Genomic DNA, 113,484 nt, shown 5'->3' on the forward strand with positions numbered 1-113,484 from the left:
GCCATCGCGGCTATCTGCTCGACCGCGAAATGGGGGACGAGGAGCTGAGCTTCCGCGACCAGGGCGACTACATCTCCAAGTACCGGCGCGTGCTCGACCGCTTCGACGCCGTGAGGATCGGCCTGACTGCGACCCCGGCCCTGCACACCGTCGACATCTTCGGCGAGCCGGTGATCCACTACACCTACCAGGAGGCCGTCATCGACGGCTGGCTGGTCGATCATGAGCCGCCCATCCGCGCCCATACCGCCCTCAGCCAGGAGGGCATCCATTGGGACGCCGGGGCGGCGGTGGACGTGCTGGACACCCGCACCGGCCAGCTCGACCTGATCCACCTGCCGGACGAGGTCCGCTATGACGTCCAGGACTTCAACCGCCGCGTCCTGACGCGCGACTTCAACCGGGTCATCGCCGAATGGCTGGCCGGTCACATCGACCCCAGCCTGCCGGGCAAGACGCTGGTCTTCTGCGCGACCGACCTGCATGCTGAAACGATGGTCGGCGCGCTGCGGACGGCCTTCGCCGACCGCTATGGCGGCATCGACAATGACGCCGTCGCCAAGATCACTGGGCGGTCGGACGACCCGATGCGGCAAATCCGCCGCTTCAAGAACGAGGAGCTGCCGAAGGTCGCCGTCACCGTCGACCTGCTGACGACCGGCATCGACGTGCCGGAAATCGTCAATCTGGTCTTCGTTCGCCGGGTCAACAGCCGCATCCTGTACGAGCAGATGATCGGCCGCGGCACCCGCCTGTGCGAGGATCTGTTCGGCCCCGGTCGCCACAAGACTGCCTTCCGCATCTTCGACGCCGTCGGTATCTATGCGGCGATGGAAGCCATGTCGCAGATGCGGCCGGTGGTCACCAACCCGAACATCACCTTTGCCACGCTAATGGAGGAACTGGCCGGGGCGACCGGCACACCCCTGCCGGCGCAGGTGCCGCCCCCTGCTCTTCCGCTGACCGGCTTCGCGGAGGAGGGGCAGGCCCCGTTCCTTGGCCCCGATGACGTGCCGGCTCCCACGCCGGAGGACCCCCAGGTCGCCGAGCGGCGTCGGCAGCAGGCGCGCTGGCTGGTCGGCCAGATCGTCGCCAAGCTGCACCGCAAGCGCCGCCGGCTGACCGAGGCGGGCGAGCGCCGCTTCCGCGACCTTGCCGGCACCGACTCCGAAACCTTCGTCCGCCGCCTGCGTGACGCGGCACCGGAGGAGGCCGCCCGTATCCTGATCGACCACCGGGCGCTGATGGAGTTGCTGGACACCCGCATCGGCGACGACCCGATCCATGTCCCGCTCTATGACGGCACCGACGAGTTCCGGCACGAGGAAACCGGCTACGGCGTCAACATCACCCGGCCGGAGGATTACATCGCCAGCTTCCGCCGCTATCTTGACGAGAACATGAACCGGGTACCGGCGCTGAATGCCGTCGCCAACGCCCCGCGCGAGCTGACCCGCGCCCAACTGCGCGAGGTCCGGCTGCTGCTGGAGCGTGACGGCTTCGGAGAGGCGGAATTGCGGGCGGCCTTCCGCGACATGGACAACGCCGACATCGCCGCCTCGGTGATCGGCTACATCCGCCGGGCGGCGCTGGGTGATGCGCTGGTGCCCTATGACGAACGGGTGGACCGGGCGATGCGGCGGGTGCTATCCAGCCGGCCCTGGACGAAGGCGCAACGCGACTGGCTGGAAAGGATCGCTCGGCATCTGAAGAAGGAGGTCGTTGTTGATCGTGACACGCTCGACCAGGGCGAGTTCCGCCAGCAAGGTGGCGGGTTTGCGCGGCTGGACCGGATGTTCGATGGGCAACTGGCGGAGCATCTGTCAAAGATCAATGAAGAGCTTTGGCAGGATGCAGGGTAAGTGCCCTCCGCTTCATTCGGATATGCGATGATGACAGCAGACATTGCCGAAAAGCTTGCCGACGAATTCGACCGCTCATCCTATCGGAAGGGCAGGGCCGTGTTGAACGCCTGGGGCGCATCGATGGACAACGGCCTGCACCATTTGCCGAATGGGGTGAGCGTGCCTGATGAGTGCGCGCCGGTTTATGCCACCGACCTGAACATGATTGCCCTTATCGAACGGCACGTCGGCATGTATGACGATTACTTCGAGGTCATGCATTGTGCCGGAGAATGGCGGGTCACCCGATCCGATGCCGCCAGCGAAAAGCCCAAGATCGACAGCGGTTATTGGGACACCGAAGCGGACGCCCGCGCCTTTGCGGTCGTTCTGCATGCATACGCGACGCGCAACGGCCTGCGCCGTTTGTCGAACTACTCCGAGGATTGATACGCGCGCCATGAACGCCACCAACGACATCGTCTCCAAGCTCTGGGGGCTGTGCCATATCCTGCGGGATGACGGCATCACCTATCACCAGTATGTGACCGAGCTGACCTACCTGATCTTCCTGAAGATGGCGGAGGAGACGGGGGCGGAGGAGCAGTTGCCGCCCGGCTACCGCTGGGGCGATGTCCGTGGCCGGCAGGGCGTTGAGCAGCTGACCTTCTACAAGGAGATGCTGATCCATCTCGGCACCTATGGCTCGGCGCAGGTCCAATCGATCTTCCAGAACGCCCAGACCAGCCTGCGCCAGCCGCGCATCCTCAAGGCGCTGGTCGAAGCGATCGAGGGGCTGGACTGGTACTCCGCCCGCCAGGAAGGGCTGGGCGACATGTATGAGGGTCTGCTGGAGCGCAACGCGACGGAGAAGAAGTCGGGCGCCGGCCAGTACTTCACCCCGCGCCCGCTGATCGACAGCATGGTCGCGCTGGTCAAGCCGCAGCCGGGCGAATATGTGCAGGATCCGGCGGCCGGCACCGGCGGCTTCCTGATCGCAGCCGACCGCTGGGTCAAGGCGCACACCAACGACCTGTGGGACCTGAAGTCGGAGGAGCAGTATTTCCAGCGCCACCATGCCTTCGTCGGCATGGAACTGGTGCCGGACGCCCATCGGCTCGGCCTGATGAACCTGATGCTGCACGATGTCACCGGCGACCTCCAACTGGGCGACGCCTTGTCGGAGCAGGGGGCGCGGCTGCCGAAGGTCAACGTCATGCTGACCAACCCGCCCTTCGGCACCAAGAAGGGCGGCGGTCTGCCGAGCCGCGACGACTTCACATACCCGACCTCGAACAAGCAGTTGGCCTTCCTCCAGCACATCTACCGCGGCCTGAAACCCGGCGGTCGGGCGGCCGTGGTGCTGCCGGACAATGTGCTGTTCGAGGACAACGCCGGCCGCGACATCCGCCGCGACCTGATGGAGAAGTGCGACCTGCACACCATCCTGCGCTTGCCGACCGGCATCTTCTACAGCCAGGGCGTCAAGACCAACGTTCTGTTCTTCACCCGCGGCCGCGGCGACAAGGGCAACACCGGCGAGGTCTGGGTCTATGACATGCGGTCCAACATGCCGCAGTTCGGCAAGACCCGCCCTCTGACCCGCGACCATTTCGCCGCCTTCGAGGCCGCCTACGGCGTCGACCCGCTGGGCAAGGCATCGCGCGTGGACGAGGGCGAGCAGGGCCGCTTCCGCCGCTTCACCCGCGAGCAGATCACCGCGCGCGGCGACAACCTGGACCTCACTTGGCTGCGCGACGAGAGCACCGAGACCGAGCTTCCCGAGCCGGACGTGATCGCCGCCGAAATCATCGATACCCTGCGCGTGGCGCTGGAGGAGATGGAGGCGCTGGCTGACCTGCTGGGGTGCGACGAGGTGGCGGATAGCGCCTTGGCGGAGGCCGCGGAATGAGCGGGCGGGAAATGCCGGCGGGCTGGACTCTGGCGACGCTAGCTGAATTGGGAGAGTTAGCTCGCGGAAAATCAAAGCATCGCCCGCGAAACGATTCAAAACTATTTGGTGATAAATACCCGTTTATTCAGACGGGGGACGTTTCTAATGCGCAGGGAGAAATAACGTCTGCAAAGATATTTTATAGCGATTTTGGCCTTAATCAGAGCAGGCTTTGGCCGAAGGGTACGCTTTGCATAACTATTGCTGCAAATATCGCGGAGACAGCTATTTTGGGATTCGACGCTTGCTTTCCCGACAGCGTAGTAGGGTTTCGTGGCGAGCATGCATGCGATACAAAGTACATATCGTATTACTTCCCAACAGTAAAAGGGGAGCTGCAGAAATTCGCGCCTGCCACAGCTCAGAAAAATATTAACCTTGAAACACTTAGCAATGTTGTGGTTCCGCTGCCACCCCTTCCCGAGCAATACCGCATAGTCGAGAAGATCGAAGCGCTGACCACCCGAGTGCGCCGGGCGCGTGAGGCGCTGGACACGCTGCCGGCCCTGATCGACCGCTACCGCCAATCCATCCTCGCCGCCGCCTTCCGTGGCGACCTGACGGCGGAGTGGCGCCAGCATCACGGGGCAGTGCCTGGAGCTAAGGAGATACGAGAGTCGTTGCGCGCGCAGGCCAATATCCTCGCCTCTGAAAAGCAACGCCCACGTAAGCGGTTAGAGACAGCGTTGGTAGATGACCGGCCGTCCATAAACCTTAGCGAATGTCCATCGTCATGGGCGATCATGACAATGGAAGAGGTCACCGATCCTACACGCCTAATTCAATATGGCATTCTTATGCCGGGGCCGGATGTTGCGGAAGGGGTTCCGTATGTAAAAGTTATGAATATACGGAACGACATGATAAATGTCGGCGACTTAAATAGAACGACTCGCGATATACATGATCAGTTCAGGCGTTCAGAGCTGAAAAAAAACGATGTTTTGTTGACAATTCGCGGAACGTTTGGTCGTGTTGCACTTGTCCCCTCCGAGCTAGAAGGCGGAAATATTACGCAAGATACTGCGCGTATGGCACCGTTGGCCGGTATAATGCCTGCATACATTGCGAATTATCTTCGCAGCCCGCCAGTGCAGCAATACCTCGCACGGGTTGCAAAAGGGGTGGCGGTTCGAGGCGTCAACATCGGTGACCTCCGTCCAATGCCTGTCCCCGTACCGCCGTATGAGGAGCAACTTGAAATCTGTCGGGAGCTGGCAAAAGCACTTGAAGCAGTCAAGCGCCTGGAGCGGTATGTCGAGTCGATAGCGTCACGGTGTTCCACTCTCGACCAATCCATCCTCGCCAAGGCGTTCCGGGGCGAACTGGTGCCGCAGGATCCGAACGACGAGCCGGCCTCCGTCCTGCTGGAGCGCATCCGCGCCGAATGCGCGGCGGCGGGACCAGCACCCCGCCGTGGGCGCCGACCGAAGGCGGCGGACGGCGGCTAACCGCATCCTGCCCGCCTTGCGCATCCCGCCGTTTCCCCGCCTGCAAGAGCCCCCGCATGCCCCCTAAAACCTGGATGGTCCGCGCAGGAAAGCGCGGCGCGCTGATCGACCGCTTCCGTACCGCCGGGCGGGTGGCCATCGGCTGGGCCGAGCTCGGCTCGCTGGCGGCGGTTGCCGACCGGCCGGCAATGGTGGCGCTTGTGCGGACCCGCTGGCCGGACTGGAACGTCTATGAGGTCGGCAACAATGCCGGCCAGCTCCACCGCTTCCGCAGCGACATCCAGGTCGGCGACCGCGTCATCTCCTATGACCCCGATGGCCGCGTCTATCATGTCGGCACCGTGACCGGCCCCTATGCCCATGAGCCGGCCTTCGACGCCGATTACCCCAATGTCCGGCCGGTGACCTGGGGCGGGTCGGTTCCGCGGGATGTGCTGGGCGTCTCCGCCAAGAACTCGCTGGGATCGGTCACCACCGTCTTCCAGGTGCCGGCGGAGACGGCCGCTGAAATCGACACAGCGCTGGCCGGCCCGGACGCTCCGGCGGCCAAGCAGGCGGGTGCCGTCGTGCAGGACGGTGCCGACCTCGACGCCGTCACCGTCGCCGACCCGACGGCGGAGGCCGCGGCCGAGCAGGACTTGTTCGAGGATCTGGAAGCTAAGGCGCTAGAATTCATCAAGGACCGGCTGGTGAAGCTCAGCCCGCGCGACATGGAGCTGTTCGTTGCCGGCCTGCTGCGGGCGATGGGCTACAAGACGCGCGTGTCGCCGGTCGGCCCCGATCGTGGCCGTGACATCTTCGCCTCGCCCGACGGGCTGGGGCTGGAGGACCCCCGCATCTTCGTCGAGGTCAAGCACCGCTCCGGCCCCATCGGTGCGCCGTCCGTGCGCTCGTTCCTCGGCGGCCGGCGCCCCGGCGACCGCGGCCTTTACGTCTCCACCGGCGGCTTTGCGCGCGACGCCAAGTACGAGGCCGACCGGGCGCCCATCCCCTTGTCGCTGCTGGACCTCGACGACCTCGTCGCCCTGGCGCTGGAGCATTACGACGGGCTGGACGTCGACTCCAAGCGCTTGCTGCCCCTGAAGCGCCTGTACTGGCCGGCATAGGCGCCCGCCCGCCGCCGACTCCCGCTTGTTCGTCTGTCGCATACGCCGATATGTTTGCCGCTGTCCGGTCAGCCTGCGCGCGGCTGGCGGCGTTCAACATGTGGGGTATGGGAAATGGCTGTGCGACCAGACGACCAAGCTGCGGGCGGGAGCAGCCATGACCAGCAGGGTGGCGAGTGGGACAAGGTCATCGCCGGCTGCGCTGCCGTTGTTGAGAAGGCGAAAGGCGAGTCGCTGACGGCCGTCGAGATGGACATGATGGTCAAGGGCGTCGGCGAGGCGATCAACGCCTACAGCACCTTGCATGAAGATCGCAGCGCCCAGGACCGCAAGCACCTTACGGAAACGGCCGAACTGATCGAAAAGCTGCTCCCGCTGCTGTGCGAGATGCAGGGATCGATGGCCCTGCATCGGGTCGAGCTGGCGGAGCGGTCGCAGGCGGAGGATGATGACAGCGCCGCGGATGACCTGAGCGCACCAAGCCGGTCCGCCTCATATCTGCGTGCCGCGATCGAGGCGCTAAGCGACCTGCAAGCCCCCATGGCCATTGCCATCGCCGCATTGGCCCATGAACGAGCCCAGAAGGGGCGCAAGCCCGATCATAGGTTCCTAGTGCTGGTCCATCACATGTCGGTCGTCTGGGAAAGGTTGCTGCCGGGGCAGAAGGCGGGGACCAGTTCCGTACCCGATTCCAACGACCGCGACGGTCCTTTCGTGCGCTTCATCGCGGAGACGGTGCCTCTGCTGTCCGGCTACGATGGGGTTCAGCTGGGCGGCAAAGTCAAAAATGCGTTGGAAGATCTGGCGAAGTTAGCTGGGTAGGGGAGTTAATGGCGCCAAAATCGGGGAATTAACTCCCCGTCCAGTCGCCAGGAGACGCCGGTAAATCAGTCCTGTCGCAATGGGCGACATCCAATCGACATGGATTGACATGAACACCAAGATCTACATGAACGAGGAGGAGGCGGCCAAGCTGCTCGGCCTGTCGCGCCGCACCCTCCAGCGCTTCCGCACCGAGGGCAACGGCCCGGCCTTCCTCCGCGTCGCCTCCCGCCGGATCATCTACGCCACCTCGGACATCAAGTCCTGGACCAAGCGCTGCCGCCAGGGCGGCGTCGCGGCCTTCCGCGGGGAGGGCAAGTGATGACCTCTCCGGCTTTCGTCGCTGGGTGGGAATTCAAGACCACCGATAACGACGACGTGATCTTCAACGGCAAGATGAGCCACCCGTCGTCGCGCCCGGCCGGCCAGGGCTGGGCCGAGAGCGAAGTCCGTATGCATACGACCGTCTGGGTCCGTAAGCGCTACCAACTGCTGGAAGATGTGGGGAAGCCCTTCCCGGAAGAGTTGACCCATTTCGAACTGGCGCTCCTGAAATCCGATGCCGCCTACGCTCGGGATTTCGCCAAATGAGCCACGAGGCTTCCCACAACTTCGTCGAGACGGCCGCCATCAAGGCGGCCGTTTTGCATCACGAGCAGGCCGTCCTGGCCGCTCTCCGCATCAACTGGCAAGCCGGACGCGGCCCGCACATCGACTGCCCCTACCCGGACCACGGCGGCAAGAACGATTTCCGCTGGGACGACCAGCAGGCGAAGGCGTTCTGCTCCTGCCGTAACGCCCATGACATCTTCGACGTGGTGCGGGGCATGACCGGCGCCGATTTCGCGGCCGCCAAGCTCTTCGTCGCCGAAACCATCGGCCGCTCCGACCTCATCCGGGGGAAGTCCGACCGTCAGGGCACCCATCGCCGCGTTGAGGACCTCCTCGCCCCGCCGGACGGCAATCGCGACGACAGCTTGCCGCTGACCTATCTGGCGCACCGCCTCCGTGTGCCGGCCTGCGACGTCCTGATGCCCTCCACGCGGTTCGCTGGCCACAAGGCGCTGGGCTACTACGACCCGCCGCCCGTCGGCAGCGCGAAGCCCGTCCTCGTGGCCCAGCCGCCCTGCGCCGTCTACGAAACCGTGGCTGCTGACGGCCGTGTCCACGCAATGCGCATCTACCTCGCCGAAGACGGGTACGGAAAGGCCGACTTGGGCGGGCGCGATCCGAAGAAGTCTGTCCGCGTGCCGGAAGGCTCGACCAGCACCTCCGGCTGTGGCGTCGTCTGGGGCGATGCGAAGGTCGCCGAGCACGTCTATGTGTGCGAGGGGATCGAAACCGGTGCCGCAATCGCCTACGCCATGACGCCAGCGATCGGTATCGGCCATGTCGCCGTCGTGGCGGCCATCTCGGCCGGCGGCATGGAAGCGTTCCGGCCGTGGCCGGCGACCAAGCTGGTCACGGTGGCTGCCGACCGCGATGAAGGGGCTGCGCTGGGCAAGCAGCCCAGCCGCCGCGGAGAGATGGCTGCACGCAAGCTCGGCCTGTCCTTGCGTGATCGTGTGCCGGTCAGCATCGCCCTGCCGGGCGGTGCTGGCGAGAAGGTCGACTGGCTGGACATCCATGTTCGGGACGGCGCGGACGCCGTGCAGCGCGGCCTGGATGCGGCGGTGCCGTTCGTGCCGACCGCCGAAGAAGCGGGCAAGGCGCCTTCCTCCAATCAGGAAGGGGCGCGGAACACGAAGCTGACGCGGCTCCGGTTCTCGGAGTTGCATGCCCGCATCGACACCGATGACTTTGTGCAGGGGCTGCTGACGACGACCGCCTTGTCGGTCTTCTACGGCGACTCCAACGCCGGCAAGACCTTCGTCGTCCTCGACTTGGCCCTGCATATCGCGCTGGGCTGGCCCTGGCACGGACGGCGCGTCGAGCGAGGGGGCGTCGTCTATGTCGCGGCTGAAGGCGGGAGCGGTGTCCTCAACCGCATCGAGGCGTTCAAGCGCCATCACGACCTCGCGCCGAACCTTGAGGTGCCCTTCAGCTTGGTGCCCAGCCCGGTGAACCTGTTGGACCCTGAGGCCGATGTCGAGGAACTGATCGCTCTCATCCAGGGCGAAGCGGCCGGCTTGGGCGAGCCGGTCAAGCTGGTCGTGATCGACACCCTCTCCCGTGCGCTGGCCGGCGGCAACGAGAATGCCAGCGAGGACATGGGGGCACTGGTCATGAATGTGGATCGCATCCGCAAAGAGACGGGCGCACACCTGCTGCTCATCCACCATTGCGGCAAGGATGCGGCCAAGGGCGCCCGCGGCCACTCCCTCCTGCGGGCTGCCACGGATACGGAGGTCGAGATTGCGCGCTCCGAAAGCGCGAAGGGCGGGGCGATCACCGTCACCAAGCAGCGCGACCTGCCGATCCCTGCGCCGTTCGGCTACGGCTTGAAGACGATCGAGCTTGGGGTCAACCGCCACGGGGAGACGGTCACGAGTTGCGCCGTTGAGCCGTGCGAGCATCAGGGCGCAGCCGGTCGCCGGAAGAAGAAGTCCGACATCATGCTCCACCTTCAGGCATTGAAGAACGTCATTGCCGCGAAGGGTATCGTCGTGAGCAGCCGGGATGTCGCCTCGGTGCCCAGCGTGTCGACCGCAGATTTTCATGAAATGCTGAAGTCTCAGTCTCTGGTGGGTGCGGAAAAAAAGGACACCGAAAACCAGCAGGTGCGGCGCATCATTTATGGGCTTTGCCAAGAGAACTGGGCAGCGACGGGCGGGCGGCGCATCTGGCTTTGCAATCCGGAAGAGCTGTCGGCTTAGGGCATCTTCGATCGTGGTCACCGACATCAAGACAAGACGCAAAAAATGTCTGGTTGTCGTGATGTCGTCCCGCCGTCCTTCAGCGGAGGGATAGACGACACGACGACAGCACCCTAAGGGGTGTCGTCTTGTCGTTACCCAGATGGGACCTGCATCGGACTGGCATCCACCAGCAGGAACCACCCAAAAGCTGCTCTGGAATTTCACCAAAACAACACTGACTTAATGTTATTTGATTGGCCGGATGAGCAACTGCAGCCGGTCGGCTGCCCGGCAAATCCGGCAGCAGGGTCCCTGGCAGGACAGCCATAGCTTCGCAGCCCTATAAGCCCGCTGCCGTTTATGGCCTAGCAATTGCCCCTTACCGCCCGGTCAGTGCGACCACCTTGTCCGTCGCCTTCGCCGCTACCCGTGCCCGTTCCAGGATCCATGTCTCGGCGGTCGTAAGCGCTTCAAGCATCTGCTTTTGCCGGCGGCTGCGGTCATAGACGCGACTGGTCACATCGGCGCCTGCATGGCCGAGGATGCGCTTCTGAACCGCCTCAACGACATCGCGCTCACCCAGGATGCTGGCCAGCGTGCGGCGCAGATCATGCGTGGTCCACTTGCGCCCCTCCGCATCGCGATGGCCCAGCTTATCGGCCAGTTGCGACGCGGCGTAGCCCAGCCCGCTTACCGTCAGGCAATCGACGGACTTCCCGCTCGGTGTCGGGAATAGCTGACCGTGCTTCGCCTGCTTCTGCCGTCGGCGGACGATGCTCAGGGCCAACGGCGGAAGAGGGATGTCTCGGCGCGCCGCGGCGGTCTTGCCACCCCGGGAGGCGATCCGAAGAACGGTCATGCCGGTTTCCGGGTCATCGACAACGTCCTCAATCATGAGGGCCGTCACCTCGCCGCCACGCAGCCCCAGCAGCAGCGCCAGCGCCATTGCATCAATGGTGCCCCTGTCGGACGGGCGATGGCCGTTATCCTGCCGGTCGTAGAAGGTTTTTCCGTCCAGCAGGCCGAGGGCGAAGGCAACGCTGCCGAGTTCCTGGTCGGACAACACGCGGTCGCGTGGCTGTTCCGCGGCGACCGACACCAGCAGGCGATCGGCCTCACCGCGGCGGACCAGCCAGCCCTTATCCTCCAGGAACCGCCACATCGCCGTGATGACACTGGCCAGCCTGCGGGCTTGGACCCCCTTCTGCTTGGCCTTCAGCTGGCGCTTCGCCTCCTGCTCGACGACGGCCGAGAGCATGGCGCGGTCCACGTCCTGCAGGGACAGCTTGCCCAGCTTCGGCAGCAGGTAGAGGGTCAGGAGGCGCGAGCGTTCCGACACATAGCTCTTGGCCCGGCCGCCGGCTTCAAGATGGTCGCTGTAGAGCTTTGCGGCTGCCGCGACCGTCTTGGGTTTCCCGGTCCCCAGAGAGGAGCGGGCCGCCACTGCCATCGGATCGCGACCGGTTCGCGCCTCCGAGCGAATGCGTACCGCCTCACCGCGGGCGGCGGACAGTGATACGGCAGGATAGGCTCCGAGCGGGATGCGCCGCTGAAGGCCGGTCCCGCCATCCTCGCTCTTGACCCGCACACGGAGATACCAGGACTTCACGCCCTTCGCCGTGACCTGCAACTCCAGCCCACCGCCATCGGACAGTACGAGGCGATCGCCCGTTTTGACGCGCGCGTTGCGGATCGTCGTGTCGGTAAGCAAGTTCAACGTCACCCCCTACGCCCCGTCTGTGACACGGGTCGTTCCGTGTCACAGGCGGTGTCACACCAGATATTGGCTGCACGCTTCCGCTTGTGGCGAGAGGTGTCATCTAGGGGCGCAGTATGGCGAGACGGTCAGATGACTGTCAAGTGTCACAAAATCGCGATGATATGAGAAAAATCAGCTGATTAAGTGCGGTGGTGCTAGCGAAGCCTCAGGCTTGGTGCGGGATTGGGTATGCCGGCGAGCCGATCAAGAAATAGAGGACATTACTGCTGGAGATGCAGAGCGAGGACTACCTGCAGAGGCAGCATTTGACGTAAGCGGGACTTCGCCCGGCCAAAAAGCTGTAATCCGCTTCGGCTTATCGCTTTCCGGGCGGTTGGCCTGTCGGGTTCGATGCGGTTCTCGCGAAATCGTCCTATGACGTGGATTATTTTGTATCGGCGCCCTGTTCGTGTCGATTGAAAGCAATCCACGGCGGGGCATTCACCATGAAGGCGCGTTTTATTGTGCTCGGCTGCCTGCTGGCGGTCGGGATGGCTGGTTGCGGCCCACGTTTCGAGACGACGACGACCTATTTCTCGCCGGTCAGCGAGGCGGGAAAGATCTGTGTCGCCCAATGCAAGCAGGCGCAATCCATCTGCGATTCGGCGAGGGAGCTGGCTCTTCAGACCTGCCGGGCCGAGGGGCTGACCCGCGCCCATGCCGATTATCGAGCCTATCTCAAGTCACTGCCCAAGGATTTCAACAAGAAGAAGATGAAGACGCTCAGTGATTTCGAGCGGGAAATCAGCTGTTCCAGCGGTCTTTCCTGTGGAAGCGATTACGACAGCTGCTTCAAGTCCTGCGGTGGCCGGATCGAGCAGCAGACCTATTGCGTCAGCGACTGCAAGCTGATGAAGCCGCCGCAGCCGGACGGGGTCGCGGTCGGGCCGAAGCGCGCGCTCTGATACCGGCAGTCATCGGCGAAGACCGCCGGTATCGGGAGCGATGCTCACTCCTTGGCAACTGTCGCCCGCCGCCGCAACTCCTCGAAGTCGCGGCCGGCGTGGTGGGAGGAGCGGGTCAGCGGGGTCGCCGACACCATCAGGAAGCCCTTGGCCCGCGCCACCATGCCGTAGCGCTCGAACTCCTCCGGCGTGACGTGGCGGGCGACCGGGTGATGGTTGGGGGTGGGGCGGAGATACTGGCCGATGGTCAGGAAATCGACGCCCGCCGCCCGCAGGTCGTCCATCACCTGCAACACCTCCGCCGGCTCCTCGCCCAGACCGACCATGATGCCGGACTTGGTGAAAATCGACGGATCGCGTTCCTTCACCCGCTCCAGCAGGCGCAGCGAGCCGTAATAACGCGCCCCCGGCCGCACATCGGCATAGAGCCGCGGCACGGTTTCCAGATTGTGGTTGTAGACGTCGGGGCGGGCATCGGCGACCGTCTCCACCGCGCCGGCCTTGTTGCGGAAATCAGGGGTCAGCACCTCCACCGTCGTGGTGGGGGAGGTGTCGCGCAGGCGGCGGATGCAGCGGGCGAAATGCGCGGCACCACCATCGGCCAGGTCGTCGCGGTCGACCGAGGTGATGACGACATGGGCGAGGCCCAGTTCGCCCACCGCCTCGGCCAGCCGGTCGGGCTCGTGGGGGTCGAGCGCGTCCGGCCGGCCGGTGGCGACGTTGCAGAAGGCGCAGGCCCGCGTGCACACGCTGCCCAGGATCATCACCGTGGCGTGCCGCTTGCTCCAGCATTCGCCGATGTTGGGGCAGGCGGCCTCCTCGCAGACCGTGTTCAGGCCGTGGCGGCGGACCAGGGACTGCGTGTCCTCGAACGCCGCCCCGCCGGGCGCGCGGGCGCGGAGCCAGGCCGGCTTTTCGGCCCGATGCTCCGGGCGGGCGGGCTTCATGTGCATCGCGGGCAGGGCCATCAGTGGACGAGCTCCGGCTGTTCGGCCGCGGCAAGCGCCGCCTGCGGCTGCACGATGATCTTCACGTTGCGGTCCTTGTGGGCGACCAACTCCTCGAAGCCGCCGCTGACGATGTCGTCGAGCGTGATGCGGCCCGTGATCAGCGGCTGCACGTCGATGCGGCCGTCGGCGATGAAGCGGATGACGTCGGCGAACTCGCCGTTGTAGGCCAGCGAGCCGATGACCTGCTTCTCGGTGGCGACGATCTCGAAGAAGTTGAAGGAGCTGGGTTCCTCGAAGATGCCGACCAGCACCGCCTTGCCGGCCTTGCGGATCACGTCGATGGCGAGCTTCGCGGTGTCCTTGTGCCCGATGCATTCGAACGACACGTCGGCGCCGTAACCGCCGGTCAGCGCCTTCACTTCCGCCACGGCGTCGCACTCCTTGGGGTCGAGCACGATGCTGGCGCCGACCTCCAGCGCCTTCGCCTTGCGGGCGGCGGACATCTCCAGGACGATGATCCGGCCGGCGCCGGCCGCCTTGGCGCACATGATGGTGCAGAGGCCGATGGTGCCGGCACCGACCACCACCACCGTCTCACCGACGATGCTGCCGGCCTTCTTCACCGCATGCATGCCGACCGCCAGCGGCTCGATCAGGGCGCCGGCCTCGGTCGGGAAGCCGTCGGGCAGCTTGTAGAGCAGTTCGGCCGGGACGTTGACCAGGCTGGCGAAGGCGCCGTTGTTCATCAGGCCGGTGAAGGCCAGCTTCTCGCAGATGTTGTACATGCCGTGCTTGCAGTAATAGCACTCGCCGCAATGCTGGCAGGCGTCGGCCGCCACCCGGTCGCCGACGGCAAAGCCGGTGACGCCCTCGCCCAGCGTCGCGATCTCGCCGCTGAACTCGTGACCGAGGATGCACTGGCCCTTCAGCCCGGTCAGCGGGTGGGGGGTATCGACGGGGATGAAGACCGGGCCGGCGACATACTCATGCAGGTCCGATCCGCAGATGCCGCACCAATGTACCTTGATCTGCACCCAGCCGGCGGGCGGGGCGCCCGGCAGCGGCACGTCCTCGACCCGGATGTCCTTGCGGCCATGCCAGACGGCGGCCTTCATCGAAGTGGCACTCATGGTGTTGTCCTCCGGATTTTTGTTATGGGCGTGGGGCGGTCAGGCGAAGACCATCCCGCCATCGACCAGCAGGGACTGGCCGGTCATGAAGTCGCTGTCGGACGAGGCGAGGAAGCGGGCGACGCCGACCAGATCGTCGGGCCGCGATGGCCGGCCCAGCACGGCGCCGGCGGCGAACATGTCGAAGGCCTCGTTCTCGGACTTGGTGATGCCGGTGTCGCGGAAACCCTGGTCGATGATCTTCCACATCTCGGTCGCCACCACGCCGGGACAGATGGCGTTGGCGGTGATGCCGTCCTTGCCGAAGCCGCGGGCGGCGGCCTGGGTCAGCGCCACCACGGCGAACTTGCTGGCGGAGTAATGGGCCAGCGGCTCGTAGCCCTGCTTGCCGGCGATGGAGGCGGTGTTGACGATCTTGCCGCCGCCACCCTGCTTCTTGAACGTCTTGATCGCCTCCTGCATGCCGATCAGCACGCCCATCGCGTTGACGTCGTTGACCGTGTGCCAATCGTCCTCGGTGATGTCGAGGAAGGGTTTGGTCTGGGCGATGCCGGCATTGTTGAAGATCACGTCGAGCCGGCCATGGACTTTCACCGTCTCGTCGATCATGCGGCGGACGGCGGCGCGGTCGCGGACGTCGACCGTCACGGCGATTGCCGCACCGCCGGCCGCGCGGATGGCCTCGGCCACCTGTTGGGCGTCAGCCTCCGTGCGGTCGGCGATGGTGAGCTTTGCACCGTCGGCGGCGAGCGCCTTGGCGATGGTGGCGCCGATGCCGCGGCCGGCGCCGGTGACGATGATGCTCTTGTCCTTGAGATCAGGCATGAGCGGTCTCCTGCCGGCGCGCGAACGGTCGGCCGCACGCCGGTGGCGAGGGGTTCGGAATGGATCAAAGACGAGGCCGGTCGGGCCTCAGTTCGCCTTGGCGATGTGGTCCTTGAGCAGCGCGTTCACTTTGCCGGCCGCCTCCATCTGCACCATGTGGCCGGCGCCGGGGATGACGGCGACCTGTGCCGTGTTGGCCAGCGCCTGGGCGTGATCGGCGGGGATGACGCGGTCCTCTTCGCCCCACACCACCAGTGTCGGCGTGCTGGCATCCGCGATCCCGGATGCCAGCACGCTGGCCTGCCGGCCCTCGGCGAACAGCGACGCCGACAGCGCCCGCAGCGCCTCGTCGACGCCGTCCAGCCGCTTGTACTTCAAGAGGTCGTCAACCATCTGGCGGCTGACAAGGCCACGGTCGGCGAACAGCGTCTCCAGGACCGGTTTCAGGTCGCGGCGCGATGTCGCACCGACGAAGCCCTGGATGTAGCCGTGGTCGATCTGCTCGCCCAGGCCGGCCGACGCGATCAGCGACAGCGACGCCACCCGGCCCGGCGCGTCGAGCGCCGTGCGCATCGACACCGCGCCACCCATCGAATGGCCGACGAAATGGGCGCGCTCCACTCCGACCGTATCGAGGAAGCCCAGCACCGCCTTCGAAAGGCCGGACAGGCTGGCGTCGGCGATCCGCTTGTTCGACTGGCCGTGACCGGGCAGGTCGAGTGCATAGACGGTGGCTTTTTCCGCCAGCGCGTCGATGGTGAACAGCCAGTTGTCGAGATCGCCGCCGAAGCCGTGGACCAGCAGGACCGTTGGCCCATTCTCCCCACGCTTGGCGTAGCGGATGGTGCCGGCCGGCGTTTCGGCGGTGTGGTATTGCGGACCGGCCTCGGCCTCGCCGTCGTCTTCGCTGGCGGGGACGGCATAGGCGTTGATGAAGGCGTCGATGTCGTCGTCCGGCACGTCGGGTTCGGCCAGCACGGCGATCAGCGCCTTGACCGGATAGACGGTGCCGGCTTCGCCCAGCACGCGGCGCAGCACGCCGGTCTCTCCCGCCTCGACCACGTTGGTGATCTTGTCGGTCTCGACCTCCAGCAGCTCATCGCCGATGGAGATGGTGGATCCCGGCCGCTTCAGCCAGCCGGTGACCTTGCCCTCCGACATGGACAGGCCCCATTTCGGCATGACGATGGGCTTGATGCGCTCGTTCAACATGTGGTTCAGGCTCCTGGGGAATGCTTTTTTGATTGGCAGCGGGTGCCGCCCCGCAGTTCTTTGCCCCCACCCCGACCCTCCCCCGCTGGGCGGGGGAGGGGGATTGGCGCTTGTTCGGGAATGGGGCGGAGTTCCCTCCCCTGCGAAGCGGGGGAGGGTTAGGGAGGGGGCAATCAGGCCGACGCCTACCTCACGCCGCGATGCTGCGCGCGCCCTTGGGCGACAACGTACGCCGCACGGCGCTGGCGATGCTGTCGGCGCTGGGGACGTACAAATCCTCCAGCGACGGGGCGAAGGGCACCGGGGTGTGCGGCGCCGTCACCATCTGGATGCCGGCCTTCAACGCGCCGAAGGCGTTCTGCCCGACGAAGGCGGCGATGTCGGTGGCGAGGTTGCAGCGCGGATGCGCCTCGTCCACCACCACCAGCCGGCCCGTGCGCTCGACACTCTCGATGATGGTGTCCCAATCGATCGGCGACAGGGTGCGCAGGTCGATCACCTCGGCCTCGGTGCCGTCCTTCGCCAGAGTGGTCGCCGCCTCCATCGCGCGGTGGACGGTCAGGCCATAGCTGACGATGGTCACGTCGTCGCCGTCGCGCAGGACGTTCGCCTCGCCGAAGGGGATGGCGTAGCTCTCGGCCGGAACCTCGCATTCCAGGCCGTAGAGGTTCTTGTGCTCGCAGAAGATCACCGGGTCGTTGTCGCGGATCGACTGGATCAGCAGGCCCTTGGCGTCATAGGCGTTGCTGGGGCAGACCACCTTCAGGCCCGGAATGTGGGTGAACAGGGGGGTGAGCATCTGCGAATGCTGGGCTGCGGCGCGGAAGCCGGCGCCGACCATGCCGCGGATCACCACCGGCGTCTCGGCCTTGCCGCCGAACATGTAGCGGAACTTGGCAGCCTGGTTGAAGATCTGGTCGAAGCAGACGCCCATGAAGTCCAGGAACATCAGCTCCGCCACCGGGCGCAGCCCGCAGGCGGCGGCGCCGATGGCCGCGCCGATATAGGCGGATTCCGACAGCGGCGTGTCCATCAGCCGGTCGCCATGCTTGGCGTACAGCCCCTTGGTGACGCCCAGCACGCCGCCCCAGGCGTCTTCCTCGCCCTGGGCGCCGGTGCCGCCGACGATGTCCTCGCCCATGACGATGACGGTGGGATCGCGGCGCATCTCCAGGTCCAGGGCCTCGTTGATCGCCTGCTTCATGCTGATCTTGCGGGACATGTGTTTCCTCCGCGTTTGGCGTTTCTTGGATGGGCTCAGTAGGAGACGTAGACGTCGCGCAGCAGGTCTTCCGCCACCGGCAGCGGGGCGTCCTTGGCGGCACGCACGGCGTCCTCGATCAGCGCGTTCACCTCGCGGTCGATGGCCTGCAGTTCGTCGCGGCCGATCACCCCGGCCTCGATCACCCGTTCCGACAGGATGGTCAGGCAGTCACGGGACGCGCGGATCGCCTCCAGTTCGCCCTTGGCCCGGTAGGTCTGGGCGTCGCCTTCGAAATGGCCGTAGAAGCGAACCATGTTGCATTCCAGCAGCGCCGGGCCGCCGCCGTCGCGGGCGCGGCGGATGATCTCGCCGGCCGCCTCGTACACCGCGAAGAAGTCGGTGCCGTCCACCGTGACGCCCGGCATGCCGAAGCCGGTGGCGCGGTCAACATAGCTATCGCAGGACACCGCCCATTCCATCGCCGTGGATTCGGCGTAGCCGTTGTTCTCCACCACGAAGACCACCGGCAGGTTCCACACCGCGGCGAGGTTCAGGCTCTCCAGGAAGGTGCCCTGGTTGGACGCGCCGTCGCCGACGAAGGTGATGCCGACGCCGCGGTCGCCGCGCACCTTGGCCGCCAGCGCGGCGCCGCAGATCAGCGGAGCGCCGGCACCCAGGATGCCGTTGGCGCCCATCATGCCCTTGGACAGGTCGGCGATGTGCATCGACCCGCCCTTGCCCCGGCAGGCGCCGGTGCTGCGGCCGTAGATCTCCGCCATCATCGCATGGACGTCGACGCCCTTGGCGATGCAGTGGCCGTGGCCGCGGTGGGTGGAGGCGATGCGGTCGTTGTCGTTCAGGTGCATCATGATGCCGGTGGCGCAGGCCTCCTCGCCGGCATAGAGGTGGACGAAGCCGGGGATGTCGCCCTTGGCGAAATCGACGTGCAGCCGCTCCTCGAACTCGCGGATCGTCCGCATGGTGCGGTAGGCCTTCAGCAGCTCGTCCTTGCCGAGGGGAAAGGGATTCTGGGCCATGAGGTGTTTTCTCCCTGATTGATGTTTGGTGGTTAGAAGGCGGCGGTGACGGGCACCGGGGTGCCGGTCAGCAGCCGGTTGGTCAGCAGCCGGTTCTGGCCGGCGTGCCGCATGACTGCGGCGACGTTGACCGTGCGGAAGGCGTCGTCCCTGAGCGTCAGGGACAGACGGTCGCGTTCGCTGAAGGACAGTTCGCGCTCTCCATCCAGCGCGATGGAGCCGGCGGTGACCTCCGGCACGAAGGCCACGTCGGCCGGCATGCGGCGCCAGTCGGTGATGCCGACCCGGGCCATCATCCCGGGCGCGATGGGGGCGTGGAGCGTGGTGGCGGCCTTGCGGCAGTCGCCGTCCGGCGACAGGCGCACCATCAGCCCGCCGCTCTCGTCGCGCCCGACGGGTTCCAGCAGGCCGGCGATGGCCGACATGCCGATCACCTCCGGGTCGGCGAAGGTGACGTAGAGTTCGCGGAAATTCTCGGTCCGCCACAGGGCGCGGGCGCCGATGTAGCGCTCCATCACCAGCGCCACATCGACCAGCGCCATCTCGGTGACGGCCCCGCCATTCAGCGAGACGTCGATGCGCTTGTTGGCGGCGAAGGCGATGTGCGGCGGTACCCGGCCGGTGACCGCCAGCCCGGTGGCGAGCCCGGTGATCGTCGGCTCGCGATGTTCGGGGAAGGCGTTGTTGGTGCCGGTGGAGATGCCGGCGATCGGCACCGTTCCGCATTCCGCCGCCACCGCCCGGTGGGTGCCGTCGCCGCCCAGCACAACCAGGGCCGAGACCCCCGCCCGCCGCATCTCGGCGGTGGCGCGATGGGTGTCGGCGACCGTGCCGGTGATCGGCATGGCGACGGGGTGGAGAGCGGGATAGATGTCCTCGCCACGCGAGCGGGCCCGCATCATGCCGCGCTCGACATGGGCGCGGATGCCGCCATTCTCCGGCATCATCAGGACGTCGCGCACGCCGCAGGCATGCAGCGCCGCCAGCACCCGCAGCAGGATGTTCGCCCGGTCGGCGATCTGCAGGCTGGTGGCGTTGGCGACGACCCGGCGGATGTCGCGGGCGGATACCGGATTGGCGACGATGCCGACGACCGGAGCCAAGATTGCGCCTCCCCCTCGTTGCGGCGCGCCGTTGATCGACGCGCGGTTCGAAGGGGTAAGAGCAACCGCCGTGCCAGATGGTCAGTTCAGCGGATTTTCTTGATTTTCAACGGTTCGAGGCGATGCGGCGGGGTGGGGCGTTGCAACAGGTGTTGCACGGACTGTTGCGCCGCCGGTGCAACAGGTGTGGCGTCACTCTGCGGCAGGCGGTACCGCGGCGATGCGGGTGGGGATCATGGCGTTGATGGTCTGGCGCTGTTCGTCCAGGCGGGCGCTGACAACCTTCAGTTCGGTGCGCAGTTCGACGTGCCTTTCCTTCTGAACCTCCTGGAAAGTCTGCATCTCGCTCTTGAACGCAGACATCTCGCTCTTGAACGCAGACATCTCGCTCTTGAACGTAGTCATCTCGTCCTTGAAATCGTGCAGGTCACGCTCCAAGCGGTCCAGCCGTTCGGTGTTGGCATCCAACTTGACGCTGAAATGCCGACCCATGTCGGCGATTGCGTCCAACACATCGGTGAGCGTCGGTTCGGCCATCTGCCACTCTCCATTCGATTGAGTGATGATGGAACCCACTCGCGCGCGAGTCAATGGCTGCCCACCCATGTATGTGCTCCTCGCGCCCCGGCATTCCACCCCTGCGCAGCGCCCGTCTTGCCAATCACTCACCCGCCGCTTTAGCCTCGCTTGGTCATACCAATGAACCACCCTAATGAATCTTGGAGCGGGGAGGACAACACCCATGACCGTCATCGCCACCACCCAGCCGCGCGCGGCCCTGACCGAGGAGGCTCGGGCCGAGCTGACGGCTCTGCTGGGCGACCGGTTCACCACCTCCCTGCCGGTGCGCGAGCATCACGGCAAGGACGAGTCCTATCACACGCCCTGTCCGCCGGACGGCGTCGCCTTCGCCAACTCGACCGAAGAGGTCAGCGCGATCGTGAAGATCTGCGCGAAGCACAAGCTGCCGATCATTCCCTTCGGCACCGGCACCTCGCTGGAGGGCGGCATCGCCGCGCTGGCTGGCGGCATCACCATCGACCTGTCGGGCATGCAGCAGATCCTGCGCGTCAGCGCTGAGGATCTGGATGTCACCGTCCAGGCCGGCGTGACCCGCAAGCAGTTGAACGAGCATCTGCGCGACACCGGCCTGTTCTTCCCCATCGATCCCGGCGCCAACGCCTCGTTGGGCGGCATGTCGGCCACGCGGGCCAGCGGCACCAACGCCGTGCGTTACGGCACGATGCGCGAGAATGTGCTGGGCCTGACCGTGGTTCTGGCCGACGGCCGCGTCATCAAGACTGGCGGTCGGGCGCGCAAGTCGGCGGCCGGTTACGACCTGACCCGGCTGTTCGTGGGGTCCGAAGGCACACTCGGCATCATCACCGAGGTGACGCTGAAGCTCTACGGCATCCCGGAAGCCATCTCTTCGGCCGTCTGCGCCTTCCAGTCGATCAAGGGCGCCGTCGACACCGTGATCCAGACCATCCAGGTCGGCGTTCCGGTCGCCCGCATCGAACTGCTGGACGAGGTGCAGATCGACGCCGTCAACAAATACTCCAAGCTCGACTACGCGGTCGCCCCGACCCTGTTCTTCGAATTCCACGGCACCGAGGCCGGCGTGAAGGAGCAGGCGGAGATGGTGGCCGCCATCGCTGCCGAGCATGGCGGCATGGAGTTCGCCTGGGCCACCCGGCCGGAGGACCGCTCGAAGCTGTGGCAGGCCCGGCACGACGCCTATTACGCCGCGCTCGCCCTGCGTCCGGGGTCGAAGGGCTGGCCGACCGACGTCTGCGTGCCGATTTCCCGCCTTGCCGACTGCATCCTGGAGACCAAGCAGGACCTGGCCGAGTCCAACATGCTGGCCCCGATGGTCGGCCATGTCGGTGACGGCAACTTCCACCTCGTCTATGTCCTCGACCCGGAGAACCCGGCCGAGCTGGCCGAGGCCCAGCGCCTCGCCGACAAGATGGTGACCCGCGCCCTGGAGATGGGCGGCACCTGCACCGGCGAGCACGGCATCGGCTATGGCAAGATGGCGTTCCTCGAACAGGAAGCCGGCGAAGCGTTCAACGTCATGGGCGATCTGAAGCGCGCCTTCGATCCGGACAACCTGCTGAATCCGGGCAAGGTGGTGCGGGTCTAATCACAAGCAAGTCTTCGAGCGCTTATGAATTACGCCTTACTTCTTAAGGCGTAGTCTTTTCTTGTAGGGCTCTGATTATCGCTCCTACCATTGGACCTGCCGACTGTCGGCGCGGCGCGACCATTCCGTCGCGCCGCCCAATGTGGAGCCCGGTCATGAAGTCTGCCTTTCTTGCTCTTTCGTTTGGTGTCCTGGCATTCGGTGCGCTGTCGGCGGGCTCCTCCGCCGTGGCGGACGACAACGCCAAGTGGGTGGCCCAGTGCATGAAGGACAACGCCGACGCCAAGGTGTCGGAGGCGGTGGTGAAGAAGTATTGCGTCTGCATGAACGACAAAATGGACGACAACGAGACCCGGACCATCACCCAGTGGGAGAAGGCCAATCCCCAGGCCCGCAAGGCCTGCGAGAAGGCCGCCGGCTGGGAGTGATTCTTTCCCCACAGTCTATCGAGGTCGTTCGGACAGAAAAATGGCCCGCTTCAGAGCTGAGGCGGGCCAATTCTTTTCCAATGTGGAATGAAGCCGTCGCGATCGATCACTTCTCTGAGATGAACACTATGGTTTATGCACTCAATCAAAGGCATTCCGCGACAGCGGCATAGGTATATCCGTTGTTGATCGGTCCCGTATATTTTTCCATTTTCAGCGAATGAATTTTGATCGCCGAACTGCAGGCCTGGACGAATATTCCTTCAATTTCTTGGCGTGCCTTTGCTTCGTCCGGTGTGAACTGAATGATGCCTCTCATCCCAAACCCAGGCTTGTTGTTGGGAAGCATTGTCGGGATGGGCTGGTTCGATACCTGATCCACCGCGCAAGCCGAGAGGGAAATCGCGGCGAGGATCATGATGCTGACTGCGCGCATGAGCGACGTCCTGACAATTTAAAATAGTCACTAAAACTCCACAGGGTATCGTGGGCTGTCAAGTGCCGTGGAGCCCCTTTCCACTGTACCTCACCGGAACTTCGGCCGCCGTCCCGCCTTCAGCGCCTGCACCGCCTGATCCAGCGTCTGCAGGAACTGCGACTTGTCGCGCTGGCTCATCGGGGCGTTGCCGCCGCCGACCACGCCCATGTCGCGCAGATCCTGCATCAGCGCGCGGGTAGCGAGCGCCGAGCCGACGCTGTCCGGCGTGAAGGGGCGTCCGGTCGGGCCGATCACCACCGCGTTGCGCTTCACGCAGCGGTCGGCCAACTGGATGTCCGCCGTCACCACGATGTCGGTGGGGCCTGCATGCTCGGCGATCCAGTTGTCGGCGGCGTCGAAGCCGTCACTGACCACCACCAGCTCCGCCATGCATTCCGTCGGCAGGCGCAAGGGTGCGTTGGCGACGATCCACACCTTGCAGCCGGTGCGGCCGGCGACCTTGTAAATCTCGGCCTTGACCGGGCAGGCGTCGGCATCGACGTAGATTTCGACTTTGGAACTGACCAATCCTCTTCCTCCTGTTGCCGGCCGATCCGGGCCGATCGGTTCAACAAGGTTTCATGCAGGGCCCTTATGCGCTAAAACCGGTCCCTAGCGACAGGGTGCCGTGGAACCGCAAGGCAGGGGCGGCGCCAATTCTCACATCTTTTCGGAAGGTCGGAGCGGCGCATGGCGTCCTACCAGTATGTCTATGTCATGAAGGGCCTGACCAAGGTCTATCCTGGCGGCAAGAAGGTTCTCGACAACGTCTGGCTCTCGTTCCTGCCGGGTGTGAAGATCGGTGTGCTCGGCGTCAACGGCGCCGGTAAGTCGACGCTGATGAAGATCATGGCCGGTCTGGACAAGGACTACTCCGGCGAGGCCTGGGCGGCAGAGGGCGCCAAGGTCGGCTACCTCTCGCAGGAGCCGCAGCTGGACCCGACCAAGAACGTCCAGGAAAACGTCATGGAGGCGCTGAAGGAGACGAAGGCGCTGCTCGACCGCTTCAACGAAGTGTCGAACATGATGGCCGACCCGGACGCCGATTTCGACGCGCTGCTGGCCGAACAGGGCGAGCTGCAGGAGAAGATCGACGCGGCCGACGCCTGGGACATCGACCGCACGGTCGAGATCGCCATGGACGCCCTGCGCTGCCCGCCCGGCGACGCCGACGTGACCAAGCTGTCGGGCGGTGAGCGCCGTCGCGTCGCGCTCTGCAAGCTGCTGCTGGAAAAGCCCGACCTGCTGCTGCTCGACGAGCCGACCAACCACCTCGACGCCGAATCGGTCGCCTGGCTGCAGAAGCACCTGGAGGACTACAAGGGCACCGTCGTGCTGGTCACCCACGACCGCTACTTCCTGGACAGCGTCACCGGCTGGATCCTCGAACTCGACCGCGGGTCGGGCATTCCGTGGGAAGGCAACTACTCCTCCTGGCTGGAGCAGAAGCAGAAGCGCCTGGAGCAGGAAGGCCGCCAGGAGGAAGCCCGGCAGAAGCAACTGGCGACCGAACTGGAGTGGATTCGCCAGAGCCCGCGCGCCCGTCAGGCCAAGAGCAAGGCGCGCATCACCGCCTACGAGACCTTGCTGGCCGAAAGCGCCAAGGAGCAGGGCGGCGAGACGCGGATCGTCATCCCGGTGCCGCCGCGCCTGGGCAACGTCGTCATCGAGGCGGAGAACATCGCCAAGGGCTTCGGCGACCGCCTGCTGATCGACGGCCTGTCCTTCCGCCTGCCGCCGGGCGGCATCGTCGGCGTCATCGGCCCGAACGGCGCCGGCAAGACCACGCTGTTCCGCATGATCACCGGGCAGGACGGGCCGGACGCCGGCACCTTCCGCGTCGGCGACACCGTGAAGCTCGGCTATGTCGACCAGAGCCGCGACAGCCTGGACGCCAAGAAGACGGTGTGGGAGGAAATCTCCGACGGGCTGGACTTGGTGGAGCTCGGCAAGAAGACCATGCCCAGCCGCGCCTATGTCTCCAGCTTCAACTTCCGCGGTCCCGACCAGCAGAAGAAGGTCGGCCAGTTGTCGGGCGGTGAGCGCAACCGCGTCCACCTCGCCAAGATGCTGAAGTCCGGCGCCAACGTCCTGCTGCTCGACGAACCGACCAACGATCTGGACGTCGATACGCTGCGGGCGCTGGAAGACGCGCTGCAGGCTTTCGCCGGCTGCGCCGTGGTCATCAGCCACGATCGCTGGTTCCTCGACCGCATCGCCACCCACATCCTGGCCTTCGAGGGCGACAGCCACGTCGAATGGTTCGAAGGCAACTTCCAGGATTACGAGGCCGACAAGAAGCGCCGCCTGGGCGCCGATGCCGACCAGCCGCACCGCATCAAGTACAAGCCGCTGGTCCGCAGCTGATTGCTGCTGCTGAACCTATAGGCTGAACGGAAAAGGCCGCCCCTTCCGGCTGGAAGGGGCGGCTTTTTCCATGACCGTGTGCGGCCAAGCCCGTCAGCGGGTCACGTCGTCCGGCCGGTCGGTGCGGCGGTCGCGGTGGTTCTCGTCCCGCGTGTCCTCGATTTCCACCTCGGTGCGGCGGACGGTGTCGCGGACGCTCTGGGCGCGCTCCTCGACATCCTTGCGGACCACCACCGTCTCGCGGACATGGGCGGTCTTGCTGACCACCGCTTCCTCGTCTGTCTCCGTCACCTCGATGGTACGCTCGCGGAAGGCGTCGGCGGGAACGTCGGCGCTGCCCTCCACCATGCCGCCGGGGCGGCGTTCGACGGTGACCGTCTCGTCGCGCAGGCGCACCTGCTCCTCGACCGGCGTCTCGACGACATAGCTGCGGACGCGGATGCCGCCGCGCTCGACGGTGCGCTTGCCGATGTTGACCTGTTCCTCGACGACCGGGATCTGCTCCTCGCGCTCCGACGTGCCGCTGCGAGTGCTTTCGGTGTTCACGTCGCGCATGGCCGCAGCGGCGCCGGTCAGGCCGGTCCCGGCCGTGGTCCCGGTGGTATCCTCGGCGGTGGTGCGGCCCGGCGTGTAGCGCAGCCGTTCCTCTTCCGCCGAGCGGTCGTCATAGTAATCGGCGGTCTCGTCATAGCCGGTCCAGCCGGATTCGCGATAGGCGCTGCCGCGTTCCTCGACATCCACCACGTTGCCGCGCTCCAGCACCTCCATGGCGCGGTCGACATCATCCTCGTCCAGTCGGACCTTCAGCAGCGAGCCGCCGCGGCGGACGCCTTCGGCATAGACCTGCGCATCCTGATTGGGGACGCCCCAGCCTGCGAGACGGGTCAGCATGCCGCCGGAATTCGTGCCGGTCGCGGTGCCGGTCGATCCCACGGCGCCAGTACCGGTTCCCATTGCGCTTTCGGCGCCCAGCCCCATGCCGACGGGCGGCACCGTGTTGGGCGAGGCGACATAGCCGGTGGACAGGTCGGTACGGGCCATGCCGCTCGCCGCACCCAGAGAGGCGTCGCCGGTGGTGGTGCCCATGCCGGTTCCGGTCTCCGACATGCCGCTGCCGCTCCAGCCGCCGCCGGTCAGGTCGCCGTGCGACAGGATTTCAATAGCGCTGGACTCGAATCCGGCGGCCTGCAGGTCGCGAGAAGCGGTTTCCGCGTCGGATCGGTGGTCGTAGAGGGCGACGATGGTCTTGGTCATCGGCTTTACTCCTCGGACGGGGTCTGATTGGGGGATCGGACGGGTGCGGTCGGGGCTGTGACCCGCTCCACCACCGCTTCTTCGGAACGCAGGGTTATGGGCTGCTCGATCTCGACGGTGCGGCGTGATTTGCGGATGTGCAGTTCTTCGCGGAGGATCAGGCGGCGCTCCACCACCAGCACTTCCTCGACCAGCGGGATCACCGTCACGTCGCCGTCCTGGCGGATGCCGGGATGGGCGTCGATTTCGCGATCTATGGGCACGCGGGTGACGGTGGCCTCTTCATGCTCCAGCGCTTCGCGGACCATCTCTTCGCGTTCGGACACGCGTGTGGTGACGCGGACGCGGCTTCGTTCGACACGCTGCTTGCCGACGGTTACCGACTCGTCGTGCAGGGGAATGACCGCATCGCTGTCGTCCGGGTGCGGTCGGCTGTCGGCCGTCATGGCGGCTATGGGCGGTGGATCAGCGGAACAGGAGATAGAGGACGACCGCGACCACGATCAGGCCGATGATGATCCACATCCAGTTCATGCCGGAGCTGCCGGCTCCGGTCACGGTGTCATACACACCAATTTTCCTGGGTTTCTGTTCGTCTGCCATGGGGAGCTTCCTCTCGGCTGTGGACCGGCGGGCTGTTGCCCCCATCCGGCGTGCTCCCATCAAACAGGGGGTCACCCCAATCGTTCCCCCTGATCGTTTCGCAGGCTCAACGATCCTTTGAATTCAAAAGGTCAAGGCAAAGCTGTGGCTCTGCCGGCCTCAGCCTGCCAACTTCTGGTGTTCCAGGAAGGCAGTCTTCAGCAGCGCCTTCAGGTCATCGCCATATTGGTGGAAGCGGACGGACAGCTGGCCGCGCTCCTCGTCGCGATGCAGGACGACCAGATTGGCGACGGCGGCCACCTCCTGCCGGTCGGCCAGGACGACGCGGGCCTGGAAGGTCTGGCCGCGCTGGTAGGGCTGGTTGACCGCCAGCAGGCACAAGCCCCCCACCGACCAGTTGCGGGCGGGGAAGCTGCCATGGTCGGTGTGGACGACCATGCCGGGCCGGACGAAACGCTTCTGCCGCCGCCGCTCCTCCGGTGGGGGAGGGGGGAAGGGGCTGGACGCGCCGGCGATGTCGATTCCTGACCGGTCGGTCAGCGCCTTGGTGAACACCGCACCGCGCACGATCGCCGGTCCCATGGTGGAATCGCGCAGGTCGGCGTCGGAGAAGTCGGCGCCTTCGAAATTGGCCGGCCAGTCGCGGCCGCCGGCCAGCGGCACCGGGCGGGCGTCCACCCCGGTCATCAGCGTGTGCGCCAGATAGGCGCGGCGCAGGGTGGCTCCGCGCAGCACGGCGTCGCGCAGGTCGGCCTCGTCCAGGTCGATGTAGGACAGCTCCGCCATCTCCAGGCTGGCCTTGGTCAGGCGGGCGCCCGGTAGGCGGCAGCGGCGCAGCCGGGCCGCCGCCAGCGTCCGTCCATGCAGGTCCGCCCCTGCCACCGACACGAGGTCGAGGTCGAGCCGCGCCCCCTCCGAACCGCCGCTGTCGACCCAGCGCTCGTGCCGCTCCACCAGTTCCAAAAACTCGGCGACCGGCATCGCGGTGTAGCTGGGCCGGACGATGGCGTCGGGGGGCAGGGCGAAGGGGATGAAGGTGCGGGTCAGGGTGGCGTGGTCCATCACCGTGTTGCCGAACACGGCCCCGTCCAGGTTGGCGCCGCAGAAATCGGTGCCCATCAGCACGGCCGAAGTCAGCTCCGCCCCGGTCAGGTCGGCATCGTTCAGGTCGGCGCCGGTCAGGTCGCAGCCGGAGAAATTGGCGCCGGCCAGGATCGACCGCTCCATCTTCGCCTCGGTCAGCCGCGTGGTGCCGGTGCCGCGGGCGGTCGGGTTGCCGTCCGTCCCGCCGCTGTCCACCAGTTCGCCGGCGCGGAAATCGGCGCCACGCAGGTTGGCGTCGGTCAGCAGCGCGCGATGCAGGTTGGCGCCGCGCAGATCGGCGCCGGTGACGATGGCGCCGGTCAGGTTCACCGCCTCCATGTCGGCGCCGAACAGGTCGGCTTGCGACAGGTCGGCCTTCACCATCCGGGTGTTGCTGAGATTGGCCCCGGCCAGCTTGGCGCCGGCCAGCGACACGCGCTCCAGGTTCAGCCGCGACAGGTCGCGGAAGCTGAGGTCGGCGCGCCGGCCGCTGGACGGGCGCTTCAGCCACGCCTGATGCGCCTGGATGATCGTCCGGAGTTCGTCGATCTCTTTCGGATCGCGTTCGGCCATGGCGACGGGTTCCCGGGTCCAACCTTATGACGAAAGACAGCTATATCGCCGCAACGATAGCCCGTTCGGGCAGGCGCGTCACGGGTTCTGAATGCGCCGGACCAAATCGCTCCATCGGACGTTCTTTTGCCGCAGCTCCATCCGGGGCGGAATCGCTGCAGGATGACCGACGTGGCCGGACCGAACCGTTCTCTCGATCTGCTGAACTTCTTCCTCGCCGACGTGCGCGACGGGCTCGGCCCCTATCTGGCAATCTATCTGTTGACGGTCCAGCATTGGAACGAGGCGGACATCGGGCTTGTGATGACGCTTGCCGGGCTGGCGGGGATCGCCGCACAGGTGCCCGCCGGGGCGCTGGTGGACGGCACCCGCTTCAAGCGCGCCGTCATCGTTGTCGCGGCGCTCCTGGTGACGGTGGGGTCGCTGACGCTGCCTTGGCTGAACGGCTTCGCCGTGGTCGCCGTGCTGCAATCGGCGGTGGGCGCCGCCGGAGCGGTCTTCCCCCCGGCCATCGCGGCGATCACGCTGGGTCTGCTGGGGCCGCGCGCCTTCGTCCGCCGGATTGGCCGCAACGAGTCCTTCAATCATGCCGGAAATGCGGTGGCGGCGTTGCTCGCGGGGCTGGCGGCCTACGCCTTCGGACCCGTGGCGGTCTTCTGGCTGATGACCGGGATGGCCCTGTGCAGCATCGCCGCGACCGCCGGGATCCCCGCCGATGCCATCGACCACGCGGTCGCCCGAGGGCTGCATGCCTCCAGCCGTGCTGACGACCGCAAGGCCCCGTCCGGTTTGCGGGTCATCTTGAGTTGCCGTCCGCTGCTGATCTTTGGCGGATGCGCCGCCCTCTTCCATTTCGCCAATGCGGCGATGCTTCCGCTGGTCGGCCAGAAGCTGGCGATGAAGGATCCGGCGCTGGGCACCAGCCTGATGTCGTTCTGCATCGTCGCGGCACAGCTGGTCATGGTGCCGATGGCGATGCTGGTCGGGGCCAAGGCCGACCGCTGGGGGCGCAAGCCCCTGCTCCTGGCCGCTTTCCTGGTCCTGCCTTTGCGCGGTGTCCTTTACACTCTGTCGGACAGCTCCGCCTGGCTCGTCGGCGTCCAACTGCTGGACGGGGTGGGAGCCGGGCTGTTCGGCGCCCTGTTCCCGTTGGTCGTCGCCGACCTGACCGAAGGAACCGGACGCTTCAATGTCAGCCAAGGAGCCATCGCCACGCTCCAGGGCATCGGCGCCTCGCTCAGCACCGCCGCCGCCGGACAGATGGTGGTGCGGGAAGGGTACAGTGCCGCATTTCTGATGCTGGCCGGGGCGGCGGGCGTGGCCCTGCTGCTTGCGGCGCTGCTCCTGCCCGAAACCCGCGGTGTCGCCGCGCAAGCAGCCGATGAGGATGGCGTGGCGCCGGCCGGCGCCGCGAAGGCGGCATCCGAGGCCTGAAACACGCAAGCCCGGCTCCATGGGAGAGCCGGGCTTGCGGTAAAGGAACCTGGTGGGAACGGTCAGCCGGCGCGGCTGCCGACCTTCTGGCGCAGCGCCTGGATCAGGCCGTCGACACGGCCGCCATTCTGTTCGATGACGGAGGCGAACTCCTGCCGCTGGGTCACGCCCATGCTGACATTCTCCACCACCACGTCGATGATCTTGTAGTCGCCGCCGACCTTGCGGACACGCCAGCTGACATTCACCGGCGGGCCGTTGGGGCGGACGATCTGCGTCGTCACCATGCTGTCCGATTCACCGGCCGGGGCGACGCCGGTGATCTTGAAGGTCTCGCCGGAGTACTCGACGAAACGCTCGGCATAGGTGTTGACGATCAGCTGTTCGAACAGCTTCTGGTACTCGGCCCGTTGCGCCTCGTTGGCGCTGTTCCAGTAGCGGCCCAGCACCCAGCGCCCGATGTACGGCACATCGAAGCCGGCGTACAGCAGCTTGCGGAAGCGCTGGATCGCCTGATCGCGCGACAGGCTCTTGTCCGAGAAGGTTGCGATGGCGTCGTTCCCCAGTTTCTGGATGAACGACGCGGCCCCCTGGTCCGCGCTCTGCGCGGCGGCGGGGGAGATGAGAGAGTGCCCGGCCCAACCGCTCACCGCGAGCAGGGCAGCGGACGCGACAAACTGGCGGCGTGTCAGCATGATAGGGCGAAAAGTGGCTGTTGCGGCTGCTTTGTCAACGGTCATCTGGCCTTTGGGCGACATCTGGACGCTTTTGGGCCAGTGCCGGCCGGCCTGCCCCGGCCGGAGCGGGAACCACGCCTGCCGGATCGCCGCTCCCGACCCGAAAGGGCAGGGCACGGCGGACCCGGCGCGGCCGAAGCCTCGGGGTCTCAGCCTCAGGGCTTCGGCTGCTGGGTGGAGAAGTCCGGGAATTCCGGCGTGGCCGGCGCCTTGTTGTTGTTGATCGCCGCGCGGCGCTGCTGCTGGTACAGGCTGCGCACGGTGGCGTAGAAGTCCAGCGAGTTGCGGCGCAGGTCGTCGACCTCCTTCAGCACCTCCGACCGGCGGTCGATGGCGCTGACGATGCCGCGGGTCATGTAGGCGCCCTTGTGATCGGTGCCGTAGGCCCAGATGCGGACCGGATCGCCGACGGTATCGACGGCATAGCCGGCGGTGTCGCGCAGGTTCGACGGGCCGAGCAGCGGCAGGACCAGATAGGGGCCGTCGCCGACGCCCCAGACCGCCAGGGTCTGGCCGAAATCCTCCGGCGCGTGCGGGATGCCGGCCTGGGTGGCGACGTCGGCGAGGCCGCCCACGCCCAGGATGGTGTTGGTCATGAAACGGCCGGTGGCGTTCGTCGCCCCCTCGACATTGCCCTGCAGCAGGTTGTTGGCGATGTAGAGCGGCGCCATCAGGTTGTCGATGAAGTTGTGGATCGCGTCGCGGACCGGGTCGGGCACGATGCCCACATAAACTTCGGCCGCCGGGCGGATCACCAGGACGTCGGCCGCCTCGTTGGCGGCGAAGACGAAGCGGTTGGGGATCTCCAGCGGATCGCTGACCCGGTAAGCCGCATCCGAAGCACCCGAGTCGCCCGGATTGGTCGCGCAGGCGGTTGCCGTCAGGGCGAAGGCCAGGACGGTGGCCGAACGGAGGAGGGAGCGGGAAAGGCTGGCCAGCTTCATGTGCGACGGCTCTTTATCTGTGGGCTCGACTCAGGTGCGGGGCGTCGCATGTCCTGTCCACAACCGAAGACTCCGATGGCCGAAGTCCTCAACCCTGGCAAGGTGGCTACGCGGTCGGGGGGAAGATTGGGCGAGATATCGCAGAATTTCCACCGTTTCCTGACCTAACACAGGCTCGGCCTTTTGACCAGCATGCGCGGGCCTGCCCTCCGGAACGGCGCGACGATTGTGGCGGCTTTGCCGCAGAACCCGCGGAACGCTTGCGCAGCGGCGGTTTGGACCGCTGAACTGCACGGTGAAAGCGGATCCGCGGGGGCCGTCCGCAGCCATTGCCGCCGGCCTCAGCGAAAAGCGGTTTACGACGCATAAAGATATCTTTATATCTGTATTCGGATCGACCGGGCATGGTGCATCGGCCGGCCACCACCCTTCCTGGCCCGAATCGGACGTGAGGCGATGGACGATCTGCTTGCGACGCTGAAGGCGGCGGCCGAAACCACCCGGCTCAGGCTGCTCGCGCTCTGCGCGCATGGCGAACTGACGGTGACGGAACTGACCCAGATCCTGGGCCAGAGCCAGCCGCGCGTCTCGCGCCATCTGAAGCTTCTGTGCGACGCCGGCCTGCTCGACCGTTTCCGCGAGGGCACCTTCGCCTTCTACCGCCTTGCCGAGAAGGGGCAGTCGGCCGAACTGGCGCGGGTTCTGGTCGCCGCCATCCCGGCGGACGACGCCACCCTGATCCTGGATCTGGAGCGGCTGGACGCCATCAAGCGTTCCCGCTCGGAGACCGCCGCCGCCTATTTCCGTGAGAATGCCGCGCGCTGGCACGAAATCCGCTCCCTTCACGTTGCGGAAGGCGAGGTCGAGGCCGCTCTGCTGCGCCTGTTCCCGGAAGAGGGGGTGGAGGAACTGCTGGATATCGGCACCGGCACCGGAAGAATGCTGGAGGTGCTGGCCGGGCGCGTCCACCGCGCGATCGGGGTAGACCAGTCGCGCGAGATGCTTGCCGTCGCCCGCAACCGGCTGGAGGAGGCGGGCCTGCGCCACTGCCATGTCCGGCAGGCCGACATGTATCAGCTACCGTTCCCCTCCGGCTCCTTCGACGCCGCGGTGATCCATCAGGTGCTGCACTACACCGAATCGCCGGCCGGCGTGCTGGCCGAGGCGGCGCGGGTGCTGCGCCCCGGCGGTCTGCTGCTGGTCGTCGATTTCGCCCCCCATCACCTGGAAGCCCTGCGCGAGGAGCATGCGCACCGCCGCCTGGGCTTCGCCGACGCCGAGGTCGCCGGCTGGTGCCGCCAGTCTGGCCTGGACTGCGGTCCGGTGGTGCATCTGCCGGGCGATCCGCTCACCGTTTCCATCTGGCCGGCCACCCGTATTGCGGCCGCCGCGCAAATTCCGTCCCCTAAGCTTGTCCATTCGCTCAGCGGAGTTCCGTCATGACCGCGCCCATCTCTTCGCTGCCCTCCATCAGCTTCGAATTCTTCCCGCCCAAGTCGGAGAAGATGGAGCAGAGCCTGTGGCAGTCGATTCGGCGGCTGGCCCCGCTGTCGCCCAGCTTCGTGTCGGTGACCTACGGCGCCGGCGGCTCGACCCGCGAGCGCACCCACGCCACCGTCTGCCGCATCCAGGCGGAGACCGGCATCCCGGCCGCCGCTCATTTCACCTGCGTCGGCGCCACCCGCGACGAGATCGACGCCATCGCCCGCACCTATTGGGATGCCGGCATCCGCCATCTGGTGGCTCTGCGCGGCGATCCGCCGGAGACCGCCGGGGGCATCGGCGGCCGGTACGAGCCGTTCCCCGGCGGCTATGCCTATGCCGCCGATCTGGTCGAGGGGATGAAGCGCATCGCCGACTTCGAGATCTCCGTCGCGGCCTATCCGGAATCCCATCCGGAGGCGCCGAGCGCCCAGTTCGACCTCGACAACCTGAAGCGCAAGGTCGATGCCGGCGCCACTCGGGCCATCACCCAGTTCTTCTTCGACAACGACGCCTATTTCCGCTTCCTCGACCGCTGCGCCGCGGCCGGCATCCATGTGCCGATCGTCCCCGGTATCCTGCCGATCACCAACTTCGCCCGTGCGGTCGAATTCGCCGGCAAGTGCAACGCCTCGATGCCGGCGAAGCTGGCCGAGACCTTCGAGGGCTTGGACGACGACCCGGAGACCCGCCAGCTCGTCGCCGCGACGGTGGCGGCGGAACAGTGCCAGGCGCTGCAGGCGCAGGGCGTGAACGACTTCCACTTCTACACCCTGAACCGCTCCGACCTGACCATCGCCATCTGCCGCATGCTGGGCGTGAAGGCGAAGGCTGCGCCGGCTGTTGTGCCGGTGGCGGGGTAGGGCGCCAAACGCCGCCCCGTGCTATGTTGGGGCGGCGGACTAGCTCGGGAGGGCGATGCCATGGACAGCCGGATCGGATACGACACGGACTTCTACGCCTGGACCCGGGAACAGGCGCGGTTGCTGCGCGAAGCGGCGACCGAACGCTCGAACTCGCCCATCGACTGGGAGCACATCGCCGAGGAACTCGACATCATGGGCGGTCAGGTCAAGGACGCAATCCGCAGCCATCTGGCCACGGTGATCGAGCATCTGCTGAAGCTGGAGCACTCGCCCGATCCCTACCCGCGCCGGAAGTGGCGGATCTCCGCAACCAAGGCCCGCCGCCATCTGCAGGACAAGCTGGAGGAACATCCGAGCCTGCAGCGCTGGCCCGCCGAGATCCTGGAGAAGGCGTGGCTGGACGGCCGCGACGACGCCTGCCAGGACGACAGCATCGCCATCGACGCGCTGCCAAAGGAATGCCCCTACGCCCTGGAGGACCTGCGAAATCCAGACTGGTGGCCGGTGAGCCGCCATGGGCTGGAGGGCTGACGCCATGGACAGCCGGATCGGATACGACACGGACTTCCTCGCCTGGACCGAGGAGCAGGCCCGTCTGCTCCGCGAGGCATCGCGCGAGCGCATCAACACGCCCATCGACTGGGAGAATGTCGCGGAGGAGATCGAGAGCATGGGCCGGTCGGAATTGCGCGCGGTCGAAAGCGCGCTGGTCCGTGTGATCGAACATCTGCTGAAACTGGAATTCTCCCCGGCAACCGATCCGCGCGATGGATGGAAAGCGTCGGTGATCGAGCATCGCGGTCGTATCAGGCGTGACCTCAAGGCGAGCCCGAGCTTGCGTGGCAAGATCGACCTGCCGGACATCTTCGAAACCGCTCAACCGGTAGCGGCTCACGGATTGGCGCGCGATGGTGAGGCCGCCGGACCGCTCCCGATCGATTGCCCATATTCCCTCGACCAACTTCTGGATTCAGGCTGGTGGCCCGCCAACCGCCACGGCCTCACCTGACCACACTGCTTTCTGCCCAGAACCCGCCAAATAACGGACAAGACGCATTCCCATGCCCCACATCCTCGACACCCTTCGTGACCGTGTTCTGCTTTGCGACGGCGGGTTCGGCAGCCGCATCCAGGCGCTCGACCTCGACGTCGAGAAGGATTACTGGGGACACGAGAACTGCACCGACATCCTGCCGCTGTCGCGCCCCGACATCGTCCGCGACATCCATCGCGGCTATTTCGAAGCCGGCGCCGACATGGTGGAGACCGACACCTTCGGCGCCTCACCGGTGACGCTGGGCGAGTTCGGCATCTCCGAGAAGGCCTTCGAGATCAACCAGCGCGCCGTCGAACTGGCGCGCGAGGCGGCCGAGAGCTTCAAGGACGGCCAGCCGCGCTTCGTCATCGGTTCCATCGGGCCAGGCACCAAGCTGCCCAGCCTGGGCCACATCGCCTACCAGCCGGCGGAGGACAGCTTCTATGTCCAGGCCGCCGGCCTGATCGCCGGCGGCGCCGACGCCATCCTGGTCGAGACCTGCCAGGATCCGCTGCAGATCAAGGCCGCCGTCAACGGCATCAAGCGCGCCCGTCTGGAAGCGAAGTCCGACACCCCCGTCTTCGTCCAGGTGACGGTCGAGACCACCGGCACGCTGCTGGTCGGCACCGACATCGCCGCCGCCGCCACCGTCATCCAGGCGCTCGACGTGCCGCTGATGGGGCTGAACTGCGCCACCGGCCCGCTGGAGATGAGCGAGCATGTGCGCTGGCTGTCGCAGAACTGGCCGGGCCTGATCTCGGTCCAGCCGAACGCCGGCCTGCCCGAACTGGTGGACGGCAAGACGCACTACCCGCTGCGCGCCGACGACTTCGCCCACTGGCTGGAGCGTTTCGTCACCGAGGACGGCGTGAACCTCGTCGGCGGCTGCTGCGGCACCAACGTCCCGCACATCGCGACGGCGAACCAGATGCTGCGCAAGCTGGCCCCGGCCGGCTCGCACCGGCCGAACCCGAAGGGCCGCACCGTCCATTGGGTGCCGGCGGTGGCCTCGCTCTACTCCCAGGTCACGCTGCGCCAGGAGAACGCCTTCTTCGCCATCGGCGAACGCTGCAACGCCAACGGCTCCAAGAAGTGGCGCGAGTTGCAGGAGAAGAACGACTGGGACGGCTGCGTCGAGATGGCGCGCGAGCAGGTGAAGGAGGGCAGCCACTCGCTGGACGTCTGCACCGCCTTCGTCGGCCGTGACGAGGTGGCGGAGATGAACGCGGTCATCTCCCGCTTCGCCGGCTCCGTCACCGCCCCGCTGGTGATCGATTCCACCGAGTACAAGGTGCTGGAACAGGCGCTGGCGCTCTATGGCGGCAAGGCGATCCTCAACTCCATCAATTTCGAGGATGGCGAGGAGCCGGCGCGCAAGCGGCTGGAACTGGCCAAGAAGTTCGGCGCCGCCGTCATCGCGCTGACCATCGACGAAGAGGGCATGGCGAAGACGCCCGACCGCAAGCTGGCCATCGCCAAGCGGCTCTACGATCTGGCGGTGAACGAGTACGGCCTCGCCCCGTCCGACCTGCTGTTCGACCCGCTGACCTTCACCATCGCCACCGGCAACGAGGACGACCGCAAGCTCGCCATCTGGACGCTGGAGGGCATCGAGGCGATCGCCCGCGAGATGCCCGGCTGCCAGATCATCCTCGGCCTGTCCAACGTCTCCTTCGGCCTGAACGCGGCGGCGCGCCATGTGCTGAACTCGGTCTTCCTCGACCATGCGGTGAAGAAGGGGATGACGGGCGCCATCGTCCATGTCTCCAAGATCCTGCCGCTGCACCAGATCCCCGAGAAGGAGGTCAAGACCGCCGAGGACCTGATCTTCGACCGCCGCGCGGAAGGTTACGACCCGCTCCAGGCCTTCATCGCCCTGTTTGAAGGCCGCAAGGCGGCGGACGCCAAGAAGAAGGCCCGGGCCGAAACCGTCGAGGAACGCTTGAAGGAGCGCATCGTCGACGGCGACCGCACCGGCCTTGAGGACGACCTCGCCGAGGCGATGAAGACCCATCCGCCGCTGGAGATCATCAACACCTACCTGCTCGACGGCATGAAGGTGGTGGGCGAGCTGTTCGGCGCCGGAAAGATGCAGCTTCCTTTCGTGCTGCAGTCGGCCGAGACGATGAAGGCCGCCGTGGCGTGGCTGGAACCGCACATGGAGAAGGTGGAGGGCCAGCAGAAGGGCACGCTGGTGCTCGCCACCGTGAAGGGCGACGTCCACGACATCGGCAAGAACCTCGTCGACATCATCCTGACCAACAACGGCTACAAGGTCATCAACCTCGGCATCAAGCAGCCGGTGACCGCCATCATCCAGGCCGCCAAGGAGCACAAGGCCACCGCCATCGGCATGTCCGGCCTGCTGGTGAAGTCCACCGTGGTGATGCGCGAGAACCTGGAGGAGATGACGCGCGAGGGGCTGGAGGTGCCGGTCCTGCTCGGCGGCGCCGCGCTGACCCGCGCCTATGTCGAGGGCGACTGCGTCGCCTCCTACGGTTCCGGCCGCGTCGCCTATGCCGGCGACGCCTTCGACGGGCTGACCCTGATGGACAAGGTGGTGGAGGGCAGCTTCGACCAGCAGCTCGCCATCCAGCAGGCCAAGCGCGCCGGCAAGGCGACCAACCGCCGCCGCGTGCTGGGGCAGGCGACCAGCGCCGCCACCGGCCCGGTGGACAAGGACGCCGTCCGGGCCCGCCGCCACCGGCTGGCCGAAGGCGTGCCGGTGCCGACCCCGCCCTTCTGGGGGCCGAAGCTGATCGACCATGTGCCGCTGAAGACGCTGGTCACCTACCTGAACGAGCGCATGCTCTATCAGCTGCAATGGGGCTACCGGAAGGACGGCAAGTCCTTCGAGGAGTTCAAGGAGTGGGCGAAGAAGGAGCTGCGGCCGGTGCTCGACCGCATCCTCCAGATCGCGGCGAAGGAGGAAATCCTGCGTCCGACCGCCGTCTACGGCTATTGGAAGGCGGCTGCCGACGGCAACGACGTCATCCTGTTCGAGGAGGACGGCACCACCGAGGCCGCACGCTTCTCGCTGCCGCGTCAGGCCAAGGAGGATGGCGAGTGCATCGCCGACTTCCTGCGCGACGTGACCGATCCGGAACGTGACGTGATCGGCCTGCAGGTCGTCACCATGGGCCAGCATTGCGCCGAGGTGGCGCGCGGGTGGTTCGCCGAGAACCGCTATCAGGACTATCTCTACCTGCACGGCCTGTCGGTGGAGATGACGGAGGCGATGGCGGAATATGTCCACGCCCGCATCCGGGCGGAACTGGGCTATGGCGCCGAAGACAGCCGCGACAAGGAGAAGCTGTTGCAGCAGTCCTATCGCGGCAGCCGCTACAGCTTCGGCTATCCGGCCTGCCCGAACCTGAAGGACCAGGAACAGCTGCTGAAGCTGCTGGACGCCGGCCGCATCGGCATCGAGATGTCGGACGAGGACCAGTTGCATCCGGAGCAGAGCACCTCGGCCATCGTCCTGCACCACCCGCGGGCCAAGTACTTCTCGGTGTGATGCCCGCTGCTTGAGCGATGATCCTCCGCCGCCCGTTCCGTGTTAGGATCGGCGGCGGAGGATTTCCATGGGCATGGTCGACGCACGAAACGACGAAAAGCTGCAACGCCTGCTGGACCGCATCGTGCCGGCCCTGGAGCCGGAAGCCGTCTACCTGTTCGGCAGCCGGGCCCGTGGCGATTTCGATGAGGACAGCGACTACGACCTGCTGGTGATCGTGCCGGACGACGCGCCGAAGGAACGGCGGTCGATGGCCACCGCTTTCGAGGCCAGCCGGCAATCCCGGGTTCCGGCCGACATCATTCCCTGCTCCCGCACCGGATTCGAACGCTACAAGGACTCGGTGGGAACGCTCTATTACGAGGCGAACCACCACGGGGTGCAGGTCTATGGTCGATAGGGTGGTCGCCGCCTGGCTGGCGGTGGTGGACGAGGACATCCGCGCGATCCGCGCCTGCCTCGTCGGCTCGGCGGTCAAGTCGGCGGCCTACCATTGCCAACAGGCGGCGGAGAAGCTGGTCAAGGCGGTTCTGGTCTCGAATGGGCGACATCCGCCCCAAATGATTGGTAATTATCTTGAATAATATCATATATCAATTCGGGGGATATGCATGAGTGCGGAGATTATTTTGCCGATTCTTGTGGGGATAGCGAAGAAGAAAGGGCGAGATACGTATACGAATGTTTCGGTTAATCTTGGATGGGATATGAGACTTTCTCGAGATAGAAACAAAATAAGCAAAGTGCTTTATGAAATCAGTTGGGAGGAGCACCAGAATGGAAGGCCGCTTTTGTCGGTTGTAGTGGTTCGCGGTCGCAACGGTGTGCCTACCAGCAACCCAGGTAAAGGCTTCTATGTGATGGCGCGCGGGATGGGGTTCGAGTTTCAAGATGACGAACAGTTCTTTCGCGAAGAATTAAAAAGAGTTCACGATTACTGGGCTAAGTTAAAATGACCCCCACCACCCCCCTGACCCTCCATCACGAATCCGTCCGCCCGGAGTGGATCGACTACAACGGGCACATGAACGTCGCCTATTACCTGCTGGCCTTCGACCATGCGACCGACGCCGTGCTCGACCGGTTCGGGATCGGCAAGGCCTATGTGGCGGCGGAGAACCGGTCGGTCTTCGTCGTCGATGCCCACCTGACCTATGCCCGCGAGGTGACGGAGGGGACGCCACTGCGTTTCGAGTCGCTGCTGCTCGGCGCCGATGCCAAGCGGCTGCACCTGTTCCACGAGATGCGGCATGCGGAGGAGGGGTGGCTGGCGGCGACGGCGGAGTTCATGCTGCTGCATGTCGACCTCGGCACCCGCAAGACCGGCCCGTTTCCGCCCGCCGTCGCCGCGGCGCTGACCGAACAGGCGGCGGCCCATGCCGCCCATCCCCGGCCGCCGCAGGCCGGGCGCGCGGTGGCCCGGCTGGATGGGCGATAGACCGGCCGATGGCGTCCGGGTGGTTGAGTTGACGGTTGCCGGCCCCATCTATCGAAGAATGAAGACCGCATCCGTCCAGCCGATCCGCTCGCCCATCCTGCTAGCCGCCGCCGTCGTGCTGGCCGTCCTTTCCGCCGGGCCGGCGCTGGCCGACTGCACGGAGGCGGCACAACCGAAGGTCAATTGGCGCCGCTGTTCCCTGGAGGGGCAGACACTGACCGGTGTCGACCTCAGCGGCGCGATGCTGCGCGATGCGACCTTTCAGCGCGCCACGCTGGGGGAGGCGAAGCTGACCGGTGCCGACGGCTATCGCGCCAAATTCATCAGCGCCACCGCCCCCGGCGCGGTGTTCGACAAGGCGCGGCTGATCGAGGCGGACTTCACCCGTGCCGACCTGACCGGCGCCAGCTTCCGCGAAGCCGACCTGCGTAACGCCAAGATGGTGGGCGCATCGCTGGCGCGGGCCGACCTGACCGGCGCCAGATTGTCCGGCACCGACCTGCGCCATGCCGACCTGTCGGGCGCCCGCTGGACCGACGGCACGCACATCTGCGCGGAAAGCTCGGTCGGTCAGTGCAACTAATCGGACTGGTTGCAACCAGACCGTTTGCAGCATCTCGTCACGCTCTTAAAAACCTTCTTGCCGTAAGGGCATGTGCCGCGTACCGTTCGAAACCGAATGATTTTTGGATGGACGGCGGTCGTGGCAGCTGAGGGGGATTTCGAACGTTCCAGCGGCCTTGCCGCCAAGGCCATGGAGCGGATGCTGTCCGACGGGCTGGCGCCCACCCCGGAAAATTTCACGCTCTGGTACGTCTATTTCAACGGGAACAACCCCGACCTGACCCGCGCCGTCGATCTGGCGCGACGGGACGGGCTGGGCGTTTCGCAAACGCTCTGCGACGAGCTGTACAAGCGTTTCTTCACCACGGATGCCGAAGCGCAGGCGATCCGCGAGACCTCCGACAAGGCGCGCTTCGCGCTGGGCCGCATCCTTGAACAGCTGGGCAATGTCGGTTCGGAGACGGAGCGTTACGGCAACGCCCTGTCCGGTTTCCGGGAGGAGTTGGACCAGCCGCTCAGCCTGCCGGAACTGCGCGCCATGATCGCCGCCATCGCCGCGGAAACCAGGGAGATCGTCGACCGCCAGGCCGCCCTGCAATCCCAGCTTCAGGAATCGAGCCAGCAGCTGGCGGAGATGCGGGTCAGCCTGGACAGCGCCCGGCGCGAGGCGCTGACCGACGGGCTGACCGGCATCGGCAACCGCAAGGCCTTCGACCAGATGCTGCAGGAGGCGATGGAAGCCGCTGTGCGCGACGAGCAGCCGCTGTCCCTGCTGATGGTTGACATCGACCATTTCAAGGCCTTCAACGACACCCACGGCCATCTGGTCGGCGACCATGTGCTGAAGCTGGTCGCCCGCATGCTGACCGAATGCATCAAGGGCCGCGACACCGCAACCCGCTATGGCGGTGAGGAGTTCGCGATCATCCTGCCGCGCACCAGCCTGGAAAACGCCATCAAGCTGGCGGAGCAGGTGCGGACCTTCGTCGGCGGCCGGCAGATCGTGAACAAGGCGCGCAACGCCAATTACGGCACCGTTGCCCTGTCGGTCGGCGTCGCCCAGTTCCGCCCCGGCGAACCGGCGATGACGCTGGTCCGCCGCGCCGATCAGGCTCTCTATGCCGCCAAGCGCGGCGGCCGCAACCGCGTGTCGGTCGAGGCCGTCTGAGCCCTCCCACTCGACAGCCGGTCAGCCGGCCAGCCTCCGCCGCACCTCCTCGGTCCCGCGCAGCAGGTCGGCGACCAGTTCCCCGGCCGGCCGCCGCCGCGCCAGCCGCAGCCCCTGGCCGGCCCACAGCGACAGGAACTCCGCCCGGCCGGCCTTGCCGGCGGCGGTGCGCAGCGGCCGGGTCAGCGTGTTCTGCAAGGGGAAGGGCAGCACCGCCTCGGGCGCGTCCGGGTCCTCCACCGCCTCCATGAAGCGGTTGACGATGCCGCGCGCCGGCCGGCCGGAAAAGGCGCGGGTGATGCGGGTCTGGTCCTCCCGCGCGGCCAGGATGGCGGCCTTGTGCGCCTCCGGAATGCCGGCCTCGTCGGTGGTCAGGAAGACGGTGCCCATCTGCACCGCCGTCGCGCCCAGCGCCAGCGCCGCGGCGATGCCGCGCCCGTCCATGATGCCGCCCGACGCGATCACCGGCACGCCGACCGCATCGGCCACCTGCGGCACCAGCGCCATCGTGCCGACCAGATTGGCCCCCCGATCCGTCCAGGCATCGCCGATGAAGCTGCCGCGATGCCCGCCGGCCTCGCCGCCCTGGGCGATCACCGCATCGACGCCGGCCTGCTCCAGAGCCACCGCCTCCGCCACCGTGGTCGCGGTGCCCAGCACCCTGATGCCGCGTGCCTTCGCCGCGGCGACGCTGTCGGCCGGCGGCAGCCCGAAGGTGACGCTGTAGAAGGTCGCCCCGCTGTCCAGCACCGCCGCCATCTGGCGGTCGAACGCATCGCCGGTGTAAGTGGGTACCTCCGCCTCCGGCAACCCAAGCTCGGCGTGGAAGCCAGCCACACGGGCCATCGCCTCGGCCATCATCGGCGCCGGTCCGGGTGCCGGCGTCGGCGCGAACAGGTTGATGCCGAAGGGCAGGGCGGTGCGGTCGCGGATGTCGCGCGCCCGTTCGGCGATCTGCGCCGGGGTGAGATAGGCGGCGCCGACGAAGCCCAGTCCGCCGGCCTCGTTGACCGCCGCCACCAGCGCCGCCGTATCGCCGCCCCCGGCCATCGGCGCCTGGATCACCGGCGACCGCAGCCCCAGCCGTTCAAGGGAATCCGTGTGAGAGGGCATCTCCGCCTCCGTCGCTTCGACAAGTGACGCGATGCTACGCCCGGGCGTCCTTCACGACCAATGACTTGTTTTGAAGGGGCGTTCACTTGGAGTGAAGGGAGAGCCGGGTCGCATCCTTGCAGGAACGCCGATGAGGCCGCCACCCAACCGGTTCCCGGACAGGCACCAATGGCGCCTATTGCCGTGGCTCCGAACCTGACCCCACCGCATAGATTTTCAGTTCCATGAGATGTTCCGGGATCATGTGCCCGGTCAGCCGTGATTTCACGCCGGCATCGAAATCCCGGCCGAGATGAACGGAAAACGTCGGTGAGTATTCCTGAAGTGCGGACCACGGCCCCCAACTCGGCTTCCGTTCGTTTGCTTTCGGGACATAGACGTTCACCACGGTGCGATAGCGCGTAAGGTCGCGTGAGCACGAGTTGGACAGGCCGGTGCCGATGACGCAGTCTCCCGGACCGGTGAGCGTCTGCCGCAGCAGCCATGTCGAAACGGTCTCGTTCGTCAGCGCGAGCACCGGCGACTCGGACTTCTGGCGGACGACATCGAGCATTTCGGCCAGGGGAAGGACCGTATTCCGTTTGAACGGCCGGTCGTTGAACCGAAGCGAGATGGTTGCACCGACCAGACTGCACAGGGCCAGGGTGGTCAGGGCGATGGCTTGCGTCATCTTTGCGCGGGCCACCAGTTCGGCGACGAAGACGGTCAGCAGCGAGGAGAGAATCGGCGCCAGATACAGGAAGGATCGCGGCTTGCTGAACCCGGCCAGTGTCATCAGCAGGGCAGGGACGCACAACAGGAGGAAAAGATTCAGCGGATTGGTGGGGGACGCGCGGTAGGCCAGAGTCCAGATGGCGGCGCCGGTGATCAGCATGATCGGCACTGTCACCCAAACCTGGGTGATGCCCAGGCTGTTGCCGCCGAAAAAGCCGAGAGCGTTGTTCAGAAGCGCCTTCACCACCCCATAGTCGAATTGTGTCCCGTGCGGCGGATGAAAGCCGGGCAAGGCCAGGGAAACGGCCGTGATCAGTCCGGGTAAAGCGAAGACACCGAACAGCGCCCAGAATGTCAGGTCGAACCTCAGCTTCAGCCGACGTTCGATCAGATAGCGCCAAATGAAGAAACAGGCCGCAAGCAGCAGAGCGAGAAAATTCGTCGACGCCGCCAGCCCGAGGGGAATGGCGCTGGCGGGTGACCGCCGCGCCAGATAGAGCACCAGAAACAGCGCGATCAGCAGGGAGAAAAGCGGGTACCAGCGGATGGCGTCTCCCTGGCTGATGGCCAGCGCATTGAGACCGAACAGCAGGATCGCCGCCAACCGGACGACCGGTTGCACAGGTCCCTGGTGCCGCATTTCCAGGAAGGTGAGTGTCCAGCCATGGATCAGCATCAACGCCCCTGCCATCAGCAGGCAGGACACGGCGCGCATAGCGGTTTCACCGGCACCGATCGCGTGCAGAACCCAAAAAAACAAATAGGAGACGGGAGGGTGGACATCGCCTCCGTGAAGGAAAAAGCCCAGCAACTCGGAAATTGTCCAATTGGAGGTGACGATGCGCAGGGTATAAATTTCATCGTCAAATGGAAATCTGACGATGCGGCCGGACATGATGGCTGCAGCAATGAATAGAAGTCCTGAGCAAAATATATCTGCAGCAATGATGCGGAGCCTGGCGGAAGAGATATTTAACGCCATTCTTATGATTCCTAGGCCGGTATCCGTCGGAACAATGGCTCCGGCAGGCTCCGGATCACCATCATGATCAAACGCCAGATCGGTCGAACATAGACATCCGTCCTGCCGCCGGTCTCGGCACGCAGGATCGCCCGCGCCACCTCGTCGGGGGCGGCGGTCAGAAGCGGCGGCAGTTTCCGTCCCTCGGTCATGCGGGTGCGCACGAAGCCGGGCCGGATGGTGACGACGCGGACGCCATGCTGCGCCATCCGGCCGCGCAGACCGGAAAGATAGGCTGTGAATCCTGCCTTGGCCGAGCCGTAGACATAATTGGCGGCCCGGCCCCGGTCGCCGGCCACCGAACTGATGCCCACCAGCACCCCGGCTCCCCGTGCCGCCATGGCGTCGGCGAAGAGAGCCAGCACCGCCGCCGGGCCGGTGAAATTGCTGCGGATGATGCGCTCGGCCAGGTCCGGTGTCCGCTCCGCCGCCGCCTGATCGCCCAGCAGCCCCACGGCCGAAATGACGATATCGGGCAGGACGGGCAAGCCATCGACGAAGGCGGTGAAGCCTTCGGGTTGGAGGACGTCGAGATGATGCACCTCCACCGGCACACCGAAGCGCAGGCGCAGATCGGCGGCCTCCTCCGCCAGACGGATGGGATTGCGCCCGGCAAGGATCAGGGCATCGCCGCGTGCCCCGTGCCGCCGTGCCGTGGCGCGGGCGATATCCGAGGTGGCGCCGAGGATGAGAACGGTCTTGCGCGGGGTCATAGGCCCAGCCGCCGCGATTGAAGCGATTGGAACCGGCCGGACGTGCCATAGGCGGCCCGGATCTCCAGGAAACGGTCGACAGCGGGATAGCCCCGACGCAGCATACCGGCATCCATACGGGCATCCTTGGCCAGATAAAGCCGGCCGCCATGGCCGTCGACGATGGCGTCGAGGCGGTGCAGAAGGGCAAACACCGGTTCCACCGCCGGAAAATCCAGCGCCAGAGTATAGCCGTCGAGGGGGAAGGACAATAGTCCTCGATCCTGTTCCCCCAACGGCTTGAGCATGGCGAGGAAGGAGGCCAGCCCCGATTTGGCGGTTTCCATCAGCAGGCGGCGCAGTCCGGCGGCCGCGGCGGCGCGCGGCAGCACGCATTGATACTGAAGAAGGCCGCGGCGACCATAGAGCCGATTCCAGGCGGGCACGGCGTCGAGAGGGTAGAAGAAGGCGTCGAGCCCGCTCAGCCGGCGGCCTGGACGGCCCAGACGGTAGTAGGCTTCATTGAAGATGCCGACGCTCGTCCGGTTCAGGAGCCAGGATGGGCAACCGGCGGGAACGGCGGGCAGGCGGCGCACGCTTCGCGCCAGCGGTGCCTGCCGCAACGCGGCGGGAAGATCGTCGCGGGTGGCGTGTTCGCCGGTCATCACCACCGACCGGCCGATCCGGCTCGCGCCGCCGAAGCCGTCGACCCAGGCCACCGAATAGGAGCAGCGATTCAGCCGCTCGAACAGTTCCAGGGTCTCTTCGAGCCCGCCGGTGCGGTAGATGTCCTCGCGAATCCAGGCAGTTTCGATGGGGCGCAGGCGGATGGCGGCCCGCAGGATGACTCCGGTCAGCCCCATGCCGCCGATGGTCGCGGCAAAGAGATCAGGCTCGTGATCCGGGCTGCAGCGGACCACCCGGCCGTCGGCAAGCGCCACGTCGCAAAAGGCGACATGGGCGCCGAATCCGCCGTCGCGATGGTGATTCTTGCCATGCACATCGGCGGCGATGGCGCCGCCGACGGTGACGAAGCGGGTGCCGGGCGTGACCGACGGAAACCAGCCGCGCGGAACGAAGACCCCCAGGATGTCGGCCAGGGTGACGCCGGCCTCGCACAGCAGCAGGCCGGTGGCGGGATCGAAATCGAGAAGGCGGTCCATCGGGCCCATCGACAGCATGCCTGCGGGGTTCAGCGACGCGTCGCCATAGGAACGGCGCGCGCCGCAGGCGATGATGGAACTGCCCGCCGCGATACCCCGCAGCGCCGCCCTCTCATCCCAGGCCGAGACCACGGGGCCGTCGATCCGGGGAAATCCTCCCCAACCCTCCATCTTCACAGGGCCCACCCGAGGACGATGGCGACGGTCAGGGCGCCACAGACGAGGCTGGGGGCGTCGGTGGCGGCGAAGGCCACCGGATCGTCCCGCAATTCGCCACGATGGGCCAGGATCAGGATCCGACAAAGCCAATAGGCCAGGATGAGACCGGTCCCCCACAGCGCTTCGGGAAAGGCGTACAACCTGACCACCGCCGGGCTGTTGATGTAGAGCGCCAGCACCACCAGGGCCGCAGCGCCGAAGGCGGCGGACAGGCAGCCCAGGATCGGGCCGTCCTCCAGACGATAGGGCCGTCCCGACGGATCGCCGAGCCCGGCCCGCACCCGATAGGCGAGATCGGCGCCGCGCTTCATCAAGGCCAGGCACAGGAACAGAAAGACCGAAAACGCCACCAGCCATTCGGAAAGCGGCACGGCGAAGGCGAGGCCGCCGGCGATCACCCGCAACCCGTAAAGACAGGCCAGCAGCGTGACGTCGAGCGCGAGCAACCGCTTGATCGCGAGGGAATAGGCGAGGGATGCAAAAAAATATCCCCCCAGGACGGCGGCGAAAGCCGGAGAAATGTACCATCCCAGACCAAGCGCCGCCCCAAGCAGAAGAGGCGGCAGGATCATGCCATGGCCGATCGACAGTTCCCCGGCGGCGAAGGGGCGCGACCGCTTGACCGGATGCCCGCGGTCGTCGGCGCGGTCGACGATGTCGTTCAGCACATAGCCGGCCGAGGCGCAAAGGCTGAACGCCGCGATGGCGACCAGGGCCGTGGCGAAGGCGGCGGGGGAACCGACGTGCCCCGCCAGCCCGGGCAGCAGGATCAGGAGATTCTTGAGCCAATGATGCGGCCGCAGGACGGCCAGGATAGGCACTGCACGACTTCTATTCATCGCCTTCACGGACCGCATCGGCAGGCGACGGGCGGTGTTCCGCCCCGTCGCGGCGTTGTTCCCTATCCCCGCAAGCCCGGCGCTTCCTGTCCGGTGCGCTCCACATATTCGGTGTAGCCGCCGCCATACTGGTGGATGCCCTCCGGCGTCAGTTCCAGCACGCGGTTGGACAGCGCCGCCAGGAAATGGCGGTCGTGCGACACGAACAGCATGGTGCCCTCATAGGCCGCGAGCGCCTGGATCAGCATCTGCTTGGTGTCGAGGTCCAGGTGGTTGGTCGGCTCGTCCAGCACCAGGAAGTTGGGCGGGTTGAACAGCATGATCGCCATCACCAGCCGGGCCTTCTCGCCGCCCGACAGCACGCGGCACTTCTTCTCCACATCGTCGCCGGAAAAGCCGAAGCAGCCGGCCAGCGCCCGCAGCGATCCCTGGCTGGCCTGGGGGAAATGCGCCTCCAGCGCTTCGAAGATGGTCTGGTCGCCGTCCAGCAGCTCCATGGCGTGCTGTGAGAAATAGCCCATCTTGACGCTGCCGCCGACGGTGACGGTGCCGCTGTCGGGCTCGGCCGCGCCGGCGATCAGCTTCAGCAGGGTCGATTTGCCGGCGCCGTTGACGCCCATGACGCACCAGCGTTCCTTGCGGCGGATGGTCAGGTCCAGCCCCTCGTAGATCGCCCGGCTGCCATAGCCCTTGTGGACGTTCTTCAAAACCGCCACGTCGTCGCCGGAACGCGGGGCCGGCGGGAAGTCGAAGGTCACCACTTGGCGGCGCTTGGGCGGCTCGAAACGTTCGATCTTGTCCAGCTTCTTCACCCGGCTCTGCACCTGGGAGGCGTGCGAGGCGCGGGCTTTGAACCGCTCGATGAACTTCAGCTCCTTCGCCAGCATCGCCTGCTGGCGTTCGAACTGGGCCTCCTGCTGCTTCTCCTTCAGCGCCCGCTGCTTCTCGTAGAAGCCATAGTCGCCGGAATAGCTGGTCAGGGTTCCGCCGTCGATCTCGATGATCTTGGTGACGATGCGGTTCATGAACTCGCGGTCGTGCGAGGTCATCAGCAGGGCGCCCTCATAGCCCTTCAGGAAGCCTTCCAGCCAGATCAGGCTTTCGATGTCCAGATGGTTGCTCGGCTCGTCGAGCAGCATGGCGTCGGGGCGCATCAGCAGGATGCGGGCCAGTGCCACGCGCATCTTCCAGCCGCCCGACAGCCCGCCGACGTCGCCGTCCATCATCTCCTGGCTGAAGCTCAAGCCCGCCAGCACCTCGCGCGCCTTGCCCTCCAGCTCATAGCCGCCCAGTTCGTCGAAACGCGCCTGCACCTCGCCGTAGCGTTCGATGATGGCGTCCATCTCGTCGGCGCGGTCGGGATCGGCCATGGCGGCCTCCAGTTCCGCCAGTTCGGCGGCCACGACGCTGACCGGCCCGGCCCCGTCCATCACCTCGGCAACGGCGGAGCGGCCGGACATCTCGCCAACATCCTGGTTGAAATAGCCGATGCTGACCTGCTTCTCGATCGCCACCTGTCCGCCGTCCGGCTGTTCCTCGCCGGTGATCATGCGGAACAGGGTCGTCTTGCCGGCACCGTTCGGCCCGACCAGCCCGATCTTCTCACCCCGGTTGAGCGCCGCGGAGGCCTCCAGGAACAGGATGCGGTGGCCGTTCTGCTTGCTGACGTTATCGAAGCGGATCATGGGCGGAAGGGGTCCTTAGGGCGTGATGCTTGGGCGCGTGATGGCGGCCCCTTATGCCACAGGATGTGCGTTGCGGCAGAGTCCTGAGTCGACCCACAACCCCTCGGCCTCGCTTGCCAGCGCCGGGGCGCCGGCGACGCGGTCCACCTCCTCCTTCACAGAATCCGGAAAATCCGGCAGTCGAGCATTCATGCCCCCTGATCAACCGATCCATGTGGACATACCGTTTCCGTTCATGCCGCCGCGCCGCTAATGCTGGATCGGCCACCGTGTCGGCAAGGTCCGCCGCCGCATCGCCCGAGGAGTCCCATGTCGCAAGCCGAAGCCACCCCCCGGAGCGAATCTGCGTCCGCGGTCCCCCAGCCGCATGAACTTGGCAACATCGCCCGGCTGGTCATCGCGCAGGCGCTTGCCGGGGCCAATGCGGTGGTCGTCTATGCGACCGGCGCCATCGTCGGCAACACGCTCGCTCCCAACCCGGCGCTGGCGACCCTGCCGATCTCCATCTTCGTGGTCGGCATGGCGGTCTGCACCCTGCCGGCCGGGGCCATCGCCCGCCGCTTCGGCCGGCGGGCCGCCTTCCTGGCGGGGACCGGATGCGGCGTGCTGGTCGGGCTGCTGTCGTCGCTCGCCATCCTATTCGGGTCGTTCTGGCTGTTCTGCGCGGCGATGATTCCCGGCGGCGCCTATGCAGCCGTGGTGCTGTCCTTCCGCTTTGCCGCCGCCGACTGCACCTCGGCGGAGCGCCGACCGCGCGCCATGTCGGCGGTGATGGCGGGTGGCGTGGTCGCCGGGGTGGTCGGGCCGCAGCTGGTCACCCACACCATGACCCTGTGGCCGCCCCACCTGTTCGCCGCGACCTATGTGGCGCAGGCCGCCGTCGCCGCGTTGTCGGCCCTGGTGCTGCTCGGTGTCCGGCTGCCGAAGCCGACCGCGGCGGAGGTCGCCGGCGGGCGGCCGCTGGGCGCCATCCTGCGCCAGCCCCGCTTCATCACCGCGGTGATCTGCGGGGTGGTGTCCTACCTGCTGATGAACTTCCTGATGACCGCCGCCCCGCTGGCGATGCGGCTGTGCGGCCTGCCGCAGGAGTCGGCCAACCTCGGCCTGCAATGGCACGTCATCGCCATGTACGCCCCCAGCTTCTTCACCGGGCGGCTGATCGGCCGCTTCGGCTCCCCGCGGATGGTCGCCGCCGGTCTGACGCTGATCGCCGCGGCCTCGGCGGTCGGGCTGGCCGGGCAGGACGTCGCCCATTTCTGGTTCAGCCTGATCCTGCTGGGGGTGGGGTGGAACTTCGGCTTCCTCGGCGCATCCGCCCTGGTGCTGGACTGCCACCGGCCGGAGGAGAAGACGCGGGTTCAGTCGGTGAACGATTTCCTCGTCTTCGGCACGATGGCCTTCGGCTCCTTCGCCTCCGGCAGCCTGCTGACCAGCTACGGCTGGGACACCGTCCTGCGCATCTCCTTCGTGCCGCTGGCGCTGGCGACTGCGGCGCTGGTGGCGACGGCGATGTATCGCGGTGATCGGAAGGCGGCCTAACTTTCGCCGTCACCGACCGATCTTGTCATGCCACCTTAGTGGTGGCACTTTGACGGTATGGAAAAGCGCCGTCCGACATACGATCTGCAAGCCTTCAAGGCCGCGATGACCGCGCCCAGTGGTCTGGCGATCACAAAGACCGCATTGCTCGACGCGGCGGCGCTCGGCTTTACGCGGTCGGACATCGTCGCGACGATTGCAGACATGGACTCCACGCATTTCGTGAAATCCATGACATCCCACAACGACCACAGAGAATGGCAGGACGTTTATGTCGTTCCGGCGAAGGGGATGATGATCTACACCAAATTCCGCGGCGATACCCTCACGGCCTTCCGTGTCCTGTCCTTCAAAGAGCGAGGCTGATCATGGAGAAGCGTCCCGAAACGATGATCTCTGAGCGCGGACGGGAGCTTCGTCGCGGCGTACGTCCGCTCACCGTCACCTACAAGGGCGTTTCGAAGACTGTCGAGATGCCCGGCTGGTATCCGGACGACCCGCATGACGACGAGGACGCGGTGTTCACCGGCTCCGATCTCGACGTGTCGGATGCGGCACTGCGCGAATTGAAGGAACAGGTCGACCGCATCCCCCGGCCGGAGACCGTGCGGCGCATCCGGGAAAAACTCGGGCTCTCTCAACGCAAAGCGAGCGCGCTTCTCGGTGGCGGACCGAACGCTTTCCAGAAATACGAAAGTGCGGAAGCGGAGCCGAGCCAAGCCATGGGAATCCTGCTGTTCCTGCTGGACCGCCATCCCGAACTGGTCGAGGAAGTCCGGCTTCCCCTGGCGTCTTGACAGCATTCCCTGAAAACGACTTCGGGCGCGGTCTTTCCCCCGCGCCCGATGCTTCACCCTACAAAGCCGACCCTCAGATCACGCCCATCAAATCACATAGGTCAGCTCTTTCTCCGACTTCAGGCTGTTCTTGCCCAAGGCCTCGTCGACGTAATCCAGCAACTGCGCCAGCGCCTCGCTGCGGCTCAGCGCGTCGGTGTCGATCACCAGTTCGGGCTGGTCCGGCGCCTCGTAGGGAGCCGAGATGCCGGTGAACTCGGCGATCTCGCCGGCCCGCGCCTTCCGGTACAGGCCCTTGGGGTCGCGCTCCTCGCAGGTGGCGAGGTCGGCCGCCACATACACCTCGTGGAAGCGTTCGCTGCCGATCACCCGTGCCCGCGCCCGGTCGGACTTCAGCGGCGAGATCAGCGAGGCGATCACCACCATGCCGGCATCGGCGAACAGCTTCGCCGTCTCGGCCACCCGGCGGATGTTCTCCGCCCGGTCGTCGGCGGAGAAGCCCAGCCCGGCGTTCAGGCCATTGCGGACATTGTCGCCGTCCAGCACGAAGGTCTGCCAGCCGCGGTCGAACAGCGCGCGTTCCAGCGCCATCGCCAGCGTCGACTTGCCGGCGCCCGACAGGCCGGTCAGCCAGACGATGCCGCCCTTGTGGCCGTTGGCCTGGGACCGCTCCTCCAGCGAGACGGTGTGCGACACCTCGGTGATGTTGGCCGCCGCAGCGTCCTCAATCTCCACCACCAGGCAGCCGCCGACCACGTCGTTGCCGTCGATCAGCGCGCCGCGGCCGGTGCGCGGCAGCTCCGACGCCAGATCCAGCGCGATGGGCGAGCGGGAGCGCAGGACGACCTCGGCCACCTCGTTGCGGCGGACCGCCTTGCCGGGGGTGCTGGACAGATCCTCCACGTCGATGACCGCCGTCACCTGCTCCACCGTCACCCGGTGTTCGCCGGTGGCGATCTTCAGCGTGTAGGTCTTGCCGACCACCAGCGGGTCCGACACCAGCCAGAACAGCCGCACGCTCAACCGGTGGGCCAGCGTCGGGGCGTCGGCCTGATGGTGGGCGATGTGCCCGCGCTCGGCGAAGATGCGCTTGTCCAGCGTGATGCCGATGCTCTGCCCGGCCTGGGCCGACAGCACCGTCTCCGGATGGTTCCACGCCTCGATGCTGACCACCTTGGCGCTGGCGCCGGTCGGCGAGAAATGCAGGGTGTCGCCGACGCGCAGCCGCCCGCTTTCGATGCGGCCGGCCAGGATGCGGCGGTCGTCCGGCTTGTAGACGTCCTGCAGCGGGAACCGCAGCGGCTGGTCGGGCGAGGTCTGCTGCGGCCGGAAGGCGTCGAGCTGCTCGATCACCGTCGGCCCGAGATACCAGTCCGACTGCTCGCTGCGCGTGACGATATTGTCGCCGTTGCGGGCGGACACCGGGATCACCGCCTTCGGCTGCAGCCCCAGCTCGGCCAAATAGTCCTTGATCTCCTGCGCCACCACCTCATAGCGGCGGCTGGAGAACTCGACCTTGTCCATCTTGTTGACGACGACCGCGACCTGACGCACGCCCAGCAGGTGCAGCAGGAAGGCGTGGCGGCGCGACTGTTCCAGCGCGCCCTCGTCGGCGTCGATCACCAGCAGCGCGGCGTCGGCCTGGGACGCGCCGGTCACCATGTTCTTCAGGAACTCGGTATGGCCCGGCGCGTCGATGATGACGTAGGGGCGCTGCTTCGTCTTGAAGTGGATCTGCGTGGTGTCGATGGTGATGCCCTGGTCGCGCTCGGCCTGGAGCGCGTCCATGACGAAGGCCCATTCGAACGGCATGCCGCGCTTGCGGCTCATCTCGCGGACCTGCTCCACCTTGCCGTCGGGCAGGCTGCCGGTGTCGTTCAGCAGGCGGCCGATCAGCGTGGACTTGCCATGGTCGACATGGCCGACGATGACGATGCGGAGTTGAGAATGCGGCATCTTACATGTACCCCACGCTGCGCAGGCGTTCGAAGCTGTCTTCGGATTCGTTGTCCATCGCGCGGCCGGCGCGTTCCGGCACGCGGGTCACCTGAAGCTCGGCGATGATCTCGTCGATGGTCGAGGCGTTGCTGTCGACCGGGAAGGTGATGTTCTTCTCGCCCAGCGAGCGATAGCGCTTGCCGTCCTTGGCGAAGTACAGCGGGACGATGGGAATCCCCTCGCGCTGCGAATAGCGCCAGATGTCCAGCTCGGTCCAGGCCAGCAGCGGGTGGATGCGGACATGGACGCCTTCCGGGAAGCGCGTCTTGTAATGGTCCCAGAACTCCGCCGGCTGGTCCTTCACGTCCCAGTCGCCCTCCAGCGAGCGCGGGGAGAACACGCGCTCCTTGGCGCGGGTCGCCTGCTCGTCGCGGCGGATGCCGACCATGACGCCCTGATAGGCATGGTCGCGCAGCAGGTTCTTCAGCCCTTCCGTCTTGCGCGCGGCGGCGCGGGTCAGCGGCGGCAGGGTCTGGTCCATCTCCTCCTCGGGCGGGCACTGCTCCACCTTCAGGTCGAGGTCCCATTCCTTGGTGATGCGGTCGCGGAACTCATAGACCTCCGGCAGCTCCATGGCGGTGTCGAGCTGCACGACGGGGAAGGGGATGCGGCCGAAGAACGCCTTGCGGCAGAGCCAGAGCAGCGCGTTGCTGTCCTTGCCGATCGACCAGAGCATCGCCAGCTTGTCGATGCGGTTGTAGGCCTCGCGCAGAATATAGATGCTCTGGTTTTCGAGCTGGTCGAGATCGGCGCTCATCGGGCGATTCCAATCATGGTGGTGTGTATGCCGCATTCGGTCTTGGCGCTGCCGGCCCAACGGCCGGAACGCGGGTCGGCACCGGGCGCCACGCGCTCGGTGCAGGTGTAACAGCCGATCGACAGGAACCCGTCGGCCTCCAGCGGGTGGCGCGGCAGGTCGCGCCGGGTGAACTCTTCCTCCAGCCGGTCCTTGTCCCAGTTGGCCAGCGGGTTGACCTTCACGCGGCCATTCTCGGCCTCGAACAGGGGTAGGGCGGCGCGGGTCGCCGACTGGAACCGCTTGCGGCCCGTGACCCAGGCCTCCAGCCCGGCGGTGGCCAGCGCGCGCTCCAGCGGCACCGTCTTGCGCAGGTGGCAGCAGGCATCGTAATCGCGGTTGAACAGCAGGCCATCCTTGTCGCCGGCGGCGAGGTCGTCGGCGGTCGGCCCGATCTCGCGCACGTCACGAAGGCCCAGCCGCTCCACCAGCTGGTCGCGATAGCGCAGCGTCTCGCCGAACAGCTTGCCGGTATTCACAAACAGGACCGGGAAATCCGGCGTCGCCTCGGCCGCCAGCGCCAGCAGCACCGCGGATTCGGCGCCGAAGGACGACAGCAGCGCGATCCGCCCGCCGAACAGCTCATGCATGGCGGCCAGCAGCGGCGCGCCTTCCAGCGTGCCGTGGCTGTCGGTCAGATGCTTCACCCGTGTTTCCGCGTCCATCATCGGCTGCCTTTCGCGGTGGCCCATTTAGTCTACTTAACAAGTAGGCAATGCGTTTGTGTTTGCACATTAACACCAGCGGAAAACCCGTGCAACGTAAATACATTCTCTACTTGTTTAATAGGCTTGTGCTTTGCTGCAAACGCTTGTGTGAAATATGTTGATTGTCGTGTGGCGGCCGGGCTAAATACCGCCATGCACAGCATCACCCATATAAGCGGCGCGATCCGCCGCTCCGTTCCGTCACACCCGGCATCGGCATTGGGGATGCGGCCATGATTCCGCTGGCGCTCGACCCGGCGCAGGTGGTGATCGCGCTGGCCGGCAGCGGCCCGCTCGCGGTGCGCCGCCTGACCCAGCTGCGCGAGGGCGGGGCCGACCCGCAGGTGTTTTCACCGGAGCCGGATGGGGAATTGGCCGCGCTGGCCGGCGACCGTCTGGTGCGGGCTCTGCCCGAAGCCGCCGATTTGGACAAGGTCGGCGTGCTGTATGTCATGGGGCTGGGGACGGACACCGAGACGGCGCTGGCGGAGCTGGCGCGGCAGCGCCGCGTGCTGGTGAATGTCGAGGACGTCATCCCCTTGTGTGATTTCCACTCGCCCTCCGTGGTGCGGCGTGGCGATCTGGTGATGACCATCTCCACCGGCGGCCGCAGCCCGACCCTCGCCAGCCTGCTGCGCCAGCGGCTGGAGGCGCTGTTTCCGGAGGACTGGGCGGAGCGTCTGCGCACCATCGCCGACTTCCGCAACCGCCGCCGGGCGGAGGGGGCGTCGATGTCCGATGTCGCCCGCGAGACGCGCGAGCTGATCGACCGGGAGGGTTGGCTGCCTTGAACACAACCAGGAACGGCACGCCGGCCGTCCCGCCGAATTCACTGCCGGACCATCGTCGGTTCGGGTAAGACACCACCGCTTTAGAGAACGACCAGCCAGGAGAGCCAGATGTCGGCCAAGGATCGATCGAAGGAAGGGTCGATGAAAGCCATCACCGCCAACCGCCTGCGCGACGGGGAAGTCGTGTTCCTGGGCGAGGGCGGCCGGTGGGTCGAATCCTTCGCCGAGGCCGCGATGTTCCCGCGCGCCGAGGCCGACGCCGTGCTGGCCCCCGCCAAGGAAAAGGCGGAGCGCGAGCAGTTCGCCGTCGACATCTACACCTTCGAGGTGGTGGAACAGGACGGCATCCAGGTCCCGGCGACGATGCGCGAGCGCATCCGCACCGCCGGCCCGACCGTCCGCCTGGATCTCGGCAAGCAATCTCTCGGCAAGCAGGCCGCCTGAATCATTGATCGCTGGCCGTTCCGGCGGCCCTGAGGGTTTATCGACATGAACCACATCGCGCCCGGCGCCCGTGCCGGCATCTATCATTACGACGAGATCGACCGGCAGTTCGTCGCCGAGCGCGTCGAGCAGTTCCGCAAACAGGTCGACCGCCGCCTGTCGGGCGAGCTGACGGAGGAGGAGTTCAAGCCGATCCGGCTGATGAACGGCCTCTATCTCCAGCTTCACGCCTACATGCTGCGCATCGCCGTGCCCTATGGCGTGATGTCCGCCACCCAGCTGCGCAAGCTGTCGGCCATCGGGCGCAAGTACGACCGCGGCTACGGCCATTTCACCACCCGCCAGAACCTGCAATACAACTGGATCAAGCTGGAGGACACCCCAGCGATCCTGCATGAGCTGGCCGAGGTGGACATGCACGCGCTGCAGACCAGCGGCAACTGCGTGCGCAACGTCACCACCGACCCCTTCGTCGGTGCCGCCAAGGATGAGGTTGTGGACGGCCGCGTCTATGCCGAGATCCTGCGGCAGTGGACGACGATGCACCCCGAGTTCACCTATCTGCCGCGCAAGTTCAAGATCGCCATCTCCGGCGCCGAGAGCGACCGCGCGGCGGTGCGCATCCACGACGTCGGCCTGCTGGCGCGCCGCAACGACAAGGGCGAGCCGGGCTTCTCCTTCTATGTCGGCGGCGGTCTCGGCCGCTCGCCCTTCGTCGGCAAGCTGGTGCGCGAGTGGGTGGCCCAGGAGGATTTCGTCGCCTACCTGGAAGCCATCCTGCGCGTCTACAACCAGTACGGCCGCCGCGACAACATCTATAAGGCCCGCATCAAGATCCTGGTCCACGAGCTGGGGCTGGAGAAGTTCACCCAGGAGGTCGAGGAGGAGTTCGCGCGGCTGCGCGGCCCCAAATACCGCCTGGACCCGGAGATCGTCGAGGGTGTCCGCCAGCATTTCGCCCCGCCGCCCTTCGAGGAGCTGCCCGACCATTCCGAGACGCTGGAGCGCGCCAAGGCGTCCGACCCGGCCTTCGCCAACTGGCTGGCGGTCAATGTCGCCGAGCACAAGGCGCCGGGCTATGCCATCGCCACCGTCTCGCTGAAGCCGGCCGGCGGCATTCCGGGCGACGCCACCTGCGACCAGATGGACCTCGTCGCCGATCTGGCCGAGCGTCACAGCTTCGGCGAGTTGCGCGTCACCCATGTCCAGAACCTCGTCCTCGCCCATGTGAAGAAGGATGAGCTGTACGATCTGTGGAAGCGGCTGGACGCCGCCGGTCTCGGCAGCGCCAATGCCGGGCTGATCGGCGACATCATCGCCTGCCCGGGGCTGGATTACTGCGCGCTGGCCAATGCCCGCTCGATCCCGCTGGCCCAGGCCATCTCGGCCCGCTTCGCCGATCCGCTCCGCCAGCGCACCATCGGCGAGCTGGGCATCAAGATCAGCGGCTGCATCAACGCCTGCGGCCATCACCATGTCGGCGCCATCGGCATTCTCGGCGTCGACAAGAAGGGCACCGAGTATTACCAGATCACCGTTGGCGGCGACCCGACGCTGACCACGGCGATCGGCGACATCCTCGGCCCGGCGGTGACCGAGACCGAGGCGGTGGACGCCATCGAGGCCATTGTCGACGTCTATCTCGCCAACCGGTCGGATGAGAGCGAGCGCTTCATCGACACGCTCAAGCGCGTTGGCCATGCCCCGTTCAAGGAGAGAATCTATGCCGCTGATTGAGAATGGGCGCATCGGCGAGGATGCCTGGAGCTTCATCCCCGACGGCGAGCCGGTCCCCAACGACCGTCCGGTCATCATCAGCTTCGAGCGCTGGCAGGCGGAACGTGACAGCTTTGAGGGCCGCAACGCCCGGCTGGGCGTGCGGCTGAAGAGCGGCACGCTGGCGGGCGCCATCGCCGCCGATCTCGACCGCTTCTCGCTGGTGGCGGTGGAGTTCCCGAAGTTCCGCGACGGCCGCGGCTTCTCCACCGCGCGCGAGCTGCGGGAGCGCTATGGCTACACCGGCGAGATCCGCGCGGTCGGCCATGTCATCCCCGACCAGTATCTCTATCTGGTCCGCACCGGCTTCAGCTCGGTGGAGGCGCCGGAAGGCACCAATCCGGACAGCTGGGCCAACGCGCTGACCGAGGTCACCATCGCCTTCCAGCCCAGCCTGGACGACACGGCGCCGCTGTCGCTGCTGCGCCGCAAGCTGAAGGTGGGGTAGGGCGGGTAATCCGCTCCGGACGAATGGGAAGGGCGCCGTCTCCACCGGGACGGCGCCCTTCCTGCATTCAGAGGGTGGTGAACCAGGAACTCGACACGTCCTGGGCCATCACGCCGGAGAGGGTGATCGTCGACGCGCCGCCAAAGCCGGAAATGTCGAGAACGGCCTCGCCCTGGGCGTTGGCGCTCACCGTGTAGCTCTGGAACCAGAGCAGTCCGATCCGGTCGCCTTCGGCCGCATTGAAGTCGCTCACGATGTCGTTGCCGTTGTTGACGCTGTTGCTGTTGAAGTCGATCGAGAAATCGAACAGGTCTGCCCCGGCACCGCCTTGCAGCAGATCGTCGCCACCGCCGCCTCTCAGCGTATCGTCGCCATTCCCGCCGGACAGCGCGTCATTGCCCGAACTTCCGGTCAGCCGATCGTTGCCGTCCTCGCCGGTCATCGTCACGCCGTAATAGGAGTCGGTCGCCGTTACGGTGTCGTCGCCGGCGCCGCCGATGAAATGCTCGATGGAGGAGGAGATGTTCAGGGTGACGCCGCCGCCGTAGCCGGCCTCGACCGTATCGTCGCCGGCGCCGCCGTCCAGAAAGGCCACCGTCGGGGCATCGACATAGATGTGATCGTTGCCGTCCTCGCCGAACAGCACATCGATGCCGCTCCCGCCGATCAGAATATCGTCACCCTCACCGCCGAACAGCGTGTCGTCACCGTCCCCACCGATCAGAATGTCATTGCCCCCACGGCTGAACAGTCTGTCGTTGCCCTCGCCGCCACGGAACGTGTCGTTGAGGTCGCTGCCACTCAGCATGTCGTCGCCGGCTCCGCCGTCGACCTCGACTGCGGCGTCATGGGCGATCAGATTGTCGTTTCCGCCGCCGCTGTAGAATCGCTCGATGCCGGTATAGCCGAAGTCGAAGGTCAGGTCCTGCCCGCCTGTGACATGGACGGTGTCGAAGCCGGCTCCACCCTCCACCCGGTCCCCGGCGTCGATGTAGAAGACATCGTCGCCATCGCCGCCGATGAGGGAATCGTTGCCCGCTCCCCCGTCGATCACGAGGCCGACGGTCGAGCCGGTACCGACCAGCGTGTCGTTTCCGGAACCGCCATAAACCTGTTCGATGCCGCTGGCCGCAAGATCGAGTTGGACGCCGAAGTCGTACCGGACGATGGCCGTATCGACGCCGGCCCCGCCCTCGATGGTCTCGGTTGTATCGTCGATGTAGAAGAGATCGTCGCCGTCGCCGCCGACCAGCGTGTCGAAGCCGCCTCCGCCGATCAGGGTATCGTTGCCGGCTCCTCCGACGATCAGGTTGCTCAGATCGTTTCCGGTGCCTTCGAAGTCACCGGTTCCGATGAAGGTCAGCCGGTCCAGATTGTCGCCGAGCGTCAGCGCGTTCAGCGTGGTGCGGACCTCGTCGAAGCCTTCGAAAAACTGCTCCTGGACGACGTCCCCCGTGCTGTCGACGATGTAGACGTCGTCGCCCCGGCCGCCGATCAGAAGGTCGTCTCCGGTGCCGCCGTCGAGAAGGTCGTTGCCGGCATCGCCGCTCAGCGTGTCGGAACCGGCGCCGCCGCTCAGCGTGTCGTTGCTCCACCAACCGGTGATGACGTTGTCCAGCGCATTGCCGGTGCCCTGGAAGGTGCTGTACCCGGTATAGGTCAGCGTCTCCAGATTGTCGCCGAGGGTGAAGACGCCCAGCGACGTCCGGACCTCGTCGGTGCCTTCGCCGGCCTGTTCCTGGATGACGTTGCCCGTACTGTCCACGATGTAGACGTCGTTGCCCAGGCCGCCGACCAGAAGATCGCTGCCGCCGCCACCGTTCAGCGTGTCGTCGTCATCACCGCCGATGAGCGTGTCGTTGCCGCTTCCACCAAACAGATATCCCATATGCATATCCCCCCAATTGCAATACCCCGCGCTCAAAAAAATTGCGCAGATGGGAAATTAAGCAATTAACAGGATGTATGAACTGTTAATATCCACCGCAGGGTGCGGTAACAAGCCGCAACCGGTGGTTTGCGGAAATTGCGGGTCGGGCAGTCAGAAGAGGGACGCCGCCGCTGCCTCCCTGGGCGGGAGGAACGGGAAGCGAGCCGAAAATGACTGTGGCGCCGAAGCCCGTCCGGACTTGGCGCCACATCGTACCGAATGTCTGAAGGACGGGTTATGCCGGACCACGCTGCATCCGCGGTCCAGCCGCTCACCAGTGGCGCAGCGGCCCCACATCGACATGGACGAAGTTGCTGTCGGGGTAATAGCCGACACCGCCGCCGCGCAGGCTCAGCGCCGCCCGCTGCAGATGGCGGGTCGACATGTTCGGCACCCGCAGGTCGATGGCCATGCCGCGCATGTGATAGCTGTTCTGGGCGACGCCGCTGTGGTCGGCCTCGCGCAGCATCGCGTTGGTCTCCGGCGAGCGGTAGCCGGACACGATCTCGATCGGGCCGCGGCGGCCGATCTTGCGGCTCAGCGAATGGACCAGATCCAGCAGCTTCGGGTCGATGGCGTGCACCGCGTTGTTGCGGTGGTCGCGCAGCAGATGGTTGACCGCCCGCATGGCGTCGCGCACGTAGCGGCCCCTAGACCAATATTCGGCGTGGAGCTTTTCGCCGGTGTGCAGGTTCACCAGGGTCAGCACCCGCGGCGGGGCGCGCAGGGCGGCGGCCTCGGCCTCTTCGCTGCTGAACAGGGTTCCCCCGGCCGAGGCCGCCGCCGCCAGACCCAGGCCGGCGCGCAGAAGATGGCGGCGATCGAGATGGCAGCGATCAAGATGATGGCGTTCGGTGGCGTGGCTCTCGCCAGCGCTCGGGCGTGCGGTCGTGATCGACCGGGCGTCCGCATCCTTCATCATTCGTCCTTCATATCCCGTTTTTCCGCTCCGGCACCCGGGATCCGTCTTCTGGAGCCCATCGTTCCGGTTACGGCCTAAGTCGCGCCCTGGCCAAGGTCGAGGCGCGCTGCGGTGCGTTATTCCGAAAGGTGGGACACTTTTAGGATGTCCGTGGCCTTTTCTGTCAAGAAACCATTGCTTAACCGATGCCGGTTTTTCGGTGACTCCAGGGTTTCCGCCGACCAGGCCGCCCGCGGTCCCGCCGGCCGAGTCGACGCTGTTCGCGACTCGTTCGCAGCTGGTTCGATTACAGAACCGTAACGTGCGCGACTCGGGCCCATTGCCGTACCATCATCGGCGGAAGCGGGGGCGGGCCTATGGCCGCGCCTATGGCCAAGCCCCTGTTTTCCATATTCATCCCGCGGGATCCTGCCGCCGCATCTGCGGGTAGCGATACCGGCGGGCAGCCGAAACGCATCCCCCGAAAGGGAGTGCGCAAAAGGGGGATTCATTCAGCCTTCGGTAAGGAATGAATCGCATGATTGGCGCGATGTAACCAATTTCACGGCGACAACTTGTCCGTGCCAGCCACCACACCGACCGCCACCACCGTGTCCTTCTTCCGGCCCGACCAACTGGCCGAGGTGCTGGACCGGCATGCCCGCTGGATCAAGGGCCAGCCGGGCGGTGCCCGCGCCAACCTCGCCATGGCCGACCTGGAGGGTGCGGACCTGTCGCAGCGCGACCTGCGCGGCGCCCGTCTGGTCGGCGCGCGGCTGGCGCGCGGGCGGCTGAACGGAACCAATCTGGCGGGCGCCGACCTGTTCGGCGTCGACCTGCGCGACGCGGACATCAGCCGCGCCAACCTGATGCAGACCGACCTGCGCGGGGCGCGGCTGCGCGCGGCCGACTTCTCCGACGCCAACCTGAAGGGCGCCGACCTGCGCGCCGGCACGCTGGAGCCGGGCGGCACCGCACGGCGCGGCGCCGGACCCGATGCGCAGGATGCCGAAAGCGCCCGCCAGATCCACAAGGCCGCCCTGGCCCGCCTGCAGAACGGCCTGACGGCGGAAGGCGGCATTCCCACCGACCTGACCGGCGCGGTGCTGCGCGGCGCCAATCTGGCGGATGCCGACCTGTCGGGCGCGGTGCTGCAGAACGCCGACCTGTCCGGGGCGGTGCTGAACGGGGCGGACCTGACGGGGGCGCGGCTGAACGGCGCCAACCTGTCGGGCGCGGCGCTGGACGGCACCCGTTTCGACAAGGCCGACATGGTCGGCACGCGGATGGCCGACTGCGACCTGTCCTCCACCCGGATCGCCACCGCGCAGATGACCCGCCCCATCGACAGCATGGGGTCGGAGATCCAGCGCGCCATCTTCGACCATGAACGCTGGATCGACAGCTTCGGCCAGCGCGGCCAGCGGGCCGATCTGGACGGCACCGACCTCAGCCGCGCCGATCTGCGCAACGTCAACCTCAGCGCCGCAAGCCTGCGCGGGGCGAACCTGTCGGCGGCGGCGCTGACCGGCGCCCGGCTTATGATGACCGACCTGTCCGGCGCCAATCTGGAGGGCGCCAACCTGATGGGCGCCGACCTGTCCGGCGCCAACCTCAGCTATGCCGTGCTGACCGGTGCCGACCTGACGCGGGTGCGGCTGGGTCCGGCGGCGATCAAGGATCCCTCCGGCCGCCCCACCGGCCGTTCCTGGGCCGCCAACCTGATGGGGGCCGACCTGCGCGGTGCCCTGATGGTCGGCACCTGCCTGGTGCAGGCCAACCTGTCCGACGCGAACCTCGACAGCGCCGACATGGACGGCGCCGACCTTGCCGGCGCCAAGCTGCAGCGCGCGATGCTTCCCGGACGCCCGCCCCGCCGGGGCTGAGGCAATCCCCTACGGCAGCCTGCCCTTACGGCAGCCTGATGGTCACCGCGGTGCCGACGCCGGGGGTGCTGTCCAGGGTCAGGGTGCCGCCGTGGGCCTCGACGAAGCGGCGGGCCAGCGGCAGGCCCAGTCCGGTCCCGGCCTCCGCCTTGGTCAGGTAGTTGTGGACCTGACGGAACGGCTCCATCGCGATCAGCATCTCGTCCGCGGTCATGCCGACGCCGGTGTCGGCGATCACGATGACCGCACCCTGGCCACCAATGCCCGGGGCCGCCTCCACCCGCACGGCGCCGCCGGGCGGGGTGAACTTGATGGCGTTGGACAGGACGTTCAGCACCGCCTGACGCATGCGGACGCCGTCCACCGTGACCCGAAGATTCTTCGCGATGGCGCCGCCGGTCAGGGTCACGCCCTTGCGCAGGGCCAGCGCCTCCACCAGCCCCAGGCAGTCCTCCAGCAGCTCGTCCAGCGCGACGTTGGTAGGGAACAGCTCCAGCCGGCCAGCCTCGATCTTCGCCATGTCCAGCAATTCGTTGACGAGGTCCAGCAGGTGGCGGCCGGACTGGTGGATCGCGGACAGATATTCGACATGCTTGGGCGGGGCGGCGCCGAAGATGCCGGACATCAGCGCTTCGGCAAAGCCGATGATGGCGTTCAGCGGCGTGCGCAGCTCGTGGCTCATGTTGGCCAGGAAGTCGCTCTTGGCCCGGTTGGCCGCCTCGGCATGTTCCTTCTCCGATTCCAGCCGGCGGCGCTGTTCGATCAGCACCGCCTCGCGGGCGCGGCGCACCTCCTCCTCGGCGCTGCGGCGGCGGCGGTAGGCGCGCGACACCAGCAGCGCCAGCATCAGCGTCGCCGCGCAGGCAAGGACGCCGCCGCCGACCACCGTCATCCGGGTGGCGTTCAGCTTTCGCTGCACGAGGTCGGAGGGCACGCCCAGCACCACCGACCAGCCGGTTTCCTGCGAGCGGTGGATGACGGCATGGACGTCCACCCCATCCCTGGTCCGGGCGGTGAACATGCGGTTGCTGCCGGTCCGGATCCGCGCCTCCAGCGCTGCATAGACCTTCTGGCCCAGAAATGCCGCGGCATTGTGGGAGCGGGCGGCGATCAGCATGGTCGGGTCGATGACCGTCACCGTCCATCCCGGCGGGGTATCGCGGGTCCGCAGCGCGCCGCTTATCCCCTCCAGCCCGAGGGCGAGCGACAGGACATAGCGCACACGGTCGCTCTGGCCCACCGGGTCGTACTGCATGATCGGCGCGCGCAGGATCAGCGACGGCCGGCCCGGCGGCCCGCCGGGCGGTAGCACGCCGCCGATCACCGCCCGGCGGCTTTCGATCACATGGCGGGTGACCTCGTCCAGCCGCGGCGACGGCAGCGGCTGGACCCCCAGCGGGTAATGGGTGTGGAAGACGAAGCGGCCGGTGTCGGCGTCGATCAGCCCCATCGCCAGCCAGCCCGGCTGGCTGTGGCTGGCGGTGGTCGTCTCATGGTACAGGGTCGGCAGATCGGCGACATTGGGCTGCAGCAGCGATGCCAGCAGTTCCAGCGGCCGCAGCTGGCTCGCCAGTTCGCGGTCGACCGCCAGCGACAGCGACTGCGCCACCGATTGCAGCGCGTCCTCCGTCTCCGCCCGCTCGCGCGTGTCCAACTGCCAGACCAGAACGGCACCGAACAGCAGAAGCGGCGCGATCACGGCAAGGCCGATGGCCAAAAAAGAACTGGGCAACCGAATACGCAACCGCCGATGCTCCGAACCTCTGGGAAAAACCACCGGGGTGGCAGGGCAGAGTAGTACGCGATCCGCACCGACTCCAGTGACGTCCGCCGTTCTCGCGGGTTTCCCCTGATAGGGCTCCGCCTTCAAGAGGCGCGGATCAGGGCGCGCCGGTCAGCAGCCGGGTCAGTTCGACCGCCGTCTTTACCCGCATCTTCTCGAACACATGGCTGCGGTGGACCTCCACCGTCCGCATGCTGATGCCCAACTCGTCGGCGATGACCTTGTTCAGCCGTCCGGCGACGACCAGTTCCATCACCTGCCGCTCGCGCTGGGTCAGGGTGGCCAGCCGGGCCGCCAGCCCCGCCTGTCCCGCCTCGCGCTCGCGCTGTTCGGCGTCGAAGGCCAGCGCGTCGATCACCCGGTCCACCAGTTCATTGTCGTTGAAGGGCTTCTCGACGAAATCGCGGGCCCCCTTCTTCAGGGCGCCGACGGCGATGGGCACGTCGCCGTGGCCGGTCAGGAAGATCACCGGCATGCGGCAGCCCTTGGCGAGCAGCCGGTCGAACAGCTCCAGCCCGCTCATCCCCTCCATGCGGATGTCCAGCAGCAGGCAGCCGGCGGTGTCCGGCCGCCATGCCTCCAGGAAAGCCTCGGCGGACGGCCAGCCCGCCACCGGGACGTTGCGCGACTGGAACAGCCAGCCGAGCGCGTCGCGGATGGCCTCGTCGTCGTCGACGATGTGGAGCGTGGTCATTCGGCGGCCTCGGCAGTGTGATCGGGGGCAGTGTGATCGGAAGTGTGATCTGGAAGACGGCCTGGGGCCGCCTGGGCATGAACGGGCAGGGTGAACAGGAAGCGCGCGCCGGCGGGAACCGCCTCCGGGCCGTCCCCGACCGTCACCGCCTCGAACCACAGCCGGCCGCGGTGGTGCTCGACGATGGAGCGGCAGATGTTCAGGCCCATGCCCATACCTTCGCGCTTGGTGGTGAAGAAAGGGGAAAAGAGCCGGTCGGCGACATCCGGCGCGATTCCACAGCCATGATCGCGGATCTCCGTCAGCAGCACGCGGCCTTCGCCGGCCCCGGCCTGTTCGCAATCGTCGCCGCCGTCATCGCCGCCGGCCAGACGGACGGTGACGGTCAGGCGGCGGTCGGCGCGCGGGGTGCGGGCCATCGCCTCGATCCCGTTGCGCATCAGGTTCAGCACCACCTGCTGCAGCAGGATGCGGTCGCCGGTGACCGGCGGCAGGTCGGCCGGGGCGTCCAGCTCCACCCGCACGCCCAGCCGCGCGGCGTCGCTGCCGGCCAGCCCGACGCAATCCTCCAGCACGCGGGCGAGCGAGCAGGGGGCGACCTTCGGATCGCGCTTGCGCACGAAATCATGGATGCGCCGCACCACCAGTCCTGCGCGCTTGGCCTGGGCCGCCAGCTTCTCCAGCGCCGCCGCCACCTCTTGCGTGTCGCAGCGGTCGGAGCGCAGGCGGTTGAGACAGCCGGTGCAATAGCTGGCGATGGCCGACAGCGGCTGGTTCAGCTCATGCGCCAGGGTCGAGGCCATCTCGCCCATGGTGATCAGGCGCGAGGTCTGCTGCAGCCGTTCCTGCTGCTGGCGGGCCATCTCCTCGGCGCGCTTGCGCTCGGTGATGTCGAGGACGGAGCCCATCCAGCCGGTCTGGCGCCCGTTGGCGTCGATCAGCGGCGCCTCGTAGATCAGGGCGTCGAAGCGCTCGCCGTTGGGGCGCTGGAACCGCATCTCCAGCCCGTTTTCCGGCGCCCGGCCGGCCAGCACGTCCTGGAAGGCGGCCTCGGCCCGGTCGATCTCCTCCGGCAGCCAATAAGGCGCCGGCGGGCCGCGTCCGATCAGATCCGCAGCCTCCAGCCCGACCATCTTGCAGAAGGCCGGATTGACGTAGGTGATGCGCCCCTCCAGATCGCGGGCGCGCATGCCCACGGTCAGGCTGTCCTCCATCGCCTTGCGGAAGGCGTGCTCCTCGCGCAGGGCCTCCTCGGCGCGCAGGCGGCCGGCGATGTGGCGGCGCAGCGACCACAGGCTCCACAGTGCCGATCCGGTCAGCGCGAAGATCGCCGCCACCAGCACCGTGCGCATGACGTTCGAATCGCTGGGGTAGGCGGTGGCGACCAGCGCCAGCCCGTGGCCGGGCGGGTCGAACGGGATGACGTGGCTGCGCGCCGGGTCCGGGGCCGGGCCGGCCATCGACCCCGGCACCGACATGCGCGACTTCGACCCCAGCACCGTGCCCCGCGCGTCGATCACTTCCAACTGGTAGCGCTGGGCGAACCACCAGGGGACATGGTGGGTCAGCATCGCCTCGAACGAGAAGACGCCGACCAGAGCGCCCACGAACTTGCCGTCGCGGAACAGCGGGAAGGCGACGTCGAAGCCATGGTTGCCGGCATCGACCCGATAGGGCGCGCTGTGGGCGCGCAGACCGGAGGACCGGGCGATGCGCACGGCGTCGGTGCGGCTCAGCCCGCCGAGCCGGCTGTCGTCCCCGTCTGCAATATCCCCATTCGCCGCGCCGCTCCCCGGCAGCGGTGGCTCGGCCAGTTGAGTGCGCCCCTGGGTGTCCAGCCACAGCACCCGCTCGATCGCCGGGTTGGTGTTCACCACCAGCCGCGCCATTGCGGCGAACTGCCGCATGTCCACCTCGGTGCGTCCCAGCGTCTCCGCCAGCCTTTCCAGCTTGTCCTCGTCGGAGGCGAGCTGGAAATGCAGGTTCTGCTCGACCCACAGCGCGTCCTTGATCAGCGCCAGCGCCTCCTCGTCGCGCTCGTTGCGCTGAAGAAGCCAGAGGAAGGCGCCCAGCAGCACCACGACCAGCACCATCGCCACCACCGGCATGGCATGCGGCACCGCCCGCCCGATACGGGCGATGGCGGGGGAGGGGGTGGTGCGGAGCGGGTTCGACATTGGAATGGACACGAAAGTGTGGCGGCGGGGGATGGCGGGACCGGACGAAAGTGGGATAGGCCGACTCTGCGGATATCCACAATAGCCGCAATTCGTCCGATCATGAACAATGCGCAACAAGTACGGGGCGGAACATTCAGCCCTGTCGACAATCAACACCGGAAGGGGGACGCACCCATGAAACTCGTGAAGCTCCTGTGCGCGGCTGCGGTCGGCTGCATGATGGCGGCGCCGATGGCCATTTCGACGGCCTGGGCCCAGGACCAGATCGTCATCAAGTTCAGCCACGTCGTCGCGCCGGAGACGCCGAAGGGCAAGGGTGCCGAGAAGTTCAAGGAACTGGCCGAGAAGCTGACGGCCGGCAAGGTGAAGGTCGAGGTCTATCCGAACAGCCAGCTCTACAAGGACAAGGAAGAGCTTGAGGCGCTGCAGCTGGGCGCCGTGCAGATGCTGGCCCCGTCGCTGGCCAAGTTCGGCCCGCTGGGCGCCAAGGAATTCGAGGTCTTCGACCTGCCCTACATCTTCCCGAACAAGGAAGTCCTGCAGCGCGTCACCAAGGGCGAGATCGGCAAGAAGCTGTTCAAGAAGCTGGAGTCCAAGGGCATCATCGGCCTCGCCTATTGGGACAACGGCTTCAAGATCATGAGCGCCAACAAGCCGCTGATCATGCCCGACGACGTGAAGGGCCTGAAGATGCGCATTCAGTCGTCCAAGGTCCTGGACGCCCAGATGCGCGCTCTCGGCGCCCTGCCGCAGGTGATGGCCTTCTCCGAGGTGTATCAGGCGCTGCAGACCGGCGTCGTCGACGGCACCGAGAACCCGCCGTCGAACATGTACACCCAGAAGATGCACGAGGTGCAGAAGAACGCCACGCTGACCGAGCACGGCTATCTCGGCTATGCGGTCATCGTGAACAAGAAGTTCTGGGAAGGCCTGCCGGCCGATGTCCGCACCCAGCTGGAAGAAGCGATGAAGGAGGCGACCGACTACGCCAACGACATCGCCCAGCATGAGAACGACGTGGCGCTGGCCCAGATGAAGGCGTCGGGCAAGACCGATTTCCACACCCAGACCAAGGCCGAGCGCGAGGCCTGGATGAAGGCGCTGAAGCCGGTCCACAAGGAAGCCGAATCCCGCGTCGGCAAGGACCTGATCGAAGCGATCTACAAGGAAGCCGAAGCCGCCGGCTTCAAGATGTGATTTGAGGCGTTAGGCTGTGTCCCCTCTCCCCCCTGGGGAGAGGGTTAGGGTGAGGGGGTAGCACAGGCGTGAGCCTGTGCCAGGGGATTGCCAAGGGGCAGTATGCCCCTTGGCGGCGCGCTGATCGCGCGCCGGCCCCCTCACCCTCCCCACCGCTTTGCGGCGGGTCCCCTCCCTCTCCCCGGGGGAGAGAGGGCCGGCCGCATTCGTCAGTCACTGCTGATGGATATGTCGGTTTCCCGGTCCCGAGAGCGGAAGTGGGACCGACACGGAAAACCAGACTACCTCCGCCGACCGGGAGATCCCCCCGACATGCTCATGAAACTGCTCGACCGCCTCGAGGAGACGCTGATCGCCTCGCTGATGGCGGTGGCGACGCTCGTCATCTTCGCGGCCGTCCTTCACCGTTATCTTTCCGGCGTGCCCTACATCCAGGACTACGTCATCCACTGGAATCTGGCCTGGGCCCAGGAACTGTGCATCTACCTGTTCGTGTGGATGGCCAAGTTCGGCGCGGCCTATGGCGTGCGGACCGGCATCCATGTCGGGGTGGACGTGGTGATCAACCGGCTGCGGCCGGACATCCGCGGCCGCTTCGTCATCTTCGGCCTGATGGCCGGCGCCCTGTTCACCGGCGTCGTCGGCACGCTGGGCGCCACCTTCGTCTACCACATGTCGGAGACGGAGCAGGTGTCGGCCGATCTGGAATGGCCGATGTGGATCATCTATCTGGCGATCCCGCTCGGCTCCTACCTGATGTGCTTCCGCTTCCTTCAGGTCGCCTGGACCTTCATCCGGACCGGCGAACTGCCCCACCACGATCATGCCCAGGTCGACGGCATCGACCCGGTCGAAGCCGCCAATGAAGGAGGCCCGGCGTGAACGCGCTCATCATCTTCGGACTGCTGCTGACGCTGATGCTCACCGGCATGCCGATCTCCATCTCGCTCGGCCTGACGGTTCTGACCTTCCTGTTCACGATGACCGACGTGCCGATCGCGGCGGTGGCGCTGAAGCTGTTCACGGGCATCGAGAAGTTCGAGATCATGGCGATCCCGTTCTTCATCCTGGCCGGCAACTTCCTGACCCACGGCGGCGTCGCCCGGCGCATGATCAACTTCGCCACCTCGATGGTCGGGCACTGGCACGGCGGCCTCGGACTGGCCGGCGTTCTCGCCTGCGCCCTGTTCGCGGCGGTGTCGGGTTCCAGCCCGGCGACGGTGGTGGCCATCGGCTCCATCATCCTGCCGGCGATGATCGCCCAGGGCTTCCCGAAGAATTTCGGCGCCGGCATCGTCACCACCTCCGGCGCGCTCGGCATCCTGATCCCGCCGTCGATCGTGATGGTGATGTATTGCGTCGCCACCACCGGCCATCCGCAGGCGCCGTCCATCGGCCAGATGTTCCTGGCCGGCGTGGTGCCGGGCCTGATGCTGGCCGGCTTCCTCGGCTTCACCACCTGGTTCCGCGCCCGCAAGTTCGGCTATCCCCGCCTGCCCAAGGCGTCGGCCGCCCAGCGCTGGCACGCCTTCCGTGAAAGCTTCTGGGGCCTGCTGCTGATCGTCGTCGTGATGGGCGGCATCTACACCGGCGTGTTCACCCCGACGGAAGCGGCGGCGATGGCGGCGGTCTATGCCTTCGTCGTGGCGGTGTTCGTCTACCGCGACATGCCGCTCCGCCGGGTGCCGAAGGTGCTGCTGGACAGCGCCAGCATGTCGGCGATGCTGCTCTACATCATCACCAACGCCGTCCTCTTCTCCTTCGTCATGACGTCGGAGCAGATCCCGCAGTCGATGGCGGCCTGGATCCAGAGCCAGCATCTGGGGGTGTGGGTCTTCCTGCTGGTGGTGAACATCGTGCTGCTGGCCGCCGGCAACTTCATGGAGCCGTCGTCCATCGTCCTGATCATGGCGCCGATCCTCTTCCCGGTGGCGATGTCGCTGGGCATCGACCCGGTCCATTTCGGCATCCTGATCATCGTGAACATGGAGGTCGGCATGTGCCACCCGCCGGTGGGCCTCAACCTCTACGTCGCATCGGGCATCACCAAGATGGGCATCACCGAACTGACGGTGGCGGTGTGGCCGTGGCTGCTGACGATGCTGATCTTCCTCGGCCTCGTCACCTATGTGCCGGCGATCTCGCTGTGGTTCCCGCGCATGATCGGGGCGATGTAGAAAAGCCGGGCGTAAAGCCACAGATCGTCAGGGGATTTTCTCGCTGAGTCGGCAAGGGCCGCGAAGTCCGGAACGGGATTTCGCGGCCCTTTCGCGTATCCGGACCTTCATTATTGTCTCCATTACATTGTTGTGCATTGAAGCGGGCGCGCGGCCGGGCCTAAACTTCGCGCATTCCCGCCGCCAGCCAGACCAGAGGTTAGCCTTGCCGGCCCAGTTCCTCCCCACCGCCTGTCCGCACGACTGCCCCAGCACCTGCGCCCTGGAGGTGGAGCGTCTCGCCCCCGACCGCATCGGCAAGGTGCGCGGCGCGGCGGAGAACAGCTACACCGCCGGCGTCATCTGCGCGAAGGTCAGCCGCTATGCCGAGCGGGTGCATTCCCCCGACCGGCTGAAGACGCCCCTGCTGCGCAGCGGCGCCAAGGGCTCCGGCCAGTGGAAGCCGATCGGCTGGGACGAGGCGCTGGACCGCATCGCCGACTCCTTCCTGACCGCCGAGCGCACCCACGGCCCGGAAGCGGTGTGGCCCTATTTCTACGCCGGCACCATGGGTCTGGTGCAGCGTGGCGCCATCCAGCGCCTGCGCCATGCCAAGGGCTATTCGCGCCAGACCAGCACGGTGTGCGACACGCCGGCCAACATGGGCTGGCTCGCCGGCTATGGCGATATCCGCGGCGCCGACCCGCGCGAGATGGCGGAGAGCGACCTGATCGTCAACTGGGGCGGCAACCCGGTGGCGACCCAGGTCAACGTGATGACCCATGTCAGCCGCGCCCGGAAGGGCCGCGGCGCCAAGCTGGTCACCATCGACCCCTACCGCACCGGCACCGCCGAGGTGTCGGACCTGCACCTGATGCTGCGGCCGGGCACCGACGGGGCGCTGGCCTGCGCGGTGATGCATGTGCTGTTCCGCGACGGCCATGCCGACCGCGCCTATCTGGACCGCCTCGCCGCCGGCACCGACCGGCTGGAGGCGCATCTCGCCACCCGCACGCCCGAATGGGCGGCGGCCATCACCGGCCTGACGGTGGCGGAGATCGAGGAGTTCGCCCGCCTCTACGGCACCACCAAGCGGTCCTACCTGCGCGTCGGCTACGGCCTGTCGCGCGCCCACAACGGCGCGGCGCAGGTCCATGCCGTATCCTGCCTGCCGGTCGTCACCGGCGCATGGCAGCACAAGGGCGGCGGCGCGCTCTACTGTTCGTCCGGCATCTTCAAGCTGGACAAGACCCTGTCGGAGGGACTGGACCGCCTCGACACGTCCGTCCGCAGCTTCGACCAGTCACGCATCGGCGCAGTACTGACCGGCGACCCGCGCGACCTGACCAGCGGCCCGCCGGTGACGGCGATGCTGATCCAGAACACCAACCCGGTGACGATCTGCCCGGATTCCAACCGCGTCCGCCAGGGCTTCCTGCGCGAGGATCTGTTCGTCGCGGTGCATGAGCAGTTCATGACCGACACGGCCAAGCTGGCCGATCTGGTGATCCCCGCCACCACTTTCCTGGAGCATGACGACATCTACCGCGGCGGCGGCCAGATGCACATCCTGATCGGCCGCAAGGTGATCGAACCGCAGTTCGAGGCGCGCGAGAACCACTGGGTCATCTCTGAAGTCGCCCGCCGCGTCGGCGCCGAGCATCCCGGGTTCGGCATGACCGCGCTTGAGATCATCGACGCCATGCTGACGGCCTCCAACCTCGGCGACGCCGCGACACTGACCGAACAGCGCTGGATCGACGCCCAGCCCGATTTCGAGACCTCTCACTTCCTCAACGGCTTCGCCCACCCCGACGACAAATTCCGCTTCGCCCCCGACTGGGCGGCGCTCGGTCCCTATGGCGGCATGCCGGAACTGCCCGACCACATGCCCCCCGGCCGCGACGCCGATGCGCAGCACCCGTTCCGTCTGGTCACCGCTCCGGCCCGCCAGTTCCTCAACACCTCCTTCACCGAGACGCTGACCGCCCAGAAGCGCGAAGGCCGTCCGAGTGCCCTGATCCATCCCGAAGACCTGTCCGGTCTGGGCCTCGCCGACGGCGACGCGGTGCGGCTCGGCAACCCGCAGGGCAGCGTGGTTGTCCATGCCAAGCCCTTCGCCGGCGTGCCGCGCGGTGTGGTGATCGTCGAAGGCATCTGGCCCAACAGCGCCTTCGTCGAGGGCATCGGCATCAACAGCCTGACCTCGCCGGAGCCGGTCCCGCCGGCGGGTGGTGCGGCGTTCCACGACACGGCGGTGTGGGTGCGGGCTGCGTAGGTGCGGGTAGCGGTGCCCCCTCCCTAACCCTCCCCCGCTTCACGGGAGAGGGGACTGCCGCCGCTCTGCGACTTACTCCCTCTCCCGCGGAACACGGGGGAGGGTTGGGGTGGGGGCATCGTCAGCCGACGACACCCCACCCCTGTCCACACCCACCCGTGCGCCGCGCGCCCATCTCTGCTATGGCTGTGCCCCCATCCCAGAGAGACCGTGCAGCACCGCCATGACCGAAGCCGCCGCCTTCCTCAACGTCGCCACCTCCCTGTCCGGCAAGCGCTGGCAGGCGCGGCCCTGCGACGAGCGGCAGGCGCAGGCGCTCACCCAGGGGCGTGGGCTGCCGGAGATCGTCGGCCGGGTGCTGGCCGCCCGCGGTGTCACCGACGAGACCTGCGACAGCTTCCTGAACCCGACGCTGAAGGCGCTGCTGCCCGACCCCTCGCGTTTCCGCGACATGAACCCGGCGGCGGAGCGCATCGCCCATGCCATCCGCGACGGCGAGCCGGTGGCGGTCTTCGGCGACTACGATGTCGATGGCGCCACCTCCGCCGCGCTGCTGCGCCGTTTCTTCCGCTCGCTCGGCGCCGACATCCGCGTCTATGTCCCCGACCGTATCACCGAAGGCTACGGCCCCAACGCCGCGGCGCTGCTGCGGCTGAAAGGGGAGGGGGTGCGGCTGGTGGTGACCGTCGATTGCGGGATCTCCGCCTTCGCGGCGCTGGAGGCGGCGGCCGACGCCGGGCTGGAGGTCGTCGTGCTCGACCACCATGCCGCCGAACCGCGCCTGCCGCCCGCCGTCGCCCTGGTCAACCCCAACCGGCTGGACGAGGACGGCGCCTATCGCACGCTCTGCGCCGCCGGCGTCACCTTCATCACCATCGTCGCCGTCAACCGTGCGCTGCGCCAGTCCGGCTTTTACACCGACCGGGCGGAGCCCAACCTGATGGAGTGGCTGGACCTCGTCGCTCTCGGCACGGTGTGCGACGTGGTGCCGCTGACCGGGCTGAATCGCGCGCTGGTGGCGCAGGGGCTGAAGGTGATGGCGCGCCGCGCCAACCCCGGCCTCGCCGCCCTGTCCGATGTTGCGGGCGTGAAGGAGAAGCCCGACGCCTACCACGCCGGCTACGTCCTCGGCCCCCGCGTGAATGCCGGCGGCCGGGTCGGTGCGTCCGACCTCGGCGCCCGCCTGCTCTCCACCGACGACCCCATCGAGGCGATGGAACTCGCCCAGCGGCTGGAAGGTCACAACGCCGAACGCCGCACCATCGAGCAGGCAGTTCTCGACGAGGCGCTGGAGCGCATCGCCGCCGAAGCCGGACGCGAGACCGATCTGGTCTTCGTCACCGGTGTCGGCTGGCATCCCGGCGTCATCGGCATCGTCGCCGCCCGCCTGAAGGAGCGTTACAGCCGCCCGGCCTGTGTCGTCGCCCTGGAGGAAACCGCCGACGGCACCGTCATCGGCAAGGCGTCCGGCCGCTCCGTTCGCGGCGTCGATCTGGGGTCCGCGGTGATCGCCGCCCGGCAGGAGGGGCTGCTGCTGGCCGGCGGCGGCCACCGCATGGCGGCCGGCTTCACCGTGGCCGGCGACAAGATCGACGCGCTGCGCGACTTCCTGCACAGCCGCATATCCGAACAGGTCGCTGCCGCCCCGCTGGTGCCGACGCTGGAACTGGACGGCGCCCTGTCGGTCGGCGGGGCCAGCGTCGGGCTGGTGACGATGCTCGACAAGCTCGGCCCCTACGGCACCGGCAACTCCGAACCGCGCTTCGCCATCGCCGACGCCCGCGTCGTGCGCGCCGACGTGGTGGGCGCCAACCATGTCCGCTGCATCCTGCAGGGCAATGACGGCGCCCGGCTGAAGGCCATCGCCTTCCGTGCGCTCGACAGCGACATGGGCCAAGCCCTGCTGACCGGCCGAGGCACGCCCTTCCACCTCGCAGGCGTGCTGCGCATCGACCGCTGGAACGGGTCCGAGGGCGTGCAGCTGCTGATCGACGATGCCGCCCCGGCGCGCTCCGCCTGAGCGCTCGCAGGACGCCGGGCGGGCAGGGCGCAAAAAAGTATCGGAGGATGCGAAAAAGCGCTTGCGCTCGACGCCTTCGATCTTTAGAAAGCGCGTCACCGCGAACGACGTCCCCGTCGTCTAGAGGCCTAGGACACCGCCCTTTCACGGCGGCGACACGGGTTCGACTCCCGTCGGGGACGCCACTCTCTCGGTTCGTGACTTAAGCCCCGCCTTGTGCGGGGCTTAGTCGTTTTGGGCTTGGGAGCTTGACAAACTGTCTCCCACAGAAGACGATCTCTGATGATCGAGATCCGCCAGACCGACCGCTTCGCCGCTTGGATTGAGAGCTTGCGGGATGATCGGGCTCGCATGCGGATCGAAGTGCGTATCCGCCGCCTTCAGCTTGGCAATCCCGGTGATGCGAAGCCTGTGGGCGAGGGTGTCAGTGAACTGCGCATCGACTACGGCCCCGGTTACCGAGTCTATTTCATCCAGCGTGGCGACACGCTGATCGTGCTGCTGGCCGGTGGAGACAAGCGGTCGCAGGATCGCGACATCGCCGCCGCCGTTGCGCTGGCGCGGGACCTTTAGACGTGCAGGCCGATAAAGGAGGGGAGCATGGCCCAAACCGAGACCCGTCCCTGGGACATCGTCGACAGCCTGGACAGTGACGAGCGCATTGCGGCCTATCTGGACGCGGTGCTGGAGGACGGTGATCCACAGCTGATCGTTGCAGCGCTCGGCGACATCGCCCGCGCCAAAGGGATGACGGAGGTCGCGCGCAACGCCGGCCTCGGCCGTCAAAGCCTCTACAAGGCGCTATCGCCGGACGGCAATCCGGAATTCGCCACCGTTCTGAAGGTCATCAAGTCCCTTGGACTCCGCCTGACCGTCAGCCCATAGCGTCTCACATTCCGCCTTCGACCTTCCGCTCCTCTGCACCGGCCCGCATCCGACATGACCAAGTCCCCCGCCATCCCCTTCAGCGTCGCCCCGATGATGGATTGGACCGACCGGCATTGCCGGTATTTCCACCGTCTGCTGTCGCGCTCGACCCTGCTCTACACCGAGATGGTGACCACCGGCGCCGTGCTGCATGGCGACCGCGAACGGCTGCTGGGTTTCGACGCGGCGGAACATCCGGTGGCGCTCCAGCTTGGCGGGTCGGACCCGGCGGATCTCGCCGCCTGCGCCCGCATCGCGGAAGAGTGGGGCTATGACGAGGTGAACCTGAACGTCGGCTGTCCCAGCGACCGCGTACAGTCCGGCCGCTTCGGCGCCTGCCTGATGGCCGAACCCGATCTGGTGGCCCGGCTGGTCGGCGCCATGCGCGAGGCCGTCTCGATCCCCGTCACCGTCAAGTCGCGCATCGCCATCGACGAGATGGAGGAGTGGCCGACGCTCGACCATTTCATCCGCACCGTCTCCGCTGCCGGCTGCACCCACTTCATCGTCCATGCCCGCAAGGCATGGCTGAAGGGCCTCAGCCCCAAGGAGAACCGGGACATCCCGCCGCTGCGCTATGACCTCGTCCACCGGCTGAAGGCGGAGTATCCGCACCTCACCATCGCCATCAACGGCGGCATCAGGACACTGGACGAGGCTGAGCAGCATCTGGGCATGGTCGACAGCGTGATGATCGGCCGCGCCGCCTACGAGACACCCTATCTGCTGGCCGACGCCGACCGCCGCCTGATGGGCGGGGAACCCGGTCCCGACCGCCATGCGGTGATCGAGGCCATGCTGCCCTACATCGAGGCGCGCATGGCGCGGGGCACACCGCTGTCCTCCATCACCCGCCACATGCTGGGCCTGTTCCAGGGCCTGCCCGGTGCCCGTGCCTACCGCCGCCACATCGCCGAGAACGCCCACCGTCCCGGCGCCGGCCCGGAGGTGCTGGAACGCGCCGCCTCACTGGTGCGCCGACGCGGTGCCGACGAGGTGGTCGACGAGGCGGTCGAGGAAGCGGCGTGAAAGGCTCCGGGCCGGATGGAACAGTGAACACACCCCGGAAAACTGTTTCACGGCGTTCCAAACGTTCCATCCTCGGCCGCCGGAAGGATTTGACCCGATGGCCCCAACCGGACGGAATATGCGCCGTGCGTCCCGCACCGCTTGCGTGCGGGCAGGGTCCTCGCTAACTATGCCCACTTCATCGGACGGAGTGTAAGCGGTGCGGTACGTCAGCACGCGGGGCGCGGCCCCGGTCTTGGGTTTCGAGGACGTCCTTCTTGCCGGGCTGGCGCGCGACGGCGGCCTCTATGTGCCGGAGACCTGGCCGCAGTTCACGGCCGACGACATCCGCGCCATGCGCGGGCTGCCCTACAGCGAGATCGCCGTCCGCGTGATGCTGCCCTTCCTGGGCGGTTCCATCGCCGAGGACGAGTTCCGCGCCATCGTCCGCGACGCCTATGCCAGCTTCGATCATGCCGCGGTCACCCCGCTTGTGCAGGTCGATCCAACCACCTGGGTGCTGGAGCTGTTCCACGGGCCGACGCTGGCCTTCAAGGATGTGGCGCTGCAGCTGCTCGGCCGCCTGTTCGACCATGTGCTGGCCAAGCGCGGGCAGCGGGTGACCATCGTCGGCGCCACCTCCGGCGACACCGGCTCGGCGGCCATCGAGGCCTGCCGCGACCGCCAGAATGTCGACATCTTCATCCTGCACCCCAAGGGCCGCACATCGGAGGTGCAGCGCCGGCAGATGACCAGCGTGCTGTCGTCCAACGTCCACAACATCGCGCTGGACGGCACCTTCGACGATTGCCAGGACCTCGTGAAGGCGATGTTCAACGACGGCGCCTTCCGCGACCGGATGGGGCTGTCGGCGGTGAACTCGATCAACTGGGCGCGCATCATGGCCCAGATCGTCTATTACTTCACCGCCGCGGTGGCGCTCGGCGCCCCCGACCGCAAGCTGGCCTTTACCGTGCCGACCGGCAATTTCGGCAACGTCTATGCCGCCTATGGCGCCCGCGCCATGGGGCTGCCGGTGGAGACGCTGGTGGTCGGGTCCAACAGCAATGACATCCTGGCGCGCTTTTTCGCCAGTGGGAGCATGGTCGCGGCGCCCGTCGTGCCTACCTTGTCTCCCAGCATGGACATCCAGATCTCTTCCAACTTCGAACGGCTGCTGTTCGACCTGCTCGACCGCGACGGCACCGCGGTGACGGAGGCGCTGAACCGCTTCCGGACCGAGGGCAAGTTCGCGGTGACCGATGCCCAGCTCGCCCGCGCGCTGGCCATCTTCTCCGGCCACCGGGTGGACGAGGCTGCGACGATGGCGACCATCGCCGAAGTCTGGAAGGGCAGCCTCTATCTGCTCGACCCGCACACGGCGGTCGGCATCGGGGCGGCCAAGGCGGCGGTTTCCGCCGGCCGGGTCGATCCGTCCGTTCCCATGGTGGTTCTCGCCACCGCCCATCCCGCCAAGTTCCCCGACGCGGTGGAAAAGGCGACCGGCCGCCGGCCGGACCTGCCGCCGCGTCTGTCCGATCTTTATGTGCGCGAGGAGCGCCTGTCCGAACTGCCGAACGATCTGGCGGCGGTCCAGGACTTCGTCATCGCGCGCGCCCGCGCCGCCCAGGAGGCCGCATGAGTTCCATTCGTGTGACGACGTTGCCCAACGGGCTGCGCGTCGCGACCGATACGATGCCCGACGTGCAGTCCGTTTCGCTCGGCTGCTGGGTCGGGGTTGGCACCCGCAACGAGGCGGCGAGCGTCAACGGCGTCGCCCACCTCGTCGAGCATATGCTGTTCAAGGGCACCCGCCGCCGCTCGGCATTCCGCATCTCCGAGGAAATCGAGAATGTCGGCGGGCAACTGAACGCCTACACCACCCGCGAGCAGACCGCCTATTACGCCAAGGTCCTGCACGAGGATGCGCCGCTGGCGCTCGACATCCTGTCCGACATGATCCAGCACTCGACGCTGGACGCCGAGGAACTGGTGCGCGAGCGCACGGTGGTGCTGCAGGAGATCGGCCAGAGCGCCGACACGCCCGACGACATCATCTTCGACCATTTCCAGTCCACCGCCTATCCGGGACAGGCCATCGGCCGTCCGGTGCTGGGCTCGGCGGAGATCGTCGGTGCCCTGCCGCGCGAGGCGCTGGTCGATTACATCGCCGGCCATTACGGCGCCCCCGGCATGGTGCTGAGCGCCGCCGGCCGGATCGAGCATGACCGGATGGTCGATCTCGCCATGAAGGCCTTCGGCGATCTGCCGAGCGGTGCCCCGCCCAAGCCGGAGTCCGCCAGCTACACCGGCGGCGATTTCCGCGAGGACCGCGATCTGGAGCAGATGCACCTCGTGCTCGGCTTCGACGGGGTAGGGGTCCATGATCCGGACTTCTACGCCCATTCCGTCCTCTCCACCCTGCTGGGCGGCGGCATGTCGTCCCGCCTGTTCCAGGAGGTGCGGGAGAAGCGCGGGCTGGTCTATTCCATCTACACCTTCACCGGCGGCTACCATGACGGCGGCCTGTTCGGTGTTTATGCCGGCACCGGCGAGGATGAGGTGGCGGAACTGGTCCCCGTCGTTTGCGACGAGATCGCCAAGGTCGGTGCCGACGTGACGGAGGACGAGGTTGCCCGCGCCCGTGCCCAGTTGAAGGCCGGAACGCTGATGGCGCTGGAAAGCACCATGTCGCGCTGTGAGCAGCTGGGTCAGCAGATCCTGATCTACGACCGCCCGGTTCCGGTGGAGGAGATCGTGGCGAAGATCGACGGCGTCGATCGCGACGCCGTGGTCAAGGCAGCATCCCGCCTGCGCGCCAGCCGCCCGACCGTCGCCGCCCTCGGCCCCATCGCCAAGCTGGAAAGCTACGACCGCATCGCGGAGCGTCTCGCCTGACGATGGCGGCTGCGGTGCCCCCTCCCTCCCACGCTGGTGCGTGGGTCCCTCCCTCCCCCGCTTTCGCGGGAGAGGGCAGCTTCGCAACACGGCGGCAGTTCCCTCTCCCTCGAAGAGGGGGAGGGTTAGGGAGGGGGCCGACGGCTCCGGCCTCTCAATGATCCGCCTTCTCGGCAGCGGCCTCATCAGCCCGCCCGCCGTTCGCCTCGACGGCCCGCACTGCTACATCCGGCCGCCGTTGCCGCGTGACTGGCGTGAGTGGTCGGACCTCCGCGCCGCCTCGCGCGCCTTCCTGACACCCTGGGAACCCACCTGGCCGGCCGACGCCCTGACCCGGGCGGCCTTCTCCCGACGGCTGCGGCGTCAGGCGCAGGAGTGGCGCGACGATCTCGGCTACAGCTTCCTGATCTTCGATCGCGCGACCGACGCGCTGGTCGGCGGTCTCGGCCTGACCAACATCCGCCGCGGTGTCGCCCAGATGGGGACGCTCGGCTACTGGGCCGGCCAGCCCTATGCCCGCAACGGCTATGTGTCCGGCGGCACCCGGCTCGTCCTGGAGTTCGCCTTCGGGCAGCTCGGCCTGCACCGGGTCGAAGCCGCCTGCCTGCCGACCAACCTGCCGAGCCGCGGCCTGCTGGAAAAGGTCGGTTTCACCCACGAGGGCTATGCCCGAGGCTATCTGCGCATCGACGGCGCATGGCGCGACCACGTCCTCTACGCCATCCTGCGCGAGGAATGGCAGGGGTAAGCGCCTACCGCTGGTCCAGCTTGATCTCTATCCGGCGGTTCTTCGCCAGCGCTTCGTCCGAGGTGCCGGGGTCGATGGGCTGGAACTCGCCGAAGGCGGCGGCAGCGAGCCGTTCGGGCGGAATGCCCTGGTCGATCAGGAATTTGACCACCGACAACGCGCGCGCCGCCGACAGCTCCCAGTTGGAGGCGAACTGGAAGCGAACCGGCTTGATGTCGGTATGGCCATCCACCCGCAAAACCCAATTGATGTCGGGCGGGATCGCCTTGCCGATCTCGATCAGGGTGTGGGCGAGGTCGGCCAGCCGTTGCTTGCCGGCCTCCTCCAGCGTCGCCGAGCCCGACGGGAACAGCAGTTCCGACTGGAAGACGAAGCGGTCGCCGACGATCTTCACGTCCGGCCGGTTGCCCAGCGCTTCGCGGACGCGGCCGAAGAATTCCGACTTGTAGCGGGCGAGGTCCTGGACCTTGGCGGCGAGCGCCTGATTGAGCCGGGCGCCCAGTTCCGCGATCTGCACCTTCTGCTCGGCCGATGCCTTTTCCGACGCGTCCAGAGCCGCGCCGATGCGGGCGAGCTGTTCACGCAGGGCCAGAAGCTGCTGGTTCAGCAGGTCGATCTGCTGCTTGCTCTTGGTCCCCTCCGCCTTCTCGCCGGTGAGGGACGCCATCAGGTCGCGGATGCGGATATCGCGCTGTTCCAGATCCTTCCGGGCCTGGGTCTGGCTGTCGGCCAACTGCGATTCCAGCGCCTTCAGCCGGATGTCGCGCTGGTCGATCTCCTTCTGCGCCAGCATCGTCTTCTCGGTGGCGGAGGCCAGTTCCGACTCCAGCGCCTTGGCGCGATCGCGGGTGGTGCCGAGTTCGGCCAGCAGGGCCTGGCGCTGCTGTTCGGTCAGCTTGGTGGCAGCGACGGCGGCGGCGAATTCACCCTCCAGCTTCTGCCGGGCCTCGCGCAAGGCCTTGATGTCGTTCTGAAGGCTGATGATCTCCTTCAGCTTCAAGTCGAGCGTCTCGCGGTCGACGCGGACGTTCCGCTGCAGCTCTTCCAGTGTGCGGGTGGTGCGGTCGCGGTCCTCCTGAAGCTGGCTCAGCGTCAGGGTCATGTCGTCGCGGGCAGCCACGGAGGTCTGCAATTCGGTCGACAGCTGGGTGATGTTGACGCGCAGGTCGGCGTTGGCATCCCGCTCCATCGCCAGCAGGTCGTTCATCTCCGCGATCTTGTGATTGAGCGCGGTCAGCTGCTCGTCCCGGCCGGTCAGGGCGGTGGCGAGGTAGAATTGCGCCACGACGAAGACCATCAGCAGGAAGATGACGACCATCACCAGCGACGACAGGGCATCGACCCAGCCGGGCCAGGCGCTGGCGTCGCGGTGGCCGTTGCGGCGGCTGATGCTGGCCATGGGTACTCCCGGCGTTGGCCTACGGTGTCAGTGTGTCAGCGCTGCTGCTGGTCGGCTTCTTCGGCCAACGCGGCGATGGTGCGGGCCAGCAGCTTGATCTCGCTGCGGATCTCCTGCACCGCCTGGACGCGGCCGTTGGAGGATTCCTCGACGATGCGGGCGAGGTAGATGTCCATGTTGCGCAGATGCTGGCGCGAGGCGTCGTCGAAGCCGCCACCCGCGCTCTCCGCCAGCCGGTCGAGCAGCCCCTTAACCTCCAGCTGATTCTCGCCCAGCCGCAGGAGAAGCTGCTGTTCGGCCCGCATATGGTCGGTCAGGCTCGACAGCCGCTCGGTCAGTGCCATCAGGTTGGCGTTGGCGGCGCGACGGCCCTCCTCGGCGGTGGCGACGGTGCGCTGCAGGGAGTCTAGGTTTTCGGCGGTCTGCTCCAGCAGGGCGGTCAGGTAGGCCGACGCAGAGTGGTCGCCCGACTCGAGCCCGCCGGCGGCGCCGCTCGACAGGCGGGTGGCGCTGGACAGCCAGTCCTCGAGGTCCTGGAAGAAGCGGTTGTGGGCCTGGCTGGCCTGGAGTTCCAGGAAGCCCAGCACCAGCGACCCGGCAAGGCCGAACAGTGAGGAGGAGAAGGCCGTGCCCATGCCGACCAGCGGCGCTTCCAGACCCTGCTGCAAGCGAGAGAACATGGAGCCGACGTCGCCGCCCTGGACCGACAGGCTGCCGATGACGTTGCCGACCGACTGCACGGTGTGCAGCAGGCCCCAGAAGGTGCCGAGCAGGCCGAGGAAGATGAGCAGGCCGATCAGGTAGCGCGACAGCTCCCGCGATTCGTCGAGCCGCGAGGCGATGCCGTCGAGCAGGGAGCGCATCGACAGCGCCGACAGGGTCAGCCGGCCGCGCCGCTCGCCCAGCATGCGCGCCATCGGGGCGAGTAGCACCGGCTCCTGCAGCGAGGCGGGGGCGACGCCGCTCTGGTACTGCTCCAGCCACGCCACTTCGGGGCGAAGCATCAGGACTTGCCGGAAGATGAAGGCGATGCCGGCCAGCAGCGTGGCGAGGATGACGCTGTTCAGCGGCGCATTGTTGAGGAAGGCCGAGCGCAGGGCAGGGAACAGCAGTCCGCACACGGCGCCGACGACCACCAGGAACAGGATCATCCGGGTCAGGAACCGCTCCGGGCGTGTCATGAGGGCGGATACCTCCAGCGGTCGGGTCGTCGGGGTTGTGGCGGTCATGATGCTCCGAAGGGGTGTTCCGATCAGACCTCGCGCACGGGCTGGGCGCTATTCATTCGGGGCGCTATTCATTCAGAAAGACTGCATCGATCCGGTCGGGCGGCCCGCCGTTGTCGTCGACGCCCAACGCGCGGACATCGACGCGGGTGCTGCGGATCCCGAAGGCCGTCAGCCGCTCGCGAAGAGCCAACGCCCGGGCCAGTGCCAGCTGCCGCGCCTCGCGCGCCGTGTCGGCGGTGCCGCTGGCATAGGAGCGCAGCTGGAGCCTCGCGGTGTCGCTGGCGCGCAGCCGTTCGACGATCCGGTCGACCACGGCGTCCGCCGCATCCGGCAGATTGGTGGCGTCGGCCGGGAACACAAGGCTCAAAACGCTCGAAGGTGGCAGGCTAGCCGCAGGGGGTGCCGCATCCGGGGGAGGAGGCAGCGCAGCCGTGTCGGTTCGCGGCGCGCTAGGCGGCTGGCCGGGCACCGGTGCCGCGGGTGACTGGGCGGCAGGCGCCTGGATTGCGGGCTGCGGCGGCTGCGCCGTCTTCGGGGCCGGCTCGGTACGGGCGGTGGCGCGGGGCGCCGGCTGGGCCGGGCCTTCCGTCAGGACGGGCGGAGGCGGGGCCTCCAGCGGCTGCGGCAGGACGAGTCGCGGCGGCGCCTTGACCGGCGGCGGGGTGCGCAGATTGGGACGGGGTGGTACGGACAGGGGAACCGCGTTTTCCAGCGTCAGTCCGGCGGAAGACGGCGCAGGACCGTTCGCCGGAGCCGCCGCCGACAGGGCAGCCGGAGAGAGCGTCCAGACCGCGCACAGCGCGGCGGCGGCAAGGTGCTTGCGGTCGGCGTGTCCCCAGCGGCCCAAAACGATGTGTCCCGTTAAACCTTTGTCCTGCAAACCATAGCCTATCGATCGCTCCAGCCACAACCACCCATCCGCCTGTCCCGTATGGGAAGGCGGAGGATGGTCAGGGCAAGGGGTCAGCCCTTGGCGGACTTCAACAGGCGGGCGACCGGGACCTGGAGATGGCTGTTGGCGGCCAGCACGTTGCCGGTGAAGACCGGGTTGCGGCCGCCCTCGATCTCGCCGACGAAACCGCCGGCCTCGGTGACCATCAGCACGCCGGCGGCGCAGTCCCACGGCGCCAGGCCGCGTTCCCAATAGGCGTCGAAGCGGCCGGCGGCGGTGTAGGCGAGGTCGAGCGAGGCGGCGCCGAAGCGGCGGATGCCCGCGACCTCCTTCATCACCGCTTCCTGTTCCTTCAGGAAGGTGGCGTGGTCGCCGCGGCCCTTGAAGGGGATGCCGGTGGCGATCACGCAATCCTCCAGCCGGCGGCGTTCGGACACGCGCAGGCGGGTGTGGTTGACGTAGGCGCCCACGCCCTTTTCAGCCCAGAACAGTTGGTCGCCGATCGGGGCGTAGATGACGCCGGCGACGATCTCGCCGTTGCGCTCGGCGCCGATGGAGATCGCCCAGTGCGGCAGACCGTGCAGGAAGTTGGTGGTGCCGTCGAGCGGATCGACGATCCAGCGCGCCTCGGCATCGCTGCCCTTGGACGCGCCGCTCTCCTCCATCAGGAAACCGAATTCGGGCCGCGCCTTCTGCAGTTCCTCGCGCAGGGTGCGCTCGGCCTTCAGATCGGCGGCGGACACGAAGTCAGCCGGCCCCTTGCGCGACACCTGGAGGTGTTCGACCTCGCCGAAGTCGCGGACGAGACCGCGGGCGGCCTTTTCGGCGGCGCGGACCATGACGTTGATGAGAGCGGAGCGGGTGGCCATGGGTGTTGGTGTACCGTTTCGTGCAGGAACCAGAAAACAATACACCGGCCTCCGCGCATGGCGAAGACCGGTGATGGTAGAACCGACCTGGGAAGGATCAGTCCTTCGCGCGCTCGACGTATTCGCCGGTGGCGGTATCGACGACGACGCGGGTCCCGGCCTCGATGTGCGGCGGAACCAGGATCGACACGCCGTTCTCCAGCTTGGCCGGCTTGTAGGAGGAAGAGGCCGTCTGGCCCTTCACCACCGGGTCGGATTCGGTGATCGTCAGCGTGACCTTGCCGGGGATCTCGACGCCCAGCGGCGAGCCTTCATGGCTCTGCACCGTGACTTCCATGCCGTCCTGCAGGAAGACGGCGGGGTCGCCGATGATGTCGCGCGGGATGGCGACCTGTTCGAAGCTTTCCTTGTCCATGAAGGTGAAGCTGTCACCTTCGGCGAAGAGGAAGGTCATCTCATGCTCGTCCAGGCGAGCGCGCTCAACGGTCTCCTGGGTGCGGAACCGCTCGGTCGACTTGTTGCCGGTGCGAACGTCCTTCATTTCCAGCTGGATGAAGGCGCCGCCCTTGCCAGGCTGCACGATGGCGGTTTTGGTGATGACCCAGAGCTTACCGTTGTGCTCCAGCACATGGCCGGGGCGCATCGTGTTGGCATTGACCTTCATGGCTTACTCGTGACTTCCAGAAATACGGGCGGCGCGGACCCTACCAGCTTGACCGGCCATAGGCAACGGCGCGGAACGATAACGGCGGCCGATCCGGGCGATTGGCGGACGATTCTTCGCCGAATCGGCCTGCGCAGTTTAGAATGGCTCCAGCAACGGGACGTTTGAAACGCTTTCGCCGACCCTGTTCACTGTTCCATCCGTCCCGTCCGCACCGGTCGCCGGCGATGGAGCGAGTTTACCACGGCAGGCCGCTGTGACCAATGGCGACCCGACTTGAGTACGCCGCGGGTGGATGCTCTGATGCGCCCGCACCCCTTTCGACCGTCCATGAAGAGCGCGCCCACATGTCCGCCCCGATCCGATCCGCCTCGATTCCTTCCGGCGAACTTCCCCCCTGGCATCCCGAGGCGCTGGCGCGCCGCCGGCCCTATCTGGCGGCGCGCGGCCGGGTGCTGAACGCCGTCCGCCGCGTCTTCGAGGAACTGGCCTTCGTCGAGGTCGACACGCCGGCCCTGCAGGTATCGCCGGGGATGGAGCCGCATCTCCAGGCCTTCGCCACGGTTCTGCAGGGACCGCACCCGGACGACCGCCGGCCGCTGTACCTGCACACCAGCCCGGAATTCGCCATGAAGAAGCTGCTGGTCGCGGGCGTGCCGCGGCTGTGGCAACTGGCGCATGTCTACCGCAACGGCGAGCGGTCGGGGACCCATGCGCCGGAATTCTCGATGCTGGAATGGTATCGGGCGGGGGACGGATATCGCACGCTGATCGACGATTGCCGGGAACTGCTGTGCGCCGGGGCCGAGGCCGGCGGGCGGCGGAGCTTCAGCTTCCGCGGCATGACCTGCGATCCCTTCGCGCCGTGGCGGGTGCTGACGGTGCCGGAGGCGTTTCGGGAGTATGCCGGCATCGACCTGATGGCGACCTATGACGGCAGCCACGATCCCGACCCCGCGGCGCTGGCGGCGGAGGCCGCGCGCATCGGCATCGCCCCCCATCACGGCGACCGCTGGGAGGACATCGTCTTCCGCATCATGTTCGACCGCATCGAACCGCATCTGGGCGAGGGCGTGCCCTGCGTTCTGACCGACTATCCGCTGTGCATGGCGGCGCTGTCGCGGCCGAAGCCGGAGGACCCGCGGCTGGCCGAGCGGTTCGAGCTGTATGCCTGCGGGCTGGAACTGGCGAACGCCTTCGGCGAACTGACCGACCCGGCGGTGCAGCGCGCCCGCTTCGAGGCGGACATGGAACTGAAGGAGCGGCTTTACGGCGAGCGTTTCCCGGTGGACGAGGATTTCCTCGCCGCGCTGGAGCATGGCATGCCGCAGAGCAGCGGCATCGCCATGGGCTTCGACCGGCTGGCGATGCTGTGCAGCGGGGCCGAGAGCATCGAGCAGGTGCTGTGGCTGCCGGTGGCGGGGGTGTGAGGGAGAGGGGACCCTTGATGGGGGAGAGGGTAAGTTCCCTCAGAACGTGAACTTCGCCTGCAGGCCGATCAGGTCGATGCTGCTCTTGTAGTCCACATTCAGGTTGCCGCGGCCGGCTTCGGCGCCGGTCAGGTCGTCGGTGAGGGCGACCGAGGTCTTCGGGATGAAGACGTGCGAATAGGCGGCATCGACGCGCAGGCTGTCGGTGACCTGATAGCCGGCGCCGACCGACAGCCAGTAGCGGTTCTGCTCCGGAATGCGGGGCGTGCGGTACTCGACGTCGACCGAGCCCTTGTCGAAGGCGATGCCGCCGCGCAGCGTCAGCTTTTCGGTCACCTTGTAGGAGGTGCCGAGCGCGTAATACCAGGTGTCCTTCCAGTGCTCCTCCGTGACGGAGTTGAGCGCCGGGTTGGCGATGTTGACGCGCAGTTCCTTGAAGCGCGACCAGTTGGTCCACTGCACGTCGGCCATCACCGCCCAGCGGTCGGTGACCTCGTGGTACAGGCCGATGGAGGCGATGTCCGGCGTGGTCAGGTCTGCGCTGGCGCTCTGGGCGGGCAGGGCACCGGCGAGCGGAGCCGGCAGGCCGGTGAAGGAGATGCTGCCGGTCAGCGTGTGCTTGACCGCCGAGCGGTAGGCGAGGCCGACGCGGGTGCCCTTCACCGGCTCGATCAGGGCGCCGAGCGTGAAGCCCCAGCCCCAATCGTCGCCGGTCACGTCGCTCTTGACGTCGAGCGAGCCGGGACGGCCGAGACGGCTGGCGCCGAAGTCGGACGCCTGCGACAGCTTGGCCTTCGCGTACTGAATTTGAACGCCGCCGCCCAGCGTGATCATCGGGTTGATGCGGTAGGACACCGACGGCGCGAAATTGTAGGTGCGCAGATCAGAGCGGATGCCGTGATAGCGGCCGATCCAGTTGTCGCCATAGTCGGTGACCAGACCCCAGGGGCCGTTGGCCGACAGGCCGACCTTCAGGTCGTCGCTGATCGAATAGACGAAGTAGCCGGCCGGAACCAGCGCGTCCTGGGCGATGTCGCCGGGCGAGGCGTTGCCGCTGATCGAGGTGCCGCCCAGGCGCCGGGCGCGGGTGGCGCTGGCGCTGTCGACCTTCGACTTCACGATGACGCCGGTGGCGGTCTGCACCAGTTCGGTGCCGGTCACCAGACCCATGGTCGCCGGATTGTAGAACATGGAGCTGGCGTCGCCGTTGCCGCCGGCGGTCACGCCGGCATAGGCGGTGCCCTGGCCCGATACGCTCTGCTCCTTCAACGCGAAACCGGCGGCGAACGCAGTCGAGGCGGTCGCAATCGGTGCGGTCACCGCGATGGCGGCAGCGGCGGTCATCAGGCGTGTCTTGAGCGTCGTCGGAGACATTCGTTCCTTCCCCCAATTGTGTTATTGACGCAATGATACACAAACTGACGCTTAGGTAAAGGTCCGCTCGCCATTTTTTGTTGGCTGCACAAGCAGTGTTGCGGGCCTGCATCGGTTCCGGAAGCCGAAAAAGGGAGAAAGGGCTGCGGCGCGGCCACCGGAGGCAGCCACGCTCATGCCCGCCTCACGGTTGCCGGGCGAGATTATCCAGGCAGTTCAATGGAGAAACGGCGCGGCGGTCGCCGGCGCGGCCCGGCGCCGTCAGGCGATCCAGGCGGCGGCGGCGGTGAACAGCTCGCGCAGGATGTTGTGCTCGTCGCTCCACACCAGCTTGGCGGTGATGACGATGGAGGCGACGACCAGCATCGGACGCACGACTCGGGCGCCGTTGCGGATCACCATGTGGGCGCCGGCCTGGGCGCCGATATATTGCGCGACGCCCATCAGCAGGCCGACCGTCCACAGCACATGGCCGCCGGCGATGAAGAACAGCAGCGAGGCCACGTTGCTGGTCAGATTCAGCACCTTGGTGTGGGCGGTCGCCTTGCGCAGGTTGTAACCAAGCAGCGAGACGAAGGCGATGGCGAAGAAGGTGCCGGTGCCCGGCCCGAAGAAGCCGTCATAGAAGCCGATGCCGGTGCCGATGCTGAGCGCGAAGGCATGCTCGCCGATACGCTGGTGGGCGTCGACGTCACCGGCCTTGGGCGAGAGCAGCAGGTAGAGGGCGATGCCGATCAGCAGGATCGGGATGACGTCGCGCAGGAAGCTGGGATCCAGCATCTGCACCAGCGTGGCCCCGGCCCCGGCGCCGACGAAGGTGCAGAGGATCATCGTCCGCATGGAGGCGGGATGGACCTCGCCGCGGCGGACGAACTTGATGGTGGCGGACAGTGAACCGAAGCTGGACTGCAGCTTTCCGGTGGCCAGCGCCTCCGCCGGGGACAGGCCGGCGGCCAGCAGGGCCGGGATGGTCAGCAGACCGCCTCCGCCGGCGATCGAATCGACGAAGCCGGCCAGCAGGCCGACGGCAAACAGGATGCCCAGCGACTCGGGCGTCAGAAGGTCCATGATTTTTGGGGCGTCCAGATAGCTGCCGGTTCAGCCGGCGAGTGCGGCCTCAATGGCGGCGTTCAGTGCCCGGACCCCGGCACCCGGACCCTGGGGATGGCCCCAGACGGCGTTGACCACGGCCAGGAAATCGGCGCCCGCGGTGACCAGCGGCGCGCAATTCTCGGCGGTGATGCCGCCGATGGCGACGCAGGGGACCTCCATCAGCTCCGACCACCAGCGCAGCAGCTCCGGCTCGGCCTTGTATTCGGCCGTCTTGGTGCTGGTGGGGAAGAAGGCGCCGAAGGCGACGTAATCCGCTCCTTCCTCGCCGGCGATCATGGCGAGATGGCGGCTGTCGTGGCAGGTGACGCCGACGATGGCGTCGTTGCCCAGAATCTTGCGGGCGTCGCGATAGGGCGTGTCGGTCTGGCCGACATGGACGCCGTCGCAGCCGGCCTCCCGCGCGAGGCGGGGATGGTCGTTCAGGATGAAGGCGACCTCACGCTCCTGCGCGATCGGGCGCAGGACGTCGCAGGCGCGGCGGATGTCGTCCTCGGAGCAGTCCTTGAGGCGGAGCTGCACGCAGGCGACGTCGCCGGCATCCAGCGCTTCCGCCAGAAGCGGCGCGAACGCCGCCGGCTCCAGGGCCGGCGGCGTCACGAGGTACAGTCGGCAGGCGGCAGGTTCCGCCTGCGTCGGCTTTCCCTTGGCCAAGTGTTACTCCCGGCCCTGGTAGATCTTCATGATCCGGTCGAGCAGCTTGAGGGCATCCTCGCGCGGGCGCTGGAAGGCGTTGCGGCCGATGATCGAGCCGTTGCCGCCGCCGTCACGGATGGCGCGGGCGTCCTCGAACACCGCGTCCTCGCCCTTGGTGGCGCCGCCGGAGAAGACCACGATGCGGCGGCCGTTGAAGGCGCACTGCATGATGTGCTTCACGCGCTCGGCCTGGGTGCCGATGGCGATCTGCTTCGACTCGTAGACCTTCTTGGCTTCCGGCTGCTCCAGATGGGCCGACGGCAGCTTCACCTTGATGATGTGGGCGCCCAGCAGAGCGGCCATGTGGGCGGCGTAGCCGATCACGTCGATGGCCAGCTCGCCGTCCTTGGTGACGGCGCCGCCGCGCGGGTAGGACCACAGCACGGTGGCGAGGCCGTAGGACTTCGCCTCCTTCGACAGCTCGCGGAACTCCTCGTACTGGGAGTACATGGCGTCGGAGCCGGGATAGATGGTGAAGCCGATGGCCGAGGCGCCGATGCGCAGGGCGTCCTGGACCGAGGCGGTGACGGCCTGGTCGGCGGCTTCCTTCTGGGTGGACAGCGAGTTGGCGCTGTTCATCTTCAGGATCAGCGGGATCGACCCGGCGAAGGTGCCGGCGCCGGCTTCCAGCGAGCCCAGGGGAGCGGCGTAGGCGTTGCAGCCCGCGTCGATGGCCAGCTGGTAGTGGTAGTGCGGGTCATAGCCCGGCTCGTTCGGGCCGAAGCTGCGGGCCGGGCCGTGCTCGAAGCCCTGGTCGACCGGCAGGATCACCAGCTTGCCGGTGCCGCCGAGCTTGCCTTCCATCAGGATGCGGGCGAGGTTCGCCTTGGTGCCGGGATTGTCGCTCTCGTAGTTGGCGAGAATGTCTTTGACGCGGCGCGTGAGCTTCATTGTGGCTCTTCCCCTGGGGCATTCTTGGAAATGGCGCCGTCTTAGCCCGGATTGGCCCGCTTTGCAACGGCGGGAGGGGCATAAAGCGGCCATTTGCCACGCCTGAACGGCCTAGGGCCTGCGGCCGGGTGGCGCGCGTCCGGGTGGAAAGGCTCCGCCGGAGGGGTTAGGGCAGAAGAGAGCTGACCACCGTGTAGAGGCCGTATCCGGCCCCACCCAGCACCGCCCAGGAGCCGGCGGTCAGCCCGACCCAGACGGCGACCAGCCGCAGGCCGCGCATCTTCTCCGGCCGGGGGGCCGGACTTTTCCCCATCCGGTCGGATGACCGGCCGTTTGCGGCCTGCCCCGGATGGTGCGGTTGCGCGATCGTCTGATCCGGCGTGGTCAGGGAGGTGATGCTCATGGGCGGCTCATCCGGCATCGGAGGGAGGGTGCTGTGTCACAAAAATATCCTTAGGTGACGTTACACCACCTTTGCGCGGCGAGGCTGTGCGAAAAAGCGGTAGTCCGGCCCTAACCTTTGGCCCTCCTTTCGGACCGGCCATCGGCCTGAGCCAGCCAGTCGCGGCATAGCGCCTCCAGCAGGACCGGCCTGGTGGAGCCATGGCCTTCGGCGGCGAGGTCGAGCAGGGGCGGACAGGCGGTCAGCAGAACCGCGTTGCCGGCCGCGGCAATGGCCGCCAGACGCTCCGCCGCCTCCGGCCGGCCGGTGAACAGCAGGGCCGGCACCCCGGCAGCCAGCGCCCCCTGTGCCTCGCCCGCACGGTCGCCGCAATCGAGCAGGCCGGTCACCTCCAGGTCCGGGTGGCCCCGGCGCACCCGCCCGATCAGGCCGAGCAGCCACAGCGCCCCGCCGGCCGGAGGCGCCATCAGGGCGAGGGCGGCGCCGGCCGACCCGGCGGCAGCGGCGGCGGCGAGCGCGTCGGCGAGGCCGCGGACCAGGATGGGCCGGAGGAGGGCCGGGGGGATCTGCAGGGAGGCGGTCATGGACGGTGGCGGCGCCGGGGCGGGAAAGCGGGCGGACACTCTAGCGGCGGGCGCGGTTGCGCTCCAGCCTTCAGCCGGTTGAGAGAATTGAGGCAGGTCAAACCCTGCGATCGCGGTCCCGGAGTATGGTCAGTCACAGCGGACAGCAGGCCGGGGCACCGGCGTCCGTTTCACTGGAATACCTCCCCCGGGATTGCCGCGATGATGGAATACAAGGGTTACAAGGCCCAGATCGACTTCGACAACGACGCGGGCGTCTTTGTCGGCGAGGTCATCAACACCCATGACGGCATCACCTTTTCCGGCCGCTCTGTGGACGAATTGCGGGACTCCTTCCGGCGGGCGGTCGACGATTACCTCGATCTGTCCTGCGACATGGGGGGCGAGGGCGAACAGCCCTTCTCCGGACGGCTGGCGATCCGCATCAACCCGATCCTGCACCGCGCCGTCGCCGACTGCGCCGCGCGCGAGGGCAAGAGCGTCTCGGCCTGGATCGCCGAGTGCCTGGGCCGCGCCGCCGGCGTGACCAACGTGAAGGCCGGATAGATTTCGCAAAACGCAATGCAACTTGCGTTCTAAAGATCGCGGGGTTGGCGAATTGCCCCGCGGTGACCGAGCTCTGGCGTGGCGGCCCAACGATTTCGCCGCGTTCAGGCGGCTGGCATTGTCCTTGCTCAGGTATCTCCAGCCATAACGGGAGATGCCACATGAGCGGAATTCACCTGACCCTGCGGACGAAGCTGTGGGCATTGGTCGCGCTTGCCGGCGCCATCTGCATCGCGCTTGCCGCCGTTGCGTTGTGGCTCAACCAGCGCAGCACGCTGGAGGACCGCAAGGAGACGCTGCGCTCCGTCGTGCAGGCCGCCCATGGACTGGCGAGCGGCTACGAGGCCGAGGTCAAGGCCGGCCGGCTGACCCGCGAACAGGCCTTCGAGCGGTTCAAGGCCAACGTCAACACGATGTTCTACAGTGGCAAGGACTACATCTTCGCCATCGACATGAATTATCGCTCGGTCATCCATCCGGTGCGGCCGGACGTGATCGGCAAGGACCAGCGCGATCAGAAGGACTCGAACGGCGTCTACTTCTCCCGTGAGATGGTCAATACCGCGCGAACGAAGGGCGAGGGCTTCGTCGGTTACAATTATCCGAAGGCCGGCGGAACCGAGCCGATGCCCAAGCTCAGCTATGTGAAGATGTTCGAGCCGTGGCAGATTTTGATCGGCACCGGCGTCTATGTCGACGATCTGGATGAGCGCTTCAACGGTAGCCTGTGGACCATGGCGGCCTTCGTCGGCGGGCTGGCGTTGCCGGTGGTGGCGTTGATCGCGCTGGTCGGCAACTCGATCAGCCGCCGCATCCGCCGCCTGTCCGACGCCATGCGCGGCCTCGCCGACGGCAACCTGTCGGTCACCATTCCGGAGACGGAGAGCGGCGACGAGTTGGGCGACATGGGCCGGGCGGTCCAGGTGTTCCGGGTCAATGCCGAGGCTGCCCGCAGGCTGGAGGCCGAGCAGGCCGAATCCGCGCGCCGGGCGGTGGAGGAGAAGCGGCAGGCGATGGACCGGCTGGCCGCGCAATTCGAGGGGACGGTGGGCGGCATGATCCGCTCCGTCTCCACCACCACCGACGCTTTGGGGCAGAAGGTGCGGGCGATGTCGCACGCCGCCGAGCAGACCAGCCAGCTGGCCGGGATCGTGGCGAGCGCCAGCGACGGAACCGCCGCCAACGTGCAGACCGTGGCCGCCGCGTCGGAACAGCTGTCCTGCTCCATCGTCGAGATCGGGCGGCAGGTGTCGGAAGCCAGCCGCGTCGCCGGCGAGGCAGTCGGCATGGCGCAGGAGGCCACCGGCCGCATCGGCAGCCTCGCCGAGGCGGTCGAGCGGATCGGCACCGTGGTCGGGCTGATCAACTCGATTGCCGGTCAGACCAACCTGCTGGCGCTGAACGCCACCATCGAGGCCGCGCGGGCGGGGGAGGCCGGCAAGGGCTTCGCCGTGGTGGCCAGCGAGGTGAAGGCGCTGGCCAACCAGACGGCCAAGGCCACCGACGAGATCGGCGGCCAGATGAGCGGCATCCAGGCGGTGACCGGTCAGGCGGTGATGGAAATCCAGAAGGTGTCGGCGGTGATCGAGCGGCTGAGCACCATCGCCACGACGATCTCCGCCGCCGTCGACCAGCAGAACGCCGCCACCGCGGAAATCTCCCGCTCGGTCCAGCAGGCGGCGTCCGGCACCGGCGAGGTGTCGTCCAGCATCTCCGGCGTCACCGCGGCGTCCGACGAGAGCGGCCGCACCGCCCGCGAACTGGTCGAGGCGCTGGGCAAGCTGACCAGCGAGGCGGCCGGGCTGAACGCGAAGGTCGGCGACTTCCTCGCGACGGTGCGGGCGGCGTGACGGGAAGGCATCGACTTGCGAATGCCCCCACCCTAACGCTCCCCCGCTAACGCGGGAGAGGGGACTGCCGCTGCACTGCAAATTCCTTCCTCTCCTGCCGAAGGCGGGGGAGGGAAGGGGCCCATGCGCAGCATGGGAGGGGAGGGGGCAATCGAACCCTCCACAACAAAAAAAGGGCGCCTCCCTTGCGGAAGGCGCCTTTCTCTTGGCTAAGCGAGGCTTACTTGGCGTTCGCCATGGCGACGGCGGTGTCGCTCATGCGGTTGGAGAAGCCCCACTCGTTGTCGTACCAGGTCATGATGCGGACGAAGTTGCCGTCGATGACCTTGGTCTCGTTCAGCGCGAAGATCGAGCTGTTCGGGTCATGGTTGAAGTCGGTCGACACCAGATCCTCGGTGTAGGCGGCCAGAACACCCTTCAGGGCGCCGTTGGCGGCGTCGGAGATCGCCTTGGTGATCTCTTCGACCGAGGTGGCGCGCTTGGCGGTGAACTTGAAGTCGACGACCGAGACGTTCGGGGTCGGAACGCGCATGGCGGTGCCGTCCAGCTTGCCCTTCAGTTCCGGCAGCACCTTGCCGACGGCCTTGGCGGCGCCGGTGGAGGTCGGGATCATGTTCAGGGCCGCGGCGCGGGCGCGGTGCAGGTCCTTGTGGTTGGTGTCGACGATCCGCTGGTCACCCGTGTAGGAGTGGATCGTGGTCATGAAACCCTTCTCGATGCCCACCAGATTGTGGAGGACATGCGCGACCGGGGCCAGGCAGTTGGTGGTGCAGGAGGCGTTGGAAACGATCTTGTGCTCGGCGGTCAGCTTGTCGTGGTTGACGCCGTAGACGACGGTGATGTCCTCGTCGGTGGCCGGGGCCGAGATCAGGACCTTCTGCGCACCGGCTTCCAGATGCTTGGCGGCATCGGCGCGCTTGGTGAAGATGCCCGAGCATTCCATGGCGATCTCGATGCCGAGATCCTTCCACGGCAGCTTGGCCGGGTCACGCTCCTGCACGACCTTGATGGAGTGGCCGTTGACGATGAGAACGCCGTCGCCGGTCTCGATGGTGCCGGGGAAGCGGCCGTGGACGCTGTCGTACTTCAGCAGGTGCGCGTTGGCCTTCAGATCGGCGAGGTCGTTGATCGCCACGACCTCCACGTCCTTGCGGCCGCTCTCGTAGATGGCGCGCAGAACCAGACGGCCGATGCGGCCAAAACCATTGATCGCTACCCGTACAGCCATGACTTCCTCCAGTTGGATATGGGGCGCCCGAATTCTGCTGGACGCCCCTTCGGCTTCTCTCAGAGACGCGCCTTAACGGCGTCCACGACCGCTTCGGCGGTGATGCCGAAGTGCTTGTACAGTTCCTGGTACGGGGCCGATTCGCCGAAGCCGGCCATGCCGACGAAGGCGCCGTTCGCGCCCAGCCAGCGGTCCCAGCCCAGACGGATCGCCGCCTCGACGCCGACGCGCACGCCGGTGCCGAGCACCGACGCCTTGTACGCATCGTCCTGACGCCCGAACAGTTCCCAACTCGGCATAGACACAACGGCGGTGCCGATGCCCTGGGCCTGCAGGGCCTTGCGGGCCTCCATCGCCAGCGACACTTCCGAACCGGTGGCGAGGATGGTCGCCTTGCGCTCGCCCTCGGCCTCGGCCAGGACATAGGCACCGCGGGCGGACAGGTTTTCGGCCGTGTGTTCGGTGCGCAGGGTGGGGACGTTCTGGCGGGTCAGCGCCAGGACCGACGGGCTGCCGGTGGCTTCCAGCGCAATCTGCCAGCACTCGGCGGTCTCGACCGCGTCGGCCGGGCGCAGGACCAGCAGGTTCGGGATGGCGCGCAGCGCAGCCAGATGTTCCACCGGCTGGTGGGTCGGGCCGTCTTCGCCGAGACCGATCGAGTCGTGGGTCATCACGAAGACCGTGCGCTGCTTCATCAGCGCGGCCAGACGGATCGACGGACGGCAATAGTCGGCAAACTGCATGAAAGTGCCGCCGTAGGGGATGATGCCGCCATGCAGCGTCATGCCGTTCATCAGCGTCGCCATGCCGTGCTCGCGCACGCCGTAGCGGACGTAGCGGCCGGCGAACTCGCCCTTGCCCTTCACGTCGGCGGTGTTCTTGACCTTGGTGTTGTTCGACGGCGTCAGGTCGGCGGAACCGCCGATCAGCTCGTGGATCGCCGGGACCAGCACCTCCAGCGTGTTGCCGGAGGCGACGCGGGTCGCCCAGCTCGGCTTCTCGGCGCTGACCTTCTGCTTGAAGGCGACGATGGTGTCGGCCAGGGCGGAGGGAACGCCGCGGCCGAAGGCCTCGTCGAAGGCCTTGCCGGCGGCCTCGGTCAGGGTGGCGCGGCGGCTGCTCCAGGCGCTGTAGGCGTCGGCGCTGCGGGTGCCGGCGGCGCGCCAGGCGGACAGAACCTCGTCGGGAACGACGAAGGGCTCATGGGTCCAGCCGATGGCGGCGCGGGTCGCGGCGACCTCGTCGGCGCCCAGCGGCGAGCCGTGGCAGCCATGGGTGTTGGCCTTGTTCGGCGCGCCCTTGCCGATGATGGTGCGGCAGGCGATCAGCGTCGGCTTGTCGGTGGAGGTCCGGGCCTGGGCGATGGCCTTCGACACGGCGTCGGTGTCGTGGCCGTCGACGGCGATGGTGTTCCAGCCGTAGGAGCGGAAGCGCGCCTGGGTGTCGTCGGTGAAGCTGAGGTCGGTCGAGCCGTCGATCGAGATGTGGTTGTCGTCCCACAGCACGATCAGGCGGTTCAGCCCGAGATGGCCGGCCAGCGAGCAGGCCTCGTGGCTGACGCCCTCCATCAGGTCGCCGTCCGACGCGATGACGTAGGTGTAGTGGTCGATCAGCTCGTCGCCGAAGCGGGCGTTGGTGATCCGCTCCGCCAGCGCCATGCCGACGGCGGTGGAGACGCCCTGGCCGAGCGGGCCGGTGGTCATCTCGATGCCGAGGGAGGGGTCGACTTCCGGGTGGCCGGGGGTCAGGCTGCCCAGCTGGCGGAAGCGCTTGATCTCGTCGATGGTCATCCGCTCGTAGCCGGTCAGGTAGGCCAGCGAGTAGATCAGCATCGAGCCGTGGCCGGCCGACAGCACGAAGCGGTCGCGGTCGGGCCAGGTCGGGTTCTTCGGATCGAACTTCAGGTACTGGGTGAACAGGACCGTGGCGACGTCGGCCATGCCCATCGGCATGCCGGGGTGGCCGGACTTCGCGGCCTCGACCGCGTCCATGGAGAGCGCGCGGATCGCGCTGGCCATCGTGTGGAGGGAGGGCTGGGCGGAGGCAGCGGACATCTGGCGTTTCCTGCGGAGTCGGGCGCGGTTGCGGCGTCGGCAACGAACGTTGCGCGGTCGCCCTGAAAGGCGCCGCGAAACGGGCGCACCATGCAGAACCGCCGTCCGCAGGTCAACATGGGAATGGAGTAGGAATTGGTATGGCAGAGGCCCCTCTTCCGGGAGGGAGCGGGGCAGCGGGTATGACTCCCCCTACCGCCCCGGGAGAGGGAAGGGGCCCGCCGCGAAGCGGTGGGAAGGGTGAGGGGGAGTGCAAGGAGCCATGCGGTTCGCGATTATGGGATTTCCCCTCACCCTCCCCACTTCGTGGGTCCCCTCCCTCTCCCGGGGCGGGAGAGGGCATCCGCCACCGTCTGCGGCCTTCCGTCACGCCCCGGCATTCCGTATGGGCATTCGGTGGAAGAGTCCGTCGTTGTGGTTGACGCGGTCGGTGTGCCGGCCCAACTCTAGGCGCTGCGAACGGCAGCGGCTCGGCTTGGCGCGGCGCCGGTCGAGCTTCGATGCCCAAGAGCATGACGTGCCCACAGGTCGAGGTTGACGTCCATGGAGTCCCTGAAAACCGCTCTCGACCGTCTCGGCCGCGCCGTGGACCGGCTGGAACATGCGGCGACGGCCCGCGACGAGCGGGTGGTCCGGCGCGAACAGGACTTGTCGCAGGCGCTGGAAACCGCGCGGGCGGACCGGGCGACCGCCCAGGCCACCGCGGAGGCGGTGTCCCAGCGGCTGGAGGTCGCAATCGCCCGACTGCAACAAGTGCTGGAGAGCTGACGCCATGGCCCAGGTCGATATCGAAGTGAACGGCCGCTTCTATCGCATGCTGTGCGAGGACGGGCAGGAAGCGCGGCTGCGGGAACTGGCGGCCTACGTCGACGAGCGGCTGCGCCGGCTGACCGGCGGCGGCCGCAGCGGGTCGGAGGCGCAGATGATGCTGATGACCTGCCTGGTGCTGGCCGACGAGCTGCAGGACGTGATGTCCGGCAAGGGCATCGCGCCCGCCGTGGACGAGGGCGCGGTGGTCGGCGAACTCGATCGTGTGGCAAAACGCATCGAAGAGGTTGCCGCGCGGCTCGAGCGCGCCTAGATTGGTTCTCGGAAGGACCGCTGCCTGGTTCGACAGGCTGCAATAATCCCCAGGGCCGATAACCTTGATCTCTAGGGAGCTGTCCCTGTCCGGCCCATCGGGCCGGGTACACGGCGCCCACCTGCTCATGCAGGCCATGGAGGATAGGCATATGGCCACCGGCCGAGGCGGCGCCTTCCACCCTCTTTCCTCCCCCTCCGCACGCAGTCCGCGATGACCGATCCGCAAGCCAAGGACGCCGCCCGACGCGAGGCGCGCGCCCGGCGCGACGCCATCGCCGACTCCGACCGCCCCGCAGCATCCGCCGCCGTGCGCGACCGCATCGCCGAACTGGCTGAGCGCGGTCATCTGCCGCGTGGCGAGGCCGGGGGATATTGGCCGCTCGGCTCCGAACTCGACGCGCGGCCGGCTTTGCTCCATCTTAAACAGCTTGGTCACTCCGTCGGGCTGCCGGTGTCGGGGCCGCGCGGGACCGCGCTGGTCTTCCGGGATTGGGATCCCGAGGCATCGATGGCGGCCGGCCGGTACGGCATCCAGGAGCCGGCGGAGGGTTGCGCCGTGCTGCGCCCGTCGCTGCTGCTGGTGCCGCTGCTGGCCTTCGACCGCACCGGCCACCGGCTGGGCTATGGCGCCGGCTATTACGACCGGACGCTCGATGCATTGCGGGCAGGTGGGGCGGTGGTCGCGGTCGGCGTGGCCTTCGCCGCGCAGGAGATGCCGGCGGTGCCGGTGGACGGCCACGACGAGCGGCTGGACTGGATCGTGACGGAGCGCGAGACGCTCCGCATTCATAAGTAAGTTCTATGTTTGACGATCGGATTCACGCTTCAAATCGATACCGATTTTACGCGATCCGATCTTATCGGGAAGGTTGGGGCGATGCGGATTCTGTTCTTCGGCGATGTGGTGGGCCGGGCCGGGCGCGAGGCGGTGCTGGCGCACATGCCGATGCTGCGCGAGAAGCTGGATCCCGACCTGACCGTGGTGAATGGCGAGAATGCGGCCGGCGGCTATGGTGTCACCGTCAAGATCGCCGAGGAATTCTTCGAGGCCGGCATCGACGTGGTGACTCTCGGCAACCACACCTGGGACCAGAAGGAACTGGTTTCCACCATCGAACAGCAGCCGCGCATCGTCCGTCCGGTGAACTACCCGGAGGGCACGCCCGGCCGCGGATTCGTTCTGCTGCAGGCGCGCGGCGGGCGCAAGGTGCTGGTCATCAACGTGCTGCTGCGGCTGTTCATGGAGCCGATGGACGACCCCTTCGCCGCGGTGGACCGGGTGCTGAAGGCGCATCGGCTGGGGCCGGGGGGCGTTGATGCCGTGCTGGTCGACATGCATGGCGAGGCGACCAGCGAGAAGATGATCATGGGCCATTTCTGCGACGGCCGCGCCTCGCTGGTGGTGGGCACCCACAGCCATGTGCCGACCGCCGACCATATGGTCCTGCCGAGGGGCACCGCCTATCAGTCGGACGCCGGCATGTGCGGCGATTACGACAGCGCCATCGGCATGAAGAAGGAGGTGGCGCTGGCCAAGATGGTGCGGAAGCTGCCGACCGAGAGGCTGTCCCCGGCGGAAGGGGAGGGCACCGTCTGCGGCTGCTACGTCGAGACAGACGACCGCACCGGGCTGGCCGTCCGCATCGAGCCGTTGCGCATCGGCGGGCGCCTGAGCCAGACTTTGCCGGAACGGATGCGGTAGGGCGTTCACAAGATCGGGGGCAGGGTCCCATGGGTTTCCAGGCCAAGCACGACAAGGACTTCTACGCCTGGGCGATGGAGCAGGCGGCGCGGCTGCGCGAGGCGGCGGCGTCCGGCACCAACCTGCCGCTGGACTGGGAGAATCTCGCCGAGGAAATCGAGAGCATGGGGCGCAGCGATCGGTTGGAGGTCACGTTCCGGCTGGCCCGCATCGTCGAGCATCTTCTGAAGCTGGAGCTGTCGCCGGCCGACCGGCCGCGCAACGGCTGGAAGCGGTCGGTGATCCAGCAGCGGACGGCTCTGGGCCGCGTGCTGCGCGACAGCCCCAGCCTGCGGGCCAAGCTGGAAGAGTTCCTGCCGAACGCCTGGGCGGACGGACGCCAGGACGCGCTGTTCGGGCTGGAAGCGGATGGGCTGTTCGACCGCGATCTGCCGCGCGAATGCCCCTATCGCTTGGAAGAGCTGCTGGATCCCGGCTTCTGGCCGGCGAACCAGCACGGGGTGGAGCAGGAGCGCGGCTGAGCCGCCGCAATCTCGCCATATTGACTTTCTAATCCCGTGGGTGTCGTCTCCCGCGCCGAAAAGGTGCGGTGGGGCGGCAGACCTGTTACATGTGTCGTGCGCTCACCCCGCCCGATTGACCATTTTCCGTTTCGAGGCTCGTTCGACCCATGGCCGGTCATTCCCAGTTCAAGAACATCATGCACCGCAAGGGCGCGCAGGACGCCAAGCGGTCCAAGATCTTCAACAAGCTCGCCCGCGAGATCACCGTGGCCGCCAAGAGCGGCCTGCCCGACCCGGCGGCCAACCCGCGCCTGCGCGCCGCCATCCTGGCCGGCCGCGCGCAGAACATGCCGCGCGACCGCATCGACCGCGCCATCAAGCAGGGCACGCCCGGCGGCGGCGACGACGCGAACTATGAAGAGGTGCGGTACGAGGGCTATGGCCCCGGCGGCGTCGCGCTGATCGTCGAGGCGCTGACCGACAACCGCAACCGCACCGCCGCGGAAGTGCGCTCCAGCTTCACCAAGTATGGCGGCAGCCTGGGCGAGACCAACTCGGTCAGCTTCATGTTCAACCGCATCGGCGCGATCTATTACCCGGCCGCCGCGGCGGATGCCGATGCCGTGTTCGAGGTTGCGCTGGAGGCCGGTGCCGACAACGTCGAATCCGACGAGAACGGCCACGAGGTCACCACCACGGTCGAGAATTTCGGCGCCGTCCGCGACGCGCTGGAGGCCAAGTTCGGCGGTGCGGAGAGCGCGCGCCTGACCTGGCGTCCGCTGAACACCGTCGCGCCGTCGGAGGATGCCGCCGCCAGCCTGCTGAAGCTGCTGGACGTGCTGGAGGACAACGACGACGTCCAGGTGGTCGAGGGCAACTTCGACATCTCCGAAGAGCTGATGCAGAAGCTGACCGCGTAAGCTGAACGCTGGTCTTGCAGGCGGAGTGCGGGTGCCGTGTTTGCGCGGGCAGGACGAAGTGACGCGGGGGTGCCGTCGCCGGTGCGGCTGCTGGGGATCGACCCCGGCCTGCGCCACACCGGCTGGGGCATCATCGACGTGGCGGGCAACCGCCTGAGCCACGTCGCCGACGGCGCGGTGCATTCCGACGATTCCTGCCCGCTGGCCGAGCGGCTGGTGCAGCTCCACGACGCGCTGTCTGCGGTGGTGGAGCGCTACCGCCCCGACGAGGCGGCGGTGGAGGAGACCTTCGTCAACAGCAACGCGGTTTCCACCCTGAAGCTGGGGCAGGCCCGCGCCGTGGCCCTGCTGGTGCCGGCCCAGGCCGGGCTGGCGGTGGCGGAATACGCCAACAACATGGTCAAGAAGGCGGTCGTCGGGCAGGGCCGCGCCGAGAAGGCGCAGGTCCAGACGATGGTGCGCCTGCTGCTGCCCGGCTGCGAGATCGGCAGCCCGGACGCCGCCGACGCGCTCGCCGTGGCGATCTGCCACGCGCACCATCGGGCCAGTTGGACGATGTGGCGGCGGGGGGATGCACGAACCCAGACGAGCAATCCCCTCTCCCCCCCGGGGAGAGGGCAGGGTGAGGGGGACGCGCGGCGTGCCTCTCCCAAGACGCCACGCAGTGCCTCCCCCTCACCCCGACCCTCTCCCCGGGGGGGAGAGGGGGACGGTCCCCTTGGGCGAGTGGGGGATATGGCGAGCATCGCAAAGGCGAAGCCCACCGAATACATAACGGAACGCGCGCGCGATCTGCGGATGAACGCCACGGACGTGGAAAAGATCGTCTGGCAGAAGCTGCGCAATGCCCAGCTCGGCGCGAAATTCCGGCGGCAGGAGCCGATCCTCGGTTTCGTCGCCGACTTCGTCGCCCATGACCATCGCCTGATCATCGAGCTGGACGGCGGCCAGCATGCCGAGCAACGCGCCGCCCATGACGAGAGGCGGGCTCGCATGCTGGAGCAGGCCGGCTTCCGCATCCTGCGCTTCTGGAACACCGACGTGATCGACAACCTTGACGGCGTGCTGGAGACCATCCGCGCGCGTCTCGAAGAGACCCCCATTCTTCGCAGCCAGCCTTCGGGCCGGGAGTTCCCATGATCGCCAAGCTGACCGGCATCGTCGATTCCACCGGCACCGACTGGGTCGTGCTCGACGTGAACGGCGTCGGTTACCTGCTGTCCTGCTCCAACCGCACGCTGTCGCGCATGGCGGTGGGGGAGCGGGCCTCGCTGGTGGTCGAGACCTTCATCCGCGAGGAGCGCATCGTCCTGCACGGCTTCGGCGATCAGGCCGAGCGCGAGTGGTTCAAGCTGCTGACCACCATCCAGGGCGTCGGTGCCCGGTTGGCGCTGTCGATCCTGGGCGTGCTCGACCCCGACCAGCTGACCCGCGCCATCGCCTCGCAGGACAAGACCGCGCTGGTGCGCGCCGACGGCGTCGGCCCGAAGGTGGCGGCGCGCATCCTCAACGAACTGAAGGACAAGGTCGGCAATCTGGCGCTCGGCCCCGCGGCGACCGCGGGCGCGCCGGCCGGCAAGGGCGCTCCCGCCGCCGTTCCGGGCGCCAGCCCGGCGCTGGCCGATGCGGTGTCGGCGCTGGTCAATCTCGGCTATGGCCGGTCGGAGGCCTTCGGCGCGGTGGTCGCCGCCGGGCGCGTGCTGGGCGATGACGCCGGCGTGTCCGATCTGATCCGCCAGGGCCTCAAGGAACTGAGCCAATGAGCGACCCACACAACGACCGTCTGGTCCAGCCGGGCCAGGGCCACGGCGACTCCGCCGAGTCGTCGATCCGCCCGCTGACGCTCGCCGAGTTCATCGGCCAGCGCCAGGCGCGCGAGAACCTGTCGATCTTCATCCAGGCCGCCCGTTCCCGCAACGAGGCGCTGGACCATGTGCTGCTGTTCGGGCCGCCGGGGCTGGGCAAGACCACGCTGGCGCAGATCGTGGCGCGCGAGCTGGGGGTGGGCTTCCGCGCCACCTCGGGGCCGGTGATCGCGCGGGCCGGCGATCTGGCGGCGCTGCTGACCAATCTGCAGCCGCACGACGTCCTCTTCATCGACGAGATTCATCGCCTTAATCCCGCCGTGGAAGAGGTGCTCTATCCCGCCATGGAGGATTTCCAGCTCGACCTCATCATCGGCGAAGGCCCATCGGCGCGGTCCATCCGGATCGACCTGCCGCCCTTCACCCTTGTCGGCGCCACGACGCGCAGCGGCCTGATCACGCGCCCCCTGCGCGAACGCTTCGGCATTCCCGTGCGCCTGCAATTCTACGAGCCGGACGAGCTGGAACTGATCGTGCGCCGCGCCGCCGGCGTGCTCGGCATGGGCATCACGCCGGAAGGCGCGCGCGAGATCGCCAACCGGTCGCGCGGGACGCCGCGCGTGTCGGGCCGGCTGCTGCGCCGGGTGCGTGATTTCGCCGCGGTCGCGGGCGTGGAGGAGGTCGACAAGCGGGTCGCCGACGCCGCGCTGACCCGGCTGGAGGTCGACCGGCTTGGGCTGGACAGCATGGACCGCCGCTATCTCGGGCTGGTCGCCAACAACTATGGCGGCGGGCCGGTGGGCGTCGAGACGCTGGGCGCCGCGCTGGGCGAGCAGCGCGACGTGCTGGAGGAGGTGGTCGAACCCTACCTGATCCAGCAGGGCTTCCTGCAGCGCACGCCGCGCGGGCGCATGCTGACCGACCAGGGCTTCCGCTATCTCGGCCTCAACCCGCCGAACGCGCCGCTCCGGCAGCTCGACCTGCTGGACCGGGTTCCCGACCCGACCGAAGGGGACGGCGATGAGTGAGGCGACCACCACCCTCTCGGGCTGGTTCGCGGCGGACGGCACGCACCGTTTCCCCCTGCGGGTCTATTACGAGGACACCGACGCCGGCGGCATCGTCTATCACGCCAATTACCTGCGATTCGCCGAGCGGGCGCGGACGGAGATGCTGTACCTGATGGGCTTCCGTCAGAAGGAGATGGCGGAGGGTTTGGGCGATGTCACAGGTGTGTCATTTGCGGTACGGCGCCTGACCATCGATTTTGACGCCCCTGCCAAGCTGGAGGACACGCTTGAAGTGGAAACCCGAATCGTCGATATCCGCGGTGCCTCCTTCGCAGTTGCACAAGTCATCCGCCGCGACGGTCGCGTGCTGGCGCGCGCCGACCTGCAACTGGTGACGATCAACCGGGCCGGGCGGGCCGTGCGCCTTCCCGAACCGGTGAAAGCGGCGATGGAGTCGCTGCAAGCAAAGCAAAGCTCATCCACGCCTGCCCACTCTTAATCGACCCTTTCCCTTCCACATCCCCGTGCCAACAGCGCAACCGCGAGACTGACTGCGATGGACGCCCTGCAAACCGCCCAACTGGCCGGCACCGCCGCCACGACGGCACATGAGATCACGATCCTCGGCCTGTTCTGGCAGGCCGACGCGATCGTCAAGATCGTGATGATGATGCTCGTCGTCGCCTCGATCTGGTGCTGGGCGATCATCATCGAAAAGCTGATGCGGATCCGCCGCCTGAACGCCCAGGCCGACGCCTTCGAAGAGGCCTTCTGGTCCGGCGGCTCGCTGGATGCACTGTACGACCGCATCGGCCAGACCCCGGCCGACCCGATGGCCGCGACCTTCGCCGCCGGCATGCGCGAATGGCGCCACGCCGCCGACCGCGGCATCGCCGGCACCATGAAGGGCTCGCTGCAGCAGCGGGTCGAGCGGGTGATGGCGGTGACCATCGGCCGCGAGATGGCGCGGGCCGAACGCTACATGACCTTCCTGGCCTCGGTCGGCTCGACGGCCCCCTTCATCGGCCTGTTCGGCACGGTGTGGGGCATCATGAACTCCTTCACCTCGATCGCCGGTTCGGGCAACACCAGCCTCGCCGTCGTGGCGCCGGGCATCGCCGAGGCGCTGTTCGCCACCGCCATGGGCCTGCTGGCCGCCATTCCGGCGGTGCTGTCCTACAACAAGTTCTCCACCGACCTCGGCCGCTACGCCGACCGGCTGGACACCTTCTCGGGCGAGTTCTCGGCGATCCTGTCCCGCCACCTCGAGGAGCGGGGAGCCGCCTGAACCATGGCCGGACAACTCGCAGGCAAGTCCCACGGGCGCGGCAAGCGCCGGGGCTATCGCGCGATGGCCGAGATCAACATGACGCCGTTCATCGACGTCATGCTGGTCCTGCTGATCGTCTTCATGGTCGCCGCCCCGATGCTGACCGTCGGCGTGCCGGTCGACCTGCCCAAGACCAACGCCGCTCCGCTGGAGCAGCAGAAGGACCCGCTGTTCGTCACCGTGCAGACCGATGGCCGCGTCTTCGTCCAGGAGACGCCGGTCGAACTGGCCAACATGGTGCCGCTGCTGATCGCGGTGACCAACAACAACCCGGAGGCCCGCATCCTGGTCCGCGGCGACGCCAAGATCGCCTACGGCAAGATGCTGGAGGTGATGGGCACCATGAGCGCCGCCGGCTTCAAGAAGGTCGGTCTGGTCGCCGAGATGCCGAACGGTCCGACCGCGTCCAGCGCGCGCGTCGGCGCCCCCAAACCGGCGCGTTGAGGCGGGCGGAACTCCCATGCGCAAGCCACTGATCGCCTCGGCGGTGCTGCACGTCGCGCTGGTCGCGCTGTTCGTGCTCGGCCTGCCGCCCAGCGATCGCAAGCTCGAAATCGCCTCATCGATCCCGATCGAGATCGTCGACATCGGCGAGGTCACCCAGGCCGCCCGGGTCGAGAAGGGCGAGCCCAAGCCGGCCAACGCCGCGCCGCGCCCGCCGACGCCGGAGGCCAAGCCGTCTCCGCCGGCGCCCGAGCCGCCGGATGCGGAGGACGAACCGCCGCCTCCGCCCCCGCCGCCGGCCAAGACGCCGGAGCCGCCGAAGGTCGCCCAGGTGCCGCCGCCCCCGCGCGAGCCGACGCCGCCGCCCAAGCCTGCCCCGACTCCTCCCCCTCCGCCGCCACCACCCCCGCCGCCTCCGCCCCCGGATCCGGCGCCCTCGCCGACTCCGAAGCCGCCGGAGCCGCACAAGCCCGAGCCGCCGAAGCCGGAACCGCCCAAACCGGAACCGCCCAAACCGGAACCGCCGAAGCACGAGCCCAAGCCTGAGCCTCCGAAACCGGAGCCGCCCAAGCCGGAGCCGAAGAAGCCCGAGCCTCCCAAGCACGAGCCGAAGCCGGAACCGCCCAAGGCGGAACCGAAGAAGCCGGAGCCGGCGAAGGAGGTCGCCAAGGCCGAGCCGAAGAAGGCGGAGACGCCGGCCAAGCAGCCGGAAAAACCCTCGGCCAAGACCGACCCGCTGTCCGACCTGCTGTCGAACGTCGGGAAGATCAAGCCGTCGGACAACCCGAAGGCGGACGGCAAGGCATCGGCCAGCGCCAACGACGCCAAACCCAGCCAGAAGACCGCGTCCGCGGCGCCGGCCGGGGCGGCCAAGGCAACAAACGGCCCCGACAAGCCGTTCAAGCCATCCGGCCGCGCGCTGGACGCCATCCGCGGCCAGTTGAGCAAGAACTGGAACTTCGACAGCGGACGCAAGGACGCTTCGTCGATGCAGATCGAGATCCACGTCGAGGTCGGCCGCGACCACAGCGTGATCCGCGCCTGGATCGACGAGAAGTACAAGTCGCGCTATCTGTCGGATGCCGCCTTCCGGGCGTCGGCCGACGCGGCGGTGCGCGCGGTCAAACGGTCCAGCCCGCTGGACCTGCTGCCCAGCGAGTTCACGTCGCAGACTTATGAAGACTGGCGCTTCATCGTGTTCAATTTCGACCCGAGGGACATGTTCTGACCATGACGACGAAGACGAGGCTTCTGTTGAAGCTGGCCGGGGCCACCGGCGCGCTTCTCCTCTCCCTCGGCGTTGCCGCTCCGCAGGAGGCGCGCGCCGAGTTGCGCATCGACATCACGCGGGGCGTGTCCGAGCCGCTGCCCATCGCGATCACCAGCTTCGCCGGTGCGGGCGGACGCGATGCCCAGCTGGGCGCCGACATCTCCAAGGTGATCTCCGCCGACCTGGAGCGTTCCGGCCTGTTCAAGCCGCTGGACCCGCGCGGCTTCCTGCAGACGCCGGAACAGCTGCGCAGCGGTGAGCCGCGTTATCCGGACTGGAAGGCGCTGGGTGCCCAGGCCCTGGTCGCCGGCAACACCACGACGGGCGGCGACGGCCGCATGAAGGTGGATTTCCGCCTGTGGGACGTCGCGGCCGGCCAGTACATGCAGGGGCTGAGCTACAGCGCCTCGCCGCAGGAATGGCGCCGCATCGCCCACATCGTGGCCGACGCCATCTATAAGCGTCTGACCGGCGAGGACGGCTATTTCGACACGCGCATCGTCTATGTCGCCGAATCCGGCCCGGCGAACGCGCGCAAGAAGCAGCTGGCCATCATGGACCAGGACAGCGCCAACCACCAGTTCCTGACCGACGGCCAGACCCTGGTCCTGACGCCGCGCTTCTCGCCGACGTCCCAGGAAATCACGTACATGTCGTACTTCAACAAGAAGCCGCGCGTGTACCTGTTCAACATCGACACCGGCCGCCAGGAGGTCCTGGGCGACTTCCCCGGCATGACCTTCGCCCCGCGCTTCTCGCCCGACGGCAACAAGGTCATCATGTCGATGGCCCAGAACGGCAACACCGACATCTACACGCTGGACCTGCGCACCCGCCGCCAGACCCAGCTGACCGACGCGCCGGGCATCGACACCGGTCCCAGCTACTCCCCGGACGGCCAGAAGATCGTCTTCGAGTCGGATCGCGGCGGCACGCAGCAGCTCTATGTCATGGGCGCCGACGGGTCGGGTGTGAAGCGGCTGACCTTCGGCGAGGGCCGTTACGGCACCCCGGTGTGGTCGCCGCGCGGCGATCTGATCGCCTTCACGCGCCAGCGTGGTAGCAGCTTTGCAATCGGCGTAATCCGTCCGGATGGTACCGGGGAACGGATCCTGACCGAAGCCTTCCACGTCGAAGGGCCGACCTGGGCGCCCAACGGCCGTGTCCTCATGTTCTTCAAGGACTTGCCGACGGGCGACGGCCGTGGCCGCAATGCGAACCTGTACAGCATCGACATCACCGGCGCGAATGAGCGTCGCGTGAGCACCCCGGTCGGTGCGTCGGACCCCGCGTGGTCGCCCTTGATTCCCTAGTGGAGTAGTCCTATTTTGCGGCGGCGCGGGAGCAATGCTCAAGACAAAGGTCGGACGTCGTCTTTTCGTCGGGGATTGGCGAAAAGAAGCGGCTCTCGCGCAGACAAAATCCGGCCAATCAACAATTGTCGTTCAAGGGGTCCCTGAACATGCGTATGAAGTTCCTCGCCCTCGCCGCGGTCGCCCTGCTCGCCGCTTGCGAATCCACGCCGAACGACGCCGCCAACGGCGCCAACACCGGTGCCCAGCAGACCTCGGTCCGTCCGGGCTCGGCGGAAGATTTCGTCGTCAACGTCGGCGACCGCGTCTTCTTCGGCCTCGACCGCTTCGACCTGTCGCCGGAGGCTCGCGCCACCCTCGACCGTCAGGCCAAGTGGCTGCAGACCTACGGTTCGGTCACCGTCACCGTCGAGGGCCATGCCGACGAGCGCGGCACCCGCGAGTACAACCTGGCCCTGGGTGAGCGCCGCGCCAACTCGGTGAAGAACTACCTGGCTGCCAAGGGCATCCCGGCCGCCCGCGTCAACGTCGTGTCCTACGGCAAGGAGCGTCCGGCCGTGGTTGGCTCGAACGAGGCCGCCTGGTCGCAGAACCGCCGCGCCGTGACCGTCGTCAACTGATGACGCCGGTCCCCGGCTGACGGGGATTTGGAAAAAGGCGCCGCCGCCGGGCAACCGGGGCGGCGCCTTTTTCTTTTCGGCAGGTGGCAATTGCAAACGAGGCGGGTTCTTTGCGCCGGTGCGCAAGTTCTGCTAAACAGCGGCCATCGCGTCGCCTTTTTCGTTCGCCATGGTCGCCGTGGGTGTTCCCCCCGGCATCAGATCTCCTCAGGATCCCACGCGCATGACCAACATCCGTCCCGTCGCCGCCCTGCTGCTGGGTGGCATGCTCGCGGCAAGCCCCGCCCTGGCCCAGTCGAAGGGGCAGATCGAGCGGCTGCAATCGCTGGAAACCCAGGTAGCGGCGCTGGGCGGTCCGGTGGAGGTGGCGCAACTGTCGCCCTCCGTCGCCGCCGATTTCGAGATCCGGCTGCAGAACCTGGAACGCGCCATCCAGGACCTGACCGGCAAGTACGAGGAGTCGACCTATCAGGTCACCCAGCTGCGCGAACGCCTGGAGAAGGTGAACGCCGACGTCGATTTCCGCCTGAAGGAACTGGAGAAGGGCGGCGGGGCCACCGGCGGAGCGATGGGCGGCGCCATGGCCGATGCCACGCCGTCCAGGCCGTCGAAGGCTGCCGACGAGAAGAAGCCGGCCGACAAGCCGGCGCAGACCGCCGCGGCCAATCCGCCCTCGACCGCCGGCCTGTCGCCGGAAAAGCAGTATGAGCAGGCGTTCGAGCTGCTGCGCAACTCCGACTATGACCGGGCGGAGAAGGCGCTGCAGGAGTTCATCGCCAAGAACAAGTCGCATGCCTATGCCGGCAACGCGCAATATTGGCTGGGCGAGAGCTATTACGTCCGCAACCGCTACCCGGAGGCGGCCCAGGCCTTCGCCGAGGTGCTGTCCAAATACCGCAGCAACCCGAAGGCGGCGGACAGCCTGCTGAAGCTGGGCATGACCCTGCAGCAGATGAACAAGAAGTCGGATGCCTGCACCGCCTTCAACCAGCTGCTGACCAAGTTCCCCGAAGCCTCGGCCAGCGTGAAGCGCCGCGCCGATACGGAGCGCAAGCGCATCAATTGCCCGGCCTGATGGGCGGGGCCGGCGACTCCGATCCGGTATCGCGGGCGGAGTTCGCCCGTGCCATGGCGGCGCTGGGCGGGTTCGAACCGGCGCCGGTCGTCGCCGTCGGGCTTTCCGGCGGCGGCGACAGCATCGCGCTGGCTCTGCTGCTGCGGCATTGGGTCGCAGAGCGGGGCGGAAGCCTGCTGGCGCTGACCGTCGACCACGGCTTGCGGCCCGAATCGGCCGACGAGGCGGCGGCGGTCGGGCAGGCGATGGAGCGGCTCCGCGTGCCTCACCGCATCCTGCGCTGGGAGGGGGAGAAGCCGAGGGCCGGGTTGCAGGCGGCGGCGCGCGCGGCGCGGCACCGGCTGCTGGCCGAAGCCTGTGGCGAGGCCGGCATCCTGCATCTGGCTCTCGCCCACCATCGCGACGATCAGGCGGAGACGGTGCTGCTGCGGCTGGCCCGCGGCTCCGGCATCGACGGGCTGGCCGGGATGGCGGCGGTGCGCGCCGATGGGGCGGTGCGGGTGATCCGGCCGCTGCTCGGCTTTTCCCATGAACGGCTGCGGGCGACCTGCCGCGCCGAGGGTGTCGACTGGATCGAGGACCCGTCCAACCGCAATCCGCGCTTCGCCCGCGCCCGGCTGCGCGCGGCCGTCGATCTGCTGGGTGGAGAGGGGCTGGACAGCACCCGGTTGGGCGAGGTCGCCCGCCGCGCCGGACGGGCGCGGGCGGCGCTGGAACAGGCGACCGCCGGGCTGCTGGCCGAGGCGGCGACCATCCATCCGGAGGGCTGGATCACGCTTGATCCCTCGCCGCTGCTGGCCGCGCCGGCGGAGATCGCGCTGCGGGCGCTGGCCCAGGCGCTGAGCGCGGTCGGCGGGCCGGGCCATCCCGTGCGCGACGAGGCGCTGGAGCGACTGCTCGGTGCGCTGGCGGAGGGGCAGGGCGGGACCCTGGGCGGCTGCGTCGTGCGGCTGCGGCGGGGCACCGTCATGGTGGCGCGCGAGCCGGTCGCGGCAACGGAGCGGCTGAGCGTGCCGCCGGGCGGACGGGTGCTGTGGGACGGCCGCTTCGACCTGCGGGTGTCTCCGCGACATGGCAGGCCCGTCACGGTCGCGGCGCTGGGGGCGGCGGGCTGGCGCGAATGGGTGGCGCGGATGGCTCCGGAGAGGGTGCCGGACCTGCCGGTCCCGGTTCGGGAAACGCTGCCAAGCCTTTGGTCGGGAACGGATTTGCTTGGCGTACCGATGATCGGCGAACGATACGGGTACGACGCCGATGGACAGGACCGGATGGACCGCGCGATCTTCCGGCCGCTTTTGCCGTTGGGAAGACCAGCTTTTACGGTTGTTTCGGACCGGCGCGGCATTATTTAATCAGGGAACGTGCCCGTAGGAGTCCGGGGTGCGGCCTTGTCGGCGCACCGCATGGCGATGGGTTCGCAGAAAGGCGTGTGACGTGAACAATTTCGGCAAGAACCTCGCGCTCTGGATCATCATAGGGCTGCTGCTCGTGGCCCTGTTCAATCTGTTCCAGAGTTCTTCCACCCGCAGCCCGCAAACGACCGTTCCGTTCAGCGAGCTTCTCGCCGAAGTGGACCGGGGCCAGGTTGCAGACGTGACGATCAAGGGCAACCAGGTTTCGGGCC

Annotated in this window: 109 protein-coding genes, 1 tRNA gene, 1 other RNA gene and 1 pseudogene (2 of these 112 only partly in view); 68 read left to right on the forward strand and 44 right to left on the reverse strand. The window is 67.2% G+C overall.

What is annotated here, in order from left to right; translation table 11 throughout:
* The 9 genes from hsdR to PWS46_RS03410 form a co-directional block, all read left to right on the forward strand.
* Positions 1-1,862 carry the 3' portion of a type I restriction-modification system endonuclease gene (gene hsdR, locus PWS46_RS03370; RefSeq protein ID WP_434618030.1) on the forward strand. 1,684 nt of this gene lie to the left of the window's left edge, so 1,862 of the gene's 3,546 nt are visible here — the last part of the coding sequence; its start codon lies off the left edge, out of view; its stop codon occupies positions 1,860-1,862.
* A 27-nt stretch (positions 1,863-1,889) separates the two neighbouring features.
* Positions 1,890-2,294, forward strand: a complete 405-nt coding sequence (locus tag PWS46_RS03375) for a hypothetical protein (RefSeq protein WP_434618033.1) — start codon at positions 1,890-1,892, stop codon at positions 2,292-2,294.
* A 10-nt stretch (positions 2,295-2,304) separates the two neighbouring features.
* Positions 2,305-3,756 carry an N-6 DNA methylase gene (locus tag PWS46_RS03380; RefSeq protein ID WP_434618036.1) on the forward strand — a complete coding sequence of 484 codons (1,452 nt, stop codon included), beginning with the start codon at positions 2,305-2,307 and terminating at the stop codon, positions 3,754-3,756.
* Positions 3,753-5,249 (forward strand): restriction endonuclease subunit S, encoded by a 1,497-nt coding sequence (locus PWS46_RS03385; RefSeq protein ID WP_434618039.1) that lies wholly within the window; start codon positions 3,753-3,755, stop codon positions 5,247-5,249. Before PWS46_RS03380 ends, PWS46_RS03385 begins: the two co-directional genes overlap by 4 nt.
* A 56-nt stretch (positions 5,250-5,305) precedes the next feature.
* Positions 5,306-6,355 (forward strand): restriction endonuclease, encoded by a 1,050-nt coding sequence (locus tag PWS46_RS03390; protein ID WP_434618042.1) that lies wholly within the window; start codon positions 5,306-5,308, stop codon positions 6,353-6,355.
* Positions 6,356-6,475: 120 nt separating this feature from the next.
* Positions 6,476-7,177, forward strand: a complete 702-nt coding sequence (locus tag PWS46_RS03395; RefSeq protein WP_434618045.1) for a hypothetical protein — start codon at positions 6,476-6,478, stop codon at positions 7,175-7,177.
* Positions 7,178-7,286: 109 nt separating this feature from the next.
* Positions 7,287-7,499 (forward strand): helix-turn-helix transcriptional regulator, encoded by a 213-nt coding sequence (locus tag PWS46_RS03400; RefSeq protein ID WP_434618047.1) that lies wholly within the window; start codon positions 7,287-7,289, stop codon positions 7,497-7,499.
* Entirely contained in the window at positions 7,499-7,768 is a 270-nt protein-coding gene (locus PWS46_RS03405; protein WP_434618050.1) for a hypothetical protein, read from the forward strand. The genes PWS46_RS03400 and PWS46_RS03405 overlap by 1 nt, the downstream gene beginning before the upstream one ends.
* On the forward strand, positions 7,765-9,993 hold the full coding sequence (locus PWS46_RS03410) for an AAA family ATPase (protein WP_434618053.1): 2,229 nt from the start codon (positions 7,765-7,767) through the stop codon (positions 9,991-9,993). The genes PWS46_RS03405 and PWS46_RS03410 overlap by 4 nt, the downstream gene beginning before the upstream one ends.
* Positions 9,994-10,354: 361 nt before the next feature.
* Here PWS46_RS03410 and PWS46_RS03415 read toward each other — a convergent pair whose 3' ends face one another.
* Positions 10,355-11,686: a tyrosine-type recombinase/integrase gene (locus tag PWS46_RS03415; protein WP_434618056.1), complete on the reverse strand. Its 1,332-nt coding sequence runs from the start codon at positions 11,684-11,686 to the stop codon at positions 10,355-10,357.
* A 494-nt stretch (positions 11,687-12,180) separates the two neighbouring features.
* Here PWS46_RS03415 and PWS46_RS03420 point away from each other — a divergent pair, with 494 nt between their 5' ends.
* Positions 12,181-12,639: a hypothetical protein gene (locus PWS46_RS03420; protein ID WP_434618059.1), complete on the forward strand. Its 459-nt coding sequence runs from the start codon at positions 12,181-12,183 to the stop codon at positions 12,637-12,639.
* Between the two features lie 44 nt (positions 12,640-12,683).
* Here PWS46_RS03420 and lipA read toward each other — a convergent pair whose 3' ends face one another.
* The 8 genes from lipA to PWS46_RS03460 all read right to left on the reverse strand — a co-directional run bounded on the left by lipA (position 12,684) and on the right by PWS46_RS03460 (position 20,637).
* Complete coding sequence (gene lipA / locus PWS46_RS03425; RefSeq protein ID WP_434618062.1) at positions 12,684-13,607, reverse strand: lipoyl synthase; 924 nt, start codon at positions 13,605-13,607, stop codon at positions 12,684-12,686.
* Positions 13,607-14,719 carry a 2,3-butanediol dehydrogenase gene (locus tag PWS46_RS03430; protein WP_434618065.1) on the reverse strand — a complete coding sequence of 371 codons (1,113 nt, stop codon included), beginning with the start codon at positions 14,717-14,719 and terminating at the stop codon, positions 13,607-13,609. The genes lipA and PWS46_RS03430 overlap by 1 nt, the downstream gene beginning before the upstream one ends.
* Before the next feature lie 39 nt (positions 14,720-14,758).
* A complete protein-coding gene (locus PWS46_RS03435) occupies positions 14,759-15,544 on the reverse strand; it encodes a glucose 1-dehydrogenase (RefSeq protein ID WP_434618068.1) in 786 nt (261 codons plus the stop codon).
* Positions 15,545-15,631: 87 nt separating this feature from the next.
* Complete coding sequence (locus PWS46_RS03440) at positions 15,632-16,756, reverse strand: acetoin dehydrogenase dihydrolipoyllysine-residue acetyltransferase subunit (protein ID WP_434618071.1); 1,125 nt, start codon at positions 16,754-16,756, stop codon at positions 15,632-15,634.
* Positions 16,757-16,946: 190 nt separating this feature from the next.
* Complete coding sequence (locus tag PWS46_RS03445; RefSeq protein WP_434618074.1) at positions 16,947-17,978, reverse strand: alpha-ketoacid dehydrogenase subunit beta; 1,032 nt, start codon at positions 17,976-17,978, stop codon at positions 16,947-16,949.
* A gap of 35 nt (positions 17,979-18,013) precedes the next feature.
* Entirely contained in the window at positions 18,014-18,997 is a 984-nt protein-coding gene (locus PWS46_RS03450) for a thiamine pyrophosphate-dependent dehydrogenase E1 component subunit alpha (RefSeq protein WP_434618077.1), read from the reverse strand.
* A 32-nt stretch (positions 18,998-19,029) separates the two neighbouring features.
* Complete coding sequence (locus PWS46_RS03455) at positions 19,030-20,100, reverse strand: ATP-NAD kinase family protein (RefSeq protein ID WP_434618080.1); 1,071 nt, start codon at positions 20,098-20,100, stop codon at positions 19,030-19,032.
* A gap of 192 nt (positions 20,101-20,292) precedes the next feature.
* Positions 20,293-20,637, reverse strand: coding sequence for a hypothetical protein (locus tag PWS46_RS03460; RefSeq protein WP_434618083.1), 345 nt, complete (start codon positions 20,635-20,637; stop codon positions 20,293-20,295).
* A gap of 205 nt (positions 20,638-20,842) precedes the next feature.
* Between PWS46_RS03460 and PWS46_RS03465 the strand changes: the two genes are divergently transcribed.
* Complete coding sequence (locus PWS46_RS03465) at positions 20,843-22,246, forward strand: FAD-linked oxidase C-terminal domain-containing protein (RefSeq protein WP_434618086.1); 1,404 nt, start codon at positions 20,843-20,845, stop codon at positions 22,244-22,246.
* A 155-nt stretch (positions 22,247-22,401) separates the two neighbouring features.
* The gene (locus tag PWS46_RS03470) at positions 22,402-22,674 is read left to right on the forward strand and encodes a hypothetical protein (protein ID WP_434618089.1); all 273 of its coding nucleotides are present in this window, start codon (positions 22,402-22,404) and stop codon (positions 22,672-22,674) included.
* A gap of 145 nt (positions 22,675-22,819) precedes the next feature.
* On the opposite strand, the gene PWS46_RS03475 is transcribed toward PWS46_RS03470, so the two are convergent.
* Both PWS46_RS03475 and PWS46_RS03480 read right to left on the reverse strand, forming a co-directional pair.
* Positions 22,820-23,110, reverse strand: coding sequence for a hypothetical protein (locus tag PWS46_RS03475; protein WP_434618092.1), 291 nt, complete (start codon positions 23,108-23,110; stop codon positions 22,820-22,822).
* A 90-nt stretch (positions 23,111-23,200) separates the two neighbouring features.
* The gene (locus PWS46_RS03480; RefSeq protein WP_434618095.1) at positions 23,201-23,680 is read right to left on the reverse strand and encodes a YaiI/YqxD family protein; all 480 of its coding nucleotides are present in this window, start codon (positions 23,678-23,680) and stop codon (positions 23,201-23,203) included.
* A 162-nt stretch (positions 23,681-23,842) separates the two neighbouring features.
* On the opposite strand from PWS46_RS03480, the gene ettA reads away from it, so the two are divergent.
* Complete coding sequence (gene ettA / locus PWS46_RS03485; protein WP_434618098.1) at positions 23,843-25,519, forward strand: energy-dependent translational throttle protein EttA; 1,677 nt, start codon at positions 23,843-23,845, stop codon at positions 25,517-25,519.
* A gap of 93 nt (positions 25,520-25,612) precedes the next feature.
* Here the strand turns inward: ettA and PWS46_RS03490 are convergent, their stop codons facing one another.
* The 4 genes from PWS46_RS03490 to PWS46_RS03505 all read right to left on the reverse strand — a co-directional run bounded on the left by PWS46_RS03490 (position 25,613) and on the right by PWS46_RS03505 (position 29,032).
* Positions 25,613-26,773 carry a YsnF/AvaK domain-containing protein gene (locus PWS46_RS03490; RefSeq protein WP_434618101.1) on the reverse strand — a complete coding sequence of 387 codons (1,161 nt, stop codon included), beginning with the start codon at positions 26,771-26,773 and terminating at the stop codon, positions 25,613-25,615.
* A 5-nt stretch (positions 26,774-26,778) separates the two neighbouring features.
* Positions 26,779-27,219, reverse strand: coding sequence for a YsnF/AvaK domain-containing protein (locus PWS46_RS03495; RefSeq protein ID WP_434618104.1), 441 nt, complete (start codon positions 27,217-27,219; stop codon positions 26,779-26,781).
* A 19-nt stretch (positions 27,220-27,238) separates the two neighbouring features.
* Entirely contained in the window at positions 27,239-27,376 is a 138-nt protein-coding gene (locus PWS46_RS03500; RefSeq protein ID WP_434618107.1) for a hypothetical protein, read from the reverse strand.
* 159 nt (positions 27,377-27,535) lie between these two features.
* Positions 27,536-29,032, reverse strand: a complete 1,497-nt coding sequence (locus tag PWS46_RS03505; RefSeq protein ID WP_434618110.1) for a pentapeptide repeat-containing protein — start codon at positions 29,030-29,032, stop codon at positions 27,536-27,538.
* Between the two features lie 162 nt (positions 29,033-29,194).
* Here PWS46_RS03505 and PWS46_RS03510 point away from each other — a divergent pair, with 162 nt between their 5' ends.
* Entirely contained in the window at positions 29,195-30,466 is a 1,272-nt protein-coding gene (locus PWS46_RS03510) for an MFS transporter (protein ID WP_434618113.1), read from the forward strand.
* Positions 30,467-30,528: 62 nt separating this feature from the next.
* On the opposite strand, the gene PWS46_RS03515 is transcribed toward PWS46_RS03510, so the two are convergent.
* Positions 30,529-31,161 carry an MlaC/ttg2D family ABC transporter substrate-binding protein gene (locus PWS46_RS03515; RefSeq protein ID WP_434618116.1) on the reverse strand — a complete coding sequence of 211 codons (633 nt, stop codon included), beginning with the start codon at positions 31,159-31,161 and terminating at the stop codon, positions 30,529-30,531.
* Between the two features lie 197 nt (positions 31,162-31,358).
* Positions 31,359-32,147: an MlaA family lipoprotein gene (locus PWS46_RS03520; RefSeq protein ID WP_434618118.1), complete on the reverse strand. Its 789-nt coding sequence runs from the start codon at positions 32,145-32,147 to the stop codon at positions 31,359-31,361.
* Between the two features lie 456 nt (positions 32,148-32,603).
* Between PWS46_RS03520 and PWS46_RS03525 the strand changes: the two genes are divergently transcribed.
* The 11 genes from PWS46_RS03525 to PWS46_RS03575 all read left to right on the forward strand — a co-directional run bounded on the left by PWS46_RS03525 (position 32,604) and on the right by PWS46_RS03575 (position 42,218).
* Positions 32,604-33,590, forward strand: a complete 987-nt coding sequence (locus tag PWS46_RS03525; RefSeq protein ID WP_434618121.1) for an ArsR/SmtB family transcription factor — start codon at positions 32,604-32,606, stop codon at positions 33,588-33,590.
* Positions 33,587-34,492 (forward strand): methylenetetrahydrofolate reductase, encoded by a 906-nt coding sequence (gene metF, locus PWS46_RS03530; protein WP_434618124.1) that lies wholly within the window; start codon positions 33,587-33,589, stop codon positions 34,490-34,492. Before PWS46_RS03525 ends, metF begins: the two co-directional genes overlap by 4 nt.
* Positions 34,493-34,552: 60 nt before the next feature.
* Positions 34,553-35,026, forward strand: a complete 474-nt coding sequence (locus PWS46_RS03535) for a DUF29 domain-containing protein (protein ID WP_434618127.1) — start codon at positions 34,553-34,555, stop codon at positions 35,024-35,026.
* Positions 35,027-35,030: 4 nt separating this feature from the next.
* A complete protein-coding gene (locus PWS46_RS03540) occupies positions 35,031-35,504 on the forward strand; it encodes a DUF29 domain-containing protein (RefSeq protein ID WP_434618130.1) in 474 nt (157 codons plus the stop codon).
* A gap of 52 nt (positions 35,505-35,556) precedes the next feature.
* Positions 35,557-39,048 (forward strand): methionine synthase, encoded by a 3,492-nt coding sequence (metH, locus tag PWS46_RS03545; protein WP_434618133.1) that lies wholly within the window; start codon positions 35,557-35,559, stop codon positions 39,046-39,048.
* 73 nt (positions 39,049-39,121) lie between these two features.
* Positions 39,122-39,448 (forward strand): nucleotidyltransferase domain-containing protein, encoded by a 327-nt coding sequence (locus PWS46_RS03550; RefSeq protein WP_434618136.1) that lies wholly within the window; start codon positions 39,122-39,124, stop codon positions 39,446-39,448.
* A complete protein-coding gene (locus PWS46_RS03555) occupies positions 39,438-39,632 on the forward strand; it encodes a HEPN domain-containing protein (protein WP_434618139.1) in 195 nt (64 codons plus the stop codon). The genes PWS46_RS03550 and PWS46_RS03555 overlap by 11 nt, the downstream gene beginning before the upstream one ends.
* 27 nt (positions 39,633-39,659) lie before the next feature.
* Entirely contained in the window at positions 39,660-40,004 is a 345-nt protein-coding gene (locus tag PWS46_RS03560) for a hypothetical protein (RefSeq protein ID WP_434618142.1), read from the forward strand.
* On the forward strand, positions 40,001-40,486 hold the full coding sequence (locus tag PWS46_RS03565; protein WP_434618145.1) for a thioesterase family protein: 486 nt from the start codon (positions 40,001-40,003) through the stop codon (positions 40,484-40,486). The genes PWS46_RS03560 and PWS46_RS03565 overlap by 4 nt, the downstream gene beginning before the upstream one ends.
* Before the next feature lie 58 nt (positions 40,487-40,544).
* Positions 40,545-41,069 carry a pentapeptide repeat-containing protein gene (locus PWS46_RS03570; protein WP_434618148.1) on the forward strand — a complete coding sequence of 175 codons (525 nt, stop codon included), beginning with the start codon at positions 40,545-40,547 and terminating at the stop codon, positions 41,067-41,069.
* Between the two features lie 120 nt (positions 41,070-41,189).
* The gene (locus tag PWS46_RS03575) at positions 41,190-42,218 is read left to right on the forward strand and encodes a GGDEF domain-containing protein (RefSeq protein WP_434618151.1); all 1,029 of its coding nucleotides are present in this window, start codon (positions 41,190-41,192) and stop codon (positions 42,216-42,218) included.
* 21 nt (positions 42,219-42,239) lie between these two features.
* Here the strand turns inward: PWS46_RS03575 and PWS46_RS03580 are convergent, their stop codons facing one another.
* From PWS46_RS03580 to PWS46_RS03605, 6 genes are all read right to left on the reverse strand, one after another.
* Positions 42,240-43,331, reverse strand: coding sequence for an NAD(P)H-dependent flavin oxidoreductase (locus tag PWS46_RS03580; RefSeq protein ID WP_434618154.1), 1,092 nt, complete (start codon positions 43,329-43,331; stop codon positions 42,240-42,242).
* A 175-nt stretch (positions 43,332-43,506) separates the two neighbouring features.
* The gene (locus tag PWS46_RS03585) at positions 43,507-45,027 is read right to left on the reverse strand and encodes a hypothetical protein (RefSeq protein ID WP_434618157.1); all 1,521 of its coding nucleotides are present in this window, start codon (positions 45,025-45,027) and stop codon (positions 43,507-43,509) included.
* An 11-nt stretch (positions 45,028-45,038) separates the two neighbouring features.
* Entirely contained in the window at positions 45,039-45,779 is a 741-nt protein-coding gene (locus tag PWS46_RS03590) for an SDR family oxidoreductase (RefSeq protein ID WP_434618160.1), read from the reverse strand.
* Complete coding sequence (locus tag PWS46_RS03595; protein WP_434618163.1) at positions 45,776-47,053, reverse strand: FAD-binding protein; 1,278 nt, start codon at positions 47,051-47,053, stop codon at positions 45,776-45,778. Before PWS46_RS03595 ends, PWS46_RS03590 begins: the two co-directional genes overlap by 4 nt.
* A 41-nt stretch (positions 47,054-47,094) precedes the next feature.
* Complete coding sequence (locus tag PWS46_RS03600) at positions 47,095-47,997, reverse strand: UbiA family prenyltransferase (protein ID WP_434618166.1); 903 nt, start codon at positions 47,995-47,997, stop codon at positions 47,095-47,097.
* 44 nt (positions 47,998-48,041) lie between these two features.
* Entirely contained in the window at positions 48,042-49,664 is a 1,623-nt protein-coding gene (locus PWS46_RS03605; RefSeq protein WP_434618169.1) for an ABC-F family ATP-binding cassette domain-containing protein, read from the reverse strand.
* A 309-nt stretch (positions 49,665-49,973) separates the two neighbouring features.
* Between PWS46_RS03605 and PWS46_RS03610 the strand changes: the two genes are divergently transcribed.
* The 3 genes from PWS46_RS03610 to PWS46_RS03620 are packed head-to-tail and all read left to right on the forward strand — an operon-like array spanning position 49,974 to position 52,000.
* A complete protein-coding gene (locus PWS46_RS03610) occupies positions 49,974-51,203 on the forward strand; it encodes an MFS transporter (protein ID WP_434618172.1) in 1,230 nt (409 codons plus the stop codon).
* Positions 51,204-51,260: 57 nt separating this feature from the next.
* Positions 51,261-51,569 carry a type II toxin-antitoxin system MqsR family toxin gene (locus PWS46_RS03615; protein ID WP_434618175.1) on the forward strand — a complete coding sequence of 103 codons (309 nt, stop codon included), beginning with the start codon at positions 51,261-51,263 and terminating at the stop codon, positions 51,567-51,569.
* Between the two features lie 2 nt (positions 51,570-51,571).
* On the forward strand, positions 51,572-52,000 hold the full coding sequence (locus tag PWS46_RS03620; protein ID WP_434618178.1) for a type II toxin-antitoxin system MqsA family antitoxin: 429 nt from the start codon (positions 51,572-51,574) through the stop codon (positions 51,998-52,000).
* 87 nt (positions 52,001-52,087) lie between these two features.
* Here the strand turns inward: PWS46_RS03620 and cysC are convergent, their stop codons facing one another.
* From cysC to PWS46_RS03635, 3 genes are read right to left on the reverse strand one after another with little or no spacing between them, the layout of a single operon-like run.
* The gene (gene cysC / locus PWS46_RS03625; RefSeq protein WP_434618181.1) at positions 52,088-53,956 is read right to left on the reverse strand and encodes an adenylyl-sulfate kinase; all 1,869 of its coding nucleotides are present in this window, start codon (positions 53,954-53,956) and stop codon (positions 52,088-52,090) included.
* A 1-nt stretch (position 53,957) separates the two neighbouring features.
* Positions 53,958-54,755 carry a sulfate adenylyltransferase subunit CysD gene (gene cysD, locus PWS46_RS03630; RefSeq protein ID WP_085088709.1) on the reverse strand — a complete coding sequence of 266 codons (798 nt, stop codon included), beginning with the start codon at positions 54,753-54,755 and terminating at the stop codon, positions 53,958-53,960.
* Positions 54,752-55,462, reverse strand: coding sequence for a phosphoadenylyl-sulfate reductase (locus PWS46_RS03635; protein WP_434618185.1), 711 nt, complete (start codon positions 55,460-55,462; stop codon positions 54,752-54,754). The genes cysD and PWS46_RS03635 overlap by 4 nt, the downstream gene beginning before the upstream one ends.
* 272 nt (positions 55,463-55,734) lie before the next feature.
* Between PWS46_RS03635 and PWS46_RS03640 the strand changes: the two genes are divergently transcribed.
* From PWS46_RS03640 to PWS46_RS03655, 4 genes are all read left to right on the forward strand, one after another.
* Complete coding sequence (locus PWS46_RS03640) at positions 55,735-56,292, forward strand: precorrin-2 dehydrogenase/sirohydrochlorin ferrochelatase family protein (RefSeq protein ID WP_434618188.1); 558 nt, start codon at positions 55,735-55,737, stop codon at positions 56,290-56,292.
* A 141-nt stretch (positions 56,293-56,433) separates the two neighbouring features.
* The gene (locus tag PWS46_RS03645) at positions 56,434-56,736 is read left to right on the forward strand and encodes a DUF2849 domain-containing protein (RefSeq protein WP_434618191.1); all 303 of its coding nucleotides are present in this window, start codon (positions 56,434-56,436) and stop codon (positions 56,734-56,736) included.
* A gap of 45 nt (positions 56,737-56,781) precedes the next feature.
* Entirely contained in the window at positions 56,782-58,473 is a 1,692-nt protein-coding gene (locus PWS46_RS03650; RefSeq protein ID WP_434618194.1) for a nitrite/sulfite reductase, read from the forward strand.
* Entirely contained in the window at positions 58,460-58,960 is a 501-nt protein-coding gene (locus PWS46_RS03655; RefSeq protein ID WP_434618197.1) for a DUF934 domain-containing protein, read from the forward strand. The genes PWS46_RS03650 and PWS46_RS03655 overlap by 14 nt, the downstream gene beginning before the upstream one ends.
* A 67-nt stretch (positions 58,961-59,027) precedes the next feature.
* Here PWS46_RS03655 and PWS46_RS03660 read toward each other — a convergent pair whose 3' ends face one another.
* Positions 59,028-60,848 (reverse strand): calcium-binding protein, encoded by a 1,821-nt coding sequence (locus PWS46_RS03660; RefSeq protein ID WP_434618200.1) that lies wholly within the window; start codon positions 60,846-60,848, stop codon positions 59,028-59,030.
* Between the two features lie 313 nt (positions 60,849-61,161).
* Positions 61,162-61,812 carry a DUF882 domain-containing protein gene (locus PWS46_RS03665; RefSeq protein ID WP_434618203.1) on the reverse strand — a complete coding sequence of 217 codons (651 nt, stop codon included), beginning with the start codon at positions 61,810-61,812 and terminating at the stop codon, positions 61,162-61,164.
* 560 nt (positions 61,813-62,372) lie between these two features.
* Between PWS46_RS03665 and PWS46_RS03670 the strand changes: the two genes are divergently transcribed.
* On the forward strand, positions 62,373-63,677 hold the full coding sequence (locus PWS46_RS03670) for a pentapeptide repeat-containing protein (protein ID WP_434618206.1): 1,305 nt from the start codon (positions 62,373-62,375) through the stop codon (positions 63,675-63,677).
* A 25-nt stretch (positions 63,678-63,702) separates the two neighbouring features.
* Here the strand turns inward: PWS46_RS03670 and PWS46_RS03675 are convergent, their stop codons facing one another.
* The 3 genes from PWS46_RS03675 to PWS46_RS03685 form a co-directional block, all read right to left on the reverse strand.
* Positions 63,703-65,409 (reverse strand): sensor histidine kinase, encoded by a 1,707-nt coding sequence (locus PWS46_RS03675; protein WP_434618209.1) that lies wholly within the window; start codon positions 65,407-65,409, stop codon positions 63,703-63,705.
* A gap of 148 nt (positions 65,410-65,557) precedes the next feature.
* Entirely contained in the window at positions 65,558-66,154 is a 597-nt protein-coding gene (locus PWS46_RS03680; RefSeq protein WP_434618212.1) for a response regulator transcription factor, read from the reverse strand.
* A complete protein-coding gene (locus tag PWS46_RS03685) occupies positions 66,151-68,331 on the reverse strand; it encodes a sensor histidine kinase (protein WP_434618215.1) in 2,181 nt (726 codons plus the stop codon). The genes PWS46_RS03680 and PWS46_RS03685 overlap by 4 nt, the downstream gene beginning before the upstream one ends.
* Positions 68,332-68,508: 177 nt before the next feature.
* Between PWS46_RS03685 and PWS46_RS03690 the strand changes: the two genes are divergently transcribed.
* The 12 genes from PWS46_RS03690 to PWS46_RS03745 all read left to right on the forward strand — a co-directional run bounded on the left by PWS46_RS03690 (position 68,509) and on the right by PWS46_RS03745 (position 81,566).
* Entirely contained in the window at positions 68,509-69,531 is a 1,023-nt protein-coding gene (locus PWS46_RS03690) for a TRAP transporter substrate-binding protein (protein WP_434618218.1), read from the forward strand.
* 312 nt (positions 69,532-69,843) lie between these two features.
* A complete protein-coding gene (locus PWS46_RS03695; protein WP_434618221.1) occupies positions 69,844-70,413 on the forward strand; it encodes a TRAP transporter small permease in 570 nt (189 codons plus the stop codon).
* Entirely contained in the window at positions 70,410-71,708 is a 1,299-nt protein-coding gene (locus tag PWS46_RS03700) for a TRAP transporter large permease (RefSeq protein WP_434618224.1), read from the forward strand. The genes PWS46_RS03695 and PWS46_RS03700 overlap by 4 nt, the downstream gene beginning before the upstream one ends.
* A 205-nt stretch (positions 71,709-71,913) precedes the next feature.
* Positions 71,914-73,965, forward strand: a complete 2,052-nt coding sequence (locus PWS46_RS03705) for a molybdopterin oxidoreductase family protein (RefSeq protein ID WP_434618227.1) — start codon at positions 71,914-71,916, stop codon at positions 73,963-73,965.
* 223 nt (positions 73,966-74,188) lie between these two features.
* Entirely contained in the window at positions 74,189-75,985 is a 1,797-nt protein-coding gene (gene recJ / locus PWS46_RS03710) for a single-stranded-DNA-specific exonuclease RecJ (protein WP_434618230.1), read from the forward strand.
* A 109-nt stretch (positions 75,986-76,094) separates the two neighbouring features.
* Positions 76,095-76,170, forward strand: a tRNA-Glu gene (locus tag PWS46_RS03715).
* A 97-nt stretch (positions 76,171-76,267) separates the two neighbouring features.
* A complete protein-coding gene (locus PWS46_RS03720) occupies positions 76,268-76,558 on the forward strand; it encodes a type II toxin-antitoxin system RelE/ParE family toxin (RefSeq protein WP_434618233.1) in 291 nt (96 codons plus the stop codon).
* A 27-nt stretch (positions 76,559-76,585) separates the two neighbouring features.
* Positions 76,586-76,870: an addiction module antidote protein gene (locus tag PWS46_RS03725; protein WP_252137129.1), complete on the forward strand. Its 285-nt coding sequence runs from the start codon at positions 76,586-76,588 to the stop codon at positions 76,868-76,870.
* Between the two features lie 54 nt (positions 76,871-76,924).
* Entirely contained in the window at positions 76,925-77,941 is a 1,017-nt protein-coding gene (dusA, locus tag PWS46_RS03730; RefSeq protein WP_434618237.1) for a tRNA dihydrouridine(20/20a) synthase DusA, read from the forward strand.
* Positions 77,942-78,140: 199 nt separating this feature from the next.
* Positions 78,141-79,562, forward strand: a complete 1,422-nt coding sequence (gene thrC / locus PWS46_RS03735; protein ID WP_434618240.1) for a threonine synthase — start codon at positions 78,141-78,143, stop codon at positions 79,560-79,562.
* Positions 79,559-80,818: a M16 family metallopeptidase gene (locus PWS46_RS03740; protein ID WP_434618243.1), complete on the forward strand. Its 1,260-nt coding sequence runs from the start codon at positions 79,559-79,561 to the stop codon at positions 80,816-80,818. The genes thrC and PWS46_RS03740 overlap by 4 nt, the downstream gene beginning before the upstream one ends.
* 157 nt (positions 80,819-80,975) lie before the next feature.
* Positions 80,976-81,566 carry a GNAT family N-acetyltransferase gene (locus PWS46_RS03745; RefSeq protein WP_434618246.1) on the forward strand — a complete coding sequence of 197 codons (591 nt, stop codon included), beginning with the start codon at positions 80,976-80,978 and terminating at the stop codon, positions 81,564-81,566.
* A gap of 4 nt (positions 81,567-81,570) precedes the next feature.
* On the opposite strand, the gene PWS46_RS03750 is transcribed toward PWS46_RS03745, so the two are convergent.
* The 5 genes from PWS46_RS03750 to efp all read right to left on the reverse strand — a co-directional run bounded on the left by PWS46_RS03750 (position 81,571) and on the right by efp (position 86,619).
* Positions 81,571-82,965: a peptidoglycan -binding protein gene (locus tag PWS46_RS03750; protein ID WP_434618249.1), complete on the reverse strand. Its 1,395-nt coding sequence runs from the start codon at positions 82,963-82,965 to the stop codon at positions 81,571-81,573.
* A 35-nt stretch (positions 82,966-83,000) separates the two neighbouring features.
* A complete protein-coding gene (locus tag PWS46_RS03755; protein WP_434618252.1) occupies positions 83,001-84,194 on the reverse strand; it encodes a flagellar motor protein MotA in 1,194 nt (397 codons plus the stop codon).
* A gap of 64 nt (positions 84,195-84,258) precedes the next feature.
* Positions 84,259-85,041 carry an OmpA family protein gene (locus PWS46_RS03760; protein WP_434618255.1) on the reverse strand — a complete coding sequence of 261 codons (783 nt, stop codon included), beginning with the start codon at positions 85,039-85,041 and terminating at the stop codon, positions 84,259-84,261.
* Between the two features lie 116 nt (positions 85,042-85,157).
* Positions 85,158-85,955 (reverse strand): inositol monophosphatase family protein, encoded by a 798-nt coding sequence (locus PWS46_RS03765; protein WP_085088761.1) that lies wholly within the window; start codon positions 85,953-85,955, stop codon positions 85,158-85,160.
* A 97-nt stretch (positions 85,956-86,052) separates the two neighbouring features.
* Positions 86,053-86,619, reverse strand: a complete 567-nt coding sequence (gene efp, locus PWS46_RS03770; RefSeq protein ID WP_014247190.1) for an elongation factor P — start codon at positions 86,617-86,619, stop codon at positions 86,053-86,055.
* A gap of 347 nt (positions 86,620-86,966) precedes the next feature.
* Between efp and epmA the strand changes: the two genes are divergently transcribed.
* A complete protein-coding gene (epmA, locus tag PWS46_RS03775; RefSeq protein WP_434618260.1) occupies positions 86,967-88,049 on the forward strand; it encodes an EF-P lysine aminoacylase EpmA in 1,083 nt (360 codons plus the stop codon).
* A 39-nt stretch (positions 88,050-88,088) separates the two neighbouring features.
* Here the strand turns inward: epmA and PWS46_RS03780 are convergent, their stop codons facing one another.
* The 6 genes from PWS46_RS03780 to PWS46_RS03805 all read right to left on the reverse strand — a co-directional run bounded on the left by PWS46_RS03780 (position 88,089) and on the right by PWS46_RS03805 (position 93,107).
* Positions 88,089-89,423: an OmpP1/FadL family transporter gene (locus PWS46_RS03780; protein WP_434618263.1), complete on the reverse strand. Its 1,335-nt coding sequence runs from the start codon at positions 89,421-89,423 to the stop codon at positions 88,089-88,091.
* Positions 89,424-89,684: 261 nt separating this feature from the next.
* Positions 89,685-90,491: a TSUP family transporter gene (locus tag PWS46_RS03785; protein WP_434618266.1), complete on the reverse strand. Its 807-nt coding sequence runs from the start codon at positions 90,489-90,491 to the stop codon at positions 89,685-89,687.
* A gap of 30 nt (positions 90,492-90,521) precedes the next feature.
* A complete protein-coding gene (thiE, locus tag PWS46_RS03790) occupies positions 90,522-91,187 on the reverse strand; it encodes a thiamine phosphate synthase (protein WP_434618269.1) in 666 nt (221 codons plus the stop codon).
* Positions 91,188-91,190: 3 nt separating this feature from the next.
* Positions 91,191-92,120: a class I fructose-bisphosphate aldolase gene (locus tag PWS46_RS03795; RefSeq protein WP_109155477.1), complete on the reverse strand. Its 930-nt coding sequence runs from the start codon at positions 92,118-92,120 to the stop codon at positions 91,191-91,193.
* A 166-nt stretch (positions 92,121-92,286) separates the two neighbouring features.
* Complete coding sequence (locus tag PWS46_RS03800; RefSeq protein WP_434618272.1) at positions 92,287-92,523, reverse strand: hypothetical protein; 237 nt, start codon at positions 92,521-92,523, stop codon at positions 92,287-92,289.
* Between the two features lie 110 nt (positions 92,524-92,633).
* On the reverse strand, positions 92,634-93,107 hold the full coding sequence (locus PWS46_RS03805) for a hypothetical protein (protein WP_434618275.1): 474 nt from the start codon (positions 93,105-93,107) through the stop codon (positions 92,634-92,636).
* Positions 93,108-93,308: 201 nt separating this feature from the next.
* Here PWS46_RS03805 and PWS46_RS03810 point away from each other — a divergent pair, with 201 nt between their 5' ends.
* Positions 93,309-93,653: a type II toxin-antitoxin system HicB family antitoxin gene (locus tag PWS46_RS03810; protein WP_085088791.1), complete on the forward strand. Its 345-nt coding sequence runs from the start codon at positions 93,309-93,311 to the stop codon at positions 93,651-93,653.
* 161 nt (positions 93,654-93,814) lie between these two features.
* Entirely contained in the window at positions 93,815-95,503 is a 1,689-nt protein-coding gene (locus PWS46_RS03815) for a methyl-accepting chemotaxis protein (RefSeq protein ID WP_434618278.1), read from the forward strand.
* Positions 95,504-95,723: 220 nt separating this feature from the next.
* Here PWS46_RS03815 and gap read toward each other — a convergent pair whose 3' ends face one another.
* Positions 95,724-96,731: a type I glyceraldehyde-3-phosphate dehydrogenase gene (gene gap, locus PWS46_RS03820; protein WP_434618281.1), complete on the reverse strand. Its 1,008-nt coding sequence runs from the start codon at positions 96,729-96,731 to the stop codon at positions 95,724-95,726.
* Between the two features lie 59 nt (positions 96,732-96,790).
* A complete protein-coding gene (tkt, locus tag PWS46_RS03825) occupies positions 96,791-98,785 on the reverse strand; it encodes a transketolase (protein ID WP_434618284.1) in 1,995 nt (664 codons plus the stop codon).
* A gap of 543 nt (positions 98,786-99,328) precedes the next feature.
* Between tkt and PWS46_RS03830 the strand changes: the two genes are divergently transcribed.
* The 20 genes and pseudogenes from PWS46_RS03830 to ftsH form a co-directional block, all read left to right on the forward strand.
* On the forward strand, positions 99,329-99,553 hold the full coding sequence (locus tag PWS46_RS03830) for a hypothetical protein (RefSeq protein ID WP_434618287.1): 225 nt from the start codon (positions 99,329-99,331) through the stop codon (positions 99,551-99,553).
* Between the two features lie 4 nt (positions 99,554-99,557).
* A complete protein-coding gene (locus PWS46_RS03835; RefSeq protein ID WP_085088805.1) occupies positions 99,558-99,866 on the forward strand; it encodes a cell division protein ZapA in 309 nt (102 codons plus the stop codon).
* Positions 99,867-99,880: 14 nt separating this feature from the next.
* A non-coding RNA gene (gene ssrS / locus PWS46_RS03840) (6S RNA) lies at positions 99,881-100,044 on the forward strand.
* A gap of 35 nt (positions 100,045-100,079) precedes the next feature.
* Entirely contained in the window at positions 100,080-100,664 is a 585-nt protein-coding gene (locus tag PWS46_RS03845; RefSeq protein WP_434618290.1) for a 5-formyltetrahydrofolate cyclo-ligase, read from the forward strand.
* An 81-nt stretch (positions 100,665-100,745) separates the two neighbouring features.
* Positions 100,746-101,570: a TIGR00282 family metallophosphoesterase gene (locus PWS46_RS03850; RefSeq protein WP_434618293.1), complete on the forward strand. Its 825-nt coding sequence runs from the start codon at positions 100,746-100,748 to the stop codon at positions 101,568-101,570.
* A 29-nt stretch (positions 101,571-101,599) separates the two neighbouring features.
* Entirely contained in the window at positions 101,600-102,091 is a 492-nt protein-coding gene (locus PWS46_RS03855) for a DUF29 domain-containing protein (RefSeq protein ID WP_434618296.1), read from the forward strand.
* Between the two features lie 149 nt (positions 102,092-102,240).
* Positions 102,241-102,993: a YebC/PmpR family DNA-binding transcriptional regulator gene (locus tag PWS46_RS03860; RefSeq protein ID WP_295835798.1), complete on the forward strand. Its 753-nt coding sequence runs from the start codon at positions 102,241-102,243 to the stop codon at positions 102,991-102,993.
* Between the two features lie 81 nt (positions 102,994-103,074).
* Positions 103,075-103,572: pseudogene (gene ruvC, locus PWS46_RS03865) on the forward strand (crossover junction endodeoxyribonuclease RuvC); the annotation flags it as partial.
* Between the two features lie 156 nt (positions 103,573-103,728).
* The gene (locus tag PWS46_RS03870; RefSeq protein ID WP_434619889.1) at positions 103,729-104,133 is read left to right on the forward strand and encodes an endonuclease domain-containing protein; all 405 of its coding nucleotides are present in this window, start codon (positions 103,729-103,731) and stop codon (positions 104,131-104,133) included.
* Positions 104,130-104,756: a Holliday junction branch migration protein RuvA gene (gene ruvA / locus PWS46_RS03875; RefSeq protein ID WP_252137148.1), complete on the forward strand. Its 627-nt coding sequence runs from the start codon at positions 104,130-104,132 to the stop codon at positions 104,754-104,756. Before PWS46_RS03870 ends, ruvA begins: the two co-directional genes overlap by 4 nt.
* Positions 104,753-105,826 carry a Holliday junction branch migration DNA helicase RuvB gene (ruvB, locus tag PWS46_RS03880; RefSeq protein WP_434618300.1) on the forward strand — a complete coding sequence of 358 codons (1,074 nt, stop codon included), beginning with the start codon at positions 104,753-104,755 and terminating at the stop codon, positions 105,824-105,826. The genes ruvA and ruvB overlap by 4 nt, the downstream gene beginning before the upstream one ends.
* Positions 105,819-106,307, forward strand: coding sequence for a tol-pal system-associated acyl-CoA thioesterase (gene ybgC, locus PWS46_RS03885; RefSeq protein WP_434618303.1), 489 nt, complete (start codon positions 105,819-105,821; stop codon positions 106,305-106,307). The genes ruvB and ybgC overlap by 8 nt, the downstream gene beginning before the upstream one ends.
* Before the next feature lie 57 nt (positions 106,308-106,364).
* Positions 106,365-107,096: a protein TolQ gene (tolQ, locus tag PWS46_RS03890; protein WP_085088824.1), complete on the forward strand. Its 732-nt coding sequence runs from the start codon at positions 106,365-106,367 to the stop codon at positions 107,094-107,096.
* A 3-nt stretch (positions 107,097-107,099) separates the two neighbouring features.
* Positions 107,100-107,582: an ExbD/TolR family protein gene (locus tag PWS46_RS03895; RefSeq protein ID WP_109051801.1), complete on the forward strand. Its 483-nt coding sequence runs from the start codon at positions 107,100-107,102 to the stop codon at positions 107,580-107,582.
* A 16-nt stretch (positions 107,583-107,598) separates the two neighbouring features.
* Positions 107,599-108,810, forward strand: coding sequence for a hypothetical protein (locus tag PWS46_RS03900; protein WP_434618308.1), 1,212 nt, complete (start codon positions 107,599-107,601; stop codon positions 108,808-108,810).
* A gap of 2 nt (positions 108,811-108,812) precedes the next feature.
* On the forward strand, positions 108,813-110,165 hold the full coding sequence (gene tolB, locus PWS46_RS03905) for a Tol-Pal system beta propeller repeat protein TolB (protein ID WP_109153566.1): 1,353 nt from the start codon (positions 108,813-108,815) through the stop codon (positions 110,163-110,165).
* Positions 110,166-110,314: 149 nt separating this feature from the next.
* A complete protein-coding gene (gene pal / locus PWS46_RS03910) occupies positions 110,315-110,785 on the forward strand; it encodes a peptidoglycan-associated lipoprotein Pal (protein WP_085090629.1) in 471 nt (156 codons plus the stop codon).
* A 223-nt stretch (positions 110,786-111,008) separates the two neighbouring features.
* Positions 111,009-111,860 (forward strand): tol-pal system protein YbgF, encoded by an 852-nt coding sequence (ybgF, locus tag PWS46_RS03915; RefSeq protein WP_434618312.1) that lies wholly within the window; start codon positions 111,009-111,011, stop codon positions 111,858-111,860.
* Positions 111,848-113,212: a tRNA lysidine(34) synthetase TilS gene (gene tilS / locus PWS46_RS03920; RefSeq protein WP_434618315.1), complete on the forward strand. Its 1,365-nt coding sequence runs from the start codon at positions 111,848-111,850 to the stop codon at positions 113,210-113,212. The genes ybgF and tilS overlap by 13 nt, the downstream gene beginning before the upstream one ends.
* 82 nt (positions 113,213-113,294) lie before the next feature.
* Positions 113,295-113,484, forward strand: partial view of an ATP-dependent zinc metalloprotease FtsH gene (gene ftsH / locus PWS46_RS03925; protein ID WP_434618318.1) — the start only. 1,748 nt of this gene lie beyond the right edge of the window; only the first 190 of its 1,938 coding nucleotides appear in the window; its start codon is at positions 113,295-113,297; its stop codon lies off the right edge, out of view.

Origin of the sequence: Azospirillum sp. B2RO_4 (assembly GCF_051124815.1) — a bacterium.
In the GTDB taxonomy this organism is placed as follows: Bacteria; Pseudomonadota; Alphaproteobacteria; order Azospirillales; family Azospirillaceae; genus Azospirillum.

Coding starts and splice junctions, on each gene's coding strand:
- PWS46_RS03375 (WP_434618033.1), top strand. CDS start 1,890: ATGATGACAGCAGACATTGCCGAAAAGCTTGCCGACGAATTCGACCGC.
- PWS46_RS03380 (WP_434618036.1), top strand. CDS start 2,305: ATGAACGCCACCAACGACATCGTCTCCAAGCTCTGGGGGCTGTGCCAT.
- PWS46_RS03385 (WP_434618039.1), top strand. CDS start 3,753: ATGAGCGGGCGGGAAATGCCGGCGGGCTGGACTCTGGCGACGCTAGCT.
- PWS46_RS03390 (WP_434618042.1), top strand. CDS start 5,306: ATGCCCCCTAAAACCTGGATGGTCCGCGCAGGAAAGCGCGGCGCGCTG.
- PWS46_RS03400 (WP_434618047.1), top strand. CDS start 7,287: ATGAACACCAAGATCTACATGAACGAGGAGGAGGCGGCCAAGCTGCTC.
- PWS46_RS03405 (WP_434618050.1), top strand. CDS start 7,499: ATGACCTCTCCGGCTTTCGTCGCTGGGTGGGAATTCAAGACCACCGAT.
- PWS46_RS03410 (WP_434618053.1), top strand. CDS start 7,765: ATGAGCCACGAGGCTTCCCACAACTTCGTCGAGACGGCCGCCATCAAG.
- PWS46_RS03420 (WP_434618059.1), top strand. CDS start 12,181: ATGAAGGCGCGTTTTATTGTGCTCGGCTGCCTGCTGGCGGTCGGGATG.
- lipA (WP_434618062.1), bottom strand. CDS start 13,607: ATGGCCCTGCCCGCGATGCACATGAAGCCCGCCCGCCCGGAGCATCGG.
- PWS46_RS03430 (WP_434618065.1), bottom strand. CDS start 14,719: ATGAGTGCCACTTCGATGAAGGCCGCCGTCTGGCATGGCCGCAAGGAC.
- PWS46_RS03435 (WP_434618068.1), bottom strand. CDS start 15,544: ATGCCTGATCTCAAGGACAAGAGCATCATCGTCACCGGCGCCGGCCGC.
- PWS46_RS03440 (WP_434618071.1), bottom strand. CDS start 16,756: ATGTTGAACGAGCGCATCAAGCCCATCGTCATGCCGAAATGGGGCCTG.
- PWS46_RS03445 (WP_434618074.1), bottom strand. CDS start 17,978: ATGTCCCGCAAGATCAGCATGAAGCAGGCGATCAACGAGGCCCTGGAC.
- PWS46_RS03450 (WP_434618077.1), bottom strand. CDS start 18,997: ATGGCCCAGAATCCCTTTCCCCTCGGCAAGGACGAGCTGCTGAAGGCC.
- PWS46_RS03460 (WP_434618083.1), bottom strand. CDS start 20,637: ATGGCCGAACCGACGCTCACCGATGTGTTGGACGCAATCGCCGACATG.
- PWS46_RS03465 (WP_434618086.1), top strand. CDS start 20,843: ATGACCGTCATCGCCACCACCCAGCCGCGCGCGGCCCTGACCGAGGAG.
- PWS46_RS03470 (WP_434618089.1), top strand. CDS start 22,402: ATGAAGTCTGCCTTTCTTGCTCTTTCGTTTGGTGTCCTGGCATTCGGT.
- PWS46_RS03475 (WP_434618092.1), bottom strand. CDS start 23,110: ATGCGCGCAGTCAGCATCATGATCCTCGCCGCGATTTCCCTCTCGGCT.
- ettA (WP_434618098.1), top strand. CDS start 23,843: ATGGCGTCCTACCAGTATGTCTATGTCATGAAGGGCCTGACCAAGGTC.
- PWS46_RS03490 (WP_434618101.1), bottom strand. CDS start 26,773: ATGACCAAGACCATCGTCGCCCTCTACGACCACCGATCCGACGCGGAA.
- PWS46_RS03495 (WP_434618104.1), bottom strand. CDS start 27,219: ATGACGGCCGACAGCCGACCGCACCCGGACGACAGCGATGCGGTCATT.
- PWS46_RS03500 (WP_434618107.1), bottom strand. CDS start 27,376: ATGGCAGACGAACAGAAACCCAGGAAAATTGGTGTGTATGACACCGTG.
- PWS46_RS03505 (WP_434618110.1), bottom strand. CDS start 29,032: ATGGCCGAACGCGATCCGAAAGAGATCGACGAACTCCGGACGATCATC.
- PWS46_RS03510 (WP_434618113.1), top strand. CDS start 29,195: ATGACCGACGTGGCCGGACCGAACCGTTCTCTCGATCTGCTGAACTTC.
- PWS46_RS03515 (WP_434618116.1), bottom strand. CDS start 31,161: ATGCTGACACGCCGCCAGTTTGTCGCGTCCGCTGCCCTGCTCGCGGTG.
- PWS46_RS03520 (WP_434618118.1), bottom strand. CDS start 32,147: ATGAAGCTGGCCAGCCTTTCCCGCTCCCTCCTCCGTTCGGCCACCGTC.
- PWS46_RS03525 (WP_434618121.1), top strand. CDS start 32,604: ATGGACGATCTGCTTGCGACGCTGAAGGCGGCGGCCGAAACCACCCGG.
- metF (WP_434618124.1), top strand. CDS start 33,587: ATGACCGCGCCCATCTCTTCGCTGCCCTCCATCAGCTTCGAATTCTTC.
- PWS46_RS03535 (WP_434618127.1), top strand. CDS start 34,553: ATGGACAGCCGGATCGGATACGACACGGACTTCTACGCCTGGACCCGG.
- PWS46_RS03540 (WP_434618130.1), top strand. CDS start 35,031: ATGGACAGCCGGATCGGATACGACACGGACTTCCTCGCCTGGACCGAG.
- metH (WP_434618133.1), top strand. CDS start 35,557: ATGCCCCACATCCTCGACACCCTTCGTGACCGTGTTCTGCTTTGCGAC.
- PWS46_RS03550 (WP_434618136.1), top strand. CDS start 39,122: ATGGTCGACGCACGAAACGACGAAAAGCTGCAACGCCTGCTGGACCGC.
- PWS46_RS03555 (WP_434618139.1), top strand. CDS start 39,438: ATGGTCGATAGGGTGGTCGCCGCCTGGCTGGCGGTGGTGGACGAGGAC.
- PWS46_RS03560 (WP_434618142.1), top strand. CDS start 39,660: ATGAGTGCGGAGATTATTTTGCCGATTCTTGTGGGGATAGCGAAGAAG.
- PWS46_RS03565 (WP_434618145.1), top strand. CDS start 40,001: ATGACCCCCACCACCCCCCTGACCCTCCATCACGAATCCGTCCGCCCG.
- PWS46_RS03570 (WP_434618148.1), top strand. CDS start 40,545: ATGAAGACCGCATCCGTCCAGCCGATCCGCTCGCCCATCCTGCTAGCC.
- PWS46_RS03580 (WP_434618154.1), bottom strand. CDS start 43,331: ATGCCCTCTCACACGGATTCCCTTGAACGGCTGGGGCTGCGGTCGCCG.
- PWS46_RS03585 (WP_434618157.1), bottom strand. CDS start 45,027: ATGGCGTTAAATATCTCTTCCGCCAGGCTCCGCATCATTGCTGCAGAT.
- PWS46_RS03590 (WP_434618160.1), bottom strand. CDS start 45,779: ATGACCCCGCGCAAGACCGTTCTCATCCTCGGCGCCACCTCGGATATC.
- PWS46_RS03600 (WP_434618166.1), bottom strand. CDS start 47,997: ATGCGGTCCGTGAAGGCGATGAATAGAAGTCGTGCAGTGCCTATCCTG.
- PWS46_RS03605 (WP_434618169.1), bottom strand. CDS start 49,664: ATGATCCGCTTCGATAACGTCAGCAAGCAGAACGGCCACCGCATCCTG.
- PWS46_RS03610 (WP_434618172.1), top strand. CDS start 49,974: ATGTCGCAAGCCGAAGCCACCCCCCGGAGCGAATCTGCGTCCGCGGTC.
- PWS46_RS03615 (WP_434618175.1), top strand. CDS start 51,261: ATGGAAAAGCGCCGTCCGACATACGATCTGCAAGCCTTCAAGGCCGCG.
- PWS46_RS03620 (WP_434618178.1), top strand. CDS start 51,572: ATGGAGAAGCGTCCCGAAACGATGATCTCTGAGCGCGGACGGGAGCTT.
- cysC (WP_434618181.1), bottom strand. CDS start 53,956: ATGCCGCATTCTCAACTCCGCATCGTCATCGTCGGCCATGTCGACCAT.
- cysD (WP_085088709.1), bottom strand. CDS start 54,755: ATGAGCGCCGATCTCGACCAGCTCGAAAACCAGAGCATCTATATTCTG.
- PWS46_RS03635 (WP_434618185.1), bottom strand. CDS start 55,462: ATGATGGACGCGGAAACACGGGTGAAGCATCTGACCGACAGCCACGGC.
- PWS46_RS03640 (WP_434618188.1), top strand. CDS start 55,735: ATGATTCCGCTGGCGCTCGACCCGGCGCAGGTGGTGATCGCGCTGGCC.
- PWS46_RS03645 (WP_434618191.1), top strand. CDS start 56,434: ATGAAAGCCATCACCGCCAACCGCCTGCGCGACGGGGAAGTCGTGTTC.
- PWS46_RS03650 (WP_434618194.1), top strand. CDS start 56,782: ATGAACCACATCGCGCCCGGCGCCCGTGCCGGCATCTATCATTACGAC.
- PWS46_RS03655 (WP_434618197.1), top strand. CDS start 58,460: ATGCCGCTGATTGAGAATGGGCGCATCGGCGAGGATGCCTGGAGCTTC.
- PWS46_RS03660 (WP_434618200.1), bottom strand. CDS start 60,848: ATGGGATATCTGTTTGGTGGAAGCGGCAACGACACGCTCATCGGCGGT.
- PWS46_RS03665 (WP_434618203.1), bottom strand. CDS start 61,812: ATGATGAAGGATGCGGACGCCCGGTCGATCACGACCGCACGCCCGAGC.
- PWS46_RS03680 (WP_434618212.1), bottom strand. CDS start 66,154: ATGACCACGCTCCACATCGTCGACGACGACGAGGCCATCCGCGACGCG.
- PWS46_RS03685 (WP_434618215.1), bottom strand. CDS start 68,331: ATGTCGAACCCGCTCCGCACCACCCCCTCCCCCGCCATCGCCCGTATC.
- PWS46_RS03690 (WP_434618218.1), top strand. CDS start 68,509: ATGAAACTCGTGAAGCTCCTGTGCGCGGCTGCGGTCGGCTGCATGATG.
- PWS46_RS03695 (WP_434618221.1), top strand. CDS start 69,844: ATGCTCATGAAACTGCTCGACCGCCTCGAGGAGACGCTGATCGCCTCG.
- recJ (WP_434618230.1), top strand. CDS start 74,189: ATGACCGAAGCCGCCGCCTTCCTCAACGTCGCCACCTCCCTGTCCGGC.
- PWS46_RS03720 (WP_434618233.1), top strand. CDS start 76,268: ATGATCGAGATCCGCCAGACCGACCGCTTCGCCGCTTGGATTGAGAGC.
- PWS46_RS03725 (WP_252137129.1), top strand. CDS start 76,586: ATGGCCCAAACCGAGACCCGTCCCTGGGACATCGTCGACAGCCTGGAC.
- dusA (WP_434618237.1), top strand. CDS start 76,925: ATGACCAAGTCCCCCGCCATCCCCTTCAGCGTCGCCCCGATGATGGAT.
- PWS46_RS03740 (WP_434618243.1), top strand. CDS start 79,559: ATGAGTTCCATTCGTGTGACGACGTTGCCCAACGGGCTGCGCGTCGCG.
- PWS46_RS03745 (WP_434618246.1), top strand. CDS start 80,976: ATGATCCGCCTTCTCGGCAGCGGCCTCATCAGCCCGCCCGCCGTTCGC.
- PWS46_RS03750 (WP_434618249.1), bottom strand. CDS start 82,965: ATGGCCAGCATCAGCCGCCGCAACGGCCACCGCGACGCCAGCGCCTGG.
- PWS46_RS03755 (WP_434618252.1), bottom strand. CDS start 84,194: ATGACCGCCACAACCCCGACGACCCGACCGCTGGAGGTATCCGCCCTC.
- PWS46_RS03765 (WP_085088761.1), bottom strand. CDS start 85,955: ATGGCCACCCGCTCCGCTCTCATCAACGTCATGGTCCGCGCCGCCGAA.
- efp (WP_014247190.1), bottom strand. CDS start 86,619: ATGAAGGTCAATGCCAACACGATGCGCCCCGGCCATGTGCTGGAGCAC.
- epmA (WP_434618260.1), top strand. CDS start 86,967: ATGTCCGCCCCGATCCGATCCGCCTCGATTCCTTCCGGCGAACTTCCC.
- PWS46_RS03780 (WP_434618263.1), bottom strand. CDS start 89,423: ATGTCTCCGACGACGCTCAAGACACGCCTGATGACCGCCGCTGCCGCC.
- PWS46_RS03785 (WP_434618266.1), bottom strand. CDS start 90,491: ATGGACCTTCTGACGCCCGAGTCGCTGGGCATCCTGTTTGCCGTCGGC.
- PWS46_RS03795 (WP_109155477.1), bottom strand. CDS start 92,120: ATGAAGCTCACGCGCCGCGTCAAAGACATTCTCGCCAACTACGAGAGC.
- PWS46_RS03800 (WP_434618272.1), bottom strand. CDS start 92,523: ATGAGCATCACCTCCCTGACCACGCCGGATCAGACGATCGCGCAACCG.
- PWS46_RS03805 (WP_434618275.1), bottom strand. CDS start 93,107: ATGACCGCCTCCCTGCAGATCCCCCCGGCCCTCCTCCGGCCCATCCTG.
- PWS46_RS03810 (WP_085088791.1), top strand. CDS start 93,309: ATGATGGAATACAAGGGTTACAAGGCCCAGATCGACTTCGACAACGAC.
- PWS46_RS03815 (WP_434618278.1), top strand. CDS start 93,815: ATGAGCGGAATTCACCTGACCCTGCGGACGAAGCTGTGGGCATTGGTC.
- gap (WP_434618281.1), bottom strand. CDS start 96,731: ATGGCTGTACGGGTAGCGATCAATGGTTTTGGCCGCATCGGCCGTCTG.
- tkt (WP_434618284.1), bottom strand. CDS start 98,785: ATGTCCGCTGCCTCCGCCCAGCCCTCCCTCCACACGATGGCCAGCGCG.
- PWS46_RS03830 (WP_434618287.1), top strand. CDS start 99,329: ATGGAGTCCCTGAAAACCGCTCTCGACCGTCTCGGCCGCGCCGTGGAC.
- PWS46_RS03835 (WP_085088805.1), top strand. CDS start 99,558: ATGGCCCAGGTCGATATCGAAGTGAACGGCCGCTTCTATCGCATGCTG.
- PWS46_RS03845 (WP_434618290.1), top strand. CDS start 100,080: ATGACCGATCCGCAAGCCAAGGACGCCGCCCGACGCGAGGCGCGCGCC.
- PWS46_RS03850 (WP_434618293.1), top strand. CDS start 100,746: ATGCGGATTCTGTTCTTCGGCGATGTGGTGGGCCGGGCCGGGCGCGAG.
- PWS46_RS03855 (WP_434618296.1), top strand. CDS start 101,600: ATGGGTTTCCAGGCCAAGCACGACAAGGACTTCTACGCCTGGGCGATG.
- PWS46_RS03860 (WP_295835798.1), top strand. CDS start 102,241: ATGGCCGGTCATTCCCAGTTCAAGAACATCATGCACCGCAAGGGCGCG.
- PWS46_RS03870 (WP_434619889.1), top strand. CDS start 103,729: ATGGCGAGCATCGCAAAGGCGAAGCCCACCGAATACATAACGGAACGC.
- ruvA (WP_252137148.1), top strand. CDS start 104,130: ATGATCGCCAAGCTGACCGGCATCGTCGATTCCACCGGCACCGACTGG.
- ruvB (WP_434618300.1), top strand. CDS start 104,753: ATGAGCGACCCACACAACGACCGTCTGGTCCAGCCGGGCCAGGGCCAC.
- ybgC (WP_434618303.1), top strand. CDS start 105,819: ATGAGTGAGGCGACCACCACCCTCTCGGGCTGGTTCGCGGCGGACGGC.
- tolQ (WP_085088824.1), top strand. CDS start 106,365: ATGGACGCCCTGCAAACCGCCCAACTGGCCGGCACCGCCGCCACGACG.
- PWS46_RS03895 (WP_109051801.1), top strand. CDS start 107,100: ATGGCCGGACAACTCGCAGGCAAGTCCCACGGGCGCGGCAAGCGCCGG.
- PWS46_RS03900 (WP_434618308.1), top strand. CDS start 107,599: ATGCGCAAGCCACTGATCGCCTCGGCGGTGCTGCACGTCGCGCTGGTC.
- tolB (WP_109153566.1), top strand. CDS start 108,813: ATGACGACGAAGACGAGGCTTCTGTTGAAGCTGGCCGGGGCCACCGGC.
- pal (WP_085090629.1), top strand. CDS start 110,315: ATGCGTATGAAGTTCCTCGCCCTCGCCGCGGTCGCCCTGCTCGCCGCT.
- ybgF (WP_434618312.1), top strand. CDS start 111,009: ATGACCAACATCCGTCCCGTCGCCGCCCTGCTGCTGGGTGGCATGCTC.